The sequence below is a fragment of the Streptomyces sp. NPDC020807 genome, assembly GCF_040641575.1.
Classification (GTDB): domain Bacteria; phylum Actinomycetota; class Actinomycetes; order Streptomycetales; family Streptomycetaceae; genus Streptomyces.
Map to the genome: position 1 here is coordinate 1 of NZ_JBFADU010000006.1, position 115,343 is coordinate 115,343.

Here is a 115,343-nt window from a genome sequence, read left to right on the forward strand (position 1 = left end):
CGACCGAGGCGCCCGTCGTACGGCTCCGGCCGGCGAACGCCGCGTACGTCATCTACACCTCCGGCTCCACCGGCCGCCCCAAGGGCGTCGTCGTCGGCCACGGCTCGATCGCCGGCCTCCTCGCCGTGCACCGCGCCGAGACCTTCGCCGAGCCCGTACGCGCCCACGGGCGGCTGCGCGCCGCCCTCACCGCCTCGCTCTGCTTCGACGCCTCCTGGAACAGCCTGCTCTGGATGGTCGCCGGACACGAACTGCACCTCATCGGCGACGACTTGCGCCGCGAACCCGCCGCCCTCGTCCGCCACGTCCGCGAGACCGGCATCCAGGCCCTCCAGTTCACCCCCACCTACGCCGAACAGCTCATCGCCGAAGGCCTCCTGGACGACCCCGCGCCCCGCGTCGTCCTCCTCGGCGGCGAGGCCGTCGGCCAGGCCCTGTGGACCCGGCTCCGCGAGGCCCCGGACACCACCGGACACAACCTCTACGGCCCCACCGAGTGCACCGTCGACACCCTCCTCCAGGCCTACGGCGAGACCGAGCGCCCCACCATGGGCCACACGGTCCACGGCACCCGCGCCCACGTCCTCGACGAGCACCTCAACCCCGTGCCCGCCGGAGTCCCCGGCGAGCTCTACCTCTCCGGGGACAGCCTCGCCCGCGGCTACCTCGGCCGCCCCGCCCTCACCGCCGAACGCTTCGTCGCCGACCCGTTCGCCCCGGGCCGGCGGATGTACCGCACCGGCGACCTCGTCCGCCGCACCCGCGACGGCCGGATCGACTACCTGGGCCGCACCGACCACCAGGTCAAGATCCGCGGCTTCCGCATCGAGCCCGGCGAGATCGAACAGCTCCTCGCCCGCCACCCGGCCGTCCGCCAGGCCGTCGTCACCCCGCACGAGGGCACCGAGGGCGACCTCCGCCTCGTCGCCCACTGCGCCGTCACGGCACCGAGCCCCGAACTCGCCGTCGAACTCCGCAGGTTCGTCGCCGACGAGCTCCCTGCCCACATGGTCCCGGCCGCGATCGTCACCCTCGACGCGCTGCCCCTCACCGGCAGCGGCAAGGTCGACCGGCGCGCCCTCCCCGCCCCCGACTACCGGCTCTTCTCCGGAGGCCGCGCCGCCCGCACCGCACGCGAGGAACTCCTCTGCGGCCTGTTCGGCGACGTCCTCGGCGTCCAGGGGCCGGTGGCCGCCGACGACGACTTCTTCGCCCTCGGCGGCCACTCGCTCCTCGCCATGAAGCTCCTCAGCCGGATCCGCGCCGTCTTCGCCACCGAGCTCGGCGTCCGGGACGTCTTCGAGGCGCCGACCGTCGCCGGACTCGCCCAGCGCCTCGACGCCGACGGCCCCGGATCACGGCCCGCCCTCACCACCGGCGAACGCCCCGACCTGCTCCCGCTCTCGTACGCCCAGCAGCGCCTGTGGCTCATCGACCGCATGGAGGGCCCCAGCGCCCTCTACAACCTCCCGCTCGCCCTCCGGCTCACCGGCCCGCTCGACCCGGACGCCCTGGAAAGCGCCCTCGACGACCTCGTCGCCCGCCACGAGATCCTGCGCACCCTCCTCACCGAGCAGGACGGCGAACCCCGCCAGCGGATCCTCCCGCCCACCGAGGCGCGCGTCCCCTTCGACCGCCGCACCACCGTGCCCGCCGACCCGGCGGCCGCGCTCGTCGCCTGCACCGCCCTCCCCTTCGACCTCGCCACCGAACTCCCCGTCCGCGCCCACCTCTTCCCCGTCGCCCGCGACGAGCACCTCCTCGTCCTCGTGCTGCACCACATCGCCGGCGACGGCCTGTCCATGCACCCGCTCCTCCGTGACCTGGGGGCCGCCTACGGCGCCCGCCGGCAGGGCGAGGCGCCCGCGTGGCAGCCGCTGCCCGTCCAGTACGCGGACTACGCCCTCTGGCAGCGCGGGCTGCTCGGCGACGAGGCCGACCCCGAGAGCCTCGTCTCGCGCCAGCTCGCCTACTGGCGGGAGACCCTGGCCGACCTCCCCGAGGAGCTCTCCCTCCCCGTGGACCGCCCGCGCCGGGCCGACAGCAGCCACCGCGGCGACCGCGTGGTGGTCCAGCTCGGTGGCGAACTGCACCAGGCGATCGTCGCGTTGAGCCGCGAACACCGCGTCACGACGTTCATGACCTTCCAGGCCGCCCTCGCCGCGCTGCTCACCCGCCTCGGCGCCGGGACCGACGTGCCGATCGGATCCGTGGTCGCGGGCCGCTCGGACGAGGCCCTCGACGACCTCGTCGGCTTCTTCGTCAACACCCTCGTCCTGCGCACCGACACCTCCGGCAACCCCAGCTTCGCCGAACTCCTCGCCCGCGTCCGGGAGACCCAGCTCGACGCCCACGCCCACCAGGACATCCCCTTCGAGCGGCTCGTCGAGGAGCTCAACCCGGCCCGGTCCCTCGCCCGACACCCGCTCTTCCAAGTCATGCTGCTCCTCCAGGGACGCGGCGGCACCGACGACGCCCCGCTCGACCTCGCCGGCCTCCCGGCCGCCGTCGAACCCGTCGGCGGGCACGTCGCCAAGTTCGACCTCTCCGTCGCCCTCGGCGAGTCCTTCGACGCCGACGGCACGCCCGCCGGGCTCGAATGCGCCGTCGACTTCGCCACCGACCTCTTCGACCGGGAGACCGTCGAGGCCATCGCCGCCCGCTTCGGCCGCCTCCTCGCGGAGCTCGCGGCCCGCCCCGAACTCCCCGTCGGACAGGCCGACATCATCGGCTCCGAGGAGCGCTCCGCGCTCCTCGCGCAGGGCCCCGAAGCCCCCGCCGACGTCCCGCTGCTGCCCTCCGTGTTCGCGGCGCAGGCGGCCCGCACCCCGGAGGCGACCGCCCTGGTCGCCGGGGACACCCGGCTCACCTGGGCCGAGCTGAACGACCGGGCCGACGAGCTCGCCGGCCGCCTCACGGCCGCCGGAGCCGGACCCGAGGCCGTCGTCGCCCTCGCCCTGCCCCGCTCGGCGGAGACCGTCGTCGCGCTGCTCGCCGTCCTCAAGTCGGGCGCCGCCTCGCTCCCGCTGGACGCCGAGTACCCGGCGGACCGTACCGCCGCCATGCTCGCCGACGCCGCGCCCGCCCTCGTCGTCACCGGCGACGGCTGGCCCCTGCCGGAGCTCCTCGCGGACCTGCCCGTCCTCACGGCGGAACCGAGAGGGGCGGACACCCCGGCCGCCGACGCCACCCCGACGCCCCGCGCCACGGCCGCCGCCGACGCCGCGTACGTCATCTACACCTCGGGCTCCACCGGCCGCCCCAAGGGCGTCGTCGTCAGCCACGGCTCGATCGCCGCGCTGCTCGCCTCGCACCGGGCGCCCACCGGCCCGATCGGCGCGACCGAGCGCGCCCACGGGCGCGGGCGCGTCGCCCTCACCGCCTCGCTCTGCTTCGACGCCTCCTGGGACGGTCTGCTGTGGCTCGCCGCCGGGCACGAACTGCACCTGGTCGGCGACGAGGTGCGGCGCGACGCCGCCGCACTCGTCCGCTACGTCCGCGACGCGTCCGTCGACGTCCTGGAGGTCACCCCGTCCTACGCCGAACAGCTCCTCGACGAAGGCCTGTTGGAGGAACCCGCACCCCGCGTGGTGCTGCTCGGCGGCGAGGCGGTCGGACCGGCCCTGTGGACCCGCCTCCGCGAAGCCCCCGGCACGACCGGACACAACCTGTACGGCCCCACCGAGTCCACCGTCGACGCGCTCACCCAGCCCTTCGCCGCCACCGACCGCCCGGCCCTCGGCCGCACGGTCCTCGGCACCCGTGCGTACGTCCTGGACGAGCACCTCGCCCCCGTCCCCGCCGGGGTCCCCGGCGAGCTGTACCTCGCCGGCGCCGGCCTCGCCCGCGGCTACCTCGGCCGCCCGGCCCTCACCGCCGAGCGCTTCGTCGCCTGCCCGTTCGCGCCGGGCGAGCGCATGTACCGCACCGGCGACCTCGTCCGCCGCACCAGGGAAGGACACCTCGACTACCTGGGCCGTACCGACGACCAGGTCAAGATCCGGGGCTTCCGGATCGAGCTCGGCGAGATCGAGCACGTCCTGACCCGGCACCCGGCCGTCCTCGCGGCCACGGTATCGGTCCACGACGACGGCGCCACGGGGCCCCGCCTCGTCGCCCACGTGGCGACCGGCGGGCCCGCCCCGACGGAGTTCGCGGCGGACCTGCGCGCCTTCGCCGCCGAGTCGCTCCCCGGCTACATGCTCCCGGCCGCCGTCGTCCCGCTCGACGCGCTGCCCCTCACCCCCAGCGGAAAGGTCGACCGGCGGGCCCTGCCCGCCCCCGACTTCGCCTCCTCCGCCACCGGCCGGGCGCCCCGGACGGCGTACGAGGAACTGCTCTGCGGCCTCTACGCCGAGGTCCTCGGCCTGCCGGGGCCGGTCTCCGCCGACGACGGCTTCTTCGACCTGGGCGGCCACTCGCTCCTCGCGATGAAGCTCCTCGGACGGCTCCGCACCGCCCTCGGCGTCGACCTCGGCATGCGGGCGCTCTTCGAGGCCCCCACCCCGGCCGCCCTCGCCCGGAGACTGGAGCCGACGGCCACCGCGACCGCCGGGGGAGCCCTCGACGTCCTCCTCCCGCTGCGCGCCGACGGCACCAGGCACCCGCTCTTCTGCGTCCACCCCGCCGCCGGCATCAGCTGGGTCTACAGCGGCCTGCTGCGCCACCTCGACCCCGAGCGGCCCGTGTACGGCCTCCAGGCCCGCGGGCTGCGGGGCGGGGCGCCGGCCTCGGTCGCCGAGATCGCCGAGGACTACGTGCGCCAGATCCGCGCGGTCCAGCCGGACGGCCCGTACCACCTGCTCGGCTGGTCCTTCGGCGGCGTCGTCGCCCAGGCCATGGCCGTGTCCCTGCAGGCGGCGGGCGAGGAGGTCGCCCTGCTCGCCCTCCTGGACGGCCTCCCCGCCGACCCGGAGCGGTACGCCTCCGCCGGGGCCCCGCACGGATCTCCCGGCGACGACCCGGTGGACACCTTCGCCGAGCTGCTCGCCTCCCTCGGCTACGACCCCGCCGACGGGCGCGGCGAGGCCGACCTCCGGGCCCTCCTCGGCGAGGCCGCCGACGTCCTGCCCGAGGTCTTCGACCGCCACCGCAAGCTGATGGCCGAACACGTCCCCGGCCGCTATCGGGGCGAGGCCGTCTTCTTCGGCGCGACCCTCGACAAGCCCGCCGACTGGCCCTACGCGGCGGCCTGGGCCGAGTACGTCGACGGCCGCGTCGACGAGCACCGCATCACCTGCACGCACGGCGCCATGACGCGGCCGGAGCCCCTCGCGCGGATCGCCTCCGTGCTGGCCGAGAAGCTGGGAGAGTGACCCGCTCATGACCACCGCGTCCGTCAGCCCGCCGACGCCCGCCTCCCCTCCCGTCGGGGACGGACCGCGCCGGAGCCGCTGGGGCCTCTGGGCCCAGGGGAACTTCCGCAGGCTCTGGATCGGCCAGACGACCAGCAGCCTCGGGACCGCCGTCGGCAACGTCGCGCTCGCCCTGGTCGCCGTCGTCACCCTGGAGGCGTCGCCCTTCACCGTCGGCGTCCTGACCGCCTCCGCCTGGGTGCCGTGGCTCTTCCTCGGCCTCCTCGCCGGGGCCTGGGTCGACCGCTGGCCCCGCCTCAAGGTCATGCTCGTCTGCGACCTGCTCCTGCTCGTGCTCTTCGGCAGCGTGCCGGTCGCCGGCTGGCTCGGCGTCCTCACCATGACCCAGCTCATCGGGGTGGCCCTGCTCGCCGGCGCGGTCAAGGTCTTCCTGTCGACCGCCAACAGCGCCGCGCTGCCCTCGATCGTCCCCAAGCCGGACATCCTGGAGGCCAACGTCAAGCTCCGCTCCGGGGACGCGGCGGCCGAGATCGCCGGCCCCGGTCTGGCCGGCCTCCTCGCCCAGGCCTTCGGCGCGGTCAGCGGCATCCTCGCCGACGCGATCACCTACCTCGTCGCGGCGGTCTGCGTGAGCCGCATCGAGTCCGACGAGAAGCCGCCGCCCGCCGCCGAGCGCCGGGGCATCCTGCGGGAGATCGGCGAGGGCGTACGGTTCCTGGTCCGCGACCCGTACCTGCGGACGCTCGCGAGCTTCGCGGCCGTCGGCAACCTCGGCCTCAACGGCATCCAGGCGGTGCAGACCGTCTTCCTCGTCCGCAGCGTCGGCGTCACCCCCGGCGGCATCGGCGCGGTGTTCGCGGTCGTGTCGATCGGCGGCCTCGCCGGAGCCGCGCTCGCCGGGCGGATCGCCCGCCGGTTCGGGACCGCGCGCGGGCTCCTCCTCTGCGAGCTGGTCGGAGCGCCGTTCATCCTCCTGCTCCCGATGGCGGGGGAGCGGCTGCCGCTGGCGGTCAGCGCGGTGGCCTGGGCGGTCGCGGTCTGCGGCGTCATCGCCGGGAACGTCATCGCCGGCAGCTTCTACCAGGCGTACTGCCCGCCCGCGATGATCGGCCGGATCCGGGCGAGCGCCTCCACCGTCAACTTCAGCGCCATCCCGGTGGGTGCCCTCCTCGGCGGCTGGCTCGGCGAGGTGCTCGGTGCCCGCACCACCCTGTGGATCATGGCGAGCGTGCTGCTCTCGGCCGGCGCGGTCCTCCTCCTCAGCCCGCTCCGGGGCCTGCGGAGCTTCCCCGAGCGGCCGGTCTCCCCGGTGTCCACGGCGCCTTCGGTGTCGTCCTGATCCTCCTGGATCGCTCCGCCAGGGGCGGAGATCTTCCGGCGGCAGTCGACAACGCCGCAATCTTCCGCGGCAGTTCGGCCTTTGGATCTTCGCAGACGGCCGTCCGGTCCCCACACTGGCGTCTGGAGCACCACCCGTAACGACGTCCGTGTCCTCCGCCCCACCCTCACTTCCCGGAGCCTTCCATGAGCCGCACCGCTCGCCCGCGCCGCTTCCTGATGTGCCGCCCCACCCACTTCGACGTCACCTACGCCATCAACCCCTGGATGGACCCGGCGAAGCCGGTCGACACCGACCTCGCCGTCGCCCAGTGGGAGCGGCTGTACGAGCTGTACGTGTCCCTCGGCCACCGCGTCGACCTGATCGACCCCCTCCCCGGCATGCCCGACATGGTGTACGCGGCGAACGGCGCCACCGTCGTCGACGGCAAGGTGCTCGGAGCCCGGTTCCGCGACACGGAGCGTGCCGCCGAGGCCCCCGCATACCTGGAGTGGTTCCGCGACCGGGGCTTCCCCACCCACGACCCGGTCCACGTCAACGAGGGCGAGGGCGACATCCTCCTGACGGGGAGCTACCTCCTCGCCGGCCGCGGCTTCCGCAGCGTCTCCGCCGGTCACGCCGAGGCACAGGAGTTCCTCGGGCGCCCGGTCATCGGCCTCGACCTCGTCGACCCGCGCTTCTACCACCTCGACACCGCGCTCAGCGTCCTCGACACCGACGAGGTCATGTACTACCCGGGCGCCTTCTCCGAGGGCAGCCGGGCCGTCCTGCGGCGCCTCTTCCCCGACGCCGTCCTCGTCGAGGAGGCGGACGCGGAGGTGTTCGGGCTCAACGTCATGAGCGACGGCCTGAACGTGGTGATACCGGAGGCGGCCACGGGGGTGGCGGAGCGCCTGCGCGAGCGCGGCTTCCGTCCGGTCGGGACGGACCTCTCGGAGCTCTTCAAGGGCGGCGGCAGCGTGAAGTGCTGCACGCTGGAGATCCGCGAAGAGGCCTGATCAGGAGTTTTCCTGATCAATGCCCCGATCGACGCCCCGATCGACGCCCCGATCGACGCCCCGATCAACGCCCCGATCAACGCAGCCGATCGACGCACGGTGCTCGTGCGTCGATCGGCTGTTGAACGCCGGAGGCCAATCTCATCCCATCAGCCCCGGAGCACACCGGGGAACCCGGATCACCCCCCTGAATCCCAGGGGAATCCTCTCAAGGGAGCAGACATGGCCGAGCGTTCGCAGACCCCCGGTGCCGCCCGTATCCGCCTGGCCCTCGCCGGCCTCGGCATCGGCGCCCTGATCGCCCTCGGCGCGGCCGGCACGGCGATGGCGGACGGCGTCTCCGGCACCGAGACGGGCGGCACCTCGACCACCGCCCCCGCCTCCGCCCCGTCGCCGTCCCCCACGCCGACCGACGACAAGGACTGGAACAGCACCGGCTCCTGAACCGCCCCGGTCCCTCAGGGATCGACGAGCGCCGGCGCGGACTCGTCCAGCAGTCCCGCCACCTCCGCGGCCTCCGGGAGGCCGAGCCGGTGGAAGAGCTCGTACGCCTGCCGCAACCGCGCCTCCGCCTCGGCGCCACGTCCGAGGTCGGCGAGCGAACGGCCGAGGACCAGAAGTGCCTGGGCCTGGTCCCTTTCCGCCCCCAGCTCCTCGCAGAGCGCCAGCGCCTGCCCCGCGTGGTCGAGCGCCTCGTCGGCCCTGCCGAGCGAGCGCAGACTGTCCGCCATCCGATAGCGCGCGTGCGCCGCCCGGTCCCGCAGACCGGCGCCCGTCGCCACCGCCAGGCACTCGCGGAACCAGGTCACCGCCTCCTCGTGCCGCCCGAGCCCGTGCAGTGCCAGACCCAGCACGTACAGGGTGTACGCCCGTCCGGGATCGTCCTGCCGCGTCCGCAGCTCGGCGAGCACCTCGTGACAGATCTCCACCGCCTCGCCCGCACGCCCGCTGCGCACCCGCGCCAGCGCCGCGTTCACCGTGGTCACCAAGGCGCCGGAACGGTGCCCCAGTTCGTTGGCGAGGAGCAGCGCCTCGTCGTAGTGGTCCACGGCCTCGTCGTAGCGGCTGAGGAACTGGCAGATCAGACCCAGGTCGTTGAGGGCCTGCCGCAGGATCACCGTGTCACCGGCGGACCGCGCCGCGTCCACCGCCGCGCGGGCGGCGGCCTCGGCCGCGTCGAGCCGGGTCGCCGCGAGGGCCGCGTTCCCGCGCAGGAAGTGCGCGCGCCCGGCGGCCCGTACGTCCCCGCCGCGCAGCGCCGCCTCCGCCAGCGCGTCGGCGGTGAGGGCGAGCTGACGGCTGGGCGGGGTGAGGACGAAGGGCGTGAGCGCGATGAGCAGGTCGATCGCCGCCCGCAGGGCGGGACCGGGTGTGCCCGTCTCCGCGTCTCCCGCGACCTGGGCGGCGAGCGCCACCGCGCCCGCGCGTTCGGCCGCCGCCCACTCCCGGGCCGCGTCCCAGCCGGCGAGCCGGACGCCTGGGGACCGGGCCGGACCGAGGGCGCCGGCCGCCGGATCACCGGGGACGGCGTGCTGGAAGGCGGTGCAGGCCGTGGCGAGGAGATGGTCGAGGAGCCGGTCCCGCGCCGCGACCGCCTCGCCGTTCTCCGACACCGTGACCCCGCTCCCCGAAGCCGCCGCGCCCTCCGCGGGACGGCGGCGGGCGAACGAGCGCAGCAGGTCGTGGTACCGGTAGCGGCCGGGGAACGGCGACTCCACCATCGCCACGTCCACCAGGGCTTCGAGCAGGTCCTCGGCGTCGTACTCGTCGAGGTCCAGGAGCGCCGCCGCGGCGGCGAGGCCGATGTCGGGCCCGTCGACCGAGGCGACGAGCCGGAACGCGCGGGCCTGGTCTTCCGTCAGCTGGCGGTAGCTGAGTTCGAAGGCCGCGGCGACCGCCAGGTCGCCGATCCGCAGCTCGTCGATCCGCCGCCGCTCCACCTGGAGCCGTCGGCTGAGCGTCTCCACCGTCCAGCCCGGCCGGGCCGCGAGCCGGGCGGCGACGATCCGGACGGCGAGCGGCAGGTACCCGCAGGCGACGACCAGTTCGAGGGCCGCGTCCCGCTCGGCGTCGAGCCGGTCGGCGCCGATGGTGCGGCCGAGGAGGTCGAGCGCCTCGGCGGGCCGGAAGACGTCCAGGTCGACCTGGACGGTCGCGGGGAGTCCGGCCGGCCGGGTGCGGCCGGTGGTGAGGACCGCGCAGCCGACGGCCCCCGGGAGCAGGGGGCGGATCTGGGCGGCGTCCTTGGCGTTGTCCAGGACGACGAGCAGCCGCCGCCCGTCCACGACGGAACGGAAGAGCGCCGAGCGCGCGTCGAGCCCGTCGGGAACGGCGTCCCCGGGCACCCCGAGCGCCACCAGGAAGCCGCTGAGCACGGCCTCGGGATCGGCCGGTACGGGGTCGGAGCCCCGCAGGTCGACGTACAGCTGCCCGTCCGGGTAGGAGTCCCGGACCCGGTGGGCCACGTGCAGCGCGAGCGCCGTCTTGCCGACGCCGCCCATGCCGACCACCGTGGCGATGGCCAGCGCCTGCGGCGCGCTCGACCCGAGCTTCTCCACGAGGAGGTGCACGGTGGCCGCACGCCCGGTGAAGTCGGCCGCGTCCGGCGGGAGCTGAGCGGGACGGGGCGGAGCGGGGGCGGCGGCCGGAGCGGGAGCCGGGGCGGAGGCGGGGGCCTCGGCACCGGGCCGGGGCCGCGTCTGTCTTCCGCCCGTCCCGCGGCCGCCGGGATCGTCGTCGCCGGGCTCCGCCGCGGCTCCCGAGCCGTCCGCGGAGCCCGTACCGCGCGCCGCCGCCTCCCCCGGAACCCCGGCATGACCGGCAGGACCGTCCGGACCACCCGGACCGGGTGTCCCGGGCGCCGCGAGGTCCTGCTCCGGACCCGTCCACGCACCCGTCCCCGAGACGGTCGCCGCGGACGCGCGGACCGGCGGCTCCGGGGCCGCGAGCGCCGGATCGCCCTCCAGGATCCTCCGGTGCAGCTGCTCCAGCTCCGCTCCGGGCGCGACGCCCAGTTCGGCGAGGAACAGCTGCCGGACCCCGCGGAACACCGCGAGCGCGTCCGCCTGTCTGCCCGCCTGGTACAGGGCCCGCATCAGCAGCCCGTACGCCCGCTCGTGCAGCGGGTGCTCGGTGGTCAGCGCCGTCAACTCGGGTATGCAGCGCGAGTGCCGGCCCAGGGCGAGATCGAGGCCGATACGTTCCTCCAGGAGCGTCAGCCGCAGCTCCTCCAAGCGGTGCCGGTGCCGCTCAGCGAACGGGCCCGGGATGCCGGACAGCGGCGTCCCCTGCCACAACTCGAGCGCCTGGTTGAGCAGGTCACGGGCGCGCTCCGGATCGGTGCGCGCGGTGCGCTCCGCCTCGGCGGCCAGCGCCTCCGCCTCCGCCGTGTCCACGGCGAGCTTCGGCAGGACGAGCCGGTAGCCGTCACCCATCGACACCAGCACGCTCGACGCGGGCTTCTCGCCCTTCGCCGCGCCCGCCCCGCCGTCCCCGCCCGGTGCCGCCGCGTCCAGCACCTTGCGCCAACGCCACGCGTACGTCCGCACCGTGGTCATCGCCGCGTTCGGCGGCTCCTCACCCCACAGCGCACCGATCAGATCGGTGGCGCTCGCCGAGTACCCCTGCCTGAGCAGGAGAACGGCCAGCATCGCCTGCTGCTGCGGACTGCCCACCTTGAGCGCGGTCGCGCCCCGATGAACCCGCATCAGACCGAGTAAGGAGAAACGGAGTTCGCCCACGCCCTGCCTCCAGCCCGCCCCAGAAGACAGTGGCCGCATCGCCCGGCCCACATGTCAGATTTTGTGTCACCTTTTTGGTCAAAGCTTTTTAACCACAGCGTCCCACCTGGTGTCGAGTGCCTGTTGAGCCTGTGGTGATCAGGTGTTGAACCCCACCGAACAGAATCGCCGTACCGCGGGCCGCCGGAGACTGTCCTGTACCGCCCGCCCCTCGGCCGCCGGTGGCGCCGGGCCCGACCATATCTTCGGAGGCGGATGTCCGTGAACACCGCACTGCTGTACCGGCTGCTCGGCACCGACCCGGCCGAAGGCCCCGCTGAGCTGCTGCAACGGGCCAGGACGGGCCGGCACCTGCCGCACCTCGTGCTCTCCGCGCTGCGTCTCGACGGCGTCCGCATGGGCGGCCCCGCCCGGGACGAGCTCCGCCGCGCCCAGGACCGCGCCGACGACTACGCGCGGGTCGCCGAGGGCCTCGCCCGGACCACCGGCGTCCGCGCGATCAGGGGTCTGCCGTTGGCCGGTTACTACCCCCCGGGCCTGCTGCGCCCGCTCGCCACCCTCGACCTCGTGGCCCCCGACGAGGCGGCGCTCTGGCAGGCCGTGATCCGCCTGGTCACCGACCACCCGGTGGAGCACGTCGACGTGTCCCTGACGGGCTGCGCCCAGGACCGCGCCCGGGGCCTCGCCCCGCACCACACCCACGTCACCGTCCGCTGGCCGGCCGAGGACCCGCTCGTCGACCCCTGGTACCGCGTCCACCTCTCGACCTCCGCCCTCCCCGGCGACGGCGCCACCGTCCCCGTACGCCCCTACCTGGTCGCCGAGGAGCCCGTCGAGTGCCTCATCGCCCTCGCCGAGTCCCGCCTCCACCGGCCCGCCGACGCCCCCGACCCCGTCACCCTCCTCGACATCGCGTGCCTGGCCCGCCAGCCCTTCGAGCCGGCCGAGACAGCGGCCGTCCTCGCCGCCTACCGGCTCGCCCCCGAGGCCGCGACCCTCCTCGACCACGCCGCCGAGCACGTACCGCTGGGCCCCCTCGCCGCCGTCCGCGAGGCCCTCGCCCCCGAGGTCGCGCCCGAGCGCCGCCGTCGCACCGAGGCAGCCGCCGCGCCCGCCCCGTCCGGCATCGCCCCGGACCGGGCCCATCCGCACCCCCACTCCCGCCCCCTGACCCACCACGGCACCCTGCTCCGCCGCACCGTCATCCGCCACGCCTGGAACGAGGCCCTCCTCCTCACCTGCGCCCCCGACACGGCCCTCCTCCTCACCCCCGTCGCCGACTACCTGCTCGCCCCGGGCCCCGTCACCCCCGACCTGCGCGCCTCCGCCCTCCGGACGCTCCACCACTGGGACACCCTCTGTTGAGGCCCCGCCCCCGCCCCCGCCCCCGCCCCGTCCCTGACGGGGAAGGAGGCGCACGTACCCGATGCTGACGGCGGGCGGGCCCCCGTCGGCGCAGGCACGCGGGTGCCGGGGCCGGTCAGCTCCCGCCGGACGACGGCGAGGCCGCGGGCGGGGCGGGGATGTCGTACACGTGGTCCGGGGTCACGATCTCCGTGATCGCCCGGCCGAGGAGCGTGCTCGGCGCGGTGCCGTCCTTCGTCACGTCGCTGTTGAGCAGGACGACGAGGGTCGCCTCCGACTCGGGCAGGTAGACCGTGAGGGACTGGTAGCCCGGCAGGGAGCCGTTGTGGCCGATCCACCCCTGGATGTTGAACAGGCCGAGCCCGTAGCCCGAGCCGTCCGTGCTCGTCGGGTAGACCTTGAGGCGCTCCGCCTGGGTCTCGGGGCTGAGGAGCGTGCCCGTGGCGAGTACCTTGGCCCACGTCCGCATGTCCTGGAGGTCCGAGATCATCGCGCCGGCCGCCCAGCCCCAGGACGGGTTCCAGTCGGTGGCGTCCTCGACGGCGCCGGACGCGGTCTGCTCGGTGTAGCCGTGGGCATGCGGGCTGGGGAAGGCGGCGTTCGTCGGGAAGAGGGTGTGCCGGAGCCCCGCCGGGACCGCGACCTCCTTCTCGACGTACTCGTCGAGGGGCATCCCGGAGACCTTCTCGACGACGAGGCCGAGCAGGACGGTGTTCGTGTTCGAGTACTGGAACTCCTCGCCCGGCAGGAACTGCACCGGGTGCCTGAAGGAGTGGTCCAGCAACTCCCGCGGCGTCCACTGCCGTCCGGGGTTCGAGGTCAGGGCCTCGTAGAACCCCTGGTCCGCCGAGTAGTTGAACAGCCCGCTGCGCATGGCGGCGAGGTTCCGCAGGGTGATCCGGTCCCCGCTCGGCACGCCGTCGACGTACTGCGAGACGGGATCGTCGAGCCCGACCTTCCCCTCGTCGACGAGCTGGAGCAGGGCGGTCACGGTGAACGTCTTGGTCTCGCTGCCGATGCGCATGAAGAGCGCCGGGTTCATGGCCGCCCCGGTGCTCTTGTCGGAGACGCCGAACGACCGCAGGTACGTCCCCTTGCCGGGCGCCGAGAGCGCGACCATGACGCCCGGGACCTTCGCGTCCCGCATGACGTCCTGGACGGCGGTGTCGAGCTCGGCGGCGACGGCGGGCGTCAGCTGGGGGAAGTCGGTGGCTGCGGCCGAGGTCGCGTACGCGTACGGGACGGGGCCCGGCGGCTCGGCGGCGACGGCGGCCCCCGCACCGAGCGGGGCCACGAACAGACCGAGAGCCGCGACACCGGCGCAGACCCGCCGCCGCTCGAATGAGTACCTCACGGCGGGCCTCCTGCCGGCCGGGGACAACACTCCACCTCCCAGGCTAGGTCGGGCGCGGCGGCGGCGCATGGCGGCGGCGGACGCGTACGGTCGGCGCGCGGCGATGTCCGAGGTGGAAGCGGTCTGCATGGCGGCGGCCGGGCGGTACGGGGCCAGGATGCCGGTCGACGGCGACCTGGCGGCTGTCCTCGGCGACGTGCAGGCGGGCGACGGCGCGGTCCTGCCGGCCCGGAGGGGCGGGCAACTGACCCCGGCAGGCCTCCGCATCGGGGGGACGGCGGTGACGACGGGCGCGCCCGTCGGTGTCCTGCGACGGAACTTCCGGCCGTGGGGGACGCCGACCGGCCCCGTGTGATCGCCCGTCTGTTAGGTTCCGAAGATCCGCCAACCGTCGCGACCGGAACGAGGACCGTCGATCATGGCCGTCATCCACAAGACCACGATGGAGCCCACCAAGTTGGAGCTGCTCGCCGAGTGGCTCCCCACCCGCGCCTGGTACACCGCGCCGGAGGGCGGGGCCGACCCGGCCAAGGCGGGCGGGTTCCGGCTCGACGACCCGGCGGGCGAGGTGGGCGTCGAGTTCATGGTGGTGACGGAGGGCGACGGCCCGGGCGCCGCCGCCTACCTGGTCCCGCTGACCTACCGCGGGGCGCCCCTCGAAGGCGCGGAGGACGCCCTCATCGGCACCTCCGAGCACGGCGTCCTCGGCACCCGCTGGATCTACGACGGCGCCCACGACCCGGTCCTCGTCGCCGAGTTGTACGCGCTCCTCACCGGCCGCGCGAAGGCCCAGGCCCAGTCCGTGAACGACACGGTCGACACGACGGTCACCGTCACCCCCGTCCGGGCTGGCACCGCCCCGGCGGAACTCGTCGAGGCGACGGACACCCCCGACGGCACCACCGTCGCGTTCCGCACCGCCGACACCCTCGACCGCCTCACCCTCCGCCGTGCCCTGACCGCCGGACAGCCGGCGGGCGACCGCGGAGGAGTCACGGCCGAGTGGCAGCTCCCGGACGGGCGGACCGTCCGGGGCGCGTTCGTGGTCGTCGACGAGGCCGTCTAGACCCAGTTGACCTCCGCACGGGCGAGCAGCGGGTCGTCCAGGAGCTCCCACAGGGGGACCGCAAAGTTGCCCGTGCGGTAGCGGCCGCCGAAGTGGAGTCCCAGGACGCGGTGGTCGTCGAGGTCGAGGACCGGGGATCCGCTGTTGCCGCCGAGGGTCGAGCAGTCGTGCTTCATCACCAGGCCGCCGGGGACGAAGTCCGTCGCCGCGCCCGGTTGGAGGCGCTTCACGTTGTAGACGTCCATGAAGATCCGCCGCATCGACTCGGGTTCGTTGCGGCGGCCGTCCCACGCCGGGTAGCCGATCACGTACACCGGGCGGCCCGGCAGTTCGGCCGGGGCGTCGGCGGCTATCGCCAACGGGGTGGGGAGCGCCTCGGGGCCCGCGGGCTCGACGCGCAGCAGGGCCATGTCGACGTCCGGGTGGATGCCGATGATCTCCGTGATCTCGTACGCCGCGGACGGGACGGGGACCGGGGCGCCGTCCACGGGGAGTTCCTCCGCCGGGTCCACCCGGGCCGACATGCCGGACGCGAAGCTCCACCGGTCGCGGTCGGCCTCGTGGAGGGCGAACTCGGCGGCGACGTGACGGTTCGTCATCACCGTCGTCGGCCCCACGAGGAACGCCGTGCCGATCCAGTCCAGGCTCGGGTGGCCCGACACCTCGACCCTTCCCACCCGTACCAGGGACTCGTGGATGGCGGGACGCCGCGCGTCGAGGACCGCCCACTCGTCGCGCTGCGGCGCGAAGCTCTGCCGCTGCACCAGGATCGCCGGGCGTCCCTGGAGGAGCACGATCGCCTCCACCCCGAAGTACTCGTCCTCGCCGATCTCGTCCTCGCGGTGGTCCGCCAGCTTCTCCAGGCCGCTGACCCCCGCCTCCAGGACCCGGGCCCGCTCCTCCCGGGCGAACCGCGAGATCTCGACGGCCGGCGCCACCTCCGCGGGGAGTTCGAGCACGGACTCCGTGATCTCGGCCTCCAGTTCCGCCCGTACGCGGTCCGCCACCGCCCGCAGGTCGGGGAAGACCCGTTCCGCCGTCGTCGCCACCGGCGACCTTCCGTCGGCCATCGTCACTCACCTCGGCTCGCCACCGGCCGTCCCGCCTGACCGGCCATGATCTCGTCGTACAACTCCGGTCGGTGCTCCCGCAGATGGGCCATGATGCTGCTCATCTGCGTCCCGACGTTCACGAACGTCGTCCTCTCGCCCTGGAACTCGACCCCGTCCACCTTCTGCGTCGCCCGGTGCAGTCCGACCACCGTCCAGTCGTCGAGGCACACGGGCGAGCCGGAGGCCCCGCCGCGCGTGTCGGTGAAGTACAGGATGTTCCGCTCGTCGGCCCGGTAGACGAGGTTGTTGCGCAGCGCGACCCGTTTCGGCAGCCCGCCGGGGTGCTGGATGATGTTGACGGGTACGCGCTGCCGCTCCGCCACGCGCAGCGGCCGCGTGGCGATCCGCAGCGTCGGCCGCGGGTTCCCCCCGGGCGCGAGCCGCACGATCGCGTAGTCCAGATCCGCGTCCCACGCGGCGAGTTCGGCGGCGACCACCTCCGGCGTCGCCGTCGCGTTCTCGACGAAGTCGAACCGGGACCGGGACATCAGCGTCTGGAGCCGCAGGTCGTCGTCGCTGACGAACGGCCGCACCCCGGACTCCCACGAACGGGCCATCAGGACGTGGTGGTTGGTGATGAGCAGGCCCGGCGCCACCATCCAGCCCGTGCCGCCGTGCGGGTAGGAGGGGAGGAGCGGCGTCCCGCCCTCGTACGGAGGGATCCGCAGGTGCGCGACGGAGGTTCCGGTCCTGATGCCGCCGTGGAGGAACTCGTACGGCACGGTGTCGTCGTGGAGGATCGCCGCCTCCTTCAGCTCCGACGGCATCATCTCCTCCGGCAGCACGGACTCGCCCGTGATCTCCCGCGCGACCGTGTCGAGCGCGCCCTGGAGGACGGCCAGCGGCCCCGCCTCGCTGGTCTGCTCGATCGCGTTGTGCAGCCAGATCTCCAGCGGCACGAGGCCGTCGATGAGCCGCTCGACCTGGTTCATCGCGTTCAGGTCGGCGTGGGCCTGGTGCAGCGGGTCGCTCATCGGCGCGAGGGTGGTGGTGAAGTGCGCCGGGATGCCCTTGAGGAGCGCCGGGCGCAGCTCCCGGTCGGCGAGCCCGGCCTCCAGGGCGGCGTTGCGGACCCGGATCAGCTCCTGCTGGGGCAGGAAGGGCTTCTTGCGGGGCGCGGCCCCGGCGGCGTTCGGCGGGGGCTGGGTCCACAGGCCGACGCCGCGGCGTGAGGTCGTGAGGGTGCGGGCCGACGGCCGGGGGAGGGGCCTGACCCAGGAGCCGGTGGGGGGACCGTTCCCGGCCGGTCGGGCCCCGGCGGCGTGGGTCCCGGGAGCGCGGGCCCCCGGAGCACGGGTCCCGGACACGTCGGGCCAGGCCGCCCCCGGCGCCGCCCCCGCCCCGTCTCCCGGCACCGTCCCCGGTCCCGGCACTCTTGCCGGCTCCGTCCCCGTCCCCGGCACTCTTGCCGGCTCCGTCCCCGGCACCCCGTCCTCGGCGAAGTCGGGCTCCTCCGGCCCGTCCTCGGGACCCGCCCCGTACACCGTCGGTCCCGCGTCCATCGCCGACGCCACCCCCAGCAGCAGGTCCCCGCTGTCGTCCCGCAGCGTCAGCGCCTGCCGGGCCACGCTGTCCAGCGTCCCGCGCCGCCGCGCCTCCCGCAGCTCCCGCTCGACCCCGGCCCCGTCCAGACGCGCCCCCGCCTCGCCGGGGTCCGTGCCCGCCGCCGTGGCGAGGATGTGCGCGAGCGGCTCCCGGAGCCGGGGCTCGGCCGCCAGCGTCTGGCCGATCCAGTGCGCCAGCTCGGCCACCACCGCGTCCTCGTCCGCCGGCAGCCCGACGAGCCGCAGCGTGTGCTCCAGGAGCTGCGGATCCGCCCGGCAGGCCGTCGCCGCCGCCGTGCGGGCCAGGGACGGCTGCCGGGCGAGCTCGGCGTCCGGCATCCCGCGCAGGGTGCGGGCGAGCCGTGCCTCCGTCGGGGACGCGTCGCCGTCGGCGAGGGCCGCGAGCCGCGAGCGGGCGACCAGGACGCCCAGGGACTCGTACCGCAGACCGAGCCCCTCCGCGATCTCCTCGGCCTCCTGGAGATCCCGGTCCGCCGCCGGGAGGTCGCCCGCGTCCTGGGCGAGCCGCGCCGACAACTGGAGCAGTTCGAGCCGGGTCTCCCCGCACCCCGCGTCGGCCGCGCCCTCCACGGCGTGCTCCAGGCCGAGCCGGGCCTCGTCGAGCCGCCCCGACCGGGCGAGGGTCTCGGCCCGCAGCGCGTGGAGCCTGCTGCACGGCGTCCACGGCTGCCGCTCCGACAGGCGCAGCGCCGCCGCCTCCACGTACCCCTGGGTGAGCAGGTCCTCGACCTCCCGCGCGGCGATCCGCTCCCAGTCCTCCTGGTCGGCCTCGACCATGAGCTGGTCGGGGACGTGCCCGCCGATCCTGCCGAGGAGGAACGCGGCGGAACGGTGGCTCATCTCGCGGTGGGTGTCCCCGCCCAGGTACGGCGTGACCCCGGGCTCCCAACGCGCCTCGACGGTACGGGGGTTCTCGCCGAGTCTGAGCCGGTGGTAGATCTCCTCGGCACGGTTCCTCGGCCCGTCGAGGGCCGCGTAGTACGTGACGGCGCTCCGGTCGACGGCCCGCATGAGGTCCGTCCGCGCCCGGTCCGACAGCCGCAGCATGATGGCCCGCAGGTCGCTGCGGTGACGGATCGCGTCGGGGCCCGCCGACTCCATCAGGTCGACCCGGGAGGTGAGGAGCCCGTACAGCCGCCGGGCCTCCGCGGGGGTGTCGACCCGCAGCCCGGCCGGACCCGCGAGCACGTGCCGCACGAGGTCCGGGGTGATGTACCGCAGCGCCAACCCCGCCTGGACCAGGGCCCGTACGTCGTCCTCCACGATGTGCTTGAGGATCCGGTCGTACAGCGTGCCCTGGATCAGCATCTGGTCGACCTGCCGGTCGAAGTACCGCCGCCGGGACGGCAGTCCGCGCAGCAGCTCGGCCATCGACGGCGAGTCCGCCCCCAGCGCCGTCACCGTGCGGGCGGCCAGCTTGAGGCTCAGCGGATGCCCGCCGATCCGCGCGGCGAGGTCCTCGGCGACGGCCTCGTCCGTCACCCCGGACGACAGCAGCAGCTCGACCGAGGCACGCGGGTCGAGCTCGGTGAGCTCCATCGTCCGGGGCGTGAGGACGCGCGCCGGGTGGTCGATCGGAGCCCGCCCGGCGACGACGAACCGCAGCCGGGAGTACGCGGCCCGGAGCGCCGTCCAGATCGACCACATCCGGGCGATGATCGGCGAACCGCGGTACTGCGCCTCCTCGAAGGAGTCGACGACGATCAGGAACGGCGGGGCCATCGCGCCCGCCGGCGGCCGGACGGCCTCGGCGACGAGGGCCGCCGTCCTGCGGGCGAGCTCCTGCTCGCGCGCCGTCGCCCGCGCGTGGAAGTCGGCCGAGTAGTCCCGGCCGTACGTCGCCCGGGTGGTCGACAGCCGGGCGAACTCCTCCACCTCGCCCCGCTCGCCCCGCTGGAGCGCCGCGGTCCGCTCGCACTCGTCCGTGAGCGCGTCGAAGGCCGCGCGGTGTTCCGGGTACTGGACGCCGAGTTGGCGCGCGGTCTCGGCGAGTACGGTCGCGGGCTCGTGGATCGAGAGCGTCGGCCGCTCGAAGTCCAGGTAGGCGAAGGGGAATCCGTCGGGGGCGGCGGCGAGGGCGTCGACGAGGAAGCGGGCGAGCAGCATGCTCTTCCCGATGCCGCCGACGCCGTGGAGGAGTACCGGCGGCTCGGCGGGCTCCTCCGGAAGCGCCAGGTAGGCGTGGAGGGCGTCGAGTTCGGCGGTCCGCCCGTGGAACGTCCCCCGGGCGAGGCGGTGCATCGGCTGCCGGAGCCGGGCCTCCTCCAGCCGCTGCTGGAGCCCGTCGACTGCCGGGAGGCCGGTCACGCCGGGGACGCGACGCAGCCACAGGACGGCCTGGAGGGTGTCGCACAGCCCCTGCACCTCGTCGTCCCCGAGCCCGGCCCCGAGCCCGGCCCCGTCCCCGAGCCCGGCCCCGTCCCCGAGCCCGGCCCCGTCCCCTCGCGCCCCCGCTCCCGAGAGCAGCGCCAGTGCCGCGCGCTCCGGCCCCGGGCCCTCCGGGCGCAGGCCGACGTTGGCCCGCAGCGCGCGGAGGGCCGCGTCCGGGCCCGCCAGCCCCGCCAGGGCCGCCTCCCGCACCTCCGGCTTCAGGGCCCACGCCGGTGCCCCGCCGGCCGACGGCAGGGCCGTGCAGTCGTCGACCAGTTCGAGGACCGCCCGCCCCGTGGCGAGCGCCTCGTCCGGCAGGCGCAGCAGCGCCGGGTCGAACTCCTGGAGCAGGCAGGCCGCTTCGCGGTACGAGCGACGCAGGCCGGGCAGGGCGGGTGCCGGTGCGGCGAGGCCCGTGCGCAGGGCGTCCCGCAGTACCTGACCGGCGTCCCCGGGCGCGGGCGGCGGCAGCGGGGGGAACGCCCGGTGGAGGCGTACGACGTCCTCCACCGCCGTGCACAGCCGGCGCATGTAGCTCTCCTCGGCGCCCGGCCGGTCGACGGCCCTCAGCACCTCCGTGACGGCCGTCTCCGTCAGCTCGTCCGCCACCGCCCCGGCGGGAGGCCCCGCGCCCGTCGCTCCCGCCGCGTCCGCGAAGAACTCCCGGAAGAACGCCCGCAGGTCGTCCCCGTCGAGCGGGCGGGTCGTGTCCCTGCACTCGTTGTTGCGCACTTCGTAGGGGAGTTGGCGCATCGCCGTCGAGTAGCCGAGGAGCACGAGCCGGGGCACGGTCTCCTGTCGTACCGGGGCGTGCTCGTAGACCGCCCTCGCGAGGACGCCGATGCAGTCCCACACGTCCGAGCCGGGGTCGAGCCGGTCGCAGTCGTCGAGGACCAGCCAGAACCGGTCCTCGGCGGCCGTCGCCCGACCGACGATCCGGTGGGCCGCGTCCTCGAAGGAGGGCAGCGGGTCGTTGAGCCGGGTCGGGTTCAGCGCGGCGGCGCCGGCCGCGTCGGCGTCGGGCCCCGACACGAAGGCCGTGAGGCGCTCCAGGAGCCGCGCGGCCGTCGACGTACGGGAGAGGGTGACGCGTACGGGACGGAAGTCGAGGTGCTGGCCGAGGTGGCGCAGCAGCTCGTACGTGTAGGAGCGCCCGCTGTCCGGCGGCCCGTCGACGACGAGGACCGTCTGCTCCGGGTCCGCGACGAAGTCCCGCAGCTTCGCGCGCAGCTCCGCCCGGTCGAGGAACGCCTGCGTGCCGTGCTTGAGGAGCACGCAGGCGAACGGGTCGGCGGGCGAGCGCCGCAGCCGTTCGTCCTCGCGCAGCCGGGTCAGCAGGTTCCGTGCCTCCGCGCCCCGCTCGAAGCCGTGCGGGTCGTCGATCGCGGCGAGCGCGTCGAGCCCGGCGAGCACCGCGAGCAGCCGGCGCTGGTGGGCGATGTCCCGACGGGCCGCGCCCACGACGAGGAGGGCGTTGCGGTCCGGGTCGGGGGTGAGCGGCAGGTCCTGGACGAAATCCGCCGGGAGTCCCGCGCGCAGCAGCCGCCCGCGGGGCTCGGGACTGTCCAGGAGATGGGCCCGCACCCAGCTGGTGACGAGCCCCCACTCCGTCTCGGTGAGCGGCATTCGGCACCTGCCCGGCGCACGGTCCGACGGATCCCTCCCATCGTTCCACCGGCCCACCGGCGCCGCAATCGCGCACGGGGGACGCCCGCGACATCCGGAGGTCAGCCGTGCAGCACGACGTCCTCGTACGACTCCAGGCGCCGCCACCGCTCCTCGGGCCCCCGCGAGGGCGGCATCACGTCCACGTCGGGCAGCGGCCCGAACTCCAGCTCCGTGAGCTCCGCGACGTCCGACACCGGCACCTGGTACGTGCGGAACGGACCGAGCGGCGGCGGCGCCCCCGGCGTCGCACCGGCGAGCGCCCGCTCCGAGTCGCGGCTCAGGTCCGGACTCTGGTCGAGGACGTACGCGCTCGCCGCGAGCGCCCCGTCCTGGAGGAAGGCGGCGACCTTCCAGAAGCGCAGCGGCACCTGGATGCCCCGGTACGGAGGGTCGGAGTCGTGAAGCACGGGCCCGGTGAGGACGACGAGCTTGCGGTCGAAGTCGGCGGCGTGGCCGAGGAGGTGGTTCTCCAGTCCCTGCCAGAGCTGCTTCCCCTGGTTGAAGACGTCGGCCTGCGGGGCCGCGTTGGTGAAGTGGAAGGTGTCGGTGTTGGCGCGCGCCGCCACCGCCGCGGGGCCCCACACCGGGTCGAGGCGCCGCACGAGATGGCCGCGGTCGAGGCTGTTGTTGACGTAGACCGCCTCGCCGGCCTGCTGCTCGGCGGGGAGCCGGGGGTCGTACTCCCACACGTCGTCCCGGGGCACGTCCTCCAGGAGCTCCCGTCCGTCGATGCAGACGGCGGTGGAGGCGGCGAGGCGCCGGTCGGGCCGGAAGACGACGGTGAAGTGCTCGTACGGCAGGACGACCGTCGCCACGGAGGAGCGGGCGGGCATCGGCAGGGGGACGACGGGCCCGAGGAAGGCCTCGTCGTACCCGGCGCGGTCGGCGAGCGCGGTGCGGCGCGGGGCGGGCGGCGGATCGGAAGGGTTCATACGATGGAAGTACCGCGTGGAGAGGGCCGTGCTCGGCGCCGTACCGCAGGCCACTCGATCAGCCACTCGATCAGCCGGTCGAGGCGTGCCCTCCCGTCCCCCGTAAGGAGGCACCCCATGGCCACCGGACTCTCCCTGCACGTCGGACTCAACGAGGTCGACCCGGCCCGCTACGAGGGCTGGGCGGGCACCCTGGTCGCCTGCGAGAACGACGCCCACGACATGGCGCGGATCGCCCGCACCGCCGGTTTCGAGGCCACCGTCCTGCTGACCCCGGACGGCAGCGTCGCCAACGTCACCGGCGTCCTCGGCGAGGCGGCGGCCCGGCTGGGCCCCGGCGACATCCTGCTCTTCACCTATTCGGGGCACGGCGGACAGCTGCCCGCCGGACCGGCCCCGGGTGACGACGAGCCCGACGCCCTCGACGAGACCCTCGTCCTCTACGACCGCCAGTTCCTCGACGACGAGGTGCGGCGGTGCTTCCGCGCCTTCGCCGACGGCGTCCGGATCGTCGCCTTCTTCGACTGCTGCCACAGCGGCAGCTCCATCGAGCTCCCCGGCGGCGCGGACGACGTCCGGGGACGGTACATGCCCGAACCCTGGCAGCGGCGGCTGTACGAGCGCGACCGCGGCTTCGTCGAGGAGCTCAGGCGCTCGCTGGCGAAGGACGCGCCCGACGACGGAGCCGCCCACTCGGCGCTGCTCGTCTCGGCCTGCCAGGACGACCAGGTGGCCTCCGACGGTGACGTCAACGGAGCCTTCACCGAAGCGCTGCTCACGGTGTGGGACGGCGGGGCCTTCCAGGGCGGTTACCGGGACTTCCACCGCGCGATCCGGGCGGAGCTGCCGTCGAGCCAGCGCCCGAACCTGCACCTGACGGGATCACCGGAGCCGGACTACGCGGACCAACGCCCTTTCACCGTCTGAGAAACGCAACCCTTCACCGTCTCGGAGCCGGGCGACCGGGCACGACGCCGACCGCCACGGGAACCCCTACTGGAACCCCTACTGGAACCGGAGAGCCGTCGCCAGCTGCGCCCGCGAGCGCACGTCGAGCTTCTGGTAGATCCGGGTGAGCCGCGCCTCGACCGTCTTCACGCTCAGGTACAGCTTCGAGGCCGCCTCCTGGTTGCTCGCGCCCTGGCAGACGAGCCGGGCGAGCCGCAGCTCCGCCTCCGTGAGCGAGGAGGCCGCCGACGGCGTCTCCTCGCGCGCCGCGGGACCCGGCCCCGTGCTCTCGCCCGCGCCGCCCGCCGGGGTCTCGCTCGCGAGCGCCAGCCACGGCGTCGCGCCGACCCGCTCGAAGACCGAGGCGGCCTCGCCGAGGGCGGCCTGCGCCGCCGAACGCCTGCGCCGCCGCCGCTCCACCCGGGCCAGCGCGATCAGCGCCCGCCCGCGCTCCAGGGGCAGCCCGGCACGGTCGAACCGCTCGGCCGTCCCCGTCAGCAGTTCGGCCGCCGCGTCCGTGCGGCCCTCCGCCGCGAGGCACAGCCCGCGCACCCGGTCGTAGCCGAGGAGGACGGGTCCGCGGCCGAGGCGCTCCGCCACCGGCCGTACCTCCGCGAGGAGTTCGAGGGCCTCGTCGCAGGCGTCGTTGGCGAGCAGCGCCTCGGCGAGCTCCTCGTGCCAGCGCAGCATGGACGGGTCGACGTTCGACTGCGCGCGCTCGTCGGTCTGGACGCGGCGCAGCGTCTCCAGCGCGGCGGCCACGTCCCCGGTGACCAGCTGGACGCGGCCGAGCGCGTACCGGCTGCGGGAGAGGAAGACGCGGTCGCCCTCCTCCTCCGACGCCTGGACGCTGCGCCGGGCGTAGCTCGTGGCCCGCGCGAAGCTGCCGCCCGCCGTCTCGGCGAGCGCGAGCGCGTACCAGGCGGGGCCGGGGGAGAGGCCCGCCTCCAGGGTGAGGCCGAGTGCCTGCCCGGCGTGAGCGAGCGCGGACTGGCACGGTCCGAGCCGGGACTCGATCTCGGCGAGCGTGCTGAGGAGCTCGATCGCGTCCTCGACGGTCCCGCGCCGCTGCACCAGCGGGAGGAGCGCGCCGAGTTCGTCGCGGGCGTCCGTGAGGCGTCCGTCGAAGAGAGCGTGACGGATCGTCAGGATCTGGGCGGCGTTGCGGAGTCCGAGCGGACGCTCGGCCAGTTCCAGTTCCCGCGCCCGGCCGAGGACCGTCTCGGCGTCCGGCGAGCCGAGGGCCCGCTCCATCCGGGCCTGGACCGTCAGTGCCTGCGCGGCCGTGCGGGCGTCGCCCATCGAGGCGGCGAGCGCGGCCGATTCGGCCGCCGCCGTCCGCGAGCGCTCCGGATCGCCGTCGGCGAGCACGTACTTGACGGCGAGCCGCAGCTGCACGGCGGCGCGGAGCGCGGTGTCGCCCTCCGAGTCCTCCATGGCGTGGACGTACATCTCGTCGAGCTCGGTCAGTCCCTGCCCGGCGGTGTCGAGGACGGCGAGCCGTGCCCGCACCCGGTCGGCCGGTGCCGCGTCCCGGGCGAGGAGGTCGGTGGCGGCGCGCATCGCGAGGTCGGCGCGGGCCGCGCGGGCGGCCTCCTCGGCGGCGTCGACGAGCCGGGCGATACGCCGCGTGCCGTGCCGGCCGGGGGTCGACTCGGCCGCGAGCAGGGCGAGTTCGGCGGCGAGGGCGCTGTTCCCGCGCCGCCGGGCCGTGTCGGCGGCGGCCGCCACCTCGGCCGCGAGCTCCTCGTCCGGGCTGTCGGTGGCGAGCGCCCGGTGGCGCACGGCCTCGACCGGGTCGTCGACGACCTCGGCGAGGGCCGCGTGCCCGGCGCTCCGCTCCGCCCAGCAGGCGTCGTGGACGAGCGTGGACGGCAGCAGCCCGGCGGTGAACGTCACCGAACCGTCCTCGGTGAGCGACACCAGGTCGGCCCGCTCGGCCGCCGCGAGGTCGGCCTCGGCGTTGGGCCGCCCCGCCCGCCGGATCAGGGTCGCCGAGGGCCGCAGCGCGAGCGCCGCGAGCAGCAGCGTCTCGCGGACGGGAAGGGGCGCGGCGCCGAGCAACTGCCGGGCGAGCCCCCGGGCCCGCCCGGACAGGGTGAGCGCCTCGGCGTGGTGCACGGGGGTACGGGCGTCCGCGAGCGAGCGGCCCACGGCGAGGGCGAGGCGCGGGTTGCCGCCGCTCGCCCGGTGGATGCGGCCCGCCATCCGGGACGGCAGCCGGTGGTGGATGAGGAGCGCGGCGATCTCGTCGGCGTGCAGCGGGGGCACGAACAGGACGTCGGCCTCCGACGGCACCCAGAGGTGCGTGGCGTGCGGGTCGTCGGGGCGGAAGGTCTCCCGCTGGTGCTCCCGCTGGTGCTCGCGGTGGAGGTCCCCGGCCTCGGCCGCCTCCCGGGGGGCGGGCTCGCGCGACTCGCGGCCGCCGGCCTCCCCGTACGGCTCCGGCGTCTCGACGGCGACCACCCGCAGGGCGGGCGGTGCGAGGTGGAGCGCGAAGCGGAGCAGGTCGGCGCTGTCGGCGTCCACGTGCTGGACGCCGTCGACGACGAGCAGGACGGGCCCGCGGCAGGCGAGCGCGCGGAGGATGCGGGCGATGCCGAGGCGCAGGGCGATCGGGTCCCAGCCGTCGGCCGCGAGCGGGGCTTCGCGGCAGAGCATGGCGACGGCGGTGCGCTGGGGGCCGGGCAGTTCGTCGAAGACGCCGGAGGCGAGCACGCCGGGCGCGAAGAGACCGGGCGTCTCGGGCCCGAGCGCGGGGGGCCGGGGCACGGGCAGGGCGGCTGCGGGGCCGCCGGACGCTCCCGAGGGGGATGCGGACGGCGAGGAGTACGGGGATGCGGAGGAGGAGGCGGGGACGAGCGCCGCGTCGGGGACGAGCGCGCCGAGCCCCGGCCAGGTCACGGTCGCGGCCACGGAGGCGACGAGGGCGGCGGCGGCCGCGCCGGGTATGTCCCGGTCGGACGGCAGGGTCGCGAGCCAGAGCACGATCTCGCCGCGGGCCTCCGCGCGGGCGGCCTCGGCGAGCGCGAGCTCCGTCTTGCCGACCCCGGCGGGTCCGGTGAGGAGCGCGCGGCCACGGGTGTGCAGGACGCGTTCGAGGCGGGCGAGGAACTCCTCGCGGCCGATGGGCGCAGGCCGGTGCGGCGCTGTCGTCACTGTCCCTCACCTCCGGCCCGCGGGTCCCGCCCATGAGCCCCGTGCGCAGAGAATACGGAGCTGACGCCCCGAGTCCAGGCCCGCTGTCCGAATGCCGGACAGCGTGCCCCGCCCGGAAAGCCCCCGGCACGCCAGAACGCGCCCGTGGTATAGACCACGAGCGCGTCGCTGACCAGCAATGATGCTGATGTGGGGGGTGGTTGAGCGGTGGATCAGAAGGTGAGGTTCCACGAGTCGATGTAGCCGGTGTCACCCGAGGCCACATCGCGGACCTGGAGCTTCCAGGTGCCGTTCGCGACCTCGCTCGACGCGTCGACCGTGTACGTCGCGAGGACGTTGTCGGCGCTGTCGTTGGAGGAGGACGCCTTCAGGTTGCGCACGGTGCCGTCCGGGGCGACCAGGTCGATGACCAGGTCACCGCGCCAGGTGTGCTTGATGTCCACGCCGACCTTGAGGGCGGCGGGGGCGTTGCCGGTGCGGCCGGTGACGGCGATCGAGGACGTCACCGTGGTGTTGTCGCTGATCGTGACGTCGGTGGCGTTGGTGAAGACGGTGCCGACCGGGGGCGTCGCGGTGACGGCGTCGACGGTCTTGGCGGCGTCGGCGATGCCGGTGCCGCAGCCCTGGGTGCAGGCGCCGGACGCCAGCGGACGGGCGTTGGCCTTGATCGCGGACTCGATCTCGGCCGGCGTGAGGGTGCTCTTGACCGACTTCAGGAGCGCGGCGAGACCGGCGACGTGCGGCGCGGCCATCGAGGTGCCCTGGTAGGGCTTGTAGTTCTCGGTCGACTGGGTCGTCGTGCCCGCGTTCAGCGTCGAGTAGATCGCGTTCTCGGGCGTGGTGACGGTGCCGGGCGTGTCGGTGGCGTTGCGGGTCTCGCCGCCGGGCGCGGCCACGTCCACCTTGGCGCCGTAGTTCGAGTAGTACGAACGGTTGCCGGCGCGGTTGGTCGACGCGACGGTGATGACGCCCGAGCAGTTCGCCGGGGTGAAGTTGGCCGTGTCGGCGTTGCTGTTGCCCGCGGCGACGACGACGGTGGTGCCGCGCGAGACGGCGCCGTTGATCGCGGTCTGGTAGACGCTCGGGCAGGTGGTGCTGCTGCCGCCCAGGCTCAGGTTGATGACCTTGGCCGGGGTCGCGTTCGCCGGGACGCCCGCGACGGTGCCGCCGGAGGCCCAGGTGATGGCGTCGGCGATGTCGGAGGACGAGCCGCCGCACTTGCCGAGGACGCGGACGGGCTGGATCTTCGCGTTGTACGCGATGCCCGCGATGCCCTTGGAGTTGTTGGTGACGGCGCCGATGGTGCCGGCCACGTGCGTGCCGTGCCAGGAGGAGTTGGACGCCTTGGAGCCGGTGCCGCACTCGCCGTCGGTGGCGTTCCAGTCGCCCTCGTCCTTCGAGTCCGCGTCACGGCCGTTGCCGTCGCGGGCGTCGGCGGACGCGGAGATGAAGTCGTAACCGGAGACGACGTTGGTCGCCAGGTCCGAGTGGGCCGCGTAGCCGGTGTCGATGACGGCGACGGTGACGCCGGAGCCGGTCGTCTTGTCCCAGGCCGAGGGAACGTTCATGCCGCCGGTGGCCTCGAAGAGGTCCCACTGCTTGGCGTAGTCGGTGTCGTTGGGCGCGGCAGCCATCGCGTAGGCGCGGATGTCGGGCTCGACGAGGGCGACGGACGGGTCGGCGCGGAACGCGTCCATGACCTCGTTGACGTCCTGCTGGGTCGCGCTGTCGCCCAGGTCGACCAGGGCGGCACCGCCGGAGAGGCGACGCTCGAAGGAGAGCCGCTCGCCCGTCTCCTTGGCCTTCGCGGCGGTGTCCGTCTTCGCGGCGGCGTTGGAACCGGCCTCGGCGGACTGGCTCTTGTAGGTGACGATGACCTTCTCGACCGGAGCGGTCGGAAGCGCCCGCATGGTCTGGGAAGCCGGAGCCGGCTTCGGGGTGGCAGCGCCCGGGACGGCGGCGATCGCCCCGGTGGTGGCAGCGGCGCCGAGGATCGCGGCGGTCGCGACCACGGATATGACTCTCCGCCTGGAACCGTTCAAGGTATGTGGCCCTTTCGAGTACGACGTGACGGTGCAGTGGCGGCGGCGCGGGACACGCGGGGCGAAGTGGGGTCGCTGTCCGTCGTTCCCTGGGCTGGGGAGCCCGTGCGCCGCCACCGGCGCGACGGCCCGGGTCAAGGCCGTCACCGGCGGATGCCACCCTCCTCATGCACCTGTCAGGGTGCATTCGAGGGATGGCATCTGCCGGTGTGGAGGACAGTAGGGAACGGGAAGGTGAACCCGATACGGGGAAAACCCTTGTCACCCCTCGCCGGGGGGAGGGGTGAGGGGAGGGGGGACGCGAGGGGGTCGCTTCGGGGGGTCTTGGGCGGTTACGTGGTAGGGCGCGGGTCCCGACGACCCGTCAGCCGAGCTCGAGCGTCGTGACGCCGAAGACCCGTTCCACGGCGACGGGCCGCACCGGACCCGTGTACATCCGCGCCGTCTCGAACGTCGGCCGCAGCCCCCGCTCCTCGGCGATCCGCGCCGCCGCCGGGTTCGTCTCCGGCATGTCGACCGCGATCCGCGCCGAACCGAAGGCCCGCGCCTCGGCGGCGAGGCCGTCGAGCAGCGCCGCCGCGTCCGCCGGGGTGTCCGCGAACAGCGGCCCGACCCGCGCCTCGTCCCGCGCGGGGCGCACCACCCCGTACCCGGCGGGCCGGCCGTCGACGACCCGGACGAGCGCGCGGTGGCCGGGCGTGCTCAGCCAGGAGGCCAGGAACCGGGGGCGGTCGGCGTGGTGGCACGCGCGGTCGTACGCGGCGAGGGCGGCCGGATCGACGAGAGCGGCGTCCACGAGCCCGGCCGCGGGGGTCTCGACGACCGGCACCTCACCCACGTACCGGGCCGTGCGGTACGCCGTCGCGAACCCGGAACGCCGGTAGTTGTCCTGCTGCGCCGGCACCGCGTCGAGCCCGACGACCCGCTCTCCGGCGTGGGCGAAGGCCGCGCGCCAGGTCTCGATCCCGTGGCCGCGTCCGCGCAGTCCGGGGCGGACGAGGTAGAACCCGAGGAAGGCGTACGTCTCGTCGTAGGTGACGACCGAGATCGCGGAGACGGGCTCGCCGTCCAGTCGGCCGATGAAGAAGCCGCCGGGATCCTGCGCGAAGAACGCGGTGGCGTCGGAGTGTCCGGGATTCCACCCTTCCTCGGCGGCCCAGGAGCGCACGATCTCCCAGTCCTGGAGCGTGGCGGTGGCGACGGACAGCGATGCCATGGGGTGTCCTCCGGCGATGGGGCGGTACCGAGCCGAACGCCCGGAAGCACATCGGGGCTCCGGGACTCCGGAGCTCCGGGATCGCGGCACTCTTGGGCTTGGGGGCTTGGGGGCTTGGGGGCTTGGGGGCTTCGGGGCTTCGGGGCTTGGGGGCTTCGGCTCGGCGAGCCTAGTGCCACCGCACCACCTCTCCGACCAGCACCGATGGATTCCGGCCGCGCCTCTCACCCCACCAGCCGCAGGCGGTCCGTCGCCGCCGTCAGCCGGACCGTCTGGCCCCACGTGAGGTGGAGGGCGTCCGATTCGACGCCGTCGCCGAAGGCGACGAGGTGGTCGGACTCCACGGTGAGGCGGAGGACGCGGCCCGGTTCGAGGACGCCTTCGACGCGGCTCGTGCCCGTCGTGGGGGACGGCCAGGCCTCACGGACGAACCAGGCGAGCCGGGGGTCCGACGGGGCGGGCAGGGCGAGGTGACTGGAACGCTGCTGCCAGAGCGAGCGGAGCCAGCCGGTCGCGCCCGTCCCGGTGCCGACCAGGACACCCGAGGACGCCTGGGCCTCGGCCTCGGACCCGGGTCCGGCCTCGGGCGCGGCCGCGCTTGCGGGCGCGGACCCGGCCCCGGCCCCGGCCCACGCCCCCGCGCCTTCGACGGCCAGCGCGTACCGCGCCGTCTGGTGGCCCGGTGGCCCCACGTAGATCTCGTTGAGGGCGACGAGCCGCTGGGCGTCGTCCGTCCGCGCCTCCACCATCGTCAGTTCGTCGACCGTCGCCCCGTCACCCGCCGCGTACGGAAGGAGCCGCCGCGCCTGGGCCGCGCGGTGGCGCACGAGGACGCCCGCGTTCCGCCCAGGGTCGGCGTCGATCCCGACCACCGGCTGTCCCGTGAGGTACTTCGCCGCGTTGGCGACCAGGCCGTCCTGCCCGACCACCACCACGACGTCCTCGGGCCCGAACAGGAACCGGTCCAGGTCGGCGCGTTCCACCCGGGTCTGCCGCCACGCGAGCGGCACCGCCGCCGCGACCTCGGCGAGGGCCCGCAGGACCCGCTCGTGCCGCTCGCGCACGGCCTCGATCGAGCGGCCGCGCGTGGAGAGGAAGAACGCCGCCTGGCCGTGCGTCCCGTGCCGGGCGAGCAGCTCCTCGTACTCCGTGGTCCGGTGCACGAGGACCGCGCGCGGGGCGAGGCTCACGGCCGGGCCCCGCCCTCGCCGCCGCTCAGCTTCGCGAGCAGCCCCGTCACCACGTCGGGGGAGAGCGTGAGGTGCTCGATGCGCGGCAGGTTCTCCGCCGCGCGGGTCACCGCGAGCGCGTGCAAGGTGGCCGGATCCGTCTCGGCGTGCGCCCGCAGCCATGCCGCCTGCGCGCCGGCGCGCGCGTCGCCGACCAGGCGCGCCGCCTCGGCCTCGGCCCGTGCGAGCCGCACCTTGCGGGAGCCCTCGGCCTCCGCGCGTACGGCGTCGGCGGCGGCGCTCTCCTCCGCCTCGCGGCGCGCGTTCGTGCCGCGCTGCTCGACGAGCCGCTCCTCCTGGCGGGCCAGTTCGATCTTGCTGGCGAGCTCGTTCTCGGCGATGGCGCGCTCGCGCTCCACCGCCACGGCCCGGCGCTCGTACGTGGCCCGGTCCGCCTCCTGCTGGATCTGCTCGCGCGCGGGCGTGCGGAGCGCGCGTTCCACCTCGGGCTCGGGGCGGATGGCGACGACGCGGACGGCGACCAGTTCGATCCCGGTGTCCGGCAGGCGCGGCTCGGCGGCGAGTCCCGCCGCGATCCGGTCCCTGACCGCGGCGACGCCGTCGACGAGCGCCGCCGCGAGCGTGGTGCGCGCGAGGACGTCGAGGGCGTGCTGCTGGGCGGTCTCGGTGAGCAGCGTCGCGATCTGCTCCAGGGGCGTACCCCGCCAGTCGCCCGTGTCGGGGTCGATGGAGAAGTCGAGCCGGGTGGCCGCCGCGGCCGGGTCGCCGATCCGGTACGTGACGGTGGACTGGACGCTGACGTCCTGGAAGTCGGCGGTGCGGGCGTGGAACGCCATCGCGAGCTCGCGGTCGTTCACCGGCACCTCGGAGAGCGCGGCGGTCCGCGGCCGGAACCAGAAGCTCAGCCCCGCGCCGTCGTGGACGAGCTGCCCGCTGCGCTGGTGGCGGATGTGGGCGGTGGGCGCGGAGCGCAGATGCCGCCAGCCGGACCGCCGGGTGATGTCAGCCATGGAACCCCCTTGTCGTCACTATGACGGTAGGGGGTTCCGGTGCTTCTCGTCAATATGACGTAATGGGTCGCCGGTCCGGCGTCAGCGGGCCAGCGACGCGGGCGCGGGCGCCGGCTCGACCTCCGGCAACGGGAAGTCGAGGGCGGCGGGGCGCGGCGCGGAGCCCGCGACCACGGGGGACGGGACCGGCGCCCCGTCGGCCGGGGGAGCGCCCTTGGTCAGCAGGATCACGCCCCGCGCGGCGACCAGGGCCGCCGCGCCCGCGACCGGCCAGCCCCACGCGCCCGCCCGGAAGGTCTCGCCGAGCAGGGCCACGCCGATGACCGCCGCCGCGGCCGGGTTGGAGAGGTTGACCACGGCGAGCGGCGCCGCGAGACCGCCCCGGTAGGCCGCCTGGGAGAGGAGCAGTCCGCCGGCGGCGAAGCCGGAGATGAGGACCGCGAGCAGGGTCGTCTGCCACCAGGCGAGGGCGTGGCCGGGCAGTTCGAGGGCGAGCGCGGCCGTGAGGGTCTGGGTGAGCGCGGACGCGACACCGGACGCGACGCCCGAGGCGGTCGCGTGCCCGAGCCCGCGTCCCCGGGCGGCGCCCGCGCGGCTCCGTCCCGAGGTCAGGGCCGCGATCAGGAGCGCCGTCGCCGCCGCGACCACCAGCGCCTCGCGCAGGCTGAGCGCCTCCCCGGGCGCCGCGGGGCCGGTCATCGCGACCAGGCCGACGAGCCCGCCGAGGGTCAGGAGCGCGCCGCGCCACTCGGTACGGGTGACCCTCCGGCGCGCGCAGTACGCGCCCAGCGGCAGCGCCGCCACGAGGGTCAGGGCGCCGAGCGGCTGGACCAGCGTCAGCGGCCCGTAGTGCAGGGCGGCCACGTGGGCGAGCGCCCCGGCGGCGTTGAGGCCGACGGCCCACCACCACTGCCCGCGCGCCAGCAGCGCCTTGAGTGCCCCGCGCCCGTCGGCCGGTGCGGCGGACGAGGCGGCGAGCCGCGCCTGGGCGACGGCGGCGAGGGCGTACCCGGCGGCCGAGACGAGGGAGAGGAGCACCGCGAGGACGGTGCCGGTGACGGGGTTCATCTCAGGACTCCGGCCGGAGGTGCGGTGGTGGTGGCGGTGCGGGGGCGCGGTACCCGGGGGGTCGCGGTGCGGCCGGGGCCGGGGGCCCGGACGGCGAGCAGCGCGAGGCCCAGGAGTGCGGCGGCGGCCAGTGCGTCGAACCAGTAGTGGTTGGCGGTGCCGACGACGACGAGCAGTGTCAGCAGGGGGTGGAGCAGCCAGAGGCCGCGCCAGCGGGAGCGGGTGGCGGCGATGAGGCCCACGGCGACCATGAGCGCCCAGCCGAAGTGGAGCGAGGGCATGGCGGCGAACTGGTTCGCCATCGAGTCGGTCTCCGGCGTGGCGCCGTACACGGAAGGCCCGTACACCCGCGCCGTGTCGACGAGCCCGGCCGCGGTGAGCATCCGGGGCGGTGCGAGCGGCATGAGCAGGTGCAGGGCGAGCGCGGCGCCGGTGAGGAGGGCGAGGACGCGGCGCGACCACAGGTAGTGGGCGGGGCGGCGCCAGTACAGCCAGGCGAGGAAGGCGATCGTGGCCGGGAAGTGCACGGCCGCGTAGTAGGTGTTGGCGATCCGGATCAGCGGCTCGCCGCCGTGCGTCAGCAGGTGCTGGACCGTCTCCTCGCCGGGCAGGTGCAGGGCGCGCTCGGCGTCCCAGACGCGGTGGGCGTTGCGGAAGGCGGCCGCCTCGTGGCCGTTGGCGAGGAGCCGGCCGAGCTTGTAGACGAGGAAGAGCGCGGAGACGAGCAGGAACTCGCGCAGGAGCGGCGGCCGGGCGGGCGTGTCGTCGCCCGAGGGGCTCCGTGTCCGGCGTATCGCGGCAGGCATCGCGCGTCCCCTCTTCGTCGTCTCTGGCGTCCTCTTCGGGCGTCGTCTCGGGCGTCTTCACCGGCAGGTCGTGGCAGGAAAACGGAGTGAGCCTAGATCCGATTTCATCGAGACGCAAACGTCTCGATACGTTTGCGTCTCGATTGTGCACCCCCTACTCTCGTATGTGCAGGGATAGAGGTGTTCGGGAGGGTTCGATGTCCACGCAGGCCGCGACCGCCGCCGCCCGTCGCAGCAAGATCACGCCGGAGCGCGAGGGCGAGCTGTACGACGCGGTGATCCGCCTCCTCAGGGAGGGCGGCTACGACTCGGTGACCATGGAGGGCGTCGCGGCCCTCACCAAGTGCGGCAAGGCGACCCTCTACCGCCAGTGGGGCACGAAGGCGCAGCTCGTCACGGCCGCCCTCGCCCGCAGCCGCTGCACCGTCTTCGCCGGCATCGACACCGGGACCCTCGAAGGGGACCTGCGCGAGGCGGCCCGCGTCGCCGCCTCCCACCGCGAGCGCGACGCCGAACTGATGGAGGCCGTCGCCCAGGCGTACGTCCAGCACCCCGACCTGCGGGCCTCGCTCCGCGAGACCGTCATCGCCCCCGAGGTCGCGGCGATCGACGCGGTCGTGGCGCGGGCGGTCGAGCGCGGCGAGGTCGCCGCCGACAACCCGGCCATCGCCTTCGTCGCGCCCTGCTTCATGGGCATGCTCCGCGTCGAGCGGATCTTCGAGGACCGGTTCGCCGAGGAGTCGCCGATGGCCGGATTCGTGGAGGCCGTCCTCCTTCCGGCACTGCGCGCCGCGCGCTGAGCCGCCGGACCGTCCGGCACCCTGGGGGGATGTCCTCCCGCTCCTCCAGCGCCCCTGACGTCCGTGTCCGCCGGATCTACGAGCCCCCGTCGCCCGACGACGGCGTGCGGGTCCTCGTCGACCGCCTCTGGCCGCGCGGGCTGGCCAGGACGGACGCCCGCATCGACGAGTGGCCCAAGGCGCTGACGCCCTCCACGGAGCTCCGCCGCTGGTACCACGGGCCCGAGGGCGAGTACGAGGAGTTCCGCCGTCGTTACGAGGCCGAACTCGCCGCTCCCGACGCCGCCGAGGCCCTCAGCCGCCTCCGCGAGCGCGCCGCCGACGGGACGCTCACCCTGCTGACGGCGGCCAAGGACCCGTCGGTCAGCCACACGACGGTCCTCCGGGAGGAACTGTCGAGGGAGGCGTGACGACAACGGGGGACGGCAGGAAGAGGGGCGGGGTCAGGGGGCGTGCGGAGAGCCTTCACGCGCCCCTGTGCACACCCGTACGCCTCTCCCCGCTCGCGCGCCCCTACGCCACTGCTCACCCGCCTGCACACCGCTGCTCACGGGCCTGTACGCCTCCGCTCACGCGCCCGTACGCCTCCGCTCACGCGCCCCCGAGCAGCCGCGGCGCCTCCACGGCCGCGTCGACGACGGCATCCGTCCCCGCCCCGGCCTCCACCCGCGCCGCCAGCGCGCGCGCCCAGGCCACGAGGCCGCCCACGTCGATCCCGTACGGCTCCGAGCCTCCGCGCGCCGAACCGTCCCCCGAACCGCCTTCCCGGCCGTGCCCCGAACCGCCCTCCGGGCCGTCCCCCGAGCCGTTCTCCGAACGTCCCCGCGAGCCGCCCGCGAGCCGGTCGGCTCCCCGGCGGAGGAGACGGGCGCCACCCGGCAGGTTCCCCCGGGCCGCGTGCGTCAGGCCCACCGCGAGCTGCGCCAATCCCTGCCACAGGTCACGCTCCGCCTCGGGGCCCGACTTCCACGCGTCCTCGAAGACCTCGTGCGCGTGGAACGGCATCCCCGCGTCGAGCAGCCGCTGAGCCTCCCGCACCGTCTCCTCCGGCGCCCGCACGACCCCCTCGGCCAGCCGGGGCACACCCTCCGCCCCGTACGGCAGCGGCCGGCCGAGCCCGTCGCGGGGACGCGCGCTCCGCGCCCTGCCCGCCTCGTCGCGATCCCTCGTGGTCCGGTTCACCCGCCCATTGTGGCCCCCGGAAGCACCGGGACCGCTAGGCTCGTCGATCCGACGCCTCCCTGATCCGTGCGGGTTGCACGGATCGGACCGGGGAGGCGTCATGCTCGTAGCTCTTGTGGGGGAGTGAATCACCGTGTCGTCGCATCCCGAACAGACGCCGCTCGCCAGGCCGTTCAGGGCCCACTCCTGCCCGGAGCCCGGACTCCTGCTCGAACGCGGACCCGAACTGGCCGCGGCCGCGCACGCCGTGGAGGAACTCGTCGCGGGCGCCGCCGAGGGCGAACCCGCCCGCGGCGGCGTCCTCGTCTACCGGGGCGACGCGGGCGTCGGGAAGACCGCGCTCCTCGCGGAGATACACCGCACCGCCCAGGACCGCTGCACCATCCTCACCGCCCGCGGCGGCGAGACCCTCACCTCGGTCCCGTTCCACCTCACGCGACAGCTCCTCCAGCCCGCCCTGGACGGGTACGGAGCCGAGGAGCTCAACCGCCTCTTCGGCGACCACTTCGACCTCCTCGCCCCCGCGCTCGGCCTCGCCTCGCCGTTCGCCTCCTCCGAGGAACCCGCCGACCCGCAGGGTGTCCGGATCGGACTGGCCGCACTCCTCGGCCGCCTCGCGGACCGCCTGCGGCACAAGCCCCCGGTCCTCCTCGTCGACGACGCGCACTGGGCCGACGCCGAGACCCTCGCGTGGCTCGACGTCTTCACGAGGACGCGCAGGGGCCGCAGGCTCCCCGCGCTCGTCGTCCTCGCCCACCGCCCGGTCACGGAGGACGACCGGACCGCCGAAGCCTCCGGCTCTCCCGCGCCCTCCGGTACCCCCGTGACCCCCGACACCACCGGCCGTGACCAGCGCACCGCGCTCCTCGCCGCCTTCGCCCAGCGCGCCCACCGGACGCTCGGCCTCGACGTCCTCACCTACGAGGCCACCGCCGAACTCGCCCGCGAGGCGCTCGGTGCCCACGCCGACGAACCCTTCTGCCGCGAGCTGTGGCGGGTGACCACCGGCAACCCGTACGAGACGGTCGAACTCCTCGCGAAGGCCCGCGACCGGATGCTCGAACCCGTCGCAGGCTCGGCCTCCCTCCTCGAAGGCCTCGGCGCGGGCGCCAAGGGCGGCGGCCTCGTCGCCCGCCTCCAGGACCTCGGCCCCGCCCCGACCCGCCTCGCGTACGGCATCGCCATCCTCGGCGCCGACAGCACCCCCGAGCTCCTCGCCCTGCTCACCGGCATGAGGCCGGCCGAGGTCGCCGAGTACACGCAGGTCCTCCGCGACGCCCGCATCGTGGCGGCCGCGCCGCCGCACCGGCGGGGAGCGGGGGCCGCCCACCTCAGCCTCGTCCCCCACCAGGCCGACGGCCGGCCCGCCTCCCCTCCGCTGGAGTTCACCCACCCCCTCGTCGCGACCGCCGTCTACGGCTCGATGTCGCAGGCCGCCAGGACCGCCATGCACGGCCAGGCCGCCTGGATCCTCGAATCGGCCAAGTACGGGGCCGCCGCCATCTCCCGGCACCTCCTCGAAGTCCACCCGGACGACGACCGGAACGTGGTCCAGCGCCTGCGGGACGCCGCCAGGGAACACCTTGCCGTCGGGGCCCCCGACGCGGCCCGCCGCTGCCTGGAGCGGGCCATCGACGAGCCGCCCGGCGCCGACGCGTACGCCCAGGTCCTGTACGAGCTCGGCTGCGCCTCCCTGCTCACCGCGCCCGCCGCCACGGTCCTGCACCTCCGCTCGGCGCTCGCCATGCCCGGCCTCGGCGACGACCTGCGCACCGACGCGACCTACCGGCTCGCCCAGGCCCTCGCCCACAACAACCAGCTCCAGGACGCGGCCGACGCGCTCGCCGCCGAGATCGAGCGGACCCCGCCCGGCATCGACCGGCGCCGCCTCCAGGCCGCCCACTTCATGTACGAGGGCTTCGTCGCGACCGAGGAGGACGGCCCGGCCCGCTCCGCCCGCCTCGCCGAGCTGACCGCCGGCTTCACCGGCGGGGAGAACTCCGAGCGGGCCCTCATCACCGTCCGCGGCTTCGACGCGATGCTGCGGGGCGAGCCCGCCGACGAGGTCGTACGCCTCTGCGACCGCGCCCTCGTGGGCGGCCTGCCCGCTCGAGGCCTCGGCTGGACCGACACCGCCTGGGGCTTCGAGATCCCCGCGCTCACCGGCATCGCGTACGCCTTCGCCGACCGCACCGACCGGGCCGAGGCCCTCTTCACCGAGGCGGTCAGGGCGTACGAGATCTCCGGCTGGAGCGGCGCCCACCTCGCCTTCGCCCGCGCCCTCCTCGGCCTGGTCCACCGCCGCAAGGGCGACCTGCCGGGCGCCCAGCACCACCTGGAGGAGGCGCTCCGCCTCGCCGACCGGGTCGGCGACGGGCTCCCGGTCCACTGGGACACCGTCTGCCTCCTCGTCGACACCCTCCTCGCCCGCGGAGAGGTCGCCAAGGCCCGCGAGTTCGCCGACAAGTACTCCTTCGGCCCGCCCTGGCCCGGCGCGATCGTGCTCCCCGACGGCCCGAGCGTCCTCGGGAAGCTCCTCCTCGCCGAGGGCCGCGTCGAGGAGGCCGTACGCACCCTGGAGGCGGCGGCCGACGCGCTGACCGTCCGCGGCCGCCACCACGTCGTCTGGGCCCCGTGGCCCTTCGACCTGGCCCGCGCCCTGGCGCCGACCGACCCGGAGCGTGCCGCCCGGATCGCCGCCGAGGCCCGCGTCCACGCCGAACACCTCGGCACCCCCACGGCCCTCGGCGAGGCCCTCCGCTGCCAGGCCCTCTTCGCCGACCCCGCCGAGGCCCGCCGCCTCCTCACCGAGGCCGTCGCCCACCTCGCCGCCTCCCCGTCCCGCTACGAGGAGGCCCGGGCCCAGTACGACCTGGCCCTCGCCACCGGAGACCCCGCCGCCTTCGAGAGGGCCGCCGCCCTGGCCACCACCTGCGGCGCCGACGCCCTCGCCGAAGCAGCGGTGACAGCCCGTGCGTCATCCCGCCCCCAGGAGTGAGGTAATGTTCTTCCTGCACGCCGCCACCGGGGAAACCCGGCGGAGACGCGCACCGGGACGTGGCGCAGCTTGGTAGCGCACTTGACTGGGGGTCAAGGGGTCGCAGGTTCAAATCCTGTCGTCCCGACTCGAAAGAGTCGTTGATCAAGGGGCCGTTTCAGAGCAATCTGAAACGGCCCCTTGATCGTTTCTGGGGTTCGGGGCACGCCCGGCGGCTGCCCCCGAGACCCGCGGCGCGGCGCCTCCTCCTCCAGGTGGAGAGGACGCCCTCCTCCGGGGGGATCCGGACAACTCGCTTGTGCGACAGGGTTCTTGGGACCGGAAGTCCACCTCCCACAAGGATCTCCCTCATCATGCGAAACCGACGCACCGCGTCCGCCGTGGCCTTCGGCGCCCTCGCGACGCTCCTGCCCGCACTCACCCCGGCCGTCGCCTCGGCGGCGGCCGGGCCGGCGTCCCACGGCACCGCCGCGGCCCCCGCTTCCTTGGCCGCGGCCGCCCCGCTCACCCGCTACGAGCGCCAGAAGCCGCGCTGGGCCCCCTGCGAGGACGAGGGGCCGGCCTCCTACGAGTGCGCCACGATCAAGGTGCCCCTCGACTACGCCCGGCCCGACGGCCGCACCCTCGACCTCGCCGTCTCCCGGGTGAAGGCGACCAGCGCCGAGGACCGGCGAGGGGTGCTGCTCCTGAACCCGGGCGGACCCGGCGGACCGGGCCTGGACATGCCCGTCTGGATGGGCCCGATGCTCGCCGACGACGTGCGGAAGCGATACGACCTGATCGGCTTCGACCCGCGCGGTGTCGGCCGCAGCACCCCGCTGACCTGCGGCCTCAACGAGCAGGAGCTCAACTGGCAGCGCCCGTACAAGGCGGCGGAGTTCGCGAAGGACGTCCGGTGGGCGCGTACCGTCGCGGAGAAGTGCCGGGCGCGCAACGGCTCGGCCCTGGCGCACATGGACACCCGCAACACGGCCCGCGACATGGACGTCATCCGCGCCGTGCTCGGCGAGCGGAAGATCTCGTACCTCGGCTACTCCTACGGGACCTACCTGGGCGCCGTCTACACCCAGCTGTTCCCGCGGCGCGCCGACCGCTTCGTCCTCGACAGCGCCGTGGACCCGGAGCGGATCTGGCGCGGCATGATCCAGATATGGGCCGAGGGCGCGGAACCGGCGTTCACCCGCTGGACCGCCTGGGCCGCCGAGCGGAACGCCGCCTACGGGCTCGGCGCCACCCCCGCCGAGGTCGGCGCCACCTTCTGGGGCCTGGTCGCCCGGGCGGACCGGAAGCCGATCGAGCTCGACGGCGTGCCGATGACGGGCGACGACATCCGGCTCACCGCCCGCGGCGCCGTCTTCGACGTGGCGTACGCCTCCGAGGCGACCGCCCGGCTCAAGGCCGCCGCCGAGGGCCGGCCCCCGGCGCCCGCCCGCCGCGCCGCCCCGTCCGCTCCGGCCGCGCCGCCGGAGGTGCCCGGCGACAACATGGACGCGGTCTTCTGGTCCGTGGTCTGCTCCGACACCCGCGCCTGGCCGAAGGACCCGGAGCGGTACCGGCGCGACGCGGTCCGTGACAAGGTCCGCTACCCGCTGTACGGCGACTTCGCGTCGAACATCAAGCCCTGTGCGTTCTGGAGCCCCGGCGCCGAGCCGGCCACCGTGGTGAACAACTCCGTCCGCGCCCTCGTCCTCCAGAACGAGTGGGACTCCCAGACCCCGCTGGCCAGCGGCCAGGGCCTGCGCCGGGCCCTCAAGGGAGCCAGGATGGTCACCGTCCTCGGCGGCCAGGGGCACGGCGTGTACGGGCTCGGGTCCTGCGCCGACGCGACCGCGACCTCTTACCTGGTCACCGGCCGGCTGCCCGCGAAGGACCTGACCTGCCGCACCCCGGCCGACCAGGCCCAGCGCTCCGACGCCCCGACGCTCCCGGGGATCCCGCGGAGCCTGCCGATCGGCGGCACCGACCGCTTCTGACGCGCCCCGCGCGAGCGACGAGGGGTCGGACGCCCCGACCGGACGCCAGACCGGGCGCCCGACCCCTCACCCCTCACCGCGCCGCATCCGACGTCAGTTCGCCGACACGGGCCCCATGGGCCTCCGAACGTCGCCGGGCCTGGAGGCACGGGTGGACCGGCACGCCGCCCGGCATCGGCGGCGTGGGGGCGACTGGTTAGCCTGCGGGTATGGAGCGGCGTGAGATCGAGGTGTTCCTGACCCTGTCCGAGGAGCTGCACTTCGGGCGGACGGCCGAGCGGCTGGGGGTCAGCGGCGCGCGGGTGAGTCAGACGATCAAGCAGTTGGAGCGGCGGCTCGGGGTGGCGCTGTTCCTGCGGACGAGCCGGTCCGTGGCGCTGACCGACGTCGGCAGCGCGCTGCGGGAGGACGTGCGCGCCGGACACCAGCGGATCCAGGACGGGATCGCCCGTGCCGTCGCCGCGGGGCGGGGGTTCACCGGCGTACTGCGCGTGGGCTTCTCCAGCCCCCTGGCGGGGGAGGCGATCATGGCCGCCGCCGAGGTCTTCCGCGGCCGCCACCCCGAATGCGAGACGCGCATCCGTGAGGTGCATCTGTCCGATGCGTTCGGCGCGCTGCGCGGCGGGGAGCTCGACGTGCAGATCACCGAGCTGCCCGTGCGCGAGGCCGGTCTGGAAACCGGGCCGGTGCTGCTGCGCGACGCGCGCATGCTGGCCGTGTCCGCCCGGCATCCCTTCGCCCGGCGGGACTCCGCCACGGTGGAGGACCTCACCCGGGACACCGTTCTCGTACCCGTCGGCGCCCCCGGCTATCTGCTGGACGCCCTCATCCCGCCGCAGGCGCCCAGTGGCAGGCCCGTGCGGCGTGAGGCGGCGGCGTCGTCGCGGCAGGAACTGCTGACGCTCGTCAGCGCCGGCGCCGGGATGGCCGTGGTGGGCCGGCAGGCCCTGCGCTACCACGCCAGGCCGGACATCGTGTACCTGCCGCTGACCGGACTGCCTCCCATCGAGTACGGGCCCGTCTGGCCGGCCGGCGCCCTGACCAGCAGGGTCCGCGCGTTCGTCGAGCTGCTGCGGACCGGCGGGCGGGCGGATCGTTAAGTCCAGGCTTAATGACCTGTACGGATCCTGTCGTTGGTACGGGCGGCCCGGCGGCCGAGGATGGACTCACCGACAGCGAGAGGAAACACCATGACGAACCCGGTCCCCGACGCGTACAAGAGCGGCGTCCCCTACCTCAACGTGCACGACGCCGCAGCGGCCCTGGACTTCTACCGGACGGCGTTCGGCGCCGAGGTGAGCGCGGAGATCCCGCGCCAGGGGGGCAAGATCGCGCACGCCGAGTTCCGGATCGGCGAGGCCGTGTTCATGCTGCGCGACGAGTACCCCGAGTACCGCTTCCGCAGCCCCCGCACGGTCGGCGGTACGCCGGTCAACCTGCTGGTCTTCGTGCCGGACGTCGAGTCGTTCACCCAGCGGGCCGTCGCCGCCGGGGCGCAGGTGATCCGACCGGTGGAGATGCAGTTCCACGGGGACCTGCAGGCGGAGTTGGAGGACCCGTTCGGGCACTCCTGGTTCTTCACCACCCGAGTCGTGGACATGAGCCGGCAGGAACTGCGGGAGACCGCGGCAGCGGTGAACCTGTGACCGCCGCCGCCCCGGGGCGGCGCGTGTCAGTTCTGGGGGGTGTCGTCGTCGTCCGTCCGGTCGGCGCTCCCGGTCGCCTGGGTCTTCTCGCGCATCTTGCGGATCAGCTCCGCCTTCCGGTCGGCGGCACCCTGGCGGTCGAGGTTGCGGTGCGGCCCGTTGTTCTGGCGTTCGGCCCGGGAGAGCCGCTTGCGCTGGCCGCCGCCCTGGCCCACGGGGTTGTTGATGTTCTTGCTGTCGGTCACGGGTCCATGATGCCCCGTTCCGGCGGACCCGGCCGACCGGGGGGAGGCCGGTCGGTCCGCGGCGGAGTCGGGGGCTCCGGGTCCGGATGGGGCGAATGTCTGCCAACTCCGCTGTTCTCCGGACGAGTTGAGGTGCGCTGCCCTATGTTCTGGGGGTCGTCAGCGGTTCACGGTTCTCCCTGGAGGTCCGCTTGCACCCCAGAAGCGTCCGCGCCCTCACCCGGGCGTTCCGTCGCTCCCCCCTGCTCGTCGCCCTCGCCCTCGGCTCGCTGCTCGTCGCGCTGACGCCCTGGCTGGGAGTGGCGAGCACCGGACCGGGCGGCCGTGGTCCGACGTCCGATCCGTCGCCGGGCGCCGCGGACCAGCGGCCGGCGCAGCAGTCGCCGCATCACGCCGTGGCCCCGGCGAATGCCATGGAACCCGCGGCGCCCCTGCTGAGCAGGACCGGGTGGACCGCCACGGCGAGCGACGAGGAGACCGTCGGCGAGAACGGCCGCGCGGCCAACGTCCTCGACGGCAGTACGGCCACCATCTGGCACAGCAAGTGGACGGGCACCCCGGCTCCGCTGCCCCACAGCATCACCGTCGACATGCACCGCACGGCGGTGGTCTCGGGCCTCGTCTACCAGCCGCGCGTCACCGGGATCAACGGGCGCGTCGGCCAGTACAGCATCAGCCTGAGCACCGACGGCCTGAACTGGGGGAGCCCGGTCGCCACCGGCACGCTCGCGGACGACGCCTCCGCCAAGACCCTCGGCTTCGCCCCGAAGGGCGCCCGGTTCGTCCGGCTCACCGCCGTCACCGAGGCCGGCAACCGCGGCCCGTGGACCTCCGCGGCGGAACTCAACCTGCTCGGCGACCCGGGCACCCCGGCCGCCACCGTCGACCTGCCGCGCACGGGGTGGACCGCCACGGCGAGCGACGAGGAGACCACCAAGGAGAACGGCCGCGCGGGCAACGTCCTCGACGGCGACGCCGCCACCCACTGGCACAGCCGCTACGCGGGGACCCCGGTCCCGCTCCCGCACAGCATCACCATCGACATGCACCGCACGGCATCCGTCGCGGCCCTCGTGTTCCAGCCCCGCAGGGACGGCGTGAACGGACGCGTCGGCGCCTACACGGTCACCACCAGCACCGACGGGACCACCTTCGGCGCGCCCGTCGCCCGGGGCACCTGGCGCGACGACAACACCGTCAAGACCGCCACCTTCACCAGCACCGTCAGCACCCGCTTCATACGCCTGACCGCCACCGGCGAGGCCGGGAACCGCGGGCCCTGGAGCTCCGCCGCCGAGATACGCCTGAGCGGACCCGCCAACCCGGCGGCCCACGGCTCCTGGAGCCGCATCACCGGCTTCCCCCTCGTGCCGGTCGCCACCGCCGTCCTGCCGGGCAACAAGCTCCTGGCCTGGTCGGCGTACGCCGTCGACCGCTTCGGCGGCAGCAACGGCTACACCCAGACCGCGATCCTCGACCTCAAGACCGGCACGGTCACCCAGCGCCGCATCGACAACACCGGACACGACATGTTCTGCCCGGGCATAGCGATGCTCGCCGACGGCCGCGTCCTCGTCACCGGCGGCAGCAACGCCGAGAAGGCCAGCATCTACGACCCGGCCACCGACACCTGGACCGCGACCGCCGACATGAACATCGCCCGCGGCTACCAGGCCATGACCCTGCTCTCCACCGGCGAGGCCTTCGTCCTCGGCGGGTCCTGGAGCGGCGCCGCCGGGGACAAGTCCGGCGAGGTCTGGTCCCCGGCCACCCGCACCTGGCGCACCCTCCCCGGCGTCCCCGCCACCCCCGCGATGACGGCGGACCCCGCCGGCGCCTACCGCGCCGACAACCACATGTGGCTCTACGCGACCACGGGCGGCAAGGTGCTCCAGCTCGGTCCGAGCAAGATGATGAACTGGATCACGACCGGCGGCAGCGGAACCCTCAAGCCGGCCGGCCTGAGGGCCGACAGCCCCGACGCCATGACCGGCAACGCCGTCGCGTACGACATCGGCAAGCTGCTCACGCTGGGCGGCTCGACCGCGTACCAGAACGTGCCCGCCACCCGGCGCGCGTACACCGTGAGCATCAGCGCCGGACAGGCCACGTCCGCGCGCACCGGTGACATGGACCACGCCCGCGGGTTCTCCAACAGCGTCGTCCTGCCCGACGGCAAGGTCGCCGTCTTCGGCGGCCAGTCGTTCCCGGTGCCGTTCAGCGACGCCACCTCCGTGCTGACCCCCGAACTGTGGAACCCGGCGACCGGCCGCTTCACCCCGCTCGCCTCCATGGCCATCCCGCGCAACTACCACAGCGTGGCGAACCTGCTGCCCGACGGGCGGATCTTCTCCGGCGGCGGCGGCCTGTGCGGCGACTGCGCCACCAACCACGCCGACGGGGCCGTGTTCACCCCGCCGTACCTGCTCAACGCGGACGGTACGCCGAAGCCGCGTCCCGTCGTCAGCGGCGGCGTACCGGCCCGGGCGGCCGCCGGCTCCTCGCTCACCGTCACCACCCAGGGCGCGGTGTCCTCCTTCGTCCTGATGCGGGCCGCCGCCGCGACCCACTCGACCGACAACGACCAGCGGCGGGTCCCGCTGAGGTCCACGGCGGTGACCACCGGCACGTACACGGTCTCCCTTCCGGCCGACAAGGGGGCGGTCATCCCGGGCACCTACATGCTCTTCGCCCTGAACGCCCAAGGCGTGCCGAGCGTCGCCAAGTTCATTACCGTGTACTGATCCGCGTACCGACAGGAGCCCCCGCATGCACCACCACCGCTTCGACGTCGAGACCCTGACGGCGGGCAGGTGGCGCAACGGCGGGGGCGCCACGCGGGAGATCGTCTCGTGGCCGGCCGGCGCCGAGGAGTTCCAGTGGCGGGCGAGCGTCGCCGACATCGACGGCGACGGGCCGTTCTCGGCGTTCCCCGGCATCGACCGGACGTTCACGCTCCTCTCCGGCGACGGGGTGCGGCTCACGGAGCCGGGGGCGTACGACCGGACCGCGCGCGTGGGGGAGCCCCTGGAGTTCGCGGGAGACCTGGAGCTCGCCGCCGAACTGCGCGGCGGCGCCTGCCGGGCCCTCAACATCATGGTGCGTCGAGGGCTCCGGTCCGCCCGCGTCGAGCGTGTCGACGGGCGGCCCGTCACGCCGCCCCGCGGCCACGCCGGAGTGCTGTACGTCCTCCAGGGCCGGTGGCGGGCGGGCGCCGAGACGCGCCCCCTGACCGCCGGGCAGGGCGGCTGGTGGACCGGCGACCCGGGCGACGACGAGCCGGAGGAGGGCTTCGCGCCGCTCTCGCCCGACGCCGTCGCGCTCTGGGCGGACCTCGCGCCGCAGGAGTGAGCCCCGCGGGTCCGGAGTTCTCCACAGGTTCCGGTGGGAGGGCCGAGGTGTCGGTGGGGGCCGCTAGTCTTCACGAATGGTCCTTTCCGACGAAACCGCCCAGGTCTCCGACGCCACCGAGGTGCTCCACCGCGTCTTCGGCTACAACTCCTTCCGAGGAGTGCAGCAGGAGATCATCGAGCAGGTCGTCGGCGGCGGCGACGCGCTCGTCCTGATGCCCACCGGCGGCGGCAAGTCGCTCTGCTACCAGATCCCGGCACTCGTCAGGGAGGGCACCGGCGTCGTCATCTCGCCGCTCATCGCCCTCATGCAGGACCAGGTCGACGCCCTCAGGGCGCTCGGCGTCCGCGCCGGATTCCTCAACTCGACGCAGGACCCGTACGAGCGGCAGGCCGTCGAGCAGGCCTTCCTCGCCGACGAACTCGACCTGCTCTACCTCGCCCCCGAGCGGCTGCGGACCGAGGGCACGCAGAGGCTGCTCGACCGGGGCAGGGTCTCCCTCTTCGCGATCGACGAGGCGCACTGCGTCGCCCAGTGGGGCCACGACTTCCGGCCCGACTACCTGGCCCTGTCGATGCTCCACGAGCGCTGGCCCAAGGTGCCCCGGATCGCGCTCACCGCGACCGCCACCGAGGCCACCCACGCCGAGATCGCGGCACGCCTCGGCCTGGAGGAGGCCAAGCACTTCGTCGCGGGCTTCGACCGGCCGAACATCCAGTACCGGATCGTGCCGAAGAACAACCCCCTCAAGCAGCTCCTCGACCTCATCAGGAGCGAGCACGACGGGGACGCGGGCGTCGTCTACTGCCTCTCGCGCTCCTCCGTCGAGAAGACCGCCGCCGCCCTCGTCGAGCAGGGCATCGACGCCGTGCCCTACCACGCGGGCATGGACGCCCGCACGCGCGCCGCGAACCAGGCGCGCTTCCTCCGGGAGGACGGGGTCGTGGTCGTCGCGACCATCGCCTTCGGCATGGGCATCGACAAGCCGGACGTCCGCTTCGTCGCCCACCTCGACCTGCCCAAGTCCGTCGAGGGCTACTACCAGGAGACCGGCCGCGCGGGACGCGACGGCGAGCCCGCCACCGCCTGGTTGGCGTACGGGCTCCAGGACGTCGTCCAGCAGCGCAAGCTCATCGACGGCTCCGAGGGCGACGAGGCGCACCGCCGCTCCCTCGGCATGCACCTCGACGCCATGCTCGCGCTCTGCGAGACCGTCGACTGCCGTCGCGTCCGCCTCCTCGCCTACTTCGGCCAGTCCGGAGAGCCCTGCGGCAACTGCGACACCTGCCTGACCCCGGCCGAGTCCTGGGACGGGACGGTGGCCGCGCAGAAGCTGCTCTCCACCGTGTGGCGGCTCGCCAAGGAGCGGCGCCAGAAGTTCGGCGCCGGGCAGATCATCGACATCCTCCAGGGGAAGCGGACGGCCAAGGTCATCCAGTTCGACCACGACGGCCTGTCGGTCTTCGGCGTCGGCGCCGACCTCGGCACCGCCGAGTGGCGCGGGGTCGTCCGCCAGCTCCTCGCCCAGGGACTCATCGGCGTCGAGGGCGACTACGGCACGCTCGTCCTGACCGAGGCCAGCGGCGAGGTCCTCGGCGGACGCAGGACCGTCGCCATGCGGAAGGAGAAGACGCCCGCCCCCGCGGCCCGCAAGGAGTCCGGCTCCCGCTCCTCCGGCAAGAGCGCCCGTGTCCCGGTCGACCTGCCCGCCGCGGCCGTCCCCGTCTTCGAGGCGCTCCGCGCCTGGCGCGCGGCGACCGCGCGCGAGCAGGGAGTCCCGGCGTACGTCGTCTTCCACGACGCCACGCTCCGGGAGATCGCGACGCGGTTCCCGACGACGGTCGCGGAGCTCGGCACGGTCGGCGGCGTCGGCGAGGCCAAGCTCGACAAGTACGCCGAGGGGGTCCTCGCGACCCTCGCCGAGTGCGAGGCGCCCGGGACGGACTCGCCCGAGCCCGCCGCGGGGGCACCCGCCGAGGCGGCCCCCGCCCCCGCCCGCAGCGCCGCCCCCGCCCGTACGCCCGCCCCCGCCCGCGTCCCCGCTTCCGCGCGGGCCGACGAGCCGCCCTTCGACTTCGACGAAGAGCCGCCCGCCGACCTCGACGACTTCGGGCCGCCGCCCTGGGAGGAGTGAGGGACCCGGGGCACGCAGGAACGAGGGGCCCGGGTCACTCCGCCCGACGGGCGTAACAGAAGACGTGCTCCTCCGGGCCCGCCCGGTCGTCCTCCGGCTGGAAGACCGAGACGGCCTGGTGGAGCACCTCCAACCCGCACTCCTCGCGGATCCGCCGCACGTACTCCTCCGCCGAGAAGCTGGAGACCCGCACCCGGCTCCCCATCCACTCGATCTCCACGTCCTCCACGTCCGCCGGGACGGTCGCCGTCACCAGGTAGCCGCCCGGCGCCACCCACCCGGCGAGCCGTTCCAGCGCGGCGGCCACCTCGGCCCGGCTCATCACCAGGAGCGGGAAGAAGGCGCAGACGGCGTCGTACGTCCCCGGCGGCGCGTCGTACTCCAGCACCCCGCAGTGCTCGAACCGCGCCCCCGGCACCTGCTCTCGGGCCAGCTCGACCATCGTCCGGGACACGTCGATCCCGGTCACGTCGAAGCCGCCCGCGGAGAGGCGGTCGGCGACCGGCCGGCCCGTACCGCTGCCGACGTCGAGCACCGAGGCCCCCGGACGCAGTCGCGCCGCGAGCCAGTCGACCGCCTCCAGCTGCGCCGGCAGATGCCCGAAGGCCCGCTCGTACGCGATGCCCAGGTCGTCGAACAGCTCCGCCGCCGACAGCGCCCTCCGTTCCGTACCGTCGTCCCGCACTCCGAACCGTCCCTTCGCCACACCGTCGTCCGGCCCACCCGGGGGGCCGCTCCGCGGACCCACTACCCTTCTGGGGCGATCCCTACCACCGGGATCCGCCGGTGCCGACACGGGAGGGCGCGCATGAAGCGGAACGGACGCACGGTCCTGAGGGGAATCGCCGCGACGGCGCTGATCGGCGTCCTGGGCGTCACGGCCACCGCCTGCGGCGACGACTCCGCCGACTCCTCCGGTGGCGCGGCGCCGCAGACCGGCCTCACCGCGGCCCTGAGGACCGCGCCCGCCGCGGACGCGGGGACGACCCTCTCCTACTGGGACGTGAAGGCGGCCCGGGACCTCGTGGCCAAGGACAAGGAGCTGTACGGCGGGCTCGACGGCTACGGCATCCCCGAGCTGGCCCAGTCCCGCCACGAGAGCGTCCCCCTCAGGCAGTCGCACGGCTTCGACGAGAAGGACGTGGTCACCGCCCTCCAGATCGGCTCCGACCGCTGGCGGCTCGCCGGCCGCTTCGACCCGGACGCCATGGCCGGCGCCCTGAAGAAGCTCGGATACACCGAGGGCACGACCGACGGCGGAAAGCTCCTCACGAGCAAGGAGGCCGGACAGGTCGCCGTCTCCCCGACCGTCCGCTCCACCTCGGTCTCGCCGGACGCGCCCCCGCCCGCCTTCGCCGCGCCCGGGAAGTCCGTCGCCGACGACCCGGCCTACCAGGCCGTCGCCCGCTGCGTCGGCGACGACGCGTACCTCGCGACCTTCTTCGGCAAGGGGAACGAGTCCCAGACGCGGGACGTGACCCTGTACGCGATCGGCGCCCGCGCCCAGGCCGACGGCTCGTCGCGCGAGCGGCTCTGCGCGCTCACCGTCGACCCGGCGGCCGCCCGCCGCACCGCCGACAGGTTCAACGCCGTCACCGTCCCCGGCGAGCGCTTCGCCGGGGCCACCGTCGACACGGGCGACGGCGACGCACCGCTCGTCACCATGGAGTGGGCCAACGGCCCGAAGCTCCGTCCCGGTGACCAGCTCCGCACCCTCCAGCTGCCGAAGCTGCTCCAGGCCGAGCGGTGACGACCCTCGCCGAGGCCGACGCGCTCGCCGCCCGCGCCCACGCCGGTCAGATCGACAAGGCCGGCGTCCCGTACGTCGAGCACGTCCGTGCCGTCGCCGCCGGACTCGCCCCGCTCGGCGAGGAGTTGGCGATGGCCGGACTGCTCCATGACGTCATCGAGGACACCGACTGGACCGCCGACCGGCTCAGGGCCGCCGGGATCCCGGACCGGGTCGTCACCCTCGTCGAGGCCGTCACCAACCGGCCCGGCCTGTCGTACGAGGAGAAGCTCCGCCGCATCGCGGAGGACCCCGACGCCACCCTGGTGAAGATCGCCGACAACGCCCACAACAGCCGCCCGGACCGCGTCGCCGCCCTCACCCCCGAGCAGCGCGAGCGGCTGACCGCCAAGTACCGGACGGCCCGGGAGATCCTCTGGGCGGGTGCCGACCGCGAACGGATCGCGCGCATCCTCGCCGTCGTCAACCCCGCCCTCCTGGCGGAACTCGACGCCGCGGGCCGCGGCTAACGGGCCCGCCCCGCGTTCCAGCCGGCCAGCTCCGTCGGCCGGTTGGTGATGATCCCGTCCACGCCCAGCGAGTCCAGGGCCTTCCAGCGCTCCGGCTTGTCGACCGTCCACACGTTCACGGCCACGCCCGCCGCGTGCAGCTCGTCCACCACCCGCGGGCGGGCCGCGAGGGCCGTGTCCGAGACGTTGTACGCGGACAGGTCCAGCTCCTCGGCGACGGCGACCGGGTCCGCGTCGAGGGACGCGCGCAGGAGCCCCACGGGAAGCTCGGGCGCGAGCTCCCGCACGTACGCCAGGGACCGGACGTCGAAGCTCTGCACGAAGACCCGGTCCGTCATCGACTGCTCCCGGACCTCCCGCACGATCCGCGCCACCTCCTCACGACTGTGCCGGCCCTTGATCTCCAGGAGCAGGTTCCCCCCGCGCGCCCGCAGGTCCGCCAACTGGGCGGCCAGGGTGGGGATCCGGGCGCCCGCGTACGCCGGGGCGAACCACGAGCCGGCGTCGAGGGCGTCGAGCCGGGCCGCCGTCAGGGAGCGGACCTGGCCCGAGCCGTCGGTCGTCCGGTCGACGGTCGCGTCGTGCAGCACGTACGGCACGCCGTCCGCGCTGGGCTGGACGTCGTTCTCGATCCACGTGGCCCCGCCGCGCCGGGCCACCTCGTCGGCGGCGAGCGTGTTCTCGGGCGCCGCCGAGGACGCGCCCCGGTGGGCGATCACCGTCGGCGGCGCCCCCGCGGGCCGGAGCCACGGCTTCCCGGCCGCCGCCGTGTCCGGGGCGGAGAGCGCGGACGGCACGGCCGGCACGAGGACCGTGGCGAGCGCCACCGCACCGTAGGCGACGCGCCGGGGGCGCCAGGACCGGAGCGCGGCGGACGGGTGTGCGTGGTTCATGAGCACGAGCTTAGGTACGGAGAGTGACGCCGGAGGAACCACACACCGGACGGCGGGTGACAAGTCGTCCGGTTCTCGCCCCCGACGCGCGGCGCGAACCCCTCGCCGACACGCCCCGTTCTGCCGCATGGTGGGAGGAGTGCCCGCGGCCGTGCCATCGGGGGACCGCGGCCGGGGCGCGAGGAGTCGGGGGACTCTCATGAACACGGACACGGTCATGCCCACCGCGCAGCGCGGACGCGGAGTGCTCGAAGGGGCCTTCGCGCTCCTCGACGCCCTGCGGCGCAACGACGACGAGGCCGGGGTGACGGAGCTCGCGCTCGCCTGCGGGGTGCCGAAGGGAACCGTCCACCGGCTGCTCGACCAGCTCGTGGCCGTCGGCGCCGTCGAGCGCACCGGCTCGCGCTACCGCGTCGGCCCGCAGCTCTACCGCCTCGGCCAGGCCTGGGAACCGCACCCCGGCCTCCGGCCCGCCGCCCGCCCCGCCGTCCAGCGGCTGCGGGCGGCCACCGGCGCGAGCGTGGTCCTCGCCGTGCTGCGCGAGGACATGGCGATCACGGTGAGTTCGGCCTCCGGCGAGCTGGAGCCGCTGCTGCCCGTACGCGACGGGATCGCGTTCCATCTCGACACCGCCGCCGGGAAGGCGCTGCGCGGGCCGCTGCGGGGCGGGGCCGTCCTCGACCGCGAGGACGTCATGGACGGGGTGTGCTGCGCCGCGCTCCCGGTCCGCTCCCCGGACGGCCGTACGGTCGCGGCCCTCGCCGCCCTGGTCCCCGCGGGCCGGAGGCTCGACGCGCTCGCCCACGCGGTCGCCGACGCGGGCGCGGCCATCACCCGCGCGCTCGCCCGCGGCGGGGCGAGAAGACCCGTCCCACCGACGGCGCCGGTGCTCTGAGAGCCGGCTCCCGCCCCCGTTCCACTCAGCGGAACGCGCGTAGAACGGGGCCGGGGGAGCAGGGCACAGTAGGTGTCGTGCCAAGGGGAAACGGCACACCGGGCCGCCGGGGGAGGCGGACCGGAGGACATCGAACGTCACGCGAGTGACGACACAGGGGGACCACCATCATGCGCAAGAACCGCGTCGTCCGGGCCGCCGCCACCGCTCTGCTCGGCCTGGGCAGCCTCGGCGCCTTCGCCGGCACCGCGCACGCCGAGCCGATCGACTACGTGAAGATCGAGCTCTTCGAGCTGCACTGCCAGCAGAACAGCGAGGGCGACCACGACGAGGCCTACCTCAAGATCACCGACGCCAACGGGAACGCCGTCAAGGTCTGGCCCGGCAACGGCATCAGCTACCAGACGATGGGCACCGGCTACGTCCGCTCCATGGCGGACGGCAACGGCAACGCGGCCCTCATCCTCGGCAAGGAGCAGGCCCGCACGCTGACCCTCTGGGACAAGGACACGTTCGGCGGCGACGACAAGCTCGGCGCCACGCTCGTCACCGGCAGCGAGGTCGGCGCCGAGACCCAGTGGCGGACGGTCGAGGGCTCCGGCGGCGTGTACGTGATCGGCTACCGGGTCGTCGACATCTGATCGACCCTCACCACATGACGGAGGGAGGGGCCTTGCCGGTGTTCCACCGGCAAGGCCCCTCCCTCCGTGCCCCCTTGGGGTCAGGTCCCGTCGGGGGCGTGCAGCTCGCCCGACTTCGCGACCTGCGCGTACCAGCGCGCGCTCGACTTCGGGGTGCGCTCCAGGGTGTCGTAGTCCACCCGGACCGCGCCGAACCGCTTGGCGTAGCCGTACGCCCACTCGAAGTTGTCGAGCAGCGACCAGAGGAAGTAGCCGCGCAGGTCCACCCCGTCCTCGATCGCCCGGTGCGCGGCCTCCAGGTGCGCGTGGACGTAGGCGGCGCGCTCCGGGTCGTGCACGGAGCCGTCCTCGGCGACCTCGTCCTCGTACGCCGCCCCGTTCTCGCTGATCACCAGCGGGAGTTCGGGGTACGCCCGGGAGATCCGGGTCAGCAGGTCGTACAGCGCGCTCGCGTCGACCGGCCAGCCCATGGCCGTACGCTCGCCGGGAGCGCGGTGGAAGGCGACGGAGTCGGCGCCGGGCCACGGCGAGTGCTCGCTGTTGCCGTGGCCGTCGTCCTGCGGCTTCTCCGCCCCGTCCGGGACGTGCGAGACCAGCGTCGGCGCGTAGTAGTTGATCGCGAGCAGGTCGAGCGGCTGGTTCGCCGTCGCGGTGTCGCCGGGGTGGACGAAGGACCAGTCCGTGAGGTGCGCCGTGTCGGCGATCAGGTCCTCCGGGTAGGCGCCCTCCAGCATCGGGCCGAGCCACACCCGGTTGCCGACGGCGTCGATCCGGCGGACCGCGTCGACGTCCTCGGGCGAGGAGGTCAGCGAACGCAGCTCGTGCAGGTTGAGCGAGACCGAGATCTGGCGGTCCGCCGGCAGCTCGGCGCGCAGCGCCTGGACCGCCAGCCCGTGCCCGAGGTTGAGGTGGTGGGCGGCGCGCAGCGCGTCGACCGGGTCGGTGCGGCCCGGGGCGTGGACCCCGGAGCCGTACCCCAGGAAGGCGCTGCACCACGGCTCGTTGAGGGTGGTCCAGCGGGTGACGCGGTCGCCGAGGGCGCCCGCGACGATCCCGGCGTACTCGGCGAACCGCTCGGCGGTCGCCCGCTCCGGCCAGCCGCCCGCGTCCTCCAGCTCCTGGGGCAGGTCCCAGTGGTAGAGCGTGAGGGCGGGCTCGATCCCGGCGGCGAGAAGCTCGTCGACGAGCGACCGGTAGAAGTCGAGGCCCTTCTGCACGGCCGGACCGCGGCCGGTGGGCTGGACGCGGGACCAGGAGACGGAGAACCGGTAGGCGTTCAGGCCCAGTTCGGACATGATGCCGACGTCCTCGCGGAACCGGTGGTAGTGGTCCACGGCCACGTCACCGGTGTGGCCCTCGAAGACCTTGCCGGGCGTGTGCGAGAAGGTGTCCCAGATGGAGGGGGTGCGGCCGTCCTCCGTCGCCGCCCCTTCGATCTGGTACGCGGCGGTGGCGGCGCCCCAGAGGAAGTTCGGCGGAAACGAGCGGGTGGCGGTGAGCGGCCGGGTTTCGGACGCGGTCATAGGAGAGCGCTCCCAACGCGGGTACGGGGAAGGGACGTTCGGACGGGGAGGAGGTGAGCCCGTGCGGGGGCTCAGCTCTTGACGGCGCCGGCCGTGATGCCGCCGACGATGTGCTTGCCGAGGAAGGCGAAGACGGCGAGCAGCGGCAGCGTGGATATGAGGGCGCCGGTCAGGACGACGGCGTGGTCCACCGTGTGGTTGCCCGCGCCGAGTCCGGCGAGGGCCACCTGGAGGGTGGGGTTGCCGTCCTGGGTCAGGGCGATGAACGGCCAGAAGAAGTCGTTCCAGGCCTGGACGAAGACGAGCATCCCGAGGACGGCCATGGCCGGGCGGGCCACCGGGAAGACCACGTGCCAGATGACCCGCAGGCTGTGCGCGCCGTCCATGCGGGCCGCCTCGACGAGCTCGACGGGCAGCGCCTCCACCAGGAACTGGCGCATGAAGAACACGCCGAAGGCGGCGACGAGCGAGGGCAGGACGACCGACTGGAGCTGGTCGAACCAGCCGAGGTCGGTGATGATCCGGTACAGCGGGATGACGCTGAGCTGCGGTGGCACGGTCATCGTCGCGACCACGAGCGAGAGCAGGACGCCGCGCCCCCGGAAGGGCAGCTTGGCGAAGGCGAAGCCGGCGAGCGTCGAGAAGGCGACCGTCGACAGGGCCACGAGACCGGCCACGATCGTCGTGTTGATCAGCGCCTCGCCCATGTGGACCTGGTTCCAGGCGAAGCTGAGGTTGTCGAACAGGCGGGGGCCGGGCAGCAGGGGCGCCGGTGCCTGGACGACCCGCTCGCCGGTGTGCGAGGCGGCGACGAGGTTCCAGTACAGCGGGAAGAGCGAGACGGCCGCGGCGAGGATCAGCAGGACGTAGGTGAACGGTCCCGCGTGGTGCTGGCGGCCGGCGGACTGACGGAACCGGGTGCGGGTGTCGGAGCGGCGTGCCCCGACGGGCTTCGTCGTGTCGAGCGTGCTGGCCATGGGGTCAGCCTCCCAGCTTCTTGCGGTTGTGACGGGAGACGAGGGCCTGGACACCGCCGACGACCAGCAGAAGGAGCAGCATGATCCACGCGATGGCCGAGGCCTGGCCGAGCGAGTTGTTCACCCAGCCCTTCTCGTACATCAGCAGGCTCAGCGTCTGGAACTGGTTGCCGCTGCCGCCGCTGATGCCGACGCTGCCGCCGAAGAGCATGGGCTCGCCGAAGAGCTGGGTCGCGCCGATCGTGGAGACGACGACGGTGAAGAGGATCGTCGGCCGGATCGACGGGATCGTGACGCTGATGAACTGGCGCCAGCGCGAGGCACCGTCGAGCGAGGCGGCCTCGTACAGGTCCTGCGGGACGGCCTGCATCGCGGCCAGGTAGATCAGCGCGTTGTAGCCGGTCCAGCGCCAGGTGACGATCGTCGAGATGGCGATCTGCGCCGGCCACTTGGACGACTCCCAGTTCACCGGGTCGAAACCGAACCAGCCGAGGAAGCTGTTGATCATCCCGTAGTCGGTGTTGAACAGCTGGGCGAAGACCAGTGTCGCCGCCGCGATCGACGTGGCGTACGGGGCGAGGACCGCGATGCGGAAGAAGCCGCGGCCCCGGAGCTTGTAGTTGAGCAGGTGCGCGAGGCCGAGGGCCATGAGCAGCTGGGGGACGGTGGAGATGACCCCGATGGTGAAGGTGTTGAAGAGCGCGTTCCAGAAGAACTCGCTGGTGGCGAGGTCGGTGTAGTTCTCCAGACCCTTCCACTGCGGCTCGCCGCCGAGCTGTACGCGGTTGAGCGAGAGCCAGCCCGTGTAGATCAGCGGGAAGAGGCCGAAGGCGGCGAAGGTGAGGAAGAAGGGGGCGATGAAGACGTACGGGATCGCCTTGATGTCCCAGCGGTACAGGGTGCTGCGCCAGCCGCCCGGGGCGGGGCGCGGGCTCCGGGGGCCGGAGGAGGGCGGTGCGGCGGGCGGCGCGGGGCCGTCGGACCTCGCCCGAACGGAGGTGGCCACGGGGGCGTCCTTCCAGGTGGATGCGTGCGGTGCTGCGGGCGGGGCCGGTCCGCCGCCGCCCGCCGTCGCCCGCCGGGGCGGGCCGGGGAGGGGCGGGCGGCTGCGGACCGGCGCTCGGCCTTCCGCTACTGACCGACCTTGTCGTCGATCAACTTCTTGACGTTCTCCCAGGCCTTGGCCGGGTCGGTGCCGCGCTGCTCGATGTCGAGGATGCCGTTGTCGGTGATGATCGTCTTCACCTGGCCGTCGTACGGGCTGATCGAGGCGGGCGTGATGCCGGCGGCGGCGGAGGAGAAGATCTTGCCGACCGGGGTGTCGCCGAAGTACGGCAGCTTGGCCTCCTGGACCGCCGGGGAGATCAGCGTGTCCTTCGAGGACGGGATGTTGCCGTTGACCGCGAAGACCTTGGCGTGCTGCGCGGGGGCGGTCAGCCAGGCGGCGAGCTCGGCCGCCTCCTTGGTGTGCTTCCCGGACTTCGGCACGGCGAGGAAGGCACCGCCCCAGTTGCCGGCGACCGGCGGCGCGGCGATGTCCCACTTGCCCTGGTTGGCGGGGCCGGCCTGGTCCTTGATGATGCCGGTCATCCAGCTCGGGCAGGCGACCGTGGCGAACTTCGAGTTCTTGAAGGCGGCGTTCCAGGTGCCCTTCTCGTCGAACTGGCGGAGCTTGGCGCTGAGGCCCTCCTTGCTCGCCGCGACGGCGGTCTCCCAGGCCTTCTTCACGCCGGGGCTGTTCTCCCAGTCGAGCTTGCCGCTCGTGTCGGCGTACTGGACGGGGTCGCTGGAGATGACGGCGTTGAACAGGCCGCTCGCCGAGTCGTGGAAGGCGGTCCCGGCCGGGGCGTTCTTCTTGTACGTACGGCCGACCTCGACGAACTTGGACCAGTCGCCGGCCCAGAGCTTGGCGACCTCGTCGCGCTCGGTCGGGAGCTTGGCCTTGGCGAAGAGGTCCTTGTTGTAGCAGACGGCCATGGGGCCGATGTCGGTGCCGAGGCCGATGACGCTGCCGCTCGCCGTGGTCGCCTGCTTGACCTTCCAGTCGAGGAACGCGCCCAGGTCGGCGCCGCCCTCCTTGCTCAGGTCGACCCACTTGTCGGCCATGGTCTCGCCGGTGGCCTCGGCGATGTAGCCGACCTCGACGGCCTGGATGTCGGCGACGCCGCTGTTCTGGGTGAGGCGGAGCTTGAGCGTGTCCCAGTACTTCTGGCCGTCGGAGACGTTCGTCTCCTCGATCTTGATGTTCGGGTGGGACTTCTCGTACTCGGCGTAGAGCTTCGCGCCGGTCTTGTTGTCGTACCCGAAGGAGCCGAAGGTGCCGACCCGCAGGGTGATCTTGCCGCCCCCGGCACCGCCGTTCCCGCCGGCGTTGTCGTCGCCGTCGCCGCCGCAACCGGTGAGCAGGGTCGTACCGGCCACGACGACCGCGACCGCCGCGACGGCCGTACGACGACCGCGTCTGCTGGAAGTGCGCATTCCACTCTCCTCGTCCCAAAGGTGGTGCTCGCTGTGCGCTGTGTGGGCCCCCGGCGGGACCGTGTGGGCCCCTGTATGGGAGCGCTCCCACGTCGTTGCCGGAAGGTTGCTGCCTGGCGGGTGCGGGTGTCAAGACATGAACACGGATTCGTTACCGGAAGGTTTTCCGGGCGTTTCGGCGTGCGCTACCGGCCACATGGCCGTCATCTCCTGAACGCAAGGTCGTGGCGTGCGGGTGTCCGCGTGGATTAGGGTGAGCGCGACATGGGAGCGCTCCCATAGCTTCCGTGTCCAGGAGGGGAGTTCGGCGGTGGCGAACGGACGGCAGAGCGGCAGACCGACTCTGGAGCAGGTCGCGGCCAGGGCCGGGGTCGGACGGGGAACGGTCTCCCGCGTCATCAACGGCTCCCCCCGGGTGAGCGAGCAGGCCAGAACCGCCGTCGCCAGAGCCGTCGCCGAACTCGGCTACGTCCCCAACCAGGCCGCGCGCGCCCTCGCGGGCAGCCGCACCGACGCCATCGCGCTGGTCATTCCCGAGGCCGAGGCGCGGCTCTTCGCGGAGCCGTACTTCCTCGACCTCATCCGGGGCGTCAGCGCCGAACTGGCCGACGCGGACAAGCAGCTCCTCCTCACCCTGGTCCGCAGCGCGCAGGAGCGGCAGCGCTTCGAGCAGTACCTCGCCGCCCAGCGCGTCGACGGCGTCCTCCTCGCCTCCGTCCACGGCGACGACCCGCTCCCCGAGCGCATCCGCGAACTCGGCATCCCCGTCGTCATGAACGGCCGCCGTTCGGAGGCCGAACCCGTGCCGTACGTCGACTCCGACAACATCGGCGCGGGGCGGGCGGCCGTCGCGCACCTCGTGGGGCGCGGCCGGAGCCGCATCGCCACCGTCACCGGCCCGCTCGACATGTACGTGGCACGGGCCAGGCTCGGTGGCTACCGCGCCGGCCTCGCCGAGGCCGGGCACGCCCCCGACGAGGGCCTGGTGGCCGCCGGCGACTTCACCGAGGAGGGCGGCCGGCGGGCCATGCGCGAACTGCTCGACCGCAGCCCCGGCCTGGACGCCGTCTTCGCCGCGTCCGACGTGATGGCGGCGGGCGTGCGCGGGGTGCTGCGGGAGGCGGGCCGGCGGGTGCCCGAGGACGTGGCGCTCGTCGGCGTCGACGACTCGCCGGTGGCCCGCCTCATGGACCCGCCGCTGACGAGCGTGCGGCAGCCCATCGAGGAGATGGGGCGGACGATGGCGCGGATGCTGATGGGTGAGATCGCCGAGGCGCGCGAGGAGGCACGCAGCCAGGTACTGCCGACGGAGCTGGTCGTGCGGGAGTCCTGCTGAGGCGCTGGTCGGAGGCAGGGGGGAAGACGGCCTTCGGGGGAGGTCGCGCGGCCGTCAGTCCCACGCGTTGAAGAGCACTCCGCCCAGTGTGGTGACGCCGTAGAGGCGGGCCTGGCGCCACTCGCCCCGGGTCAGGACCGAGGTGTCCACCTCCGCGAGGGGGAGGGCGAGCAGCTCCCCGCCCAGCACGGTGAAGCCCGTCTCGGCGAAGACGTGCGCCCACGGCGGAGGGGAGAGGAACTCCTCCCGGTACCAGTCCCGGCGCTCGCCGGCGAAGGCGATCCAGGGATGGTGCGCGTGGCACAGGACGACGGTCTCGCCGGTGCGGCCGAGGACGGTCGCGATGTGGAAGGTCCGGGGATACCCCTGTGCCTCGATCCCGCCCACCTCGCCCCCGGTGGCGCGGGCGGCGGCGTGCAGCGCGGTGCGGAACGCGCGGACGTCGGACGCCGGCAGCGGACCGTCCTCCGGGACGAAGAAGCCCGTCGCACCCCGCGGCAGCGTGAAGCGCGGGCTCCCGTCCTCCTTGATCACGGTGCCTATCCTGCTCGATGTACGGGCGCGCCGCGACCGGCCGATGCCCCTCGTGGGCATCGGCCGGCCGCAGGCTGGTCAGGCGGGGGGTGCTAGAGCGCCGGGTAGGCGTTCTTCATGAGCTCCTGGAACTGGGCCGAGAACCACTTGCCGGCCAGGGGGGCGTCCGGGAGGGAGCCCGACATGCTGTTCCCGTTGCGGACGTTGCCCGTGTAGGTCGGGTCGCACATCCGGTCGAAGCCCTTGCCCTCGGTGTTCGGGATCTCCTTCGAGGCGCCGTCGGACTCGCCCGGGGGCTTCATCCAGACGTACGCGTCGATGCCCGCGGCGGGCGCGGCCTTGGGTCGCTCGCCGAGGCCCGCTCCGGCCTGGTTGCACCAGTTGCCGGGGTTGATCCGGCGGTCGATGCGGCTGCCCTCGATGTAGGCGTCGACGCTGGTCTTCGCCGCGGGGGCGGTGGGCCGGTTGGCTCCGCCCCAGCCGTTGCGGGAGGTGTCGATCAGCATGCCGATCTTGCTGTCGAAGCCGATGGAGACCAGCTTGTCGCGCATGGCCTGGGCGTACGACTGCTCGTCGACGTACTGGTTCCAGTCGACCCACTTCGACTGGCGCACCGTCGTGCCGTTGACGGTGTCGGTGACGGAGAAGTGCGGTTCGACGGTGGCGCTGTAGTTGGCGGTGTTTACGATGAAGCCGTGGACGTTGGCCACCGTGGAGCCCTCGGCGGTCGCGGCCTGCTTGAACAGGTCGGCGGAGGGGGCGAAGTTGGAGTCCCAGCCGAGCCAGCCGTGGTGGCCGGCGTCGAGGTAGTTGTACACGTTGGGGATCGCGCCGAGCTTCTTGAGCGCGTAACCGACGCCCTTGATGTAGTTGCCGTTCTCCTTCATGACGTTGCAGTTGGCCGTCTCGGTCGGGCGACCGGCGACGTTGGTGACGAGGTTCGGCAGGGAGTCGATCTCGACCGTGGTGACGATCCGGAGACCCGCGTACTTCGGGTCGGCGAAGATCGCCGCGATCGGGTCGATGTACTCGGTCCGGTAGCGGTCGATCTCCGTGGCGCCCAGCTCGCCGTTGGAGGCGAGGGCGGCGCAGTCGCGGCCGGGCAGGTTGTAGATGACGAACTGGACGGTCAGCTCGCCGGTGCCCTTCTGCTCCAGGGCCTTGTCGAGGTGGGCCCGGATGCCCATGGCGCCGTTCGCCCCGTTGATGGCGGCGATGCGGTCGATCCAGATGCCGGTGGGCTGGCTGGAGATCCTGCTGCCGCCCGGTTCGGCGGCCGCGTTGGCGGACCATTCGGGGTTCACGTACATCTTGGCGCCGACGTACGGGTTGTCGGCCTTGGCACCGGCCGGCGGTGTCGTGGGCGGAGTGGTGGGCGGGGTGGTCGGCGGCGTCGTCGGGGGAGTGGTGGGCGGCGTGGTCGGCGGGTCGACGACGCCGTTGCAGGCGATGCCGTTGAGCTTGAAGCTCGTCGGGATCGCGTTGGTGCCGCTGTACGACCCGTTGAAGCCGAAGGACGTCGAACCGCCGGTGGTGAGCGTGCCGTTGTACGACATGTTCTTGGCGGTGACGGCGGCGCCGGACTGGGTGATGGTGGCGTTCCAGCCCTGGGTGACCTGCTGGTTGCCGCCGTAGGACCATTCGAGGGTCCAGGAGGCGACCGGGTCGCCGGTGTTGGTGACGATCACGTTGGCACCGAAACCGGTGCCCCACTGGTTGGTGATCTGGTAGTCGACCTTGCAACCGGGGGTCGCGGCCCCGGCCGCGCCGGTGCCGAAGACGGTCGCGGTGGCGCCGGTGGCCGTGATCAGGCCGAGCGCCGCCAGGAGGGCGGTGCGGCTGGTGCTTCTGGTGCGGCTCATGCGGGTGGGGGTTCCTTTCGCGGGATACTCGGGTGACTTCATGAGGCGAGGGAGCGCAGGTGGTCGCGCAGCCCGATGCCGAACGCGGTCGGAGTGCCGTCGTACGAACTGATCAGTGCGGGACCCGAGTTGCAGTTCCATGTGTTCCAGGTCCAGCCCAGGTACGAGAGGCCGCGGTCGTCGAACCACTTCATGACGCGGTCGATGAACGCGTGTCCGCAGGTGTTCTCGCCGATCTCGCCCGCCAGCAGGGGCACTTGGGCGGAGACGGGGGCGAGGGTGTCGTTCCAGCACGTCTCGGTGGAGCAGGTGTTGAAGTTGTAGACGTGCCAGGCGGCGGCCAGATTCGCCGCCGGGTCGGTGGGTCGGTACGTGAGCCACTGGCTGAGGTCGTTGGAGTACGCGATGCCCGGGACGAGAACCAGGTTCTTCGCCCCCGTGGCGCGGACCGCGTCCACCAGGTCCTGCATGCCGGCGACCTCGTAACCGATGCCGGGGCAGCTGCCTCCGTCGCGCCAGCAGGTCCATGCCTGGGTCGCGGTGGAGGTCGCCCGGTCCGGGTAGGGCTCGTTGAAGAGGTCGAAGACGACCCGCTTGTCGTTCTTGAAGGTGTTCGCCACCGAGGTCCAGAACGCCGGGGTGTACTGGGCGTTCGGCATCGGCTTCTGGCAGGAGGCGTGCACGTCGGAGCAGCCCGACGAGTTCCCCGTGTACTGGCCGTACGACCAGTGCAGTTCCACGACCGGCGTCATCCCGTGGGCGAGGACCCTGGTCACCAGGTCCTTGACCGCGTTGACGTAGTTCGTGCCCCGGTACTCGGGCTTGATGTTGTCCAGGCCGAGCCAGCACTCCTCGTTGAGGGGAATGCGGACCGTGTTGGCCTTCCAGTCGGCGATGGCCTTGACCGAGGCGTCGTCGACGGGACCGTCGAAGAAGCCGTAGCCCTGGACGCACATGAACTCGCCGCCGGAGCGGTTGACGCCGAGGAGGCGGCGGACCGCGCCGTTCTGGTCGGTGAACTTGTTTCCGCTCACGGTGAGTTGGGGAGCGCCCGTGACCGGAGTCGGGGGTGGTGACGTGGGGGGAGTGGTGGTGGGCGGCGGAGTCGTGGGGGGAAGGGTCGTGGGAGGGGGAGTGGTCGGGGGTGTCGTGGTGGGAGGCGCGGTCGTCGGCGGCGCCGTGGTCGGTGGCGTCGTCGGCCCGCCCGTGTCGCACGGCGTGCCGCCCAGGGTGAAGGCGGTCGGGGCCGTGTTGGCCCCCGTCCAGGAGGCGATGAAGCCGGTCGTCACCTTCGCGCCCGTGGCGAGCGACGCGTTCCAGCTCTCGTTGACGACCGTGACGTCGGCCCCGGTCTGGGACCACTTGCCGCCCCAGCCCTGGCTGACGACCTGGCCGGCCGGGAAGGCGAAGCCGAGGCTCCAACCGTTCAGCGCGGCGCTGTTGTTGGTGACGGTGACGGCACCCTGGTAGCCGCCGGACCACTGGCCGGCGACCGAGTACTCCACTGTGCAGGCGGGTGCGGCCGCGGCTCCTGAGGCCGTACCCACGACGGCGAGAGCGGTGCTCGCCATCGTGAGCGCCGCTCCGGAGAGCAGCGCGGTGAGACGTGGGGGATGTCGCATGAGCGAGTCCTGACAGCGAGGGCACACCGCGGACGGTGCGCCGACTGGACGGAATCGCTCCCACTGGTCGGGGCAGACCGTAGCGTCAACTCACGCCAAGCAAAAGAGGGGTTGGGTAAATTTCCCGCTCATCTGCCTTCGACTCTTCGCACATCTTGACGCCGTTGCGGCCCAACTGCACAGTGGGAGCGCTCCCACTGGTTCAGAGCTTGTCCCCACAGGCAGCTCCCCCCGCTCTTCGCACCCCCCGACCTCCCGAGCCGCGAGGAGAACCACCCGCATGTCACGAGCACCTTCACGCCTCCGAACGAGACGACGGGCGCGCCGATCGCTCACCGCGCTCACCGCCGCTTTCGCGCTCCCCCTGGGCCTCACGGCCTTCGGTGCCCTTCCCGCCGCGCAGGCCGCCGGCGTCCAGTGCAGCGTCGACTACAAGACGAACGACTGGGGTTCGGGCTTCACCGCCGAACTCACGCTCACCAACCGGGCAGCCGAGACCCTCAACGGCTGGACGCTGACCTACGCCTACGCAGGTGACCAGAAGCTCACCAACGGCTGGAGCGGCGTCTGGTCCCAGTCGGGCAAGAACGTCACCGTCACCAACGCGTCCTGGAACGGCACGCTCGCGTCCGGCGCCGCCGTCTCGGTCGGCGGACAGTTCACGTACAGCGGGACGAACGCCGCCCCGACCGGTTTCGCGGTCAACGGCACCTCCTGCACCGGCGCCCACCAGCCCCCGGTGGCGGTCCTGACCAGCCCCACCGCCGGAGCCGTCTACACCGAGGGCACCGCGGTCCCGCTCGCCGCCACGGCGGCCGCGGCCGACAGCGCCACCGTGAGCAAGGTGGAGTTCTACAGCGACACCACCCTCCTCGGTACGGACACGACCGCGCCCTTCACCCACAGCGCCACCGCCCTCGCCGCCGGCGCCCACTCCCTCTACGCCAAGGCCTACGACAGCCTCGGCGCTTCCGCCGAGTCGGCCCCCGTCGGCATCACCGTCGCCGCCGGACCCGCGCTCGTCGCCTCGCCGAGCCAGCTCGGCGTACGGCAGGGCTCCACCGGGACCTTCGACCTGAAGCTCTCCACCGCGCCCACCGCCAACGTCACGGTGACCGTCGCCCGTACCTCAGGCAACACCAACCTCACCGCGACCCCGGCGACCCTCACCTTCACCCCGGCGAACTGGAACACCGCCCAGAAGGTGACCGTCGCCGCGGCGGCCACCGGCACCGGGTCGGCCGTCTTCACCGCGACCGCACCCGGCCACGCGAAGGCCGAGGTCACCGCCACCCAGCTGGCCGCGGACTCCACGTACGACTCCCGCTTCCTCGACCTCCACGGGAAGATCACCAACCCGGCCAACGGCTACTTCTCGCCCGAGGGCATCCCGTACCACTCCGTCGAGACCCTGATCGTCGAGGCCCCCGACCACGGGCACGAGACGACCTCGGAGGCGTACAGCTACCTCGTCTGGCTCCAGGCGATGTACGGCAAGATCACCGGCGACTGGACCAAGTTCAACGGCGCCTGGGACACCATGGAGAAATTCATGATCCCCACCCACGCCGACACGCCGACCACCGGCAGCTACAACGCCTCGAAGCCCGCCACCTACGCGCCCGAGTGGGACCTTCCCTCCCAGTACCCCTCGCGCCTCGACGGCGGCGTCACCGCCGGCGTCGACCCGATCGCCGGCGAGCTGAAGAGCGCCTACGGCACCGACGACATCTACGGCATGCACTGGATCCAGGACGTCGACAACGTCTACGGCTTCGGCAACGAGCCCGGCAAGTGCTCCGCCGGCCCGACGGCGACCGGCCCCTCGTACATCAACACCTTCCAGCGCGGCCCGCAGGAGTCCGTCTGGGAGACCGTCACCCACCCGACCTGCGACAAGTTCGCCTACGGCGGCAAGAACGGCTACCTCGACCTCTTCACCGGCGACTCCTCCTACGCCAAGCAGTGGAAGTTCACCAACGCCCCCGACGCCGACGCCCGCGCCGTCCAGGCCGCCTACTGGGCCGACCTCTGGGCCAAGGAGCAGGGCAAGGGCACCCAGGTCGCCGCGACCGTCGGCAAGGCCGCCAAGATGGGCGACTACCTGCGGTACGCCATGTTCGACAAGTACTTCAAGAAGATCGGCAACTGCGTCGGCCCGACCACCTGCCCGGCCGGCACCGGCAAGGACAGCTCCAGCTACCTGATCTCCTGGTACTACGCCTGGGGCGGCGCGACCGACACCTCGGCCGGCTGGTCGTGGCGCATCGGCTCCAGCCACAACCACAGCGGCTACCAGAACCCGCTGGCCGCGTACGCGCTCAGCCAGTACGCCCCGCTCAAGCCGAAGTCGGCGACGGGCCAGGCCGACTGGGCGACCAGCCTCGGCCGACAGATCGAGTTCTACCGCTGGCTCCAGTCCGACGAGGGCGCCATCGCGGGCGGTGCCACCAACAGCTGGCAGGGCCGCTACGCCACCCCGCCGGCCGGCACCCCCACCTTCTACGGCATGTACTACGACGAGAAGCCCGTCTACCACGACCCGGCGTCGAACCAGTGGTTCGGCTTCCAGACCTGGTCGATGGAGCGCGTCGCCGAGTACTACCAGCAGTCCGGTGACGCCAAGGCCAAGGCCGTCCTCGACAAGTGGGTCACCTGGGCGCTGTCCAAGACCACGATCAACCCGGACGGCACCTACCGCATCCCCTCCACCCTCCAGTGGTCCGGCGCCCCCGACACCTGGAACGCGGCGACCCCGGGCGCCAACGCCGGTCTGCACGTCACCGTCGCCGACTACACCAACGACGTCGGCGTCGCCGGCTCCTACGCCAAGACGCTCACCTACTACGCGGCCAAGTCCGGCCACGCCGAGGCCAAGCGCGTCGCCAAGGCGCTGCTCGACGGCATGTGGACGCACCACCAGGACGCGCTGGGCATCGCGGTCCCGGAGACCCGCTCCGACTACAGCCGCTTCGACGACCCGGTGTACGTGCCGAGCGGCTGGACCGGCGTCATGCCGAACGGTGACGCCGTGAACTCCTCCTCGACCTTCGCCTCCATCCGGTCCTTCTACAAGAACGACCCGGCCTGGCCGAAGATCGAGGCCTACCTGGCGGGCGGCGCCGCCCCCGTCTTCACCTACCACCGGTTCTGGGCCCAGGCGGACATCGCCCTGGCCATGGGCGCGTACGCGGACCTGCTCGAATAACTGCCCGCCCCGCACAGAGCAGGGCCCGCGTACGACGAGGCCGGGCGGACCCCCGTGAACACGACGGGGGGCCGCCCGGCCTTCGGGCGTCCATTGACGGTTCCCGAGTCGCGCTCCTACCTTCTCGTCCGACGACACGACCACTGGTCGAAATATCGAACATCCAGCGCGTCTGGATGCGTCTCGAACGAGAGGGAATCGCGTGTCCCAGCCCGAACGCACCACCGGCACCGCTCGTTTCACCCTCGACCCCGACTTCACCGTCGGCCCCGTCGACCCCCGCCTCTTCGGCTCCTTCGTCGAACACCTCGGCCGCTGCGTCTACACCGGCATCCACGAGCCCGGCCACCCCGCCGCCGACGAGGACGGCCTGCGCACCGACGTCCTGGAGCTCGTCCGCGAGCTCGGCGTCACCGCGATCCGCTACCCGGGCGGCAACTTCGTCTCCGGCTACCGATGGGAGGACAGCGTCGGTCCGGTCGACGAGCGGCCCCGGCGGCTCGACGTCGCCTGGCGCTCCACCGAGACGAATCGTTTCGGCCTCAGCGAGTTCATGACCTTCCTGCGGAAGGCGGGACCCGGCGCCGAGCCGATGATGGCGATCAACCTCGGCACCCGGGGCATCTCCGAGGCCATGGACCTCGTCGAGTACGCCAACCACCCCGGCGGCACGACGCTCTCCGACCTCCGCGTGGCCCACGGCGACAAGGACCCCTTCGGCATCCGCCTGTGGTGCCTCGGCAACGAGCTGGACGGCCCCTGGCAGACCGGTCAGAAGACGGCGCAGGAGTACGGAAGGCTGGCCGCCCAGACCGCCCGCGCGCTGCGCGGCATCGACCCCGGCCTCGAACTCGTGGCCTGCGGCAGCTCGGGGCGAAGCCTGCCGACCTTCGCCGCCTGGGAGGCGACCGTCCTCGCCGAGACGTACGACGTCGTCGACCACGTCTCGCTGCACGCCTACTACGAGGAGGAGAACGGTGACCGCGACTCCTTCCTCGCCTCCGCCGTCGACATGGAGGCCTTCATCGAGGAGGTCGTCGCGACCTGCGACCACGTCGGTGCCCGCCTCAAGAACCCGAAGAAGCTCACGCTCTCCTTCGACGAGTGGAACGTCTGGTACCAGCGCAGGCCCAACCCGCACCCGGTGGAGGACTGGCAGGAGGCGCCGCGCCTCCTGGAGGACGTCTACACCGTCACCGACGCCGTCGTCTTCGGCAGCCTCCTCGTCACCCTGCTCCGGCACGCCGACCGGGTCGCCGTCGCCTGCCTCGCGCAGCTCGTCAACGTGATCGCCCCGATCATGACCGAGCCCGGCGGCCCGGCCTGGCGGCAGACCACCTTCTTCCCCTTCGCGCAGGCCTCCCGGTACGGCCGCGGGACCGTCCTGGACGTGCGCGTGGACGCGCCGACGTACACGACGGCCAGGTTCGGCGAGGTCCCGCTGCTGCACGCCACCGCCGTGCGCGCGGAGGACGGCTCGGTGACCGTCTTCGCCGTGAACCGTGACCAGAACCGTCCCCTCCCGCTCGACGTGACCCTGCGCGGCCTCGGTCTCGACCGGGTCGTCGAGCACACCGCGCTCGCCGACGCGGACCCGGACGCCCGCAACACCCTCGACGAGCCGGAGCGGGTCCTGCCGCACGCCGTGGACGGCACGCGCCTCGACGACGGGGTCCTCAGGGCCGTCCTGGAGCCGATGTCCTGGAACGTCGTGCGACTGGCCTGAGGGTTCCTCGCGGGGCCCATGTTTTGAATCCTTTCACAAGGTGGGGTCCTCTCCTCGGTCGAAGCGCCTCGAAACTTCCTGTCCGAAGCGTTGACGTGACTGACGGACGACCCTACTTTGTCTCAGCAAGCGCTTTCCTGAAACGTTCTAATAACGCGCGGAGGACGAACTGTGCGTACTCAAAGCACTGTTGACCGTCGGAGCATGCTGAAGGTCACCGGAGGTTCGCTGGTGGCACTCGGCCTGACCGCGGCGGGCTGCGGAACCGGCTCGGACTCGGGTTCCGGAGACGGCGTGGTCACCATCCGGTACAGCTGGTGGGGCTCCGAGGACCGCGCCAAGCGGATCAACCAGTCGATCGCCCTCTTCGAGAAGAAGTTCCCGAAGATCAAGGTCAAGACCGACTTCCAGCCGTACGCCGACTTCTGGAAGAAGTTCAACACCCAGGCGTCGGGCGGCAACGCACCGGACGTCTTCCAGAACGCCATCGGCTTCCTGCGCAAGTACGACGCGAAGAACGTCCTCCTCGACCTGCGCGAGCAGGCCGAGGCGGGCCACCTCCGCCTGGAGGGCTTCCGGGCCGGCCTGGAGAAGTTCGGCGAGGTCGACGGCAAGCTCCTCGGCCTCCCCGTCGGCAGCAACTCCATGGCACTCGTCGTCGACCAGACCGTCTTCGCCAAGGCCAAGGTCACCCCGAAGCCCGGCTGGACCTGGGACGAGTACCACGACGCCCTCGCGAAGATCCAGGAGACGCAGGGCCGGGCCGGCGACTCCGGGCCGTACGGGATCATGTACCTGTACGACCTCTACCTCCGCCAGCAGGGCAAGGCCTTCTTCACCACCTCCGGACTCGGCTTCACCGAGGCCGACCTGACGGACTGGTGGACCAAGGCCGCCGCCCGCGTGAAGTCGGGCGTCTACGCCGACCCGAAGAAGACCATCCCGGCCAAGCCCAAGTCGGCGGTCACCGCCGAGCTCGCCGGCTGCGAGTTCACCTGGGACAACTTCGCCGTCCGCTACACCGCCGAGGGCAAGAGCCAGTACGGGCTCGCGCCCATCCCCACCACCGACGGCCACAAGACCGGCCAGTACCTCGGCTCCCTCATGCTGAGCGCCTCCAAGCGCACCAAGCACCCCGAGGAAGTAGCCCAGTTCATCGACTTCATGGTCCACGACCCCGAGGTCGGCAGGATCATGGGCTACGACCGGGGCGTCCCGGCCACCGAGGCCCAGTACCAGGCGTACGTGCCCAGCGACCCGGTCGGCAAGCAGATCGCCGCGTACGAGAAGCAGCTCGTCGAGTCCCGCGTCCTGGAGCCGATCACGCCGCACCCGGCCGGCGCCGACGTGTGCGAGGCCGCGTTCATGCGGCTCGCCGAGGAGATGTCGCTCGGGAAGCGGCCCGTCGCGGACGCGGTGAAGCAGTACTTCACCGAGGCGAAGACCGCCCTCGCCTCCTGATGGACGCCCCCGTGACCGACGCACCGACCGGCGCGCCGACCGCCGCACCCGCCGACGAGCCGACCGCCGTGCCGGACAGCCGCCCCGACGGGGAGACCGCGGCCTCTCCCGTCGGCGGCGGTCGCCCGAGCGGCGCCCGCTCCCGACGCGGCTCCCGCACCCGCCCCGGCGGGGCCCGCCGCGAGAACCTCGCCGGCTACCTCTTCATGTCGCCGTGGATCGCGGGCTTCCTCCTGCTCACCGCGGGACCCATGGTCGCCTCGCTCTACTTCGCCTTCACCGACTACAACCTCTTCGACCCGCCCCGGTGGATCGGCCTCGACAACTTCACCGAGATGTTCGGCGACGCCCGCTGGCGCACCTCCGTCAAGGTCACCGGCTGGTACGTGCTCGTCGGCACCCCGCTCAAGCTCGCCGCCGCGCTCGGCGTCGCCGTCCTGCTGAACCAGAGCCGGCGCGGCCAGGGCTTCTACCGGGCCGCCTTCTACGCGCCCTCGCTCATCGGCGCCAGCGTCTCCATCGCCATCGTCTGGCGCGCCCTCTTCTCCGACGGCGCCGCCGTCGACCGCGGGCAGCAGCTCATCGGGCTCGACCCCGGCGGCTGGATCGGCGACCCCGACCGCATCATCTACGCGCTCGTCGCGCTCACCGTCTGGCAGTTCGGCGCGCCGATGGTCATCTTCCTCGCCGGACTCAAGCAGGTCCCGCGCGAGCTGTACGAGGCGGCGCAGGTCGACGGGGCGAGCCCCTGGCGCCGCTTCTGGAGCATCACCCTGCCGATGATCTCCCCGGTGCTCTTCTTCAACGTGCTCCTGGAGACCATCCACTCGTTCCAGATCTTCGGCTCCGCCTACATCATCGGCAGCCAGGGCAACGCCTGCGGCCCGGCCGACGGCACGCTCGTCTACACCTGCTACCTCTACATCCAGGGCTTCGAGAACAGCCGGATGGGCCTCGCCTCGGCGATGGCGTGGATGCTGCTGCTCGCCGTCGGTCTCGTCACCGCCGTGCTGTTCTGGTCCCAGCGGCGCTGGGTGCACTACGAGGAGGGAGGCCGATGAGCCTCACCGCGCGCACAGGCCGGTCGCTTTCGTTCGGCTCGGTCGCCTGGCACCTCGGGTCGCTGGCCGTCCTCGCGGTCATCCTCTACCCCGTGGTGTGGGTGATCGGCGGGTCGTTCAAGCCGAACGACGAGATCGTCGGCAGCCTCACGATCTTCCCGACGGACCCCATCACCGACAACTACCGCCGGCTCGCCGACGGCATCGCCGACATCCCCATCTCGACGTTCTTCGGCAACTCCCTCTTCCTCGCGCTCGGTTCCGTCGTCGGCGTCCTCGTCTCCAGCTCGCTGGCCGCCTACGCCTTCGCCAAGATCGGTTTCGCGGGGCGGGGGTTGCTCTTCGCGCTGATGATCGGCACGCTGCTGCTCCCGTACCACGTGCTGCTCATCCCGCAGTACGTTCTCTTCCAGAAGCTCGAACTCATCAACACGTACACGCCGTTGCTGCTCGGCAAGTACCTGGCGACGGACGCGTTCTTCGTCTTCCTCATCGTCCAGTTCATGCGCGGACTGCCGAAGGAGCTGGACGAGGCGGCCCGCCTCGACGGGTGCGGGCACCTGCGGACGTACTGGTCGATCGTGCTGCCGCTGTGCCGGCCGGCCCTCATCACCAGCGCGATCTTCACGTTCATCAACGCGTGGAACGACTTCATGGGGCCGTTGATCTATCTGAACGAACCCGAGAAGTACACGGTCTCGCTCGGCCTCAAGATGTTCGTCGACCAGGACGGCGTCGCCAACTACGGCGGCATGATCGCGATGTCGCTCGTGGCGCTGCTGCCGGTCGTCGCCTTCTTCCTCGCCTTCCAGCGGTACCTTATCGACGGCATGGCCACCTCGGGGCTCAAGTGACGGCCGCCCCGGCGGCCGGCGAGCGGTTCCGGGCCCGGTTCGGGGTCTTCGCCGAGAGCCTCCTCGTGGGGGTCTGGATCACCGTCGCCGCGCTGCCGCTGGTGACCCTCCCGGCGGCGCTCGCCGCCGGAGCGGGGCACCTGCGGCGCTGGACCGGCGACGAACCGGCCGGCCTGCGGTCCTTCGCCGCCGACCTGCGCGCGGCCCTGCGGGGCGGCGGTACGGCGGCGGGCCTCGGCTACCTGGCCGTCCTGCTCCTCGTGGGCGCCGACCTGGCCCTCGTACGGGCCCTGCCCGTGCCCGGCGGGCGCGCGACGGGCGCGGTCGCCCTGGTCGCCGCGCTCTGGGCGACGGTCACGCTCCTCCGGGCCGCCACCGCGTGGCGTCCGGGTCTCCGCTGGCGGCCCCTCCTCGGCGCCGCCGCCCGCCGGGCCCTGAGCGACCCGGCGGGCTCCCTCCTCATCGTCTGCGGCCTGGCGGTCATCGCCGCGTCGGCCTGGTTCTCGGCCCCCCTGGCCCTTCCGGCCGTGGGCATCCTGGTCGCCGCCACCCTGGCGACGGAGCACCGGGGGTCCCTTCCGGCGACGGCCTGACCGGCCGACCGCCTCCCCGACTGCCGTCGCTGACCCCGACTGCCGTCGCTGACCCCGACTGCCGTCGCTGACCGCGACTGCTGTTGTCGACTGTGACCGCCGTCGCCACCCCCGACCGCCGTCGTCGACCGCCTCCCCTTCGACTCCCGGGGCCGTGAGCCGTTCCGAGTCGCGCCGGGCCCGCGGCCCCGGGCCCCCGTCCCTCCTTCCTCTCCCCTCTTCTCCTCTCCTCCCTCCCCCTCCACCGGCATGCCCTCGCATGCCCATGAAAGGAGCCCCCGTGTCCTCGCTACCTCGTCGCTCCCTCCTCAAGGCCGCCGCCGTCGCCGGGGCCGCCGCCCAGTTCAGCTGGGCGCTCGGGCGGGGGGAGGCCAGGGCCGCCGCGCCCGTCGAGAGCGTTCCGGCGGGGGAGCGGCCCGCCACCGTCGGCTGGCTGGAGCCCGAGGGTCTCGGGGCCGCCGCCGGGTCGACGTTCGGAGCCGCCTGGCCCAAGGGGGTGCACCCGGACGGACAGGAGTTCTCCCTCACCCGCGCCGACGGCACCGCCGTGCCCGTGCAGACCTGGACCACCGCCCGCTGGCCCGACGGATCGCTGAAGTGGACCGCGCACGCCGTCGGGCCCGAGGCCGCAGGGAGCGAGCGGTTCACCCTCGCCGCCGGGGCGCCCGTCGCCGGGGCGAAGACCGTCTCCGTCACCGAGACCGACCGGCGGATCACCGTCGACACCGGGACCGTCCGGGCCGTCGTCCGGAAGGACGGCGGCAAGCTCGTCGAGTCCGTCACCCGTGACGGCGTGAAGATCGCCGGCGACGGCCGGCTCGTGCTGCTCCGGCAGAGCGACCTCGACGACGGCGACCAGGGCAACGAGAAGTGGGAGCGGTTCGACGGGGAGATCTCCGGAGCCGTCGTCGAACAGAGCGGGCCCGTGCGGGCCGTCGTCCGGATCGACGGCAAGCACCGCAAGGGAAGCCGCAGTTGGCTGCCGTTCTCCGTGCGGCTCTACTTCTACGCCGGGTCCGAGTCCTTCCGGATGGTGCACACCATCACCTACGACGGCGACCAGAACAAGGACTTCGTCCGCGGCCTCGGCGTCCGCTTCACCGTCCCCATGCGCGACGCCATGTACGACCGGCACGTCCGGATCGCGGGCGAGGGTGCCGGCTTCCTCACCGAGGCCGTGCAGGGGATCACCGGACTGCGCCGCGATCCCGGCGCCGCCGTCCGCACCGCCCAGGTCAAGGGCCAGAAGCTGCCCGACCCCGCCACCTGGGACCAGCGCGTCACCACCCGCATGCAGTACGTCCCCACCTGGGGCGACTACACCCTCTCCCAGCTCTCGGCCGACGGCTTCGCCCTGCGCAAGCGAACCAAGCCGGGCCACGGCTGGATCGCCGCCGGCGGCGGCCGTCGCGCCTCCGGCTTCGGCTACGTGGGCGGGGTCACCGGCGGACTCTCCTTCGGGCTCCGGGACTTCTGGCAGAAGCACCCCGCACAGCTCGACATCCGGAACGCCGCGGGCGACGAGGCCGAGGTCACCCTCTGGCTCTGGTCTCCCGAGGCCCAGCCCATGGACCTGCGCTTCTACCACGACGGGATGGGGCAGGAGGCCTTCCCCGAGCAGCTGGAGGGCCTGAACATCACGTACGAGGACTACCAGCCGGGCTTCGGCACCCCGTACGGCATCGCCCGCACCAGCGAGCTCCTCTTCTGGGCCAACGCCGCCACCCCCGCCGCCGCCGACCTCGTCGCCCAGGCCGAGGCCGTCCGCGTCCCGCCGCAGCTCGCCGTCAGCCCCGAAGACCTCGTCCGCGCACGGGTGTTCGGCGGACTGTTCTCGCCCGTCGACCGCTCCACCCCCGCCAGGGCGAAGATCGAGGACCGCCTCGACTACCTCTTCTCCTACTACAAGGACCAGGCGGAGCAGCGCCGTTGGTACGGCTTCTGGGACTACGGCGACATCATGCACACCTACGACGAGGACCGTCACCAGTGGCGGTACGACATCGGCGGCTACGCGTGGGACAACTCCGAGCTCTCGCCCGACCTCTGGCTCTGGTACGCGTACCTGCGCTCCGGCCGCGCCGACATCTTCCGCTTCGCGGAGGCGATGACCCGCCACACCGGCGAGGTCGACGTCTACCACCTCGGCCAGTGGGCCGGCCTCGGCACCCGCCACGGCGTGCAGCACTTCGCGGACAGCGCCAAGCAGCAGCGCATCTCCACCGCCGTCTACCGGCGCCCGTACTACTTCCTCACCGCGGACGAACGCGTCGGCGACCTCATGCACGACCTCGTCGACTCCGACGAGACCTTCCTCGTCCTCGACCCCATCCGCAAGATCCGCACCGAGCCCTACACCCCGGACCGCCACGCCCTCTCCATCGGCTTCGGCACCGACTGGAGCGGTCTCGCCGCCGCCTGGCTGACCGAGTGGGAGCGCGGCGGCCCGAAGGCGGCCAAGGCCGAGGCCCGGCTGCGGTCCACGATGGAGACGATCGCCGCCCAGCCCAACGGCTTCGTCCAGGGCACCGGCCTGTACGACCTCGACACCGGCCGCTTCGCCGTCGCGACCGAACCCGTCGTCGGCGTCTCCCACCTCTCCGCGATGTTCGGCCTCGTCGAGATGTGCGCCGAGCTCATCGACCTCGTCGACCTGCCCGCCTTCAAGAGCGCCTGGCTGGACTACTGCCGCTACTTCAACGCGGGCAAGACCGAGCAGGCCGCCCGCTACGGCAAGAACTTCGGCACCCTGCTCCTGTTCCAGGGCCACTCCCGCCAGGACGCCTACGCTGCGGCCCAGTTGGGCGACGCCAAGCTCGCCGCACGCGCCTGGGCCAAGTTCGACAAGAGCGACGGCTACACCTCCGCCATGGTCTGGGACAAGACGCCCGTCCAGGGCTCCGACGCCCTCGAACCCGGCTACGAGCACCTCTGGATCAGCACCAACACCACCGCGCTGTACGGCCTCGCCGCCATCCAGAACCTCGCCCTCGTCGGCGACCACCTCCCCGCCTGAGCCCCCGGAGGACCCTCATGCGCAGGACCGCACTCCTCGCCGCCGCGGCGACCCTCCTCGGGTCGCTCGCCGCGGCCCCCGCCGCCCACGCCGACGGCCCCTACGGCCAGGGCCTCGACCACTGCGCGACCGCCGGAACGGGCGGACTGGCCTGCCACTTCGACCTCGCGCCCGGCACCTACGACGTCACCCTCACCCTCGGCGGCGACACCGCCGGCTCCACCGCCGTCACCGGCGAGACACGGCGCGCCCTGCTCGCCGAGACCGCCACCGAGGCGGGGGAGACCGTCCGGCGGGCGTTCACCGTCGACGTACGCGATCCGGAGGGCGAGCCCACCGGCCCGGCCGGCAGTCCCGGCCTCGACCTCGTCATCGGCGGCGCCGCCCCGCGCGTCACCGCCCTCCGCGTCACCCCCGCCCCGCGGGCCAGGCGTCTCTTCCTCGTCGGCGACTCCACCGTCTGCGACCAGCCGGCCGCCCCGTACACCGGCTGGGGCCAGCAGCTTCCGGTCCACCTGGGCCGCGGGACCGCCGTCGCCAACCACGCCGACTCCGGCGAGAGCACGGTCACCTTCCTGGCCGACCCGGCACTGTTCGACACCGTCGAGGCGGCGATCCGCCCCGGCGACCCCGTCCTCGTCCAGCTCGCCCACAACGACAAGCAGACCGACGCGGCCACCTACCGCGCCAACCTGACGACCCTGGTCGAGCGGATCCGGGCCAGGGGCGGCGAACCCGTCCTGGTCACGCCGATCGTCCGCCGCTGGTTCACCGGCGGGACCCTCGACAACGGGATCGCCCTGCTCGTCAACGGCCTCGGCGTCGACCACCCCGCCGAGATCCGCGCCCTCGCGGGCACCCTCGGCACCCCGCTGATCGACCTCACCGCCCTCACGAAGGCGCGGGTCGAGGCCCTGGGGCCCGAGGGCTCCAAGGCGCTCTACCTGACGAACGAGAAGCGGGACAACACCCACACCTCCCTGCGGGGGGCCACGGAGTACGCGGCCCTCGTGGCGGGGGAGTTGCGGGCCCGGGGGATCGTTCCACCGGACACGCCGGCCGGGGGCTAGCCCCCCAGCACGGAGAACGTGAACGCGAAGGACGCCGGGGCCGCGTCCAGCCGGTACTCCGGAAGGACGCCCGGTCCGCAGGACTGGGAGCCGATGCCGTGCAGGGCGTGGTCCAGGTGCAGCCAGAGCGTGTCACCGGGGACCAGGTCCGTGCGGTGGGCGGCGGCGTCCAGCTGCTCCGTCGTCCACGGCCGGGCCGTGAACGCGAACACCGGATCGCCCGACACCCGCAGACCGGCGCCCGGACCCGAGGTCAGGTCCAGGCGGCGGGTGTCGATCCGGGCCCCGTTCTCCTGCGGCCGCATGTACGGGGTCCGCAGCTCCTCCACCCGCGCCTCCCAGCGGCCGAGCCGCGCGGCGGCGCGGGTGTCGGCGTACGCCTCCCCCGGCCCCGCCCCGTACCAGGACGCCCGGTCCAGGGCGGCGGGGAGCCCGAGCCTGACCCCGAGCCGGGGGAGCGGCACCCGCCAGTCGCCCTCGGGGACCACCTCGACCAGGAGCCGCAGGGCCTCGCCGTCCGAGGTCCAGTGGTACGTGGTCCGCAGGCCGACGTCCCGGGCGGCGGGCGCCACCCGCGTCCGCACGGTCAGCCCCAGCTCGCCCAGGGCGACGTCGTCGACGCGGTGCCGCATCCGGTCGAGTCCGAGCTCGCGCCAGAGCGTTCCGTGGCGCGGATCGGGCTGCCAGGCGGCGCCCTCGTCGTTGTCCGTCGGCGCCCGCCACACGTCCAGGCGCAGGCCGGTGACGGGGAGCGGACCGAAGGCGACCGGCTCGCCCGTCCGGGCGTCGAAGACACCCGGGCCGAGGGTGATCCGGCGGCCGTCGGCGGAGCTCGGGCGGACGCCCGCCGCCGCGACGACGGGCGGGACGGGGCCGGACACCGGGATCTGGCCCCACGCCACCTCGTGCCCCGCCTCCGCCCAGGGAGTGTCGTGCGCGAGCGACGCCCGTACGGTCCACACCGTCTCCGCGCCCTCCGGGTGCGCGGGCGCGGCCGGCAGGGCCACCCGCGCGCTCTCCTTCGCGGCGAGTGCCGGGACGTCGAGCGGCCCGGTGGCGAGCGTCTCGCCGTCGGCGAGGAAGGACCAGGTGAACGCGAGATGCGAGAGGTCGGCCATGTCGTGCCCGTTCGTCACCAGGACGTCGGCCGCGCCCCCGGCGGCGATCGTCACCGGCTCGACGACCTTCTTGTACTCCAGGAGGCCGGGCGACGGCGTCCTGTCGGGGAAGAGCAGGCCGTCGCAGACGAAGTTGCCGTCGTGCAGCTCCTCGCCGAAGTCGCCGCCGTAGCCGTACCCGTACTCCGGATGGGCGAGGCCGTGGTCGATCCACTCCCAGACGAAACCGCCCTGGCAGCGCTCGTACCGCTCGAAGAGCCGCTGGTAGTCGGCGAGCCCGCCGGGTCCGTTGCCCATGGCGTGCGCGTACTCGCAGAGGATGAAGGGCAGCCGGCGCCTGGCCTCCGGGCCCTCGTCCTCCCGGCGGCCGATCTCCTCGACCTCGGCGTGCGGCGGGTACATCCGCGAGTACACGTCGGTGTCCGCGCAGGAGCGGTCGCCCTCGTAGTGGACGAGCCGGGACGGGTCGCGGTCGCGGATCCAGCGGGCCATCGCGGTCATGCCGGCGCCGGTGCCGCACTCGTTGCCGAGCGACCAGACGACGACGGAGGGGTGGTTCTTGTCGCGCTCGACGAGCCGGGCCGCCCGGTCGAGCAGGGCGGGGGTCCAGCGCTCGTCGTCGACGGGGTTGCCCTCCCAGCCGACCTCCTCGTACCCGTGGGTCTCCAGGTCGCCCTCGTCGATCACCCAGAGGCCGTAGGTGTCGCACAGGTCGAGGAAGGCGGGGTGCGGGGGGTAGTGCGAGGTGCGGACGGCGTTGATGTTGTGCCGCTTCATCAGCTCGACGTCCTCGCGCATGGTCGCGAGGTCCAGGCTCCGCCCGCGCTCCGGGTGGAACTCGTGGCGGTTGACGCCCCGGAAGAGGATCCGGCGGCCGTTGACGGTGATCACGCCGTTCTCGACGGCGACCGTCCGGAAGCCGATCCGCAGCGGGATCCGCTCGCCGCCGGCCGCGAGTTCGGCCTCGTACAGGCGGGGGAGCTCGGCGCTCCACGGCTCGACGGGCACGGTCGCGGACTCGCCGGTGGCGAGGTCGAGGCCGAGCTCCGGCACGGTGACCCGCCCCGGCACGTCGCACTCCACGCGCAGGGTGCCGGTGCCGGTGGTGCGGTCGTACGAGGCGTGGGCGAAGAAGTCGCCGGGGGCGCCCTCCGGCCGGTGCAGGAGCGTCACGTCGCGGAAGACGCCCGGCAGCCACCACTGGTCCTGGTCCTCCAGGTAGGAGCCGGAGGACCACTGGTGGACGCGGAGGGCGAGGACGTTGTCCCGGGGCTGGAGCAGGTGGCCCACGGCGAACTCGTGGGCGAGCCGGGATCCCTTGAACTCGCCGAGCTCCGTGCCGTTCAGCCAGACGCGGGCGCAGGACTCGACGCCGTCGAGGCGGAGGACGGCCCCGCCGTCCGCGGGCCAGTCGGCGGGCAGGTCGAACCGGCGCAGATGGTCGCCGGTCGGGTTCTCGGTGGGGACGCGGGGGGCGTCGAGGGGGAAGGGGTACCGGACGTTGGTGTACGCGGGACCGCCGTACCCGGCTCCCTCCTTGCCCTGGAGGACCCAGTGGCCGGGGACCGCGACCGTGCCCCACGCGCTCGCGTCGAAGTCCGGGTCCGCGAAGGACTCGTCCTCGGCGTCGGCGGTGGCGGAGAGGCGGAAGCCCCAGGAGCCGTTGAGGGAGAGGGCGGGGGCGTCGGAACGGGCGTACCAGGCGCGGGGCGGGAGCGTCCCGCGGCCGGGGGAGACGTCTTCGTACCAGGGCAGGGCGGACATGGTCCTCCAGTCGGAGAGAGCGGAGAGGAAGAGTCATTGCTTGAGAAAGCGCTTTCTATGCGCACTCCATCCCACCGCGCGGCACGCCCGCGCACAACCCCGCGCGCCCACCCGGTCCTTGGACCTTTCGCGGCCCACCTGGACAGCCCGTCGAGCGCCCGCTTAGTGTCGGGACCCGAACCGTCGGGCCGCCGCCCGGACACCCGGGAACTGCCGAGGAGCGCGCACGTGGTCACCCTCGCCGATGTCGCCCGTCACGCCGGGGTCTCCGCCAGCACCGTCAGCTACGTGCTCAGCGGCAAGCGTTCCATCTCCGCCCCGACGCGCGAACGGATCCAGCGCAGCATCGACGTCCTCGGCTACCGGCCGCACGCCGGCGCCCGCGCGCTCGCCAGCAGCCGGACCGACGTCCTCGCCCTGATGATGCCGCTCCGCACCGGGCTCTACGTGCCCGTGCTCATGGAGATCGCCATGGCCGTCACCACCACCGCCCGCGTCCACGGCTACGACGTCCTGCTCCTCACCGGCGAGGAGGGCCCCGAGGCCGTCCGCCGGGTCGAGGGCAGCGCCGTCGCCGACGCCATGATCGTCATGGACGTCGAACGCGACGACCCCCGCCTGCCCTTCCTCCGGGAGGCCGAGCGGCCCGCCGTGCTCATCGGCCTGCCCACGGAGACCGCCGCCCCCGCCGACTCCACCGGACTCGACTGCGTCGACCTCGACTTCGAGGCCGCCGGAGCCCGCTGCGTCGAGCACCTCGCGGCCCTCGGCCACACGGGCGTCGCCGTCCTCGGCGAACCGCCGGACGTCTACGCCAGGGGTACGGGCTTCGCCACGCGCACCCTCACCGGGCTGCGCGCCGCCGCCGGGACGCACGGCGTCGGCCTGCTCCACCGGCCGGTCGAGGGCACCTACGCGGCCGTCGCCGCCGCCGTCACCCGCGTCTTCGAGGAGCGCCCCGGCACCACGGCCCTCGTCGTCCAGAACGAGGCCGCCGTCGAACCCCTCCTCGCGGTCCTGCGCCACCAGGGCCGCGCCGTCCCCGAGGACGTCTCCGTCGTCGCCATCTGCCCCGACCAGGTCGCCGTCCACGCCTCCGTGCCGCTCACCGCCGTCACCGTGCCCGCGCGGGACATGGGACGGCTCGCCGTGGAGCGGATCGTCGCGCGCCTCGCCGGGCAGCCCGCGCGCGGTACGGAGCTGATCGCGCCGCGCCTCACGGAGCGGGCCAGCACGGGCGGGGCGCCGGCCCCCGCCGCCGACCTCGCCGAGGGCCGCCATGGTCGCGGCGGGCACTGACGGCGCGGGCGGCGCGGACGGCGCGGACGGCGCGGACGGCGCGGACGGCGCGGACGGCGCGGCGGAGTTCCGGGCCTTCTTCGCGCGCCACTACGCCGAACTCGCCCGCCTCGCCCACCTCCTGACCGGCGAGACCGACGCCGCCGACGACCTCGCGGCCGACGCCATGCTCGCGCTCTGGCACCGCTGGGACCGCGTCCGCGCCGCCGACCATCCCGCCGCCTACGCCCGGGGCGTCGTCACCAACCTCGTCCGCACCCGCATCCGGGGCAGCGTCCGCGAACGCCGCCGCATCGCCGCCTTCTGGGACCGCCGCTCCGACCACGTCGAGGACCCCGACGTCCCCGCCGTGCTCGACGTGCGGACGGCGCTGCGCGCCCTGCCCTTCCGCAAGCGCGCCTGCGTCGTCCTCCGGCACGCCTTCGACCTCTCGGAGCGGGACACCGCGCTCGCCCTCGGGATCTCGGTCGGTACGGTGAAGAGCCAGACCGCCAAGGGGATGGCGGAGCTCCAGCGCCTCCTGGGCGAGCGGGCCGCCACCGAACTCGCCGCGGGGAGGCGCTGATGGACGAGGCACGGCTCCGCCGCGAGCTCCGGGAGGCCGGGCAGGCCCATCAGCCCGACCACGCCCGGATGCTGGCCCGCGTGGAGCGCGGCCTCTCCGCGCCTCCGCCGTCCCGCGCCACGCGCGCGCGTGCCCCGCGCCCCCGGGGCGCCGCCCGCCGCTGGCCGGCCGCCGTCGCGGTGGCGGCGGCCGTGGCCGGGGTCGTCGGGCTCGGCGGCCTCGCCGTGACGACGCTCGACGGGGACCGCCCCGGCGCCCCGGCCGCGGTGGCTCCCGCACCGACCGGGCCCGACGGGCCGCGGCCCGCGGCCCCCGGCCCGTCGGCGCGGGCCGCCGGCACCGTCGACCCCGGCAGCAACCGCTGGTGGGCCCAGTCCGACCTGGCCCTGACGACCGCGTCCGACGTCTCCGGCCTCACCGTCGAGATACGCGTGGCCCGCACCCCCGGCGTCGCGAACACCGGCCACTGGTGCACCCGCCCCGCCGAGGACTTCACCGTCACGGTCACCGAGGAGCCCCGGACCCTGGTCTACCGATGGGTGCTCAAGCGGGGCCGTACGGTCCCGGTCGGCCCGCACACCTTCGCGGCCCAGTACAACCACGCCGAGGGGGTACGGGACGCGTCGGCCGACGCGTACACCGTCACGCTCACCGGCCCGGACGGCGGACGCACCACCCTCAGAGGCGGCTTCGGACGCCCGTGAGGCGCGGCCCGTGAGCGGCCCGGGAGGCGCGGCCCGTGAGTGGCCCGTGAGCCGGCCCCTGAAACGGCCCTTTGACACGGCCCTGGAAACGGCCTTTGAACGGCCTGTGAAACGGTGCCCCGAGCCGTACGCGACACGGCTCGTCACCCGCTGGTTGAAACGATTCGGAAATTCCCGCGACACCCGGCAACCCTTCAAGGCTCCGCGGCGACCTACGGCTACCCACCCCCACGAGCCGCCCCACCAAGGAGCCGCACCATGCGTACCACCCCCTTCCGCCGCCGCACCCTCCTCGGGGCCGGCGCGGCCCTCGCCGCCACCGCCGCGCTCGCTCCCGGGACCGCCGCCGCGGCCGGCTTCGGCTGGAGCGACGACGGCACCCAGTACGTCGTCGACACCGGCGCCGGTCTCGTCCTCAAGGTCTCCAAGTCGACCGGCGACATCACCTCGCTCGTCTACAAGGGCAAGGAGTACGAGGGCTACGGCGGCAAGCACTCGCACGTCGAGTCCGGCCTCGGCGCGTCGACCGTCTCCCTCGCCCAGATCGGCTCGACCGTGCTCGTCACCGTCGTCCACGGCACGCTCCGCCACTACATCGCGGCCCGTTCGGGGCTCAACAACGTCTACCTGTGGACCGACAAGGCCGACACGTCGTTCACCGCGACCCGCTTCATCGCCCGCCTCAAGCCCGGGATCTTCCCCAACGAGGGCTCCGACTCCTGGGTGGAGGGTGCCGACACGGTCATCGAGGCCGGGGACGTCTGGCAGCGCGCCGACGGCCAGACCCGCTCGAAGCACTTCTCCGGCGTCCGCGTCATGGACTACGACCACGTCGGCTACACCACCGGCTCCGTCGGCCTCTGGATGGTCCGCTCGAACCACGAGAAGGCCTCCGGCGGCCCGTTCTACCGCTCGCTCCTCCGCCACTCCAACGAGCTCGGCGTCGGCCTGTACGAGATCCTCCACTACAACCAGTCCCAGACGGAGGCCATGCGCTTCGGCCTCCAGGGGCCGTACATGCTCTCCTTCACCGACGGCGGCACCCCCGACCCGGCGCTCTTCGCGGCCAACCACGACACGTCCTGGGTCGACGGGCTCTCCATCCCGAACTGGGTCGGGGCCGCCGGGCGCGGCCGGGTCGCGGGAGTCGGCCTCGCCGGCATGGACCCGGCCCACCCGTACACCGTCGGCTTCGCCAACGCCGACGCCCAGTACTGGACCCGCGCGACCCCCGGCACCGGCGCCTTCTCCTGCCGGGGCATGCTCCCGGGGACGTACACGCTCACCGTCTACAAGGGCGAACTCGCCGTCCACACCGCCACGGTGACCGTCACCGCCGGCACCGCGACCGCCCTGCACACGATCGCGCTCGTCAACGACCCGGCTTCCGCGCCCGCGATCTGGCGGATCGGCACCTGGGACGGCACCCCCGGCGGCTTCAAGAACGCCGCCCTCATGACGTACGCCCACCCCGCCGACGTCCGGGCGGCGGCCTGGACCGGGAACGTCGTCGTGGAGGGCGGTGGCGCCCCGGCCGCCTTCCCCTGCTACCTCTGGAAGGACGTCAACGACGGCGTCCTCGTCTACTTCCGGCTCACCGCCGCCCAGGCCGCCGCCGCGCACACCCTGCGGATCGGCGTCACGACGGCCTTCCTCAACGGGCGGCCGCAGGTCACCGTCAACGACTGGGTCTCCGCGATCCCGTCGCCGCCGACGCAGCCCTCGACCCGCTCCCTCACCAACGGCTCCTACCGGGGCAACAACCACACGTTCACGTACGTGGTCCCGGCGAGCGCGTGGAAGACGGACCCGAGCCAGTACAACGTGCTCCGGCTGAACGTCGTCAGCGGCTCCACCGGGACCGGGTTCCTCAGCCCGGGGACGGCGATCGACTGCCTCGACCTGCTCGTCTGAGCGGATCGAGGCGGTCGGCGCGGTGACGTAGGTCCGTCTGTCGCCGGTCAGTTCGCCGTCGGTGAGGTCGTCGTGGGTCAGGTCGTCGTCGGTCAGTTCATCGTCGAGCCGATCGTCGTCGACCCGGTCGTCAGGAACGTCGTCGCGGGGAGCGAACCGTCCGCCTTCCTCGCCCCGTACGCGCTGGTCGCGTCCGTGGACAGGAAGGCGGGCGTCGCGATGCCCGCGTCCCAGTTGTTCCCCTGGGAGACGACCGAGGCGCCGGCGGCCACCGAACCGCCGCCGTTGGAGACGGCGAGGTTCTTGCCGAGGCGGGCGGCGCCCGTCGCGAAGTAGTACCCCTTGTTCCCGTTGGCGTACGCGGTCGTCCGGTTGACGACGATCGCTCCCTTGTTGCTGTTCTCGGTGAAGCCGTTGCCCGCGTTGCCCCAGGCGGCGGAGTTGTTGACGACGTGGGCGACGACCTCGCCGTCCCCGCCCAGTTTGTAGCCGTTGCCGTCGCCCGCGAACGCGCTGTCCGACCAGCGGTTCTTCCCGTTCCCGTACGCCCAGCTGTGCTCGATCGTCAGCGGGCTCGACCACGACCACAGGTCGAGGCCGTCGTCGGAGTTGTCGAACAGCCGGGCCCCGGTGATCAGGTTGCCGGTGCCCGAGCCGAACTTCACCGCGATGCCGTCGGCGTTCTCGCCGTGGGTGGCCGCGTCGTAGTGGCCGTACGAGTCGAGGTTGCGGACGGTGTTGCCGTTCGTGCCGTCGCCGGTGAGCGTGAAGCCGGAGTCGCCGCCGTTGATCGTCCTGATCCGGTTCCACTGCGTCCCCGTGCAGGAGGTGCAGACGACCGCGCTGTCCGGGGAGTTCTGGAAGGTGAGGTCGGAGACCGTCCAGTAGTCGGCCGTCAGCTTGAAGATCCACGAGCCGGCCGGGAGCCGCGAGCCGTCGATGCGGACCGTCTCCGTGCCGTACGGGCGCAGCTGGACCGGTGCCGACGCGGTGCCGTTCGCCGTCGACTGGAGGGTGGAGGTGGGGTAGTACGTGCCGCCGCGGATCTGGATGACGGTGCCGGGAGCGGCGTTCCTCACCGCGGTGATCAGGTCGGCGGCCGTCGAGACGGTGACGGTGGCGGCCTGCGCCGGGGCCGCGGCGGCGGCCAGACCGGCGCTCGCGGCCAGGACGGAGAGGACGAGGAAGGCACCCTTGGTACGGGTGGTGCCCTTGGTACGGGTGGTGCCGTTAGTACGGACGGTGCTCCTGAGGCGTGTGGTACGAGACATGACGTGCGGGTCCTCTCGTGCGTCTTGTGTGGGGGGGAGTACGGGGGCCGCTAGGCGACCGGTGAGCACGGCTCCCAGTCGCCGAGGTACGCCGCCCGGTTCACGGCGTCCGCCTCGGCCCCTGTGAGTTGCGGCCGGTTCTCCGGGACGCTGATCGCGGCGCCCCTGCCGGTGTTGCGGTACTCGGCGAAGCGCTGCGCCTGCCACGGGTGGACGTCCCGCATGTTCGCGTACGGGGCGACCGCGTCGATGCCGGCGGACAGCACGCTGTCGCGGACCACGAGCGACGGCCGCGCGGTGGGGTCCGAGCCCGGGACCCAGGGCCTGGCCAGCTTGTAGAAGCCGTCGGGCGCCTCGCTCGTGACGCGGGAGCGGGAGACCAGGAAGCCGTGCGGGTTGGCGACCGCCGTCGACGGCGCGAAGACGAATCCGTACGGGGCACCCGCGAGGTCCGTGCGGACGAGCGTGCGGAAGTGGCAGTGCTCGAAGACCGCGCGGGCGCGGCCGAAGACGAAGTCGACGTCCCCCTCGACGTAGCAGTGGGCGTAGTACTGCCGGGCGAAGTGCCCGAGGGACATCGAGTCCGCGTACAGGGTGTCCTGGTGGCCGAGGAACCGGCAGTGGAAGAACGCCGAGCGGTCGCCCTGCGCCTTCAGCGCCACGGCCTGGGTGCCCGGGTTGCCCGGCAGGTCGGTGCGGAGGAAGTCGTTGGCGAAGGTCACCGCGTGGGCCGTGAAGCCGTCGGCCTGGAGGGTGGTGGTCGCCGAGCCGGAGGTGCCGTAGGTGCCCCCCTCGGGGCGCGGTGTTCCGGCCGCGTTGTCGTGGACGACGACGACGTCCTTCGGGTCGCCGGTCGCGCCGATCCAGGTCATGTCCTTGCGGGCGGCCGTGACGACGACCGTCTCGCGGTAGGTGCCCGGGGCGAGGACCAGGGTCCGGCCCGTGCCGCTCGCCGCGCTCACGGCGGCCTGCACGGTGGTGTGGTCACCGAGGCCGCCGGGGTGGACGTACAGGGTGCGGTCGGTGAGGCGCGCGGCGGGGGAACCGAAGGTGCCGAAAGGACGTTCGTCGGCCGACGCGTGCGCCGTGGCGGTCGGCAGCCCGAGGCCGAGGGCGGCGCCGAGTCCGGCGCCGAGACCGGCGGTGAGGACCGATCGACGGGAGGGGGAGGGGTGCTGCGAGGGCATGCGGGTGCTCCTTCGCTGAAGCGGGGGGGGGGAGGGCATGGGAAAGGTGGCCGGGGCGGGCGCGTGGACAACCCCGGCCACCTTCCGTTCGGGGGTGTCAGCGCAGGCGGCCGGCGCCCGCGCGGTGGTCGACGAGGGCGGGGACGGCCCGCGGGTGGTCGACGCGGGTGCGCAGCACGGGCGTCCAGCCCGCGTCGCCGCGCAGGACCTCGGCGGGGTACTGCTCGTTGTGGACGGCGAGCAGGTCGACGGGAGCGCCGTTGACGTAGTTGCCGGTGGTCGTGACCGGCGCGTCCTTCCACTTCTTGAGGATCTTCCCGGCGGGGACGTCCGCGTCGAGCGTGAAGGCGTTCTTCTCGGCGACGAGCTGGGATTCGATGCCGATCCCCAGGCTGTAGACGTACGGGGCCGCGCCGCCGGCCACCACGAAGTGGTTGTTGTACGCGTCGACCTGGCCGAACCGCACCCGGGGCGCCCGCTCCACGACCTTGTCGAAGAGGTTGTGGTGCAGGGTGACGCGGAGCTTGCCCCGGTCGGTGGCGCCCGCGCTGTCGCTGTTGCCGATCATCAGGGTCTTGTCGTGGTCGGTGAAGACGTTCCACGAGGCCGTGACGAGGTCCGCGCCGCGGACGACGTCGAGCTCGCCGTCGTGCTGCTGGTAGACCTCGCCGTAGTAGGAGGGCAGCGAACTGTCCGGGTGGGCGCCGTCGGTGAAGGTGTTGTGGTCGATCCAGACGTGCGTGGAGCCGTACACGACGAGGCTGTCGTACTCGGAGTTCCAGGCGCCCGTCGGGCCGTCCTTCGGGTCCCACTGCGGGAAGCAGTCGAGCGGGCTCTCCAGGGTCAGGTTGCGCACGATGACGTTGTCGACGCCCTGGACCTGGAGGCTGCCGCCGGTGATCCCGGCGTGCCGGCCGACGCCCACGACGGTCGTGTTGGCGGGCACCTTCGCCTTGATGGCGAGGGCCTGCGCGGTGGCGGAGGCGATGCGCAGGGTCTCCTGCGGGCCGCTGACGGCGTTCTTGTACCCCCAGACGTCCGGGTGGAAGTCGGCGAGGTACTGGTCGAAGTCGTAGCCCGGGGCCTCGAAGGCCGCGCAGCCGTCGGCGGTCGCGTCCAGCGTGCCGACGACCCTCACGATCCGGGGTTCGGTGCCGGGCACGGCGAGCGCGGCCCGGAACTCCTCCCAGGTGGTGACGGTGAAGACCCGGGAGGCCTCGGCGGCGGAACCGCCGGTGGTGCCGGCGCCGTCGGAGGCCCAGCCGTCACCGGCGGGGAGCGTGGCGCGGGCGGGGTCGGCGGTCCACCCGGCGGTGCCGGCGGCGAACGCGCCGGCGGCGGAGAGGTCGGCGGCGTCGGTGGCGGGCAGGCCGTCGGCGGACGCGCCCGCGGCGGGCGCGGTGACCGTCAGGACGAGGGCGGTCGCGGCCACCACTCCGAGCTTCGTGCGTCGGTTCACGGTCAGGTCTCCTCGGGAACGGGCCAGGTGATCCGGTCGGTGGGGATGTCGTCGTCCAGGCGCCGCGTCTCGCGCGGCGCCAGGACCTCCGTACGGAGCAGCTCGGAGGCCACGAGGCGGGCCACCTCGATCGCCCCGGGCGGGTTGAAGTGCGTGTTGTCCTGCTCGGTCGCGGTCCAGTTGAAGTACGTCTTCGTGGCCTCGGGTCCGAGCCGCTGCCACAGCGCGAGGGACAGCGCCTCGACGTCGAGCAGCGGGACGTCCGACTCGGCGGCGGTCGCCCGCATCGCGGCCGGGTACTCGCCGTGGGTGCGCAGGGCCGTGCCGTCCGCGGCGAACTTCCGCCGCTCCACGGAGGTGGCGAGCACGGGCAGCGCCCCGCGGGAGCGCGCGGCCTCGACGAAGACCCGCAGGTTGTCCCGGTAGGCGCCCCAGGGAGCGGCGTACCGGGTGGGGTCGGCGCTCTTGGAGTCGTTGTGGCCGAACTGGACCAGGAGCACGTCGCCGGGCCGGACGTCCGGCAGGAGGGCGTCGAGCCGCCCCTCGTCGAGGAAGCTCTTGGTGCTGCGGCCGTTGACGGCGTGGTTGGCGACCGTCAGTTCCCTGTGCAGGAAGAAGGGGAGCGCCATGCCCCAGCCGGTCTCGGGCGCGGCGTCGGCGTACTTCTGCGCGGCGGTCGAGTCCCCGGCGACGAAGAGCGTACGGCCCCGGGGCCGCCCGACGGACCCGGTGGTCCCGGTGGTTGCGGCGGCGCGGGCGGCCGGCGCCCCGGCCAGGGCGAGCGCGAGGCCCGCCCCGGCCGTGACCACCGCGCGGCGGCCGACGCTCACTTCTGCTGTTCCTTCCACTCGGCCTGGGCCGCGTTCAGCTGCTCGGCGAGGCCGTCGAGGAACTCCTTGGCGGTGGACTTGCCGAGGAGGACCTTCTGGAATCCGGCCTCGTTGTCCGCCTTGGAGATGTTGTTCCAGTCGGGCAGGTAGTACGGCAGCTGCACGATGGTCGTCTTGTCGCTGGAGAGGACGCCGGCGGCGAGCTTGGTCGGCTCGGCCTCCTGGAGCCACGCGTCCTGCGCGGCCTCGGTGTTGGCGGGGATCGCACCGGCCGACTTGTTCCACTTGCTGTTGGACTCGTGCGAGGCGGCGAACTCGATGAACTTCCAGGCGGCGGCCTTGTTCTTGGAGGAGGAGAAGAGGCCGAGGCCGTCGACCGGGTTCGAGACCTGCACGCGGGTGCCGTCGTCGAGGGTCGGGTTCGGTATGCCCCGGAACTTCTCGGTGCCGAGCGCCTTCACGTGGTCCTGGTACGAGCCCAGGTTGTGGTTCAGCATGCCGATCTCGCCGCTGTCCCACTGCGCGACCATCTTGGTGAAGTCGTTGTTGACGTCGGCGGCCGGGGTGTTCTTCTTGAACAGGCCCGCGTACTTCTCCAGGGCCGCCACGTTCTTCGGGTCGTTGACGGTGGTCTTGTCGCCGTTCCAGAAGCTGGTGATGCCGCTCTGGCCGTACATCGCGTCGAGGGCCTGGGCGATGGACCCGGCGCCGCCGCGGATCGTGTAGCCGAAACGGTTCTTGTCCTTCTGCGTCAGCTTGTCGGCCGCCGCGTAGAACGCCGACCAGGTGCTGGGCTCGGGCAGCCCGGCCGCCTTGAAGAGGTCGGTGCGGTAGTAGAGCACGCCGTTGCTGGCGGAGGTGGGGACGGTGAACAGCTTGCCCTGGCCGCCGGCCGCCCTGACGCTGTCGACCATGCCGGCGTTCAGCTTCCCCTTGAGCGCCCCGCCCTCGATCCGCTCGTCCAGCGGCTCCAGGGCGTTCTGCGCGGCGATCCCGGCCAGCATGGCCGCGCCGACGCCGCCGACGTCCGGCAGGCCGCCGCCCTGGATGGCGGTGTCGTACTTCGACTGGACCTCCTTGGAGGCCACCCCGACGTACTCGACGTCGATGTCCGGGTTGGCCTTCTCGAAGTCCGCGATGATCTCCTTCCAGACGTCGGTGCGGACACCGCCGTTGTTGTCCCAGAAGGTGATCTTGCCCTGGCCCGATCCCTCCGTGCCCTTCTCGCCGCCCGCGCCGCTGCCGTCGTCACCGCAGGCGGTGGCGGTCAGGGCGAGGACACCGGTGAGGGCGAGGGAGGCGGCGGCTCTGCGCCGTCCGCCGGTGAAGATGGTCATCGTCGGCTCTCTTCTGTGAGGTACCCGGGGATGGGGATGGGGATGGAGGTGCTGGAGGTGGAGGTGGTGCGGGTGGGGGGCTACAGGTGGGGGTCGTACGGGTGGGGGCGGTCGTGCGTGGGCGGACGCGCGTTCACGACGTGACGCGGAAGTCCGAGAACACGCCCGTCCCGGCGTGTCCCGCGCCCTCCGGCGCCCCGGCGAAAAGGCCGATCAGCGCGCCGACCCAGCGCCAGGGGGTGGCGGCGAACTCCTGCCCCAGGGCGACCCGTTCGCCGGTCGAGGGGTCCGTGTACGAGAAGCGGCAGCGCGCGTCCCCTGTGACCTCGATCCGCAGGCGGACCCGGTCACCGGCGAGCGGACGGGCGTGCGCCGCGTCCCGTTCGCGCTCCGCCGTGGCGGGGGCGAAGCGGTGGGTCAGCAGGACCGTTCCGTCCGGCTGTCGTTCCAGGCCGGTCCACGCGTAGGCGTCGCCGAGGACGACGAGTCCCGCGCGGGCTCCGGCCGCCGCGCCGTCGAGCCGCAGCCCGACCTCGACCGCGCACCCCCCGGCCGGAAGTCGCTGGGTGAGGACGTGCGGCACGGTCCGCAGGTCGTCGAGGCGGCCCGTACGGACACACCTGAGGCGCAGGCCGTCACCCTCGTGGGGGCCGGTCCAGCCCTCGCCCGGGTTGGCGGTCCACTGCCACTGCGGCCCGAACCGTCCGCCCGGGAAGGCGTCGTCGGCCGCCGGGCGCGAGCGCGGCGCCTCCGGCAGGTCCGGCTTGCGGTGGACGCGGACGGGCGCGCCCCGGTCGCCGAGCACGGGCCAGCCGTCGCGGCCCCAGCGCATCGGCTGGAGGTGCACGATCCTGCCGTACGCCCCCGCCTGCTGGAAGTGCAGGAACCAGTCCTCGCCCCGTTGGGTGCGCACCCAGCCGCCCTGGTGGGGGCCGTTGACGTCGGTGTCGCCCTGCGCGAGGACGGTCCGCTCCTCGTACGGGCCGAAGAAGGACCGCGAGCGGAAGGCGCCCTGCCAGCCGGTCGCCACGCCGCCGGCCGGGGCGAGGATCCAGAACCAGCCGTCCTGGCGGTAGAGCTTGGGGCCCTCCAGGGTGAACCAGCCCGGGATCAGGTCGGCGTCGACGATCACCCGGCCCTCGTCGAGCACCTTCGAGCCGTCGGGGCTCATCCGGTGGCCGACGAGCCGGTTGTTGACCCCTGCGCGGGACCTGGCGAGGGCGTGCACGAGGTACGCCTCGCCGGTCTCCTCGTCCCACAGTGGACAGGCGTCGATGAGTCCGAGCCCGGACTTCACCAGGTGCGGAGCCGTCCAGGGTCCTTCGACCGCGGGGGCGTTGACCTGGAAGATCCCGTGGTCGGGATCGCCCCAGAAGATCCAGAACCGGCCGTCGTGGTGCCGCAGCGACGGCGCCCACACGCCCCGGTCGTGCCGGGGCTCGGCGAACGCCGCGGCCGGTTCGAGCCGCTCCAGGGCGTGGCCGACCAGCGTCCAGTTGACGAGGTCGCGGGAGTGCAGGAGAGGGAGCCCCGGGGCGCGGCCGAAGCTGGAGGCGGTGAGGTAGTAGTCCTCGCCGACCCGGAGGACGTCGGGGTCGGACCAGTCGGCGGCGAGGACGGGGTTGCGGTAGGTCCCGTCGCCCAGGTCGCCCGTGAGCCCGGCCGGGGCACGGCTCACGACGTCCCGGTTCACGACGCCCCCGTCCGAGACGCCCCGGTTCACGACGTCCCCGTTCACGACGTCCCCGTTCACGACGTCCCCGTTCACGACGCCCCCGCTTTGCGGACCAGGGCCGCCGCGCCCGACCGGTCGAGCCGTCCGTCGGCGACCACGGTCACCACCCGCCGGACGAAGGTCTCACCGGCGGCCACCGGAAGCCGCCCGTCGAAGGCGAGCGAGGAGCCGACGCCCGGGTACTCGGCGGCGCGGACGAACCACGGGTCGCGCCGGGTCGCCTCGGTCGCCCCGGCGAAGACGAGCGTCCAGCCCTCGCCCGCGAGCGCCACCCACTCGGACCGGGAGCCGTGGACCGCCTCCTCGCCCTCCGCGCCCTCGTCCGCGCCGAACACCTCGGGCACGCCCGGTTCCTTGGGCGCCCGCCAGAAGAAGCCGCCGTACGCGGCCCCGGGCCGGCCGTTGGTCGCCGGGCTGCCGATCGACAGGTCGCGGCCCGACACGTTGGTGAGGGAGAAGGTGAGGTCGAGCGCCCAGGCGGTGTCCGTGAGGGCGCGGGCCGCCACGGTGCGGTGCTCGCGCAGCAGCCGCTCGCCGCCCGCCGTCCAGGTCAGCTCCTCGACGAAGCCGTCCGGGTCGCACAGCTTGAACCCGTCGTGCCGCTGCACGCCGTGGTTGTCGAGTGCGACCGGTCCCCGGTCCCGCACGTAGGTGCGCCCGCCCCAGAAGTTGTGACCGGCGACGTCGGGGACGGCGATCCCGGCCCCCAGGTGGTGCGGGTGGTCCGCGGGCACGGTCTCGGTCACGACCCGTCCGGCGAGGGTGGTCACCGGGTGCAGGGAGGGCCGGGGGGAGTGGTCGAGGGCCAGCTCGGGCCGGGTGGTGTAGCGGGCGACGGTACGGCCCGCGCAGCGCAGCAGCGTCGGCGGCCCGGCGGTCATCGGGACACCGCCCGCTCCGACGGTGCCCAGACGGCGCCGAGTTCGGAGTACAGCTTCAGCTGGTCGGCGCTGGCGTCGACGAGGGCGTCGATGCCGTCGACGACCCGGCGCGGGGCGCTCTCGCCCGGCTCGGTGCGCCAGTACCCGGCGGGGATCTCCCGCGGGTCCGGGGCCGTACGGACCGCCTCGACGACCCGCATGAACGCGCCGGTCGCCGCCGGCGGCACCCACAGCGGCGACCCGACCGTCACGTGGGCGACGAGGTTGCCCAGCAGGTCGGTCCGCCCGTACTCCGTCTCGACCGGGCCGTGCCCGGCCCGCTGCACGAGCACCCGGTCCTGCCGGTACCAGAAGGTGATCCGGCCGCGGCTGCCGTGCACGACGACGTACGGCTCCCCGGACCGCTCGGCGCAGAGGGTGGCCGCGACCGTCACCGGTGTACCGCCCGTGGTCACCACCCGTACGCAGGAGGTGTCGTCGGACTCGATCGCGTTGGCGTGCAGCAGCTCCGTCTCGACGCGGTCGACGTCTTCGGCGCGGGTCGTGCCGGCGAGGGCGAGCGCGGTGGCGACGGCGTGCGCCAGGGGGTTGGTGAGCGCCCCGTCGACGACGTCCGCGCCGTGGAGCCTGCGGTGCCCGGCCCAGGGCGCGCGCCGGAAGTAGGCCTCGTCGCGGACCCAGGCACCGGCGGCGCCGACGCCGGTGAGCTCGCCGATGGCGCCGTCCTCGACCATCCGGCGGATCGCGGGCACGGCATGGGAGCCGAGCGACTGGAAGCCGATCTGGCAGGCCACCCCGGCGGCCTCGACCCCGTCGGCCATCCGCCGGAACTCCGCGTACGACGGGGCCGGCGGCTTCTCCAGGAGGACGTGGGCGCCGTGCCGGGCCGCGGTGAGGGTCATGTCCGTGTGGGTCTGGATGGGGGTGGAGAGGACGGCGATCCGGGCGCCGGTGGAGGCGAGGAGCGCCGCGAAGTCGGAGGACTGCTCGGGGTCCCCGATGCCGTCGAGCTCTTCCGCGTCGAGCGGGCGGAGCTCGCAGACGCCGGCGAGGCGCACGAGCCCCAGCTCTTCGAGGCGGCGGATGTTGAGGAGGTGGCTGCGGCCGTGGCCGCGGGCACCGGCGAGGACGACGGGCAGCGGGGTGGGTGCGGTGCTCATGGGATCCCTGTTCGTGACGTCGCTTGTCTTCGGGGCGGAGGGGTGGTTCATCCCTTCACCGCCCCGGCGCTGAAGCCCGTGACCAGCCACTTCTGGATGAAGCCGAAGACGATGACGACGGGTACGGCGGCGATGACCCCGCCCGCGGCGAGCGCGCCGAGGTCGACGCTGTCGGCGCCCATGAGGGTGTTGAGGCCGACCGGGATCGTCTGCTTGGTCTGGCTGCTGAGGAACATCAGGGCGAAGAGGAAGTGGTTCCAGGCGTGGACGAAGGCGAACGAGCCGACGGCGACGAGACCCGGCCGCAGGAGGGGCAGGACGACGATCCGGAAGGCGTGGAACCGGTTGCATCCGTCGACCCAGGCCGCCTCTTCCAGGGAGTACGGCACGTTCCTGATGAAGCCGCTGATCAGGATCATGGACAGCGGGAGCTGGAAGACGGTCTCGGCGATGATGACGGAGCCGAGCGAGTTGATCATCCGCAGCTCGGCGAAGATCTGGAAGAGCGGTACGAGGAGCAGGGCGCCCGGCACGAACTGCGAGCAGAGCAGGGCCAGCATGAAGCCCTTCTTGATCCTGAAGTCGAAGCGGGCCAGGGCGTATCCGCCGGCCAGTGCGACGACCGTCGTCATCACGAGGACCGCGACGCCGATGAGGAGGCTGTTCTGGAAGAAGACGCCGAAGCTGCGCTCCGTCCACACCTTCTCGAAGTGGGCGGTGGTCATCGGCCAGGGCAGCAGCGAGGTGGAGCCGGCCGGGCGGACCGCGAAGAGCAGGATCCAGTAGAAGGGGACGAGGGTGAAGACGAGGTAGATCCCGAGGGGCAGGTAGATCTGCCAGCGGGGGACCTCGTCCCAGGCCCTGCGGCGCTCGGCGGACGCGGGGGCGGGGGACGGAGCCGGGGCCGCGGGGGCGGCGGGCGGGGTGGTCACGGCGGTCACTTGCCGTCGCCTCCGAACTTGCTCAGGCGCAGATAGACCATCGAGCAGAAGAGAAGGATCACGAACGCCACCGTGGTGAGGGCGGAGGCGTATCCGAAGTCGTGCGCGTCGACGCTGGTGTGGGCGATGTACAGCGGGAGGGTGGTGGTCTCGCCCGCCGGACCGCCGCCGGTCAGCGTGTAGAGCAGGTCGACGTTGTTGAACTCCCACACCGCTCGCAGCAGGGTGGAGAGGACGATCGCGTCCCGGATGTGGGGGAGCGTGATGTGCAGGAACTGGCGGATCCGGCCCGCCCCGTCGACCTCGGCAGCCTCGTACAGGTCCTTCGGCACGGACTGGAGGTCGGCGAGGATGAGGATGGCGAAGAAGGGCACTCCGCGCCAGAGGTCGGCGACGATCGCGGCCGAGAAGACCGTCGAGGTGTCGGAGAGCAGCGAGGTGCCGTACTCGCCGACGCCCAGGTCCGCCAGGTAACGCGTGATGCCGGTCTGGGAGTTGTAGAGCAGCACCCAGATCGCCGAGGTGAGCACGCCCGAGACCGCCCACGGCGAGAAGACGAGGGCCCGGCCGAGGGCGCGGCCGACGAAGGTCTGGTTCACGATCAGCGCGAGGCCGAGACCGAAGAGCAGCTGGAGGGTGACCTCGACCGCGACCCACTGGAAGCTGAAGGAGAGCGTCCCCCAGAAGTGCGGGTCCTCGGTGAAGATCTCGGTGAAGTTCTCCAGGCCGGCGAAGCCGTTCCGCCAGGGTTTGGTGGGGTTGTAGTGCTGGAGGCTGTAGTAGAAGACGCTGAGCACCGGGTAGGCGATGAAGCCCAGCATCAGCAGTCCGGCCGGGGCGATCAGGAGATACGGCAGTCGGCGGGGCGTGGCTCCCGTGCGGCGGCGGCTCCGTGCCGTGGCGGCCCGGGGCGGTGCGGCCTCGGGCGGCGCGGCCGGGGGCGGTGAGGTCACAGCTGAGGCCATGACGGCGGCTCCGTTCTCGGTGAAGCGCTTCGCGAACGACGTTCGAAATTTCGGACAGGGTGGATCGGGGCGGGGAACGCCCGTGGCGGGGAAGGGGTGCGGTGGCGGGGAAGGGCGCGGGCGGACTCAGCCCGCGTACGGATCGGGGGTCGTCCCCGGCCTGGCGAGGAACGCGAAGTCGCAGCCGGTGTCGGCCTGGGAGATCTGCTCCATGTAGAGCGCGCCGTAGCCGCGCTCGTACCGCTCCGGCGGGGGTGTCCAGGCGGCCCGGCGGCGGTCCAGCTCCTCGTCCGTGACGTGCAGGTGGAGGGAGCGGGCCGTGACGTCGAGAGTGATCGTATCGCCCGTCCTCACGAGGGCAAGGGGTCCGCCGACGTGGGATTCCGGCGCCACGTGCAGCACGCACGCCCCGTAACTCGTCCCGCTCATCCGGGCGTCCGAGATGCGCACCATGTCCTTCACCCCCTGCTCCAGGAGGTACGCGGGGATCGGCAGCATCCCGTACTCCGGCATCCCGGGCCCGCCCTTCGGGCCCGCGCCGCGCAGCACGAGCACGTGGTCGGCGGTGATCCCGAGCGACGGGTCGTCGATCGTCCGCTGCATGGTCCGGTAGTCGTCGAAGACGACCGCGGGACCCGTGTGCTTCAGGAGCTTCGGGTCGGCCGCGATGTGCTTGATGACCGCGCCGTCCGGGCACAGGTTCCCGCGCAGCACCGCGACCCCGCCCTCGGCGGCCAGGGGCCTCGAACGCTCCCGGATCACCTCGTCGTCGTGCACCAGGGCGCCGGCCAGCTGCTCGCGCAGGGTGTCGTGGGAGACCGTCGGCCGGTCCAGGTGCAGCACGTCCGTCAGACGCGAGAGGAAGCCCGGCATCCCGCCGGCGAAGTGGAAGTCCTCCATGAGGAACCGGCCACCGGGCCGCAGGTTCGCGAGCACCGGGACGGTCCGCGCGATCCGGTCGAAGTCGTCGAGCGTCAGCTTCACCCCGGAACGGCCGGCCATCGCGATGAGGTGGATCACCGCGTTCGTCGAGCCGCCCAGCGCGAGCACCGCGGCGACCGCGTCCTCGTACGCCTCCCGGGTCAGCAGCCGCGACAGCCGCAGGTCCCGCCGTACGAGCTCCACGATCCGCAGCCCCGAGGCGGCGGCCATCCGGTCGTGGCCCGAGTCCACCGCCGGTACGGAGGAGGCGCCCGGCACGGTCACGCCGAGGGTCTCGGCGGCGGCCGTCAGCGTGGACGCCGTGCCCATCGTCATGCAGTGGCCGGGGGAGCGGGCGAGCCCGCTCTCCAGCTCGGCCATCTCGCAGTCCCCGATGCGCCCGGCCCGCTTCTCGTCCCAGTACTTCCACATGTCCGTGCCGGAGCCGAGGGTCTCGCCCCGCCAGTGCCCCGGCAGCATCGGACCGGCCGGCACGAAGACCGTCGGAAGGTCGACCGAGGCGGCGCCCATGAGCAGCGCGGGCGTCGTCTTGTCGCAGCCGCCCATCAGGACGGCCCCGTCCACCGGGTACGAGCGGAGCAGCTCCTCCGTCTCCAGGGCGAGGAGGTTGCGGTAGAGCATCGGCGTCGGCTTCTGGAAGGTCTCCGACAGCGTGGACACCGGGAACTCCAGCGGGAAGCCGCCGGCCTGCCACACCCCGCGCTTCACGGCCTGCGCGCGGTCGCGCAGGTGGACGTGGCAGGGGTTGATGTCGGACCAGGTGTTGAGGATCGCGACGACCGGCTTGCCGAGGTGCTCCTCGGGCAGGTAGCCGAGCTGGCGGGTGCGGGCGCGGTGGCTGAACGAGCGGAGGCCGTCGGTGCCGTACCACTGGTGGCTGCGCAGCTCCTTCCGGTCCCGCTCCGCCCGGTCCCGCTCCGCCCGGTCCCGCTCCGCCCGGTCCCGCCCCGTGAGGTCCTGGTCTGTGAGGTCCTGGTCCGTGAGGTCCTGGCTCATACCGGCCACCCGGCGGCTATCGCGGCGACCTCGGCCCGCTCGGACTCGGGGAGTTCGCGGCTCGGCGGCCGGATGTCGCGGCGGCACAGGCCGAGCGAGGCGAGGGCCTCCTTGACCACCGTCACGTTGTCGGCGCTGCCGTTCGCCGCGCGCAGCTCCTCGAAGCGGCGGATCCGCTCCCACACCTTCATCGCGGTCGGGTAGTCCCCGGCCCGCAGGGCGCGCAGCATCTCCTGGGAGAGCGCGGGGGCCACGTTGACGAGACCGGAGGTGAAGCCGGTCGCGCCGCTCGCGAAGTAGGAGGGGGCGTACGGCTCCGCGAGGCCCGCGACCCACACGAAGCGGTCGAGGCCCGCGTCCCGGGCGAACGCGGCGAACCGGGAGGCGTCCGGGACGGCGTACTTCACGCCGATGACGTTCGGGCAGGCGGCGCCGAGTTCGGCGAGCCGGGCCCCGCTCAGGAGCGGGTTGCGGATGTAGGGGACGACCCCGAGCTCCGGCACGGCCTCGGCGATGGCCCGGTGGTAGTCGACCCAGCCGCTCTCGGAGACGTACGGGTGGACGGGCTGGTGCACCATCACCATGTGCGCGCCCGTGGCGCGGGCGTGCCGGGCGGCCTCGACGGCGGTGGGCACGTCGTGGCCGACGCCGACCAGGATCGAGGCGCGGTCCGCCGCCTCCTCGACGGTCGCCTCGGTGAGCGAGCGGCGCTCCTCGGGCGTGAGGGCGTAGAACTCGCCGGTGTTGCCGTTCGGGGTCAGGGTGCGCACCCCGCCGTCCAACAGGCGGCGCAGCAGCGCGCGGTGGGCCGCGGTGTCGATCGAGCTGTCCTCGGCGAACGGGGTGACCGGGATGGCGACGATGTCGGCGAGGGCGAGCCTCAGGGTCGCGAAGTCCATGTCCATGAGGGGTTCCGCTGTGTGGGTTCGGGTCACGTGGCTCACTCGCTGTTCAGGGGGGAGTGGGGGAAGGCGCGCTCCACGAAGGACGCGATGTGGTCGTGCACGGCCCGGCCGGCGCCCTCGACGTCGCCGGCGGCGGCGAGCCGCAGGATCACCTCGTGCTCGGCGGCCTCGCGCTCCCAGGAGGGGACGGCGGCCCAGGCGACCGTGGAGACCAGGGCGGCCTGGTCGCGGACCTCGTCGAGCATCCGGCCGAGCAGCGGGTTGCCGCAGGGCAGGTAGAGCGCGCGGTGGAACTCCCGGTTGGCCAGGGACCGTTCGGCGGGGTCCTCGGCCGCGGCGGCCCGGTGCAGCGCCTCGTGCGCCGCGTCGAGCGGGGCGCCGGAGGCGACGGCCCGGCGGACCGCCTCGGGCTCCAGGAGCAGGCGTACGTCGTAGACCGCGCGGGCCATGTCCGCGTCGACCATCCGGACCGTGACGCCCTTGTACTGGCTCATCACCACGAGCCCGCTGCCCGCGAGGGTCTTGAGCGCCTCGCGGACGGGGGTCTTCGACACCCCGAAGCGCGCGGCGAGTTCGGTCTCCACGAGCGCCTGTCCCGGGGTGAGGCCTCCGGTCAGGATGTCGTGCTTGATGGCTTCCAGGACGTATTGCGTGCGGGAGGGGATGGGGCTGGGGGCGAAGGCCATGGAGCACTCTCAGATCTCGTGTATCGCGTCTCATATATGACGTACGAAGTGCAACGGGCATGAAGTTAGGGGGGCGTTCGTGTTTCGTCAATGCTTCGCGCAAGCGCTTTCTAAAAGAAGCGGGTGAAGGGGAGGGCGTCCGGCTCAGTAGGGTCGGGGCCATGACGATCATGGAACAGCAGCCGCGCGACCCCGCCCGGCGCAAGCGTGACGTGCTGGCCCGCCTGGAGCGGGAGCTCGACATCTGGGTGGCCTCGGCGGACCCCGAGGGCGGGCCGTACCTGGTCCCCCTGTCGTTCCTCTGGGACGGCACCGACCTGTGGCTCGTGACCCGGTCGACCAACCCCACCGGCCTGAACCTCGCCGCCGACGGGCGGGCGCGGCTCGCGCTGGGGGACACCCGGGACGTGGTGCTCCTGGACGGCGAGGTCACCACGTACACCTCCCAGGAGGTCCCGCCCGAGGCGGCCGACGCCTTCCACGCGAAGACCGGCTGGGACGCGCGCGGCTCCGGACCCGCGTACCGCTGGTACCGCGTCCGCCCGACCGCCGTACAGGCCTGGCACGAGGAACCCGAACTGGCGGGGCGGCACCTCATGCGGGACGGGGTGTGGGCGGCCGGGACGTGACGTGACCCGGGCGTGACGGGCGCGGCGCCTCGGCGGTGCGGGTCCCCGCCGGCGGGAAGCACCCGGCGGGTTCACGGCCGTCGGCGGTCTTCCGGCCGTCGGCTACCTTCCGGTCGTCGGCAACCTTCCGGCCGTCGGCGGCGACAGAGACGTAGCCACCCGTCCCGAGGTGCAGAAGACGGAAGGGGAAGCGCCGTGACGCACGGAACCTGGGAGCCCGGACCCGCCGCCCGCTGGGAGGACGCCTTCCTCGCCGGGAACGGGCGCCACGGGGCCATGGTCCACGGAGACCCCGAGGACGACACGGTGGTCGTCACCCACCACACCCTCGTCCGCCCGCACGACGCCGACGCCGACACCGCCCCGCCACGGCTCGCCGCCGCGCTCCCCGCCCTCCAGGACGCCCTGCTCGCCGGGGACACGGCCGCGGCGGAGCGCTTCACCGACGGCCGTCCGCTCCACTGGATCCGGCCCTTCCACCCGGCGTTCCGGACCCGGGTGCGGAGAAGGCCGTCCGGTGCCCCGGCGGCGCCCGTGCGCCGGTCCGTGGACTTCGCCACCGGCCTGGTCGCCGCGGTCTGCGGCGACCGCCGCAGCGAGGTCTTCGTGTCCCGCGCCGACGACGTCCTCGTCCAGTACGTCTCCGCTCCCGGCGCGGTCGTGGAGATCGACCTCGACCACCGGCTCCCCGGCGTCCCCGCCGAGCTGGGCGCCGGCCGCGGCGTCGCGACCGGCCGCGACGGGACCCTCCTCACCCTCCGCGTCCGCTACCCCGCCAGCCGCCTCGGCTACACCGGCCACACCCTCGTCCTCACCGACACCGGCCGCACCACGGTCACGGCGGGCGGCATACGGGTCGAGGGCGCCGGGCACCTGCTGCTCCTCACCCGCGTGCGGGCGTACGAGGGCGAGCCCGACACCGGGGCGGAGGACGCCGCGCTCCGGGCCCTGGTCGCGGGGTTCGGCGGAGCGGAGAGGGGTGGGGCGGGCGCCGCAGACGGGACGGGCCGTGCGGGCTCCACGGGCTCCACTGGCCACTCTGACGCCGCAGGACCCACCGCCGGTGCCGTGGGCCTCACCGCCGGTGCCGGGGCCGGACCCGTCGATCCCGTCCGCCTCCACGCCCGTCTGCTCGCTCGGCACACCGCGCTCCACGGGCCGGCCTACGGACGGGTCGCCCTCGACCTCGGTGCCGATCCCGCCGAACGGGCCCTGCCCGGTTCGGCACTGCTCCGTCGCCCGGGCAGCCCCGCCCTCCTGGAGCGCCTCTTCGCCGCGGGCCGCTACCACCTCCTCTCCTCCTCCGGACTCCTGCCGCCCCGGCTCACCGGGCTCTGGACCGGGGAGTGGGACACGGCCTGGTCGGGCGGCTTCACGACCGACGCCAACCTCAACCTCCAGACGGCCTCGGCCGTGGCCGCGGACCTCCCGGAGGTCGTGGCCGCCCACAAGGCGCTGATCCAGGGCCAGTCGGGGGACTGGCGGGACAACGCCCGGGAGATCTTCGGAGCCCGGGGGATCGTCGCCCCCGCCCACACGGACGGCATGACCGGGCACGCGTACCACTTCAGCCGCGAGTACCCGCTCCACCTGTGGACCGCGGGGGCCGACTGGCTGCTCGTCCCGCTCCTCGAAGAGGCGGAGGCGAGCGGCCGAGGGGACGCCGACGTCGACGCGCTCGTCGCCGAAGTCGCCCTCTTCTACGAGGACTTCCTCACCCGCGTCGACGGACCCGGCCCCGGCCGCGAGAAACGCCTCGCCGTCGTGCCCTCCTACTCGCCGGAGAACCGTCCGCGCGGCGGGAGTTGGGGCGCGGTGGACGCCACGATGGACATCGCCGCCGCCCGCCACGCCCTCGGCGCCGCCGCCGACCGCGCCCCCGCGCCGGACGCCGCGCGGCTCCGCGCGCTCGCGGACCGGCTCCCGCCCTACCGGGTCAACGACGACGGGGCGCTCGCCGAGTGGGCGCGGCCGGAGTTCGGCGACCGGTACGACCACCGGCACCTCAGCCACCTCTACCCCGTCTGGCCGCTGGGCGAGATCACCCCGTACGACACCCCCGTCCTCGCCGCGGCGGCCCGCCGCGCCCTCGAACTCCGGGGCAGTGAGAACGACTCGGCGCACGGCCACCTCCACCACGGCCTGGTCGCCGCCCGGTTGGGCGACGCGAAGCGCACCGAGGGCGCGCTCGCCCGGGTCCTCGCGGGGGACTACTTCCACGACTCCCTCATGAGCGCGCACTATCCGGGGCGCGACGTGTACAACGCCGACGCCGCCCACGCCCTGCCCGCGCTCCTGATCGAGTCGCTCGTCCAGTCGGCGCCGGGACGGCTCGTCCTGCTTCCCGCGCCGCCGGCGCGCTGTCCGCGCGGACGTCTCACCGGCGTGCGGACCCGGTTCGGCGCCCGGGTCGACCTGACCTGGACGCCGGGGGCGTACCACGCGCTCCTCAGGCCGGAGAGGGACGCGCGGATCGAGCTCCGCACTCCGTCGGGGGTGCGGCGGATCGCGCTGCGGGCGGGTGAGGAGTGCTCGGTCGGTTCGTCCCCCGGCTCGCTCGGCTCGCTTGGCCCCTTTGGCTCGTGACCTCGACCCATCAAGGGATACTGAACCGTTCGGTCTTGACGGTGAACTGGTCGGTGTAGTTTAGTTCTTGACGGGGCGGCAGCGGTCGCCGGGTGACGCGAGGAGGCGGAGAGATGTTCGCTGTGGTGTACCGGTGGCGGGTGCGTCCGGGCCGGGAGCAGCTGCTCATCGACGGGTGGCACCGGGTGACCGAGGCGATCCACGCGGAGTGCGGCAGCTACGGCTCCCGCCTCCACAGGGCGGACGACGACACGTGGGTGGCGTACGCCCGCTGGCCCGACCGGGAGACCCGCGAGAAGTGCGGCACCCCCGACCCCGAGGGCGAGGCGATGATGCGCGAGGCCATCGCCGAGTACTTCCCCGAGACGCGACTCACGCTCGTCGACGACCTGCTCGCCGAGCCCGCTCGCGTCGGCTGAGGAGCGGGGCGGCCGAAGGCCCCGGGACGGCCGAAAGGTACGTGCCGGCCGAGGGGCCGACGGTCAGGGGCGCAGCAGCACCTTGCCCGTCCCCACCGCCCCGCCGCCCACCAGGGCCAGCGCCTCCGCGAAGTGCTCCAGGGGGAACTCGTGGGTGACGAGCGGCCCGGGGTCGAGCACCCCGGAGGCGAAGGCGTGCACCGCGTCCGCCCAGGCACCGGAGGAGGCGCCGAAGACTGAGCGCAGCTCCAGCTGGCTCACCGAGAGGTGGACCGGGTCGATGCCGGTCGCCCCCGCCGCGAACATGCCGGTGAGGACGACCCGTCCGCCCCGGCGCGCGAGGAGGCAGGAGTCGGCGGCCGTCGTGGGCGCGCCCGCGGTCTCCACCACCAGGTCGAAACGGCCGGCGACGTCCTCCGCCTGCACCGGCGACAGGGCGCGGGTGGCGCCGAACGCGTGTGCTCGCGCCGCCCGTTCCGCGCGCGGGTCGACGACCGCGAGCTCGGCCGGGGAGGCGGCGGCGAGCCACTGGACGGTGAGCAGCCCGAGTGTGCCCGCGCCGACGACGGCGACCCGCTCGCCCGGCCGCGGGCGCCCGGCCCGTACCGCCGCCGCGACGACGGCGGCCGGTTCGATGAGCGCCGCCGCGCGCAGGTCGGCCCCTTCGGGCAGCGTGTGGAGGAGCCTCTCCGGGACCACCAGGTGGTCGGCGAAGGCGCCCGGCTCGGTGAAGCCGGTCTCCGCGTACCCGGCCGTGCACAGGCTCGTCTCCCCGTGCCGGCACCGCTCGCACGTCCCGCAGGACCGGAACCCCTCGGCGACGCACGGGCGGCCGACGAGCGCGGGGTCGACGCCCTCGCCCACGGCCTCGACGGTCCCGGACCACTCGTGGCCCGGGACGACGGGGTAGCGGACGAAGCCGGGGGCGCGGTGGCCGTCGTACAGCTCGCGGTCGCTCATGCAGATCCCCGCGGCGGCCACCCGTACCCGTACCTCGCCGGGCCCGGGAAGCGGCAAGGCGCGCTCGACGAGCCGGTGTTCACCGGGGGCGTCGACGACGACGGCGCGACTGGCCGACGGGTGGGCCGGTACGCGGACCGGCGTCGGCGGGGGCATCCCCGTCCCCGTCACTTCGGCTGCCGCTTCTCCCAGCCCTCGGCCCACAGGTCGAACCTGGCCCGCCGCTGGGGGAACTCGGCCGCCGCGTCCACGTCGAGCTCGACGCCGAGGCCCGGCGCGTGCGAGACCGGGAAGCAGCCGGTCTCCGGGTCGACCTCCGGGGCCCCGCCGACGACCTTCTTGATCTCGGCGTCCGCGAAGTCGTTGAAGTGCTCCAGGATCTTGAAGTTCGGCGTGCAGGCGGCGAGTTGCAGCGTCGCGGCGGTGAGGACCGAGCCGCCGACGTTGTGCGGGGCGACGAGCACGTAGTGCGTCTCGGCGGTCGCGGCGAGCTTCCGCGCCTCCAGGATGCCGCCGATGTGGCCGACGTCCGGCTGGATGATGTCGGCCGCCTGGGACTCGAAGAGCTCCCGGAACTCGATGCGGTCGTGGACGCGCTCGCCCGTCGCGATCGGCAGGTCGACCTTCTCGGCGACCTTGGCGAGGGCCTTGAGGTTCTCCGGCGGTACGGGCTCCTCCAGCCACGCGGGCCGGAACGGCGCGAGCTCGCGTGCGAGCCGGACCGCCGTCGCGGGGGAGAAGCGGCCGTGCATCTCCACCATCAGCTCGGTGTCCGGGCCGATCGCGTCCCGGACGGCCTCGATGAGCGAGACCGCGTAACGCGACTCCTCGGCGTCCAGCTCGAAGCGGCCGTTGCCGAACGGGTCGATCTTCAGGGCCCGGTAGCCGCGGGCCACGACCCCGCGGGCCGCCTCGTGGTAGGCCTCCGGGGTGCGTTCGGTGGTGTACCAGCCGTTCGCGTAGGCCTTCACGCGGTCGGTGACCTTTCCGCCGAGCAGCTGCCAGACGGGGACGCCGAGCGCCTTGCCCTTGATGTCCCAGCAGGCCATCTCCACGACCGCGATCCCGGACATGACGATCTCGCCCGCCCGGCCGAAGTCCCCGTACTTCATGCGGCGTACGAGATCCTCGACGGCGAACGGGTCGGAACCGGCGATGTGGTTCGCCTCGGCCTCGCGGAGATAGCCGAGGAGCGCGTCCGTGTGGCCGAGCATCCGCGTCTCGCCGACGCCGGTGAGGCCCTCGTCGGTGTGGACCAGGACGTAGGTCAGATCGCGCCAGGGCGTTCCGACGACGTGGGTGGTGATTCCCGTGATGCGCACGGTGCTTGCTCCCGGGGGGCGCTGGCGGCGGTGTCCGCCGCCGAAGGGCGGGCTGTTCAGTGGGCTGTTGTTCGACGGGCTGGACGGACGGCGAGACGGTAGGCAGCGGCTCGACGAGCTGTCAATGGGAACGTTCACAGGGCTCTCATCGGGGGCGTTTCCAGGTCCGTGGCCCGGGCCATTGCCCCCGCCGGAGCCCGCGACTAGTCTCTGTCCGCGATTTCGATCGCCGTACGGAATACCGAACGGGACTTTGAGCGGGCAAGGGGTGGGGTGAGCCACATGGGACGACTCGTTCCGGCGGTGACCAGGGCATTCGACATTCTGGAGCTCTTCCTCCAGGGCGACGGGACGCTCTCCGCGCCCGAGATCACCCGCAGGCTCCAGCTCCCGCGCACGACCACGCACGAACTGGTCACCACGCTCGTCGCGCGCAACTACCTCGTGGCCGTGCCCGAGCAGCCCGGCCGGTACCGCCTCGGCGTCCGCACGTACCAGCTCGGCAGCCGGTACGCCGAGCAGCTCGACCTCGCGGCCGAGGGCCACCAGGTCGCCCGCGAGGTCGCGGACACCTGCCGGGAGACCGTCCACGTCGCCCTCCTGGAGGACATGGACGTCATCTACATCGCCAAGGTCGACTCCACGCACGCCGTGCGGATGGTCTCCGCGACCGGCCGCCGGCTCCCCGCGCACTGCACGGCCGTCGGCAAGATGCTGCTCGCCTCGCTCCCGGTCGACGAACTGGAGGAGCGCCTCGAAACGCGTCTCGCCGAAGGTCCGTTGGAGGAGATGACGGCCAACAGCCTGGCGGACCCGGACACGTTGAGGGCCGCGCTCGACGAGATCCGCATCCTCGGCGTCGCCCTGGAGTCCCAGGAGTCGAACCCGGACGTCAGTTGCGTCGCCGCGCCCGTACGGGACAGGTCGGGGCGGGTCGTCGCGGCGCTGTCCATCTCCGTACCGGTGCACCGCTGGAGCGAGGCGCGCGAGAACGAACTGACCGGGCTCGCGGCCCGGGGCGCAGGCGAGCTGTCGGAGCGCCTCGGGTACCGGGCCGGGCGCTGAACGATGCACCCGCACCACGTCCTGGGACGTCCGCTCGATCAACTGTGGGCTCCTCGGGTGTGGCCGGGCGGGTGCCCGGCGCCGGCCGGCGACGCCGTAGGGTGACGTCACGCCGAGCGCGGAGAACGGAAGAACGGGAGCGAGGAGAACGGAATGCGGCACCTCAGGGCCGTGCCCTGCGCACCCCCACCCGGCCGCCTGGCGGAAGGCCCGGTCTGGGACGACCGGCGCGGCGAACTGCTGTGGGTGGACATCCTGGAGGGCCGCGTCCACCGCGCGGAACTGGCCACCTGTGACGGCCTGCCGGACCCGAAGACCCCGGACCCGAAGACCCCGGACCCGAAGAGCCCGGACCTGAAGACCCCGGACCCGAAGGCCCCGGACCTCAGGGTCCCGGACCTGAAGCCCCTCGACGCGCTGACCTTCGACGCGCCGGTCGGCGCCGTCGCCCTCTGCGCGTCGGGCGCGCTGCTCCTCACGGCGGGGCTGTCCGTACGCCGGCTGGAGCCCGGCCGGCCGGCCGCCGAGGCGGTCGAACTGGCCGCGCTGCCGCCGTCGGCCGACGGCCGGCCGCGCCGCATGAACGACGCCGGGGTGGACCCGGCGGGCCGCCTGCTCGCCGGCACCATGGCGTACGACGAGACCCCCGGCGCGGGCGCTCTGTACCGCCTCGACGGCGAGGCCCTCACCCCTCTCCTGCCCTCGGTGGGCATCTCGAACGGCCTGGGCTGGAGCCCGGACGGCACCCGCCTCTACTACGCGGACAGCCTGACCGGACGCGTGGACGTCTTCGCGTACGACGTCGGGACGGGCGAGCTGCGCGACCGCACCCCGTTCGCGGCCCTCGAACGGGGCGTCCCCGACGGCCTGACCGTCGACAGCGAGGGCCGCGTGTGGGTGGCGTCCTGGGGCGGCGGCGAGGTCCTGGCCCACGCGCCCGACGGCAGCCTCCACGCGCGCGTCGAGGTCCCGGCCGCCCACGTCACCAGCTGCGCCTTCGCGGGCCCCGACCTCGACGTCCTCGTCATCACGACCGCGACGGCCGGCCTCGACGCCGCCGCCCGTCGCGCCCAGCCGGACGCGGGCCGCCTCTTCGCGTGCCGCCCCGGCGCGACCGGGCTTCCGGCGGCACGGTACGCCGACCGCTGAGGAGGGGACGGGCCTGTTCGGCACGGGCCCGCCCCCTCCGGTCGTCCGGTGGTCAGGTCACCGGTGCGAGAACCACGCCGCCGCCGGCAGCAGCTTGCTGTCGTAGTCGAACAGCGCCTGGTTCTCCCAGCCGTTGCCCGACGACGCGTTCGTCGGGTCCCAGCCGTTGCCCGTCACGGCCGTCCACGCCGGCTCCCAGTAGACGACGCCGAGACCACGGCCGTTCGGCACCGCCTCCACGACGTTCATCACGTCCCGCAGCCACGCCGACTGGCCCGCGCTGCTCGCCGGGTAGCCGGAGACGAGCTCCGAGCTCAGGTCGATGATGTTCTCGTGGGAGTCCTCGCTGTCCAGGCGGAAGGGGTACGCCGTCTCCACGACCATGACCTTCTTGCCGTAACGGGCCGAGACGTCGTCCAGGTTGGCCTGGAGCGAGGACAGCGCGCCGTGCCAGTATCCGTAGAAGGACAGGGCGATCACGTCGTAACTCACGCCCTGCGCCGCCGCGTTGTCGAACCAGGTGCGGTAGAGCGCGTTGTCGCCGCCGTTGGCGAGGTGCAGCGCGATCTGCGTGCTCGACGAGACCGCCTTCGCCGCCGAGATCCCGGACTTGAGCAGCCCGCCGAGCTGCGACCAGTTGGACGTCGAGCCCTCCGGCCACAGCATGCCCGTGTTGATCTCGTTCCCGATCTGCACCATGTCGGCCGTCGTGCCCTGCGCCTTCAGCGCGTTGAGCACGTCGTACGTGTGGTTGTAGACGTCCGCCGTCAGCTGGGAGTACGAGTGCCCGGCCCAGGCCGCCGGCTTGCTCTGGGCGCCCGGGTCGGCCCAGATGTCCGAGTAGTGGAAGTCGACGAGCAGCTTCATGCCCTGCGCCTTGATCCGCTGCGCCGTGGCGAGGACCCGCGCCTTGTTGTTGTAGCCGTCGGCCGGGTTCACCCACACCTTCAGACGGCCGTAGTTCGCACCGGCGTTCCTGAGGATCGCGACCGGGTCACCGGTCACCCCCGCGCTCGTCCTGTACGTCCCGCCGAGGTCCTCGCTCTTCTTCAGCGCCGACAGGTCGACCCCCTTGACGGCCAGACCCGTCGAGCCCGCCGTGAGGGTGAGATCGTCGACGTTCAGCCAGTTGCCCGCCTTCGCATCCGAGTTGACGCTGATCGTGCAGGCGCCGGACGTCACGTTGACCGACGTCACGATCCGTATCCAGGCGCTCGACGTCACCGGCAGGTCCGTACGCTGCTCGGTCGAGCCGCAGTTGCGGAGGGCGAGGTAGGCGGAGTTCTGCCCGCCGCCCGAGCGCACCCAGGCGCTGAGCGTGTACGTGCCGTTGGCGAGGCCGGAGAGGTACTGGTACGTCTCCACCTTGTACGCCGACGCCGACCAGTGGCTGAGCCGGTAGCCGCCGCTGTGGCCCCCGGCCTCGGTGAACGAGGCCGCGTTCTGCCCGGCGGCGGAGTAGGTGGACCATCCGGAGGGGGTGGCGGTCCCGGTGCCGTCGGCCTCGAAGCCGGCGTTGGTGAGCGTGCTCGCCGCCTCGGCTTCCTGGGCGGCGGGCAGCGGGGCGAGCAGCAGCGCGCCGAGCGCGGCGGCCACGGCGGCGGCGCGCAGCCGGAAACGCCGGCCGCGGTTGGGGGTGAGGTGCATCGTCGAGTCCCTTCGACGGTGGCGGATGTGAGGAGTGGAGCGTTTCCTTACGGGTGGTGCTGATGGTGCTGGCAGTGCTGGTGGCGCTGGTGGTGCGGCTCACCCGGGGGCGGCGTGGTGCGGCAGCCGCCCCCGGGGAGATCAGGGCCCCGGTGGCAGCCGGGGGAGGGGGAGGAGGGGCCGGAAAGGAGAGCGGCGGAGGAGATCAGCCGTCGAGCCGTACGACCCTGACAGCCCCCGCCGGCACCGCGAGCTTCCCCGCCACGGCCGTCCCGCCGCCGAGCAGCTCCGTGCCGGTGCCGTCGAGCGGCACCTCGGCGTCCTCGCCCGAGTGGTTCAGCGCGAAGACGTACACGGCGCCGTTCCCGTCGGCACGCCGGACGACCTCCACGTCCCGCGCCAGCCCGGACCGCTCCGGGACCCGCGCGTCCGCGCAGGCGGCGCCGAGGATCGCGTCGAGCGAGGTCGCGTCCAGGCGGGTGGAGACGTACCAGGCGGTGCCCTCGCCGAGCCGGTGCCGGGTCACGGCGGGGCCGCCGGCGGCCGGCCCGTCGGCGTACGTCCACACGGTCTCGGCGCCGCGCGGCCGGACGAACTCCGTCCACACGTCGCCGTCGAGCGTGGCGCCGCCGGGGCCGGTGATCGTCACGCGCTGGTCGTCGAGGAGCGGCGACCACTCGTCGACGGTGAGGCCGAGGACGTCCCTGAGGGCGCCCGGGTAGGCGCCGGGGTGCACGGCGTCGTGCTCGTCGACGATGCCGGAGAAGTACGAGACGACGAGGGTGCCGCCGTTCTCGACGTACTCGCGGAGGTTCCGTCCCGCCGCCTCGGTCATGAGGTAGAGGGCGGGGACGACGACCAGCGGGTAGGCGGACAGGTCGGCCTCGGGGTGCGCGAAGTCGACGGTGAGGTGCCGGTCGTAGAGGGTCTCGTAGAAGCTGTCGGCGCGCTCGCGGGCCTCGTGGGCCGCGTTCGGCCGCCACTCCAGGCTCTGCGCCCACCACGAGTGCCAGTCCCACAGGACGGCGACGTCGGCGACGGTCCGGCTGCCGCGCACCTGCTCCAGGGCGCCGAGGTCGGCCCCGAGGGCGACGACCTCGCGCCAGATCCGGGTGTCGGTGCCGCCGTGCGGGACCATCGCGGAGTGGAACTTCTCGGCCCCCCGCCGGGACTGGCGCCACTGGAAGAACATGGCGCCCTCGGAGCCGCGGGCGACGTGGGCGAGGGAGTTGCGGGCCATCTCGCCGGGGCGCTTGGCGGGGTTGCGGGCCTGCCAGTTCACGCCCGAGGTGGAGTGCTCCAGGAGCAGCCAGGGGGCACCGCCGGCGACGGAGCGGGTGAGGTCGGCGGCCATCGCGAGGTTGACGTGGGTGCGGCGGCCGTCGGTGATGAGGTAGTGGTCGTTGGTGACGAGGTCGACCTCGCGGCCCCAGGCCCAGTAGTCGATGGAGTCGCACTGGCTGAGCGCCGTCATGAAGTTGGTGGTGACGGGGGTGCCGGGGGCGAGTTCGTGGAGGATGTCCCGTTCCGTCCGGAAGTTCTCCCGGATGGTGGCGTCGGCGAAGCGGCGGTAGTCGAGCTGCTGGGCCGGGTTGCCGACGGTCGGGGTGGTGCGGGGCGGGAGGATCTCCTCGTACGAGCCGTAGCGCTGCCCCCAGAAGGCGGTGCCCCAGGCCTCGTTCACGGCGTCCACGGAGCCGTACGTCTCGTGGAGCCAGCGGCGGAAGTGGGCGGCGCAGCTGTCGCAGTAGCAGGCACTGACGGGGACGCCGTACTCGTTGTGGACGTGCCAGAGGGCGAGCGCGGGGTGACTGCCGTAGCGGCGGGCGAGCGCGGTGGTGATCCCGGCGGCGGCCTCGCGATAGGCGGGGGAACTGTGGCAGATCGCCCCGCGTGAACCGTAGGTGTGGCGCACGCCGTCGGCGGTGACGGGCAGTGCCTCCGGGTGGGCGCGGTAGAACCAGGCGGGCGGGGCGACGGTGGGCGTGCCCAGGTCGACCCGGACGCCGTTGGCGTGGAGCAGGTCGAGGAGACGGTCGAGCCAGCCGAAGTCGTACCGGCCCCGCTCGGGCTCCAGGAGGGCCCAGGAGAAGATCCCGACGCTGACCATGGTGACTCCGGCCTCCCGCATCAGCCGGACGTCCTCCTGCCAGACGCTTTCCGGCCACTGCTCGGGATTGTAGTCACCGCCGAACGCGAGCCGTTCCAGTCCCTTGGGGGTGCCCTTGGGAGCGGTCTGCGGCATGGGTGTCTCCTGAAGCCTCGGAAGTCTGATGGTTTGTTCGCTTGGGAACGTGCACACACTCGATCTCGATGTGGCAACGCAACATAACCGCACAGGAACAACCATTGACAAGTGTCCGGAACGTTTCTCTACTGTGAACGCTCACAGATGCATGGCCGGCCCTTCCGCTTCGAGGAAGAGGCCCCTTTCGGTCAGGGAGAAGTACCCCATGCCCCAGTTCACGCGCCGCAGCCTCGCCGCCGCCACCGCCGTCCTCCTCGGCGCCACCGCGCTCAGCGCCTGTGGATCCTCCGACACCGGCTCCGGCGAGAAGGCGGGTGCCGGCACCGGCCCGGTCAAGCTCACCTACTGGGCCTGGGCGCCCGGCATGGACAAGGTCGCGGCCCTCTGGAACGCCGAACACCCCGAGATCCAGGTCACGGTGCAGAAGCAGGCGTCCGGAGACGACCTCGTCACCAAGATCATCACCGCCACGAAGGCGCACAAGGGCCCGGACCTCGTCCAGGCCGAGTACCAGGCCCTCCCGACCCTGGTCAGCAACGACTCCCTCGCCGACATAGCCAAGGAGGTCGAGGGCGCCAAGGACAAGTTCGCCCCCGGCATCTGGCAGCAGACCACCTTCGGCAGCGACGCCGTGTACGCGCTGCCGCAGGACTCCGGGCCGCTGATGTTCTTCTACCGCGAGGACCTCTTCAAGCAGTACGGCCTCACCGTCCCCACCACCTGGAACGAGTTCGCCGAGACCGCCCGCGCCCTCAAGAAGAAGGCCCCCGAGAAGGCCCTCACCACCTTCTCCGCCAACGACGCCGGACTCTTCGCCGGCCTCTCCCAGCAGGCCGGCGCCAAGTGGTGGTCCTTCGAGGGCGACACCTGGAAGGTCGGCATCGACGACGCCGCCACCAAGAAGGTCAGCGACTTCTGGGGCGGCCTGGTCGCCGAGGGCGCCGTCGACAACCAGCCCATGTACACCCCCGCCTGGAACAAGGCCCTCAACACCGGTGAGCAGCTCGCCTGGGTCAGCGCCGTCTGGGCCCCCGGCACCCTGACCACCGCCGCCCCCGACACCCAGGGCAAGTGGGCCATGGCCCCCCTCCCGCAGTGGAACAAGGGCGAGACCGTCACCGGCAGCTGGGGCGGCTCCTCCACCGCCGTCACCACCGACTCGAAGCACAAGGCCGCCGCCGCGAAGTTCGCCACCTGGCTGAACACCGACCCGAAGGCCCTCGAGGCCCTCGTCAGGGAGAGCGGCATCTACCCCGCCGCCACCGCCGCCCAGACCAGCGGCGCCCTCGCCAAGGCCCCGGCCTTCTTCCCGAACCAGCCCGACTTCTACACCCAGGCCGCCGGCATCGCCCTCGGCACCGCCCCCGCCGCCTGGGGCCCGAACGTGAACGTCGCCTACACCGCCTTCAAGGACGAGTTCGGCAAGGCCGCCAAGGCCAAGACCGTCCCCGCCTTCACCGGCGCCCTCGCCACGGTCCAGAAGACCACCGTCGACGACCTCGCCAAGCAGGGCTTCGAGGTCGCCAAGTGACGCAGCCCCCCAAGGGCGCGCGCCGGCCGTACGGGGTCGAGACGGCCCCGTACGTCCTCCCGTCGCCCACCACCCCCAGACGAGCGCGAAGCGCCCCCTACTTCTTTCTCCTCCCGGCGGCCGCCCTCTTCGTCCTCTTCTTCGCGCTGCCCATCGGCTACGCCCTCTGGCTCAGCTTCCGCAAGGTCGAGATCAAGGGACTCGGCCTCGGCAAGGGCGCCAAGACGGAGGTCTGGGCCGGCCTGGACAACTACGTCTCCGCCCTCGGCGACTCCGAACTCCTCGGCAGCGCCCTGCGCGTCCTCGGCTACGGCGCCATCGTCGTCCCGATGATGCTCGGCCTCGCCCTGTTCTTCGCGCTCCTGCTCGACTCGGAGCGCGTCCGGGCCCGCTCCTTCGCCCGGCTCGCGATCTTCCTCCCGTACGCCGTCCCCGGCGTGATCGCGGCCGTCCTCTGGGGGTTCCTCTACCTCCCGGACGTCAGCCCCTTCCTCTACCTCCTCGAACGGCTCGGCCTCCCGCAGCCCGACCTCATGGACGGCGGCCCCCTCTACCTCGCGATGTCCAACATCGCGGTCTGGGGCGGCACCGGCTTCAACATGATCGTCATCTACACCGCGCTGCGCTCCCTGCCCGCCGAGGTCTACGAGGCGGCCAAGCTCGACGGCTGCTCCGAGCTCCAGGTCGCGCTCCGCATCAAGGTCCCGATGGTGGCGCCCTCCCTGGTGCTCACCTTCTTCTTCTCGATCATCGCGACCCTCCAGGTCTTCAACGAACCCATGACGCTCAAGCCGCTCACCAACGGCATCCCGAGCACCTGGAGCCCCCTCATGAAGGTGTACAGCGACGCCTTCACCGGCGGGAACATCTACGCCGCGTCGGCCACCGCCGTCGTGCTCGCCCTCGCCACCTTCGCGCTCTCCTTCGCGCTCCTCAGGATCTCCAACCGCCGCACCACACAAGGAGCAAGCCGATGACCGGGCTCGCCTCCCCGCCGCTCCGCAAGGGGGCCCCGGCCGCCGGCACCACCCCCGGCGTCCCCCAGGGCCCGCCGTCCGGCACCGCCGGCCAGGGCCCCCGCCCCCGCCGTACGGCCCTGCTGCCCACGGCCGCCCTCGTCCTCGGCGCGCTCTACTGCCTGCTGCCCGTCGCCTGGGTCCTGGTCGCCGCCACCAAGCCGGCCTCCGACCTCTTCTCCACCTTCACCTTCCTCCCGGGCAACGGCCTCGGCGGCAACGTCGAGGACCTCACCGCCTACCGCGAGGGCATCTACTGGCGCTGGATGGCCAACTCCGTCCTCTACGCCGGACTCGGCGCCGTCCTGTCGACGGTCGTCTCAGCCTTCGCCGGATACGCCCTCGCCATCTACGACTTCCGCGGGCGCGAGGCCTTCTTCAACGTCATGCTCACCGGCGTCCTCATGCCCCCGGTCATCCTCGCCATCCCGCAGTACCTGCTCATGGCCCAGGCCGACCTGACGGACACGTACGCCTCCGTCCTGCTGCCGCTGGTCCTCTCCCCGTACGGCGTCTACCTCGGCCGCATCTACGCCCAGGCCGCCATTCCCCTGGAACTCGTCGAGGCCGGCCGCATGGACGGCGCGGGGGAGTGGCGCATCTTCCTGCGCATCGCCGTCCCGATGATGTCCCCGGGCCTGGTGACCATCTTCCTCTTCCAGTTCGTCGCCATCTGGAACAACTTCCTGCTGCCGTTCATCATGCTCGGCGACGACGAGAAGTTCCCCATGACCGTCGGCCTGTTCACCCTCCTCAAGCAGGGTGCCAGCCAGCCCGCCCTGTACAACCTCGTCATCACCGGAGCCCTCCTCGCCATCGTCCCGCTGATCGCCCTGTTCCTGGTCATCCAGCGCTTCTGGAGCCTCGATCTGCTCTCCGGCGCCGTAAAGTCCTGACCACAGGGGATCGCCTGACCACAGGGGATCGAGGGGAAACACACAGCATGAGCACAGCAGCAGCGTCCCGCCGCCGTCCCGCGACCATCCACGACGTCGCCCGCGAGGCCGGTGTCTCGCGGGGCACCGTCTCCCGTGTCCTCAACGGCGGCCACTACGTGAGCCCGACGGCCAAGGCCGCCGTCGACGCCGCCATCCGCAGAACGGGATACGTCGTCAACCGGCACGCCCGCTCGCTGATCACCGGCAGGTCCGACTCCGTCGCCTTCCTCCTGACCGAGCCCCAGGAACGGTTCTTCGAGGACCCCAACTTCAACGTCCTCCTGAGGGCCTGCACCCAGGCCCTCGCCGCCCAGGACATCCCGCTCCTCCTGATGATCGCGGGCACCGAGGACGAGCGCCGCCGCAACCTCCGCTACATCGAGGCCGGTCACGTCGACGGCGTCCTCCTCGTCTCCAGCCACTCCGGCGACCCCGTCGTGGCCCACCTGCACGAGGCCGGCGTCCCCGTCGTCGCCTGCGGCAAGCCCCTCGGCCAGACCGCCAAGATCGGGTACGTGGCCGCCGACGACCGCGACGGCGCCCGCGACATGGTCCGCCACCTGTACGCGACGG

Annotated in this window: 84 protein-coding genes and 1 tRNA gene (1 of these 85 running past the window's edge); 44 read left to right on the top strand and 41 right to left on the bottom strand. The window is 73.3% G+C overall.

Annotated elements, in window-relative coordinates:
* From AB0G79_RS12170 to AB0G79_RS12185, 4 genes are all read left to right on the top strand, one after another.
* Positions 1–5,315, top strand: a 5,315-nt coding sequence (locus AB0G79_RS12170; protein WP_360804333.1) for an amino acid adenylation domain-containing protein, incomplete at its 5' end; no start/stop codon positions are given.
* 7 nt (positions 5,316–5,322) lie between these two features.
* Complete coding sequence (locus AB0G79_RS12175; RefSeq protein ID WP_360804336.1) at positions 5,323–6,654, top strand: MFS transporter; 1,332 nt, start codon at positions 5,323–5,325, stop codon at positions 6,652–6,654.
* A gap of 185 nt (positions 6,655–6,839) precedes the next feature.
* On the top strand, positions 6,840–7,652 hold the full coding sequence (gene ddaH / locus AB0G79_RS12180; protein ID WP_360804339.1) for a dimethylargininase: 813 nt from the start codon (positions 6,840–6,842) through the stop codon (positions 7,650–7,652).
* Between the two features lie 222 nt (positions 7,653–7,874).
* Positions 7,875–8,096 carry a hypothetical protein gene (locus tag AB0G79_RS12185; RefSeq protein WP_360804342.1) on the top strand — a complete coding sequence of 74 codons (222 nt, stop codon included), beginning with the start codon at positions 7,875–7,877 and terminating at the stop codon, positions 8,094–8,096.
* Positions 8,097–8,110: 14 nt separating this feature from the next.
* Here AB0G79_RS12185 and AB0G79_RS12190 read toward each other — a convergent pair whose 3' ends face one another.
* Complete coding sequence (locus AB0G79_RS12190; protein ID WP_360804344.1) at positions 8,111–11,359, bottom strand: BTAD domain-containing putative transcriptional regulator; 3,249 nt, start codon at positions 11,357–11,359, stop codon at positions 8,111–8,113.
* A 288-nt stretch (positions 11,360–11,647) separates the two neighbouring features.
* Here AB0G79_RS12190 and AB0G79_RS12195 point away from each other — a divergent pair, with 288 nt between their 5' ends.
* Positions 11,648–12,757 carry a hypothetical protein gene (locus tag AB0G79_RS12195; protein ID WP_360804347.1) on the top strand — a complete coding sequence of 370 codons (1,110 nt, stop codon included), beginning with the start codon at positions 11,648–11,650 and terminating at the stop codon, positions 12,755–12,757.
* Between the two features lie 115 nt (positions 12,758–12,872).
* On the opposite strand, the gene AB0G79_RS12200 is transcribed toward AB0G79_RS12195, so the two are convergent.
* Positions 12,873–14,111 carry a serine hydrolase domain-containing protein gene (locus tag AB0G79_RS12200; RefSeq protein WP_360804350.1) on the bottom strand — a complete coding sequence of 413 codons (1,239 nt, stop codon included), beginning with the start codon at positions 14,109–14,111 and terminating at the stop codon, positions 12,873–12,875.
* Positions 14,112–14,214: 103 nt separating this feature from the next.
* On the opposite strand from AB0G79_RS12200, the gene AB0G79_RS12205 reads away from it, so the two are divergent.
* Positions 14,215–14,466 (top strand): hypothetical protein, encoded by a 252-nt coding sequence (locus AB0G79_RS12205; RefSeq protein ID WP_360804353.1) that lies wholly within the window; start codon positions 14,215–14,217, stop codon positions 14,464–14,466.
* A 63-nt stretch (positions 14,467–14,529) separates the two neighbouring features.
* Complete coding sequence (locus AB0G79_RS12210; RefSeq protein ID WP_360804356.1) at positions 14,530–15,177, top strand: 1,4-alpha-glucan branching protein; 648 nt, start codon at positions 14,530–14,532, stop codon at positions 15,175–15,177.
* Here the strand turns inward: AB0G79_RS12210 and AB0G79_RS12215 are convergent.
* From AB0G79_RS12215 to AB0G79_RS12225, 3 genes are all read right to left on the bottom strand, one after another.
* Entirely contained in the window at positions 15,174–16,247 is a 1,074-nt protein-coding gene (locus tag AB0G79_RS12215; protein ID WP_360804359.1) for a serine protease, read from the bottom strand. The genes AB0G79_RS12210 and AB0G79_RS12215 overlap by 4 nt on opposite strands.
* Positions 16,248–16,249: 2 nt before the next feature.
* Complete coding sequence (locus AB0G79_RS12220) at positions 16,250–21,850, bottom strand: trypsin-like peptidase domain-containing protein (protein ID WP_360804361.1); 5,601 nt, start codon at positions 21,848–21,850, stop codon at positions 16,250–16,252.
* Between the two features lie 101 nt (positions 21,851–21,951).
* The gene (locus AB0G79_RS12225; protein ID WP_360804364.1) at positions 21,952–22,824 is read right to left on the bottom strand and encodes a DNA/RNA non-specific endonuclease; all 873 of its coding nucleotides are present in this window, start codon (positions 22,822–22,824) and stop codon (positions 21,952–21,954) included.
* 117 nt (positions 22,825–22,941) lie between these two features.
* On the opposite strand from AB0G79_RS12225, the gene AB0G79_RS12230 reads away from it, so the two are divergent.
* Positions 22,942–23,751: a caspase family protein gene (locus AB0G79_RS12230; RefSeq protein WP_360804367.1), complete on the top strand. Its 810-nt coding sequence runs from the start codon at positions 22,942–22,944 to the stop codon at positions 23,749–23,751.
* 78 nt (positions 23,752–23,829) lie between these two features.
* Here AB0G79_RS12230 and AB0G79_RS12235 read toward each other — a convergent pair whose 3' ends face one another.
* The 7 genes from AB0G79_RS12235 to AB0G79_RS12265 form a co-directional block, all read right to left on the bottom strand.
* On the bottom strand, positions 23,830–26,931 hold the full coding sequence (locus tag AB0G79_RS12235; protein WP_360804370.1) for a helix-turn-helix transcriptional regulator: 3,102 nt from the start codon (positions 26,929–26,931) through the stop codon (positions 23,830–23,832).
* 212 nt (positions 26,932–27,143) lie between these two features.
* Positions 27,144–28,841: a S8 family serine peptidase gene (locus AB0G79_RS12240; protein ID WP_360805141.1), complete on the bottom strand. Its 1,698-nt coding sequence runs from the start codon at positions 28,839–28,841 to the stop codon at positions 27,144–27,146.
* Positions 28,842–29,337: 496 nt separating this feature from the next.
* A complete protein-coding gene (locus AB0G79_RS12245) occupies positions 29,338–30,189 on the bottom strand; it encodes a GNAT family N-acetyltransferase (RefSeq protein WP_360804373.1) in 852 nt (283 codons plus the stop codon).
* A 224-nt stretch (positions 30,190–30,413) separates the two neighbouring features.
* Positions 30,414–31,379, bottom strand: a complete 966-nt coding sequence (locus tag AB0G79_RS12250) for a hypothetical protein (protein WP_360804376.1) — start codon at positions 31,377–31,379, stop codon at positions 30,414–30,416.
* Positions 31,376–32,389, bottom strand: coding sequence for an SPFH domain-containing protein (locus AB0G79_RS12255; RefSeq protein ID WP_360804379.1), 1,014 nt, complete (start codon positions 32,387–32,389; stop codon positions 31,376–31,378). The genes AB0G79_RS12250 and AB0G79_RS12255 overlap by 4 nt, the downstream gene beginning before the upstream one ends.
* Before the next feature lie 81 nt (positions 32,390–32,470).
* The gene (locus AB0G79_RS12260) at positions 32,471–33,457 is read right to left on the bottom strand and encodes a DMT family transporter (RefSeq protein ID WP_360804382.1); all 987 of its coding nucleotides are present in this window, start codon (positions 33,455–33,457) and stop codon (positions 32,471–32,473) included.
* Positions 33,454–34,263 (bottom strand): phosphatase PAP2 family protein, encoded by an 810-nt coding sequence (locus AB0G79_RS12265; protein ID WP_360804385.1) that lies wholly within the window; start codon positions 34,261–34,263, stop codon positions 33,454–33,456. Before AB0G79_RS12265 ends, AB0G79_RS12260 begins: the two co-directional genes overlap by 4 nt.
* Before the next feature lie 197 nt (positions 34,264–34,460).
* Here AB0G79_RS12265 and AB0G79_RS12270 point away from each other — a divergent pair, with 197 nt between their 5' ends.
* Both AB0G79_RS12270 and AB0G79_RS12275 read left to right on the top strand, forming a co-directional pair.
* Positions 34,461–35,063, top strand: coding sequence for a TetR/AcrR family transcriptional regulator (locus tag AB0G79_RS12270; RefSeq protein ID WP_360804388.1), 603 nt, complete (start codon positions 34,461–34,463; stop codon positions 35,061–35,063).
* Positions 35,064–35,092: 29 nt separating this feature from the next.
* Positions 35,093–35,473 carry a DUF488 family protein gene (locus AB0G79_RS12275; RefSeq protein ID WP_360804391.1) on the top strand — a complete coding sequence of 127 codons (381 nt, stop codon included), beginning with the start codon at positions 35,093–35,095 and terminating at the stop codon, positions 35,471–35,473.
* Between the two features lie 181 nt (positions 35,474–35,654).
* On the opposite strand, the gene AB0G79_RS12280 is transcribed toward AB0G79_RS12275, so the two are convergent.
* Complete coding sequence (locus tag AB0G79_RS12280) at positions 35,655–36,245, bottom strand: DUF309 domain-containing protein (RefSeq protein ID WP_360804394.1); 591 nt, start codon at positions 36,243–36,245, stop codon at positions 35,655–35,657.
* A 205-nt stretch (positions 36,246–36,450) separates the two neighbouring features.
* Between AB0G79_RS12280 and AB0G79_RS12285 the strand changes: the two genes are divergently transcribed.
* The 5 genes from AB0G79_RS12285 (at position 36,451) to AB0G79_RS12305 (ending at position 42,862) form a co-directional block, all read left to right on the top strand.
* On the top strand, positions 36,451–39,243 hold the full coding sequence (locus tag AB0G79_RS12285) for an AAA family ATPase (RefSeq protein WP_360805144.1): 2,793 nt from the start codon (positions 36,451–36,453) through the stop codon (positions 39,241–39,243).
* Positions 39,244–39,296: 53 nt separating this feature from the next.
* Positions 39,297–39,370, top strand: a tRNA-Pro gene (locus AB0G79_RS12290).
* Between the two features lie 226 nt (positions 39,371–39,596).
* Entirely contained in the window at positions 39,597–41,216 is a 1,620-nt protein-coding gene (locus AB0G79_RS12295; RefSeq protein WP_360804397.1) for an alpha/beta hydrolase, read from the top strand.
* Positions 41,217–41,425: 209 nt separating this feature from the next.
* A complete protein-coding gene (locus tag AB0G79_RS12300; RefSeq protein ID WP_360804400.1) occupies positions 41,426–42,316 on the top strand; it encodes a LysR family transcriptional regulator in 891 nt (296 codons plus the stop codon).
* A 90-nt stretch (positions 42,317–42,406) separates the two neighbouring features.
* Positions 42,407–42,862, top strand: a complete 456-nt coding sequence (locus AB0G79_RS12305; RefSeq protein ID WP_360804403.1) for a VOC family protein — start codon at positions 42,407–42,409, stop codon at positions 42,860–42,862.
* A gap of 26 nt (positions 42,863–42,888) precedes the next feature.
* On the opposite strand, the gene AB0G79_RS12310 is transcribed toward AB0G79_RS12305, so the two are convergent.
* Positions 42,889–43,107 (bottom strand): DUF6243 family protein, encoded by a 219-nt coding sequence (locus AB0G79_RS12310; protein WP_360804406.1) that lies wholly within the window; start codon positions 43,105–43,107, stop codon positions 42,889–42,891.
* Positions 43,108–43,298: 191 nt separating this feature from the next.
* Here AB0G79_RS12310 and AB0G79_RS12315 point away from each other — a divergent pair, with 191 nt between their 5' ends.
* The 3 genes from AB0G79_RS12315 (at position 43,299) to recQ (ending at position 48,592) form a co-directional block, all read left to right on the top strand.
* Positions 43,299–45,851, top strand: coding sequence for a discoidin domain-containing protein (locus tag AB0G79_RS12315; protein WP_360804409.1), 2,553 nt, complete (start codon positions 43,299–43,301; stop codon positions 45,849–45,851).
* Between the two features lie 25 nt (positions 45,852–45,876).
* The gene (locus AB0G79_RS12320; protein ID WP_360804412.1) at positions 45,877–46,458 is read left to right on the top strand and encodes a HutD family protein; all 582 of its coding nucleotides are present in this window, start codon (positions 45,877–45,879) and stop codon (positions 46,456–46,458) included.
* A gap of 76 nt (positions 46,459–46,534) precedes the next feature.
* On the top strand, positions 46,535–48,592 hold the full coding sequence (recQ, locus tag AB0G79_RS12325; protein ID WP_360804415.1) for a DNA helicase RecQ: 2,058 nt from the start codon (positions 46,535–46,537) through the stop codon (positions 48,590–48,592).
* Between the two features lie 34 nt (positions 48,593–48,626).
* Here the strand turns inward: recQ and AB0G79_RS12330 are convergent, their stop codons facing one another.
* Positions 48,627–49,298 (bottom strand): class I SAM-dependent methyltransferase, encoded by a 672-nt coding sequence (locus tag AB0G79_RS12330; RefSeq protein ID WP_360804418.1) that lies wholly within the window; start codon positions 49,296–49,298, stop codon positions 48,627–48,629.
* A 102-nt stretch (positions 49,299–49,400) separates the two neighbouring features.
* Here AB0G79_RS12330 and AB0G79_RS12335 point away from each other — a divergent pair, with 102 nt between their 5' ends.
* Positions 49,401–50,342, top strand: coding sequence for a hypothetical protein (locus tag AB0G79_RS12335; protein ID WP_360804421.1), 942 nt, complete (start codon positions 49,401–49,403; stop codon positions 50,340–50,342).
* Complete coding sequence (locus AB0G79_RS12340; protein WP_360804424.1) at positions 50,339–50,851, top strand: HD domain-containing protein; 513 nt, start codon at positions 50,339–50,341, stop codon at positions 50,849–50,851. Before AB0G79_RS12335 ends, AB0G79_RS12340 begins: the two co-directional genes overlap by 4 nt.
* Here the strand turns inward: AB0G79_RS12340 and AB0G79_RS12345 are convergent.
* A complete protein-coding gene (locus AB0G79_RS12345) occupies positions 50,848–51,744 on the bottom strand; it encodes a glycerophosphodiester phosphodiesterase family protein (protein WP_360804427.1) in 897 nt (298 codons plus the stop codon). The genes AB0G79_RS12340 and AB0G79_RS12345 overlap by 4 nt on opposite strands.
* A 199-nt stretch (positions 51,745–51,943) precedes the next feature.
* Between AB0G79_RS12345 and AB0G79_RS12350 the strand changes: the two genes are divergently transcribed.
* The gene (locus tag AB0G79_RS12350) at positions 51,944–52,639 is read left to right on the top strand and encodes a helix-turn-helix domain-containing protein (protein ID WP_360804430.1); all 696 of its coding nucleotides are present in this window, start codon (positions 51,944–51,946) and stop codon (positions 52,637–52,639) included.
* Positions 52,640–52,809: 170 nt separating this feature from the next.
* On the top strand, positions 52,810–53,280 hold the full coding sequence (locus tag AB0G79_RS12355; protein WP_360804433.1) for a hypothetical protein: 471 nt from the start codon (positions 52,810–52,812) through the stop codon (positions 53,278–53,280).
* 80 nt (positions 53,281–53,360) lie between these two features.
* On the opposite strand, the gene AB0G79_RS12360 is transcribed toward AB0G79_RS12355, so the two are convergent.
* The 4 genes from AB0G79_RS12360 to AB0G79_RS12375 form a co-directional block, all read right to left on the bottom strand.
* Complete coding sequence (locus AB0G79_RS12360; RefSeq protein WP_360804436.1) at positions 53,361–54,803, bottom strand: GH1 family beta-glucosidase; 1,443 nt, start codon at positions 54,801–54,803, stop codon at positions 53,361–53,363.
* A 71-nt stretch (positions 54,804–54,874) separates the two neighbouring features.
* Positions 54,875–55,780, bottom strand: coding sequence for a carbohydrate ABC transporter permease (locus tag AB0G79_RS12365; protein ID WP_360804438.1), 906 nt, complete (start codon positions 55,778–55,780; stop codon positions 54,875–54,877).
* Positions 55,781–55,784: 4 nt separating this feature from the next.
* Entirely contained in the window at positions 55,785–56,786 is a 1,002-nt protein-coding gene (locus AB0G79_RS12370) for a sugar ABC transporter permease (RefSeq protein WP_360804440.1), read from the bottom strand.
* 125 nt (positions 56,787–56,911) lie between these two features.
* Positions 56,912–58,258, bottom strand: a complete 1,347-nt coding sequence (locus tag AB0G79_RS12375; RefSeq protein ID WP_360804443.1) for an ABC transporter substrate-binding protein — start codon at positions 58,256–58,258, stop codon at positions 56,912–56,914.
* Between the two features lie 310 nt (positions 58,259–58,568).
* Between AB0G79_RS12375 and AB0G79_RS12380 the strand changes: the two genes are divergently transcribed.
* The gene (locus tag AB0G79_RS12380) at positions 58,569–59,594 is read left to right on the top strand and encodes a LacI family DNA-binding transcriptional regulator (RefSeq protein WP_360804446.1); all 1,026 of its coding nucleotides are present in this window, start codon (positions 58,569–58,571) and stop codon (positions 59,592–59,594) included.
* A gap of 54 nt (positions 59,595–59,648) precedes the next feature.
* Here AB0G79_RS12380 and AB0G79_RS12385 read toward each other — a convergent pair whose 3' ends face one another.
* The 3 genes from AB0G79_RS12385 to AB0G79_RS12395 all read right to left on the bottom strand — a co-directional run bounded on the left by AB0G79_RS12385 (position 59,649) and on the right by AB0G79_RS12395 (position 63,612).
* On the bottom strand, positions 59,649–60,128 hold the full coding sequence (locus AB0G79_RS12385) for a hypothetical protein (protein WP_360804449.1): 480 nt from the start codon (positions 60,126–60,128) through the stop codon (positions 59,649–59,651).
* A 92-nt stretch (positions 60,129–60,220) separates the two neighbouring features.
* A complete protein-coding gene (locus AB0G79_RS12390) occupies positions 60,221–61,990 on the bottom strand; it encodes a glycoside hydrolase family 6 protein (protein ID WP_360804452.1) in 1,770 nt (589 codons plus the stop codon).
* 38 nt (positions 61,991–62,028) lie between these two features.
* Positions 62,029–63,612, bottom strand: coding sequence for a cellulase family glycosylhydrolase (locus AB0G79_RS12395; protein WP_360804455.1), 1,584 nt, complete (start codon positions 63,610–63,612; stop codon positions 62,029–62,031).
* Positions 63,613–63,892: 280 nt separating this feature from the next.
* Here AB0G79_RS12395 and AB0G79_RS12400 point away from each other — a divergent pair, with 280 nt between their 5' ends.
* The 8 genes from AB0G79_RS12400 to AB0G79_RS12435 all read left to right on the top strand — a co-directional run bounded on the left by AB0G79_RS12400 (position 63,893) and on the right by AB0G79_RS12435 (position 76,601).
* On the top strand, positions 63,893–66,820 hold the full coding sequence (locus AB0G79_RS12400; protein WP_360804458.1) for a glycoside hydrolase family 48 protein: 2,928 nt from the start codon (positions 63,893–63,895) through the stop codon (positions 66,818–66,820).
* A gap of 202 nt (positions 66,821–67,022) precedes the next feature.
* Positions 67,023–68,546: an alpha-N-arabinofuranosidase gene (locus tag AB0G79_RS12405; RefSeq protein ID WP_360804461.1), complete on the top strand. Its 1,524-nt coding sequence runs from the start codon at positions 67,023–67,025 to the stop codon at positions 68,544–68,546.
* A 204-nt stretch (positions 68,547–68,750) separates the two neighbouring features.
* Positions 68,751–70,007: an extracellular solute-binding protein gene (locus AB0G79_RS12410; RefSeq protein WP_360804464.1), complete on the top strand. Its 1,257-nt coding sequence runs from the start codon at positions 68,751–68,753 to the stop codon at positions 70,005–70,007.
* A gap of 11 nt (positions 70,008–70,018) precedes the next feature.
* Positions 70,019–71,068 (top strand): ABC transporter permease subunit, encoded by a 1,050-nt coding sequence (locus AB0G79_RS12415; protein WP_360804466.1) that lies wholly within the window; start codon positions 70,019–70,021, stop codon positions 71,066–71,068.
* Positions 71,065–71,922 (top strand): carbohydrate ABC transporter permease, encoded by an 858-nt coding sequence (locus AB0G79_RS12420; RefSeq protein WP_360804469.1) that lies wholly within the window; start codon positions 71,065–71,067, stop codon positions 71,920–71,922. Before AB0G79_RS12415 ends, AB0G79_RS12420 begins: the two co-directional genes overlap by 4 nt.
* Complete coding sequence (locus tag AB0G79_RS12425; protein WP_360804472.1) at positions 71,919–72,515, top strand: hypothetical protein; 597 nt, start codon at positions 71,919–71,921, stop codon at positions 72,513–72,515. Before AB0G79_RS12420 ends, AB0G79_RS12425 begins: the two co-directional genes overlap by 4 nt.
* A 280-nt stretch (positions 72,516–72,795) precedes the next feature.
* Entirely contained in the window at positions 72,796–75,531 is a 2,736-nt protein-coding gene (locus tag AB0G79_RS12430) for a Tat pathway signal sequence domain protein (RefSeq protein WP_360804475.1), read from the top strand.
* Positions 75,532–75,548: 17 nt separating this feature from the next.
* Positions 75,549–76,601 carry a rhamnogalacturonan acetylesterase gene (locus AB0G79_RS12435; RefSeq protein WP_360804478.1) on the top strand — a complete coding sequence of 351 codons (1,053 nt, stop codon included), beginning with the start codon at positions 75,549–75,551 and terminating at the stop codon, positions 76,599–76,601.
* Here the strand turns inward: AB0G79_RS12435 and AB0G79_RS12440 are convergent.
* On the bottom strand, positions 76,598–79,483 hold the full coding sequence (locus AB0G79_RS12440) for a glycoside hydrolase family 2 TIM barrel-domain containing protein (RefSeq protein ID WP_360804481.1): 2,886 nt from the start codon (positions 79,481–79,483) through the stop codon (positions 76,598–76,600). The two genes, AB0G79_RS12435 and AB0G79_RS12440, sit on opposite strands and share 4 nt — an antisense overlap.
* A 228-nt stretch (positions 79,484–79,711) precedes the next feature.
* Here AB0G79_RS12440 and AB0G79_RS12445 point away from each other — a divergent pair, with 228 nt between their 5' ends.
* The 4 genes from AB0G79_RS12445 to AB0G79_RS12460 all read left to right on the top strand — a co-directional run bounded on the left by AB0G79_RS12445 (position 79,712) and on the right by AB0G79_RS12460 (position 83,965).
* On the top strand, positions 79,712–80,782 hold the full coding sequence (locus AB0G79_RS12445; RefSeq protein ID WP_360804484.1) for a LacI family DNA-binding transcriptional regulator: 1,071 nt from the start codon (positions 79,712–79,714) through the stop codon (positions 80,780–80,782).
* Positions 80,763–81,347: a SigE family RNA polymerase sigma factor gene (locus AB0G79_RS12450; protein WP_360804487.1), complete on the top strand. Its 585-nt coding sequence runs from the start codon at positions 80,763–80,765 to the stop codon at positions 81,345–81,347. Before AB0G79_RS12445 ends, AB0G79_RS12450 begins: the two co-directional genes overlap by 20 nt.
* The gene (locus tag AB0G79_RS12455; RefSeq protein ID WP_360804490.1) at positions 81,347–82,051 is read left to right on the top strand and encodes a hypothetical protein; all 705 of its coding nucleotides are present in this window, start codon (positions 81,347–81,349) and stop codon (positions 82,049–82,051) included. The genes AB0G79_RS12450 and AB0G79_RS12455 overlap by 1 nt, the downstream gene beginning before the upstream one ends.
* A 258-nt stretch (positions 82,052–82,309) precedes the next feature.
* Positions 82,310–83,965, top strand: a complete 1,656-nt coding sequence (locus AB0G79_RS12460; protein WP_360804493.1) for a rhamnogalacturonan lyase B N-terminal domain-containing protein — start codon at positions 82,310–82,312, stop codon at positions 83,963–83,965.
* Between the two features lie 92 nt (positions 83,966–84,057).
* On the opposite strand, the gene AB0G79_RS12465 is transcribed toward AB0G79_RS12460, so the two are convergent.
* From AB0G79_RS12465 to AB0G79_RS12525, 13 genes are all read right to left on the bottom strand, one after another.
* Positions 84,058–85,236, bottom strand: a complete 1,179-nt coding sequence (locus AB0G79_RS12465) for a pectate lyase (RefSeq protein WP_360804496.1) — start codon at positions 85,234–85,236, stop codon at positions 84,058–84,060.
* Between the two features lie 50 nt (positions 85,237–85,286).
* On the bottom strand, positions 85,287–86,423 hold the full coding sequence (locus AB0G79_RS12470) for a pectinesterase family protein (protein WP_360804499.1): 1,137 nt from the start codon (positions 86,421–86,423) through the stop codon (positions 85,287–85,289).
* Positions 86,424–86,520: 97 nt separating this feature from the next.
* Complete coding sequence (locus AB0G79_RS12475) at positions 86,521–87,882, bottom strand: polysaccharide lyase family 1 protein (protein WP_360804502.1); 1,362 nt, start codon at positions 87,880–87,882, stop codon at positions 86,521–86,523.
* Positions 87,883–87,884: 2 nt separating this feature from the next.
* Positions 87,885–88,712, bottom strand: coding sequence for a rhamnogalacturonan acetylesterase (locus AB0G79_RS12480; protein ID WP_360804505.1), 828 nt, complete (start codon positions 88,710–88,712; stop codon positions 87,885–87,887).
* The gene (locus AB0G79_RS12485; protein WP_360804508.1) at positions 88,709–90,049 is read right to left on the bottom strand and encodes a sugar ABC transporter substrate-binding protein; all 1,341 of its coding nucleotides are present in this window, start codon (positions 90,047–90,049) and stop codon (positions 88,709–88,711) included. The genes AB0G79_RS12480 and AB0G79_RS12485 overlap by 4 nt, the downstream gene beginning before the upstream one ends.
* Positions 90,050–90,182: 133 nt before the next feature.
* The gene (locus tag AB0G79_RS12490; protein WP_360805147.1) at positions 90,183–91,694 is read right to left on the bottom strand and encodes a family 43 glycosylhydrolase; all 1,512 of its coding nucleotides are present in this window, start codon (positions 91,692–91,694) and stop codon (positions 90,183–90,185) included.
* A gap of 119 nt (positions 91,695–91,813) precedes the next feature.
* The gene (locus tag AB0G79_RS12495) at positions 91,814–92,665 is read right to left on the bottom strand and encodes a PmoA family protein (RefSeq protein ID WP_360804511.1); all 852 of its coding nucleotides are present in this window, start codon (positions 92,663–92,665) and stop codon (positions 91,814–91,816) included.
* Positions 92,662–93,825, bottom strand: a complete 1,164-nt coding sequence (locus tag AB0G79_RS12500; RefSeq protein WP_360804514.1) for a Gfo/Idh/MocA family oxidoreductase — start codon at positions 93,823–93,825, stop codon at positions 92,662–92,664. The genes AB0G79_RS12495 and AB0G79_RS12500 overlap by 4 nt, the downstream gene beginning before the upstream one ends.
* Positions 93,826–93,872: 47 nt before the next feature.
* Positions 93,873–94,757: a carbohydrate ABC transporter permease gene (locus tag AB0G79_RS12505; protein ID WP_360805150.1), complete on the bottom strand. Its 885-nt coding sequence runs from the start codon at positions 94,755–94,757 to the stop codon at positions 93,873–93,875.
* 5 nt (positions 94,758–94,762) lie between these two features.
* Entirely contained in the window at positions 94,763–95,731 is a 969-nt protein-coding gene (locus AB0G79_RS12510; RefSeq protein ID WP_360804517.1) for a sugar ABC transporter permease, read from the bottom strand.
* Positions 95,732–95,857: 126 nt separating this feature from the next.
* On the bottom strand, positions 95,858–97,669 hold the full coding sequence (gene araD / locus AB0G79_RS12515) for an L-arabinonate dehydratase (protein WP_360804520.1): 1,812 nt from the start codon (positions 97,667–97,669) through the stop codon (positions 95,858–95,860).
* Positions 97,666–98,574: a dihydrodipicolinate synthase family protein gene (locus tag AB0G79_RS12520; RefSeq protein WP_360804523.1), complete on the bottom strand. Its 909-nt coding sequence runs from the start codon at positions 98,572–98,574 to the stop codon at positions 97,666–97,668. Before AB0G79_RS12520 ends, araD begins: the two co-directional genes overlap by 4 nt.
* Positions 98,575–98,609: 35 nt before the next feature.
* Complete coding sequence (locus AB0G79_RS12525) at positions 98,610–99,260, bottom strand: GntR family transcriptional regulator (RefSeq protein ID WP_360804526.1); 651 nt, start codon at positions 99,258–99,260, stop codon at positions 98,610–98,612.
* Positions 99,261–99,421: 161 nt separating this feature from the next.
* Here AB0G79_RS12525 and AB0G79_RS12530 point away from each other — a divergent pair, with 161 nt between their 5' ends.
* The 3 genes from AB0G79_RS12530 (at position 99,422) to AB0G79_RS12540 (ending at position 102,894) form a co-directional block, all read left to right on the top strand.
* Positions 99,422–99,889 (top strand): pyridoxamine 5'-phosphate oxidase family protein, encoded by a 468-nt coding sequence (locus AB0G79_RS12530; protein WP_360804529.1) that lies wholly within the window; start codon positions 99,422–99,424, stop codon positions 99,887–99,889.
* A 195-nt stretch (positions 99,890–100,084) separates the two neighbouring features.
* Positions 100,085–102,475: a glycoside hydrolase N-terminal domain-containing protein gene (locus AB0G79_RS12535; protein WP_360804532.1), complete on the top strand. Its 2,391-nt coding sequence runs from the start codon at positions 100,085–100,087 to the stop codon at positions 102,473–102,475.
* 113 nt (positions 102,476–102,588) lie between these two features.
* Positions 102,589–102,894 carry an antibiotic biosynthesis monooxygenase gene (locus AB0G79_RS12540; RefSeq protein WP_360804535.1) on the top strand — a complete coding sequence of 102 codons (306 nt, stop codon included), beginning with the start codon at positions 102,589–102,591 and terminating at the stop codon, positions 102,892–102,894.
* A gap of 63 nt (positions 102,895–102,957) precedes the next feature.
* On the opposite strand, the gene AB0G79_RS12545 is transcribed toward AB0G79_RS12540, so the two are convergent.
* A complete protein-coding gene (locus tag AB0G79_RS12545; protein ID WP_360804538.1) occupies positions 102,958–104,010 on the bottom strand; it encodes an alcohol dehydrogenase catalytic domain-containing protein in 1,053 nt (350 codons plus the stop codon).
* A gap of 11 nt (positions 104,011–104,021) precedes the next feature.
* Positions 104,022–105,176 (bottom strand): mandelate racemase/muconate lactonizing enzyme family protein, encoded by a 1,155-nt coding sequence (locus AB0G79_RS12550; protein WP_360804541.1) that lies wholly within the window; start codon positions 105,174–105,176, stop codon positions 104,022–104,024.
* A 282-nt stretch (positions 105,177–105,458) separates the two neighbouring features.
* Between AB0G79_RS12550 and AB0G79_RS12555 the strand changes: the two genes are divergently transcribed.
* Positions 105,459–106,241: an IclR family transcriptional regulator gene (locus AB0G79_RS12555; RefSeq protein WP_360804544.1), complete on the top strand. Its 783-nt coding sequence runs from the start codon at positions 105,459–105,461 to the stop codon at positions 106,239–106,241.
* A 153-nt stretch (positions 106,242–106,394) separates the two neighbouring features.
* Positions 106,395–107,390: an SMP-30/gluconolactonase/LRE family protein gene (locus AB0G79_RS12560; protein WP_360804547.1), complete on the top strand. Its 996-nt coding sequence runs from the start codon at positions 106,395–106,397 to the stop codon at positions 107,388–107,390.
* A gap of 57 nt (positions 107,391–107,447) precedes the next feature.
* Here AB0G79_RS12560 and AB0G79_RS12565 read toward each other — a convergent pair whose 3' ends face one another.
* Entirely contained in the window at positions 107,448–109,037 is a 1,590-nt protein-coding gene (locus tag AB0G79_RS12565; protein ID WP_360804550.1) for an arabinogalactan endo-1,4-beta-galactosidase, read from the bottom strand.
* A 205-nt stretch (positions 109,038–109,242) separates the two neighbouring features.
* Positions 109,243–111,282 carry a beta-galactosidase gene (locus AB0G79_RS12570; RefSeq protein WP_360804552.1) on the bottom strand — a complete coding sequence of 680 codons (2,040 nt, stop codon included), beginning with the start codon at positions 111,280–111,282 and terminating at the stop codon, positions 109,243–109,245.
* A gap of 208 nt (positions 111,283–111,490) precedes the next feature.
* On the opposite strand from AB0G79_RS12570, the gene AB0G79_RS12575 reads away from it, so the two are divergent.
* The 4 genes in view from AB0G79_RS12575 to AB0G79_RS12590 are tightly spaced (at most 47 nt apart) and all read left to right on the top strand, a layout consistent with a single transcriptional unit that may run on beyond the window.
* On the top strand, positions 111,491–112,816 hold the full coding sequence (locus AB0G79_RS12575) for an extracellular solute-binding protein (RefSeq protein ID WP_360804555.1): 1,326 nt from the start codon (positions 111,491–111,493) through the stop codon (positions 112,814–112,816).
* Complete coding sequence (locus AB0G79_RS12580) at positions 112,813–113,793, top strand: sugar ABC transporter permease (protein ID WP_360804558.1); 981 nt, start codon at positions 112,813–112,815, stop codon at positions 113,791–113,793. The genes AB0G79_RS12575 and AB0G79_RS12580 overlap by 4 nt, the downstream gene beginning before the upstream one ends.
* A complete protein-coding gene (locus AB0G79_RS12585) occupies positions 113,790–114,728 on the top strand; it encodes a carbohydrate ABC transporter permease (RefSeq protein ID WP_360804561.1) in 939 nt (312 codons plus the stop codon). The genes AB0G79_RS12580 and AB0G79_RS12585 overlap by 4 nt, the downstream gene beginning before the upstream one ends.
* Before the next feature lie 47 nt (positions 114,729–114,775).
* A protein-coding gene (locus tag AB0G79_RS12590; protein WP_360804564.1) for a LacI family DNA-binding transcriptional regulator crosses the window boundary here: on the top strand, positions 114,776–115,343 show its 5' portion. The gene runs 461 nt beyond the window's last position; 568 of the gene's 1,029 nt are visible here — the first part of the coding sequence; the start codon lies at positions 114,776–114,778; its stop codon lies beyond the right edge, outside the window.

Coding starts and splice junctions, on each gene's coding strand:
- AB0G79_RS12175 (WP_360804336.1), top strand. CDS start 5,323: ATGACCACCGCGTCCGTCAGCCCGCCGACGCCCGCCTCCCCTCCCGTC.
- ddaH (WP_360804339.1), top strand. CDS start 6,840: ATGAGCCGCACCGCTCGCCCGCGCCGCTTCCTGATGTGCCGCCCCACC.
- AB0G79_RS12185 (WP_360804342.1), top strand. CDS start 7,875: ATGGCCGAGCGTTCGCAGACCCCCGGTGCCGCCCGTATCCGCCTGGCC.
- AB0G79_RS12190 (WP_360804344.1), bottom strand. CDS start 11,359: ATGCGGGTTCATCGGGGCGCGACCGCGCTCAAGGTGGGCAGTCCGCAG.
- AB0G79_RS12195 (WP_360804347.1), top strand. CDS start 11,648: ATGTCCGTGAACACCGCACTGCTGTACCGGCTGCTCGGCACCGACCCG.
- AB0G79_RS12205 (WP_360804353.1), top strand. CDS start 14,215: ATGTCCGAGGTGGAAGCGGTCTGCATGGCGGCGGCCGGGCGGTACGGG.
- AB0G79_RS12210 (WP_360804356.1), top strand. CDS start 14,530: ATGGCCGTCATCCACAAGACCACGATGGAGCCCACCAAGTTGGAGCTG.
- AB0G79_RS12215 (WP_360804359.1), bottom strand. CDS start 16,247: ATGGCCGACGGAAGGTCGCCGGTGGCGACGACGGCGGAACGGGTCTTC.
- AB0G79_RS12220 (WP_360804361.1), bottom strand. CDS start 21,850: ATGCCGCTCACCGAGACGGAGTGGGGGCTCGTCACCAGCTGGGTGCGG.
- AB0G79_RS12225 (WP_360804364.1), bottom strand. CDS start 22,824: ATGAACCCTTCCGATCCGCCGCCCGCCCCGCGCCGCACCGCGCTCGCC.
- AB0G79_RS12230 (WP_360804367.1), top strand. CDS start 22,942: ATGGCCACCGGACTCTCCCTGCACGTCGGACTCAACGAGGTCGACCCG.
- AB0G79_RS12240 (WP_360805141.1), bottom strand. CDS start 28,841: ATGCGGGCGCTTCCGACCGCTCCGGTCGAGAAGGTCATCGTCACCTAC.
- AB0G79_RS12245 (WP_360804373.1), bottom strand. CDS start 30,189: ATGGCATCGCTGTCCGTCGCCACCGCCACGCTCCAGGACTGGGAGATC.
- AB0G79_RS12255 (WP_360804379.1), bottom strand. CDS start 32,389: ATGGCTGACATCACCCGGCGGTCCGGCTGGCGGCATCTGCGCTCCGCG.
- AB0G79_RS12260 (WP_360804382.1), bottom strand. CDS start 33,457: ATGAACCCCGTCACCGGCACCGTCCTCGCGGTGCTCCTCTCCCTCGTC.
- AB0G79_RS12265 (WP_360804385.1), bottom strand. CDS start 34,263: ATGCCTGCCGCGATACGCCGGACACGGAGCCCCTCGGGCGACGACACG.
- AB0G79_RS12270 (WP_360804388.1), top strand. CDS start 34,461: ATGTCCACGCAGGCCGCGACCGCCGCCGCCCGTCGCAGCAAGATCACG.
- AB0G79_RS12275 (WP_360804391.1), top strand. CDS start 35,093: ATGTCCTCCCGCTCCTCCAGCGCCCCTGACGTCCGTGTCCGCCGGATC.
- AB0G79_RS12295 (WP_360804397.1), top strand. CDS start 39,597: ATGCGAAACCGACGCACCGCGTCCGCCGTGGCCTTCGGCGCCCTCGCG.
- AB0G79_RS12300 (WP_360804400.1), top strand. CDS start 41,426: ATGGAGCGGCGTGAGATCGAGGTGTTCCTGACCCTGTCCGAGGAGCTG.
- AB0G79_RS12305 (WP_360804403.1), top strand. CDS start 42,407: ATGACGAACCCGGTCCCCGACGCGTACAAGAGCGGCGTCCCCTACCTC.
- AB0G79_RS12320 (WP_360804412.1), top strand. CDS start 45,877: ATGCACCACCACCGCTTCGACGTCGAGACCCTGACGGCGGGCAGGTGG.
- recQ (WP_360804415.1), top strand. CDS start 46,535: ATGGTCCTTTCCGACGAAACCGCCCAGGTCTCCGACGCCACCGAGGTG.
- AB0G79_RS12335 (WP_360804421.1), top strand. CDS start 49,401: ATGAAGCGGAACGGACGCACGGTCCTGAGGGGAATCGCCGCGACGGCG.
- AB0G79_RS12345 (WP_360804427.1), bottom strand. CDS start 51,744: ATGAACCACGCACACCCGTCCGCCGCGCTCCGGTCCTGGCGCCCCCGG.
- AB0G79_RS12350 (WP_360804430.1), top strand. CDS start 51,944: ATGAACACGGACACGGTCATGCCCACCGCGCAGCGCGGACGCGGAGTG.
- AB0G79_RS12355 (WP_360804433.1), top strand. CDS start 52,810: ATGCGCAAGAACCGCGTCGTCCGGGCCGCCGCCACCGCTCTGCTCGGC.
- AB0G79_RS12360 (WP_360804436.1), bottom strand. CDS start 54,803: ATGACCGCGTCCGAAACCCGGCCGCTCACCGCCACCCGCTCGTTTCCG.
- AB0G79_RS12365 (WP_360804438.1), bottom strand. CDS start 55,780: ATGGCCAGCACGCTCGACACGACGAAGCCCGTCGGGGCACGCCGCTCC.
- AB0G79_RS12375 (WP_360804443.1), bottom strand. CDS start 58,258: ATGCGCACTTCCAGCAGACGCGGTCGTCGTACGGCCGTCGCGGCGGTC.
- AB0G79_RS12390 (WP_360804452.1), bottom strand. CDS start 61,990: ATGAGCCGCACCAGAAGCACCAGCCGCACCGCCCTCCTGGCGGCGCTC.
- AB0G79_RS12395 (WP_360804455.1), bottom strand. CDS start 63,612: ATGCGACATCCCCCACGTCTCACCGCGCTGCTCTCCGGAGCGGCGCTC.
- AB0G79_RS12400 (WP_360804458.1), top strand. CDS start 63,893: ATGTCACGAGCACCTTCACGCCTCCGAACGAGACGACGGGCGCGCCGA.
- AB0G79_RS12410 (WP_360804464.1), top strand. CDS start 68,751: ATGCTGAAGGTCACCGGAGGTTCGCTGGTGGCACTCGGCCTGACCGCG.
- AB0G79_RS12420 (WP_360804469.1), top strand. CDS start 71,065: ATGAGCCTCACCGCGCGCACAGGCCGGTCGCTTTCGTTCGGCTCGGTC.
- AB0G79_RS12435 (WP_360804478.1), top strand. CDS start 75,549: ATGCGCAGGACCGCACTCCTCGCCGCCGCGGCGACCCTCCTCGGGTCG.
- AB0G79_RS12440 (WP_360804481.1), bottom strand. CDS start 79,483: ATGTCCGCCCTGCCCTGGTACGAAGACGTCTCCCCCGGCCGCGGGACG.
- AB0G79_RS12450 (WP_360804487.1), top strand. CDS start 80,763: ATGGTCGCGGCGGGCACTGACGGCGCGGGCGGCGCGGACGGCGCGGAC.
- AB0G79_RS12455 (WP_360804490.1), top strand. CDS start 81,347: ATGGACGAGGCACGGCTCCGCCGCGAGCTCCGGGAGGCCGGGCAGGCC.
- AB0G79_RS12460 (WP_360804493.1), top strand. CDS start 82,310: ATGCGTACCACCCCCTTCCGCCGCCGCACCCTCCTCGGGGCCGGCGCG.
- AB0G79_RS12465 (WP_360804496.1), bottom strand. CDS start 85,236: ATGTCTCGTACCACACGCCTCAGGAGCACCGTCCGTACTAACGGCACC.
- AB0G79_RS12470 (WP_360804499.1), bottom strand. CDS start 86,423: ATGCCCTCGCAGCACCCCTCCCCCTCCCGTCGATCGGTCCTCACCGCC.
- AB0G79_RS12485 (WP_360804508.1), bottom strand. CDS start 90,049: ATGACCATCTTCACCGGCGGACGGCGCAGAGCCGCCGCCTCCCTCGCC.
- AB0G79_RS12495 (WP_360804511.1), bottom strand. CDS start 92,665: ATGACCGCCGGGCCGCCGACGCTGCTGCGCTGCGCGGGCCGTACCGTC.
- AB0G79_RS12500 (WP_360804514.1), bottom strand. CDS start 93,825: ATGAGCACCGCACCCACCCCGCTGCCCGTCGTCCTCGCCGGTGCCCGC.
- AB0G79_RS12510 (WP_360804517.1), bottom strand. CDS start 95,731: ATGGCCTCAGCTGTGACCTCACCGCCCCCGGCCGCGCCGCCCGAGGCC.
- araD (WP_360804520.1), bottom strand. CDS start 97,669: ATGAGCCAGGACCTCACGGACCAGGACCTCACAGACCAGGACCTCACG.
- AB0G79_RS12520 (WP_360804523.1), bottom strand. CDS start 98,574: ATGGACATGGACTTCGCGACCCTGAGGCTCGCCCTCGCCGACATCGTC.
- AB0G79_RS12525 (WP_360804526.1), bottom strand. CDS start 99,260: ATGGCCTTCGCCCCCAGCCCCATCCCCTCCCGCACGCAATACGTCCTG.
- AB0G79_RS12530 (WP_360804529.1), top strand. CDS start 99,422: ATGACGATCATGGAACAGCAGCCGCGCGACCCCGCCCGGCGCAAGCGT.
- AB0G79_RS12540 (WP_360804535.1), top strand. CDS start 102,589: ATGTTCGCTGTGGTGTACCGGTGGCGGGTGCGTCCGGGCCGGGAGCAG.
- AB0G79_RS12545 (WP_360804538.1), bottom strand. CDS start 104,010: ATGCCCCCGCCGACGCCGGTCCGCGTACCGGCCCACCCGTCGGCCAGT.
- AB0G79_RS12555 (WP_360804544.1), top strand. CDS start 105,459: ATGGGACGACTCGTTCCGGCGGTGACCAGGGCATTCGACATTCTGGAG.
- AB0G79_RS12560 (WP_360804547.1), top strand. CDS start 106,395: ATGCGGCACCTCAGGGCCGTGCCCTGCGCACCCCCACCCGGCCGCCTG.
- AB0G79_RS12565 (WP_360804550.1), bottom strand. CDS start 109,037: ATGCACCTCACCCCCAACCGCGGCCGGCGTTTCCGGCTGCGCGCCGCC.
- AB0G79_RS12570 (WP_360804552.1), bottom strand. CDS start 111,282: ATGCCGCAGACCGCTCCCAAGGGCACCCCCAAGGGACTGGAACGGCTC.
- AB0G79_RS12575 (WP_360804555.1), top strand. CDS start 111,491: ATGCCCCAGTTCACGCGCCGCAGCCTCGCCGCCGCCACCGCCGTCCTC.
- AB0G79_RS12585 (WP_360804561.1), top strand. CDS start 113,790: ATGACCGGGCTCGCCTCCCCGCCGCTCCGCAAGGGGGCCCCGGCCGCC.